The organism is Streptomyces sp. NPDC088746 (assembly GCF_044751065.1).
GTDB lineage: Bacteria > Actinomycetota > Actinomycetes > Streptomycetales > Streptomycetaceae > Streptomyces.
Genome location: NZ_JBIVLA010000005.1, coordinates 66,364 through 181,706, shown reverse-complemented (window position 1 = coordinate 181,706; position 115,343 = coordinate 66,364). Strand labels below are relative to the sequence as shown.

Annotated in this window: 98 protein-coding genes and 1 pseudogene (1 of these 99 running past the window's edge); 58 read left to right on the top strand and 41 right to left on the bottom strand. The window is 71.1% G+C overall.

All coding sequences use genetic code 11. The features are described from left to right. Positions 1 to 1,403 carry the 3' portion of an alpha-xylosidase gene (gene yicI / locus ACIP63_RS23225; RefSeq protein WP_401518650.1) on the top strand. The gene continues 865 nt to the left of window position 1, outside the view, so only the last 1,403 of its 2,268 coding nucleotides appear in the window; its start codon lies off the left edge, out of view; it ends in the stop codon at positions 1,401 to 1,403. Positions 1,404 to 1,626: 223 nt separating this feature from the next. Here the strand turns inward: yicI and ACIP63_RS23220 are convergent, their stop codons facing one another. Continuing rightward, positions 1,627 to 2,121 carry a MarR family winged helix-turn-helix transcriptional regulator gene (locus ACIP63_RS23220; protein WP_401518649.1) on the bottom strand — a complete coding sequence of 165 codons (495 nt, stop codon included), beginning with the start codon at positions 2,119 to 2,121 and terminating at the stop codon, positions 1,627 to 1,629. 125 nt (positions 2,122 to 2,246) lie between these two features. Between ACIP63_RS23220 and ACIP63_RS23215 the strand changes: the two genes are divergently transcribed. After that, on the top strand, positions 2,247 to 3,050 hold the full coding sequence (locus tag ACIP63_RS23215) for a cyclase family protein (protein ID WP_401518647.1): 804 nt from the start codon (positions 2,247 to 2,249) through the stop codon (positions 3,048 to 3,050). Positions 3,051 to 3,198: 148 nt separating this feature from the next. Here the strand turns inward: ACIP63_RS23215 and ACIP63_RS23210 are convergent, their stop codons facing one another. From ACIP63_RS23210 to ACIP63_RS23185, 6 genes are all read right to left on the bottom strand, one after another. Beyond that, complete coding sequence (locus tag ACIP63_RS23210) at positions 3,199 to 3,513, bottom strand: ArsR/SmtB family transcription factor (protein ID WP_401518644.1); 315 nt, start codon at positions 3,511 to 3,513, stop codon at positions 3,199 to 3,201. 133 nt (positions 3,514 to 3,646) lie between these two features. Then, positions 3,647 to 4,294 carry a nitroreductase family protein gene (locus tag ACIP63_RS23205; protein WP_401518641.1) on the bottom strand — a complete coding sequence of 216 codons (648 nt, stop codon included), beginning with the start codon at positions 4,292 to 4,294 and terminating at the stop codon, positions 3,647 to 3,649. A 40-nt stretch (positions 4,295 to 4,334) separates the two neighbouring features. Next, positions 4,335 to 5,996 (bottom strand): dipeptide ABC transporter ATP-binding protein, encoded by a 1,662-nt coding sequence (locus ACIP63_RS23200; RefSeq protein WP_401518638.1) that lies wholly within the window; start codon positions 5,994 to 5,996, stop codon positions 4,335 to 4,337. After that, positions 5,993 to 6,868, bottom strand: coding sequence for an ABC transporter permease (locus ACIP63_RS23195; protein WP_401518637.1), 876 nt, complete (start codon positions 6,866 to 6,868; stop codon positions 5,993 to 5,995). Before ACIP63_RS23195 ends, ACIP63_RS23200 begins: the two co-directional genes overlap by 4 nt. Continuing rightward, the gene (locus tag ACIP63_RS23190; protein WP_401518634.1) at positions 6,865 to 7,812 is read right to left on the bottom strand and encodes an ABC transporter permease; all 948 of its coding nucleotides are present in this window, start codon (positions 7,810 to 7,812) and stop codon (positions 6,865 to 6,867) included. Before ACIP63_RS23190 ends, ACIP63_RS23195 begins: the two co-directional genes overlap by 4 nt. After that, positions 7,809 to 9,449, bottom strand: coding sequence for an ABC transporter substrate-binding protein (locus ACIP63_RS23185; RefSeq protein ID WP_401518631.1), 1,641 nt, complete (start codon positions 9,447 to 9,449; stop codon positions 7,809 to 7,811). Before ACIP63_RS23185 ends, ACIP63_RS23190 begins: the two co-directional genes overlap by 4 nt. Before the next feature lie 477 nt (positions 9,450 to 9,926). On the opposite strand from ACIP63_RS23185, the gene ACIP63_RS23180 reads away from it, so the two are divergent. The 5 genes from ACIP63_RS23180 to ACIP63_RS23160 all read left to right on the top strand — a co-directional run bounded on the left by ACIP63_RS23180 (position 9,927) and on the right by ACIP63_RS23160 (position 17,130). Then, positions 9,927 to 11,468 carry an aldehyde dehydrogenase family protein gene (locus ACIP63_RS23180; protein ID WP_401518629.1) on the top strand — a complete coding sequence of 514 codons (1,542 nt, stop codon included), beginning with the start codon at positions 9,927 to 9,929 and terminating at the stop codon, positions 11,466 to 11,468. A gap of 74 nt (positions 11,469 to 11,542) precedes the next feature. Next, entirely contained in the window at positions 11,543 to 13,114 is a 1,572-nt protein-coding gene (locus ACIP63_RS23175) for a GMC family oxidoreductase (protein ID WP_401518626.1), read from the top strand. Continuing rightward, positions 13,111 to 14,163 (top strand): glycine betaine/L-proline ABC transporter ATP-binding protein, encoded by a 1,053-nt coding sequence (locus ACIP63_RS23170; protein ID WP_401518624.1) that lies wholly within the window; start codon positions 13,111 to 13,113, stop codon positions 14,161 to 14,163. The genes ACIP63_RS23175 and ACIP63_RS23170 overlap by 4 nt, the downstream gene beginning before the upstream one ends. Continuing rightward, positions 14,163 to 16,145, top strand: coding sequence for an ABC transporter permease (locus ACIP63_RS23165; protein ID WP_401518622.1), 1,983 nt, complete (start codon positions 14,163 to 14,165; stop codon positions 16,143 to 16,145). The genes ACIP63_RS23170 and ACIP63_RS23165 overlap by 1 nt, the downstream gene beginning before the upstream one ends. 1 nt (position 16,146) lies before the next feature. Continuing rightward, on the top strand, positions 16,147 to 17,130 hold the full coding sequence (locus tag ACIP63_RS23160; RefSeq protein WP_401518619.1) for an ABC transporter substrate-binding protein: 984 nt from the start codon (positions 16,147 to 16,149) through the stop codon (positions 17,128 to 17,130). Positions 17,131 to 17,264: 134 nt separating this feature from the next. On the opposite strand, the gene ACIP63_RS23155 is transcribed toward ACIP63_RS23160, so the two are convergent. From ACIP63_RS23155 to ACIP63_RS23145, 3 genes are all read right to left on the bottom strand, one after another. Next, positions 17,265 to 18,461 carry a low temperature requirement protein A gene (locus ACIP63_RS23155; protein WP_401518617.1) on the bottom strand — a complete coding sequence of 399 codons (1,197 nt, stop codon included), beginning with the start codon at positions 18,459 to 18,461 and terminating at the stop codon, positions 17,265 to 17,267. A gap of 117 nt (positions 18,462 to 18,578) precedes the next feature. Next, positions 18,579 to 19,700 (bottom strand): zinc-binding dehydrogenase, encoded by a 1,122-nt coding sequence (locus ACIP63_RS23150; protein ID WP_401518615.1) that lies wholly within the window; start codon positions 19,698 to 19,700, stop codon positions 18,579 to 18,581. 41 nt (positions 19,701 to 19,741) lie between these two features. Continuing rightward, positions 19,742 to 20,209 carry a DUF4334 domain-containing protein gene (locus ACIP63_RS23145; RefSeq protein WP_401518612.1) on the bottom strand — a complete coding sequence of 156 codons (468 nt, stop codon included), beginning with the start codon at positions 20,207 to 20,209 and terminating at the stop codon, positions 19,742 to 19,744. A 169-nt stretch (positions 20,210 to 20,378) separates the two neighbouring features. Between ACIP63_RS23145 and ACIP63_RS23140 the strand changes: the two genes are divergently transcribed. Continuing rightward, complete coding sequence (locus ACIP63_RS23140) at positions 20,379 to 20,750, top strand: VOC family protein (RefSeq protein ID WP_401518609.1); 372 nt, start codon at positions 20,379 to 20,381, stop codon at positions 20,748 to 20,750. Between the two features lie 64 nt (positions 20,751 to 20,814). Here ACIP63_RS23140 and ACIP63_RS23135 read toward each other — a convergent pair whose 3' ends face one another. From ACIP63_RS23135 to ACIP63_RS23125, 3 genes are all read right to left on the bottom strand, one after another. Beyond that, positions 20,815 to 22,707, bottom strand: coding sequence for an ABC transporter ATP-binding protein (locus tag ACIP63_RS23135; protein ID WP_401518606.1), 1,893 nt, complete (start codon positions 22,705 to 22,707; stop codon positions 20,815 to 20,817). A 99-nt stretch (positions 22,708 to 22,806) separates the two neighbouring features. Then, positions 22,807 to 24,174 carry a cytochrome P450 gene (locus tag ACIP63_RS23130; protein WP_401518603.1) on the bottom strand — a complete coding sequence of 456 codons (1,368 nt, stop codon included), beginning with the start codon at positions 24,172 to 24,174 and terminating at the stop codon, positions 22,807 to 22,809. 111 nt (positions 24,175 to 24,285) lie between these two features. Further along, complete coding sequence (locus tag ACIP63_RS23125) at positions 24,286 to 25,341, bottom strand: LacI family DNA-binding transcriptional regulator (RefSeq protein ID WP_401518600.1); 1,056 nt, start codon at positions 25,339 to 25,341, stop codon at positions 24,286 to 24,288. 221 nt (positions 25,342 to 25,562) lie between these two features. Here ACIP63_RS23125 and ACIP63_RS23120 point away from each other — a divergent pair, with 221 nt between their 5' ends. The 8 genes from ACIP63_RS23120 to ACIP63_RS23085 all read left to right on the top strand — a co-directional run bounded on the left by ACIP63_RS23120 (position 25,563) and on the right by ACIP63_RS23085 (position 39,839). Next, positions 25,563 to 27,149 carry a glycoside hydrolase family 43 protein gene (locus tag ACIP63_RS23120; RefSeq protein ID WP_401518599.1) on the top strand — a complete coding sequence of 529 codons (1,587 nt, stop codon included), beginning with the start codon at positions 25,563 to 25,565 and terminating at the stop codon, positions 27,147 to 27,149. A gap of 373 nt (positions 27,150 to 27,522) precedes the next feature. Next, positions 27,523 to 28,542 (top strand): hydroxyacid dehydrogenase, encoded by a 1,020-nt coding sequence (locus ACIP63_RS23115; RefSeq protein WP_401518597.1) that lies wholly within the window; start codon positions 27,523 to 27,525, stop codon positions 28,540 to 28,542. After that, a complete protein-coding gene (locus ACIP63_RS23110) occupies positions 28,539 to 30,653 on the top strand; it encodes an alpha-galactosidase (protein ID WP_401518596.1) in 2,115 nt (704 codons plus the stop codon). Before ACIP63_RS23115 ends, ACIP63_RS23110 begins: the two co-directional genes overlap by 4 nt. A 38-nt stretch (positions 30,654 to 30,691) precedes the next feature. Then, positions 30,692 to 31,756 (top strand): LacI family DNA-binding transcriptional regulator, encoded by a 1,065-nt coding sequence (locus ACIP63_RS23105; RefSeq protein WP_401518594.1) that lies wholly within the window; start codon positions 30,692 to 30,694, stop codon positions 31,754 to 31,756. A gap of 299 nt (positions 31,757 to 32,055) precedes the next feature. Next, complete coding sequence (locus tag ACIP63_RS23100) at positions 32,056 to 33,387, top strand: ABC transporter substrate-binding protein (protein ID WP_401518593.1); 1,332 nt, start codon at positions 32,056 to 32,058, stop codon at positions 33,385 to 33,387. 73 nt (positions 33,388 to 33,460) lie between these two features. Continuing rightward, positions 33,461 to 34,336, top strand: a complete 876-nt coding sequence (locus ACIP63_RS23095) for a carbohydrate ABC transporter permease (protein ID WP_401518590.1) — start codon at positions 33,461 to 33,463, stop codon at positions 34,334 to 34,336. Next, positions 34,333 to 35,262: a carbohydrate ABC transporter permease gene (locus ACIP63_RS23090; RefSeq protein ID WP_401518587.1), complete on the top strand. Its 930-nt coding sequence runs from the start codon at positions 34,333 to 34,335 to the stop codon at positions 35,260 to 35,262. Before ACIP63_RS23095 ends, ACIP63_RS23090 begins: the two co-directional genes overlap by 4 nt. Positions 35,263 to 35,330: 68 nt before the next feature. After that, positions 35,331 to 39,839: a Tat pathway signal protein gene (locus tag ACIP63_RS23085; RefSeq protein ID WP_401518584.1), complete on the top strand. Its 4,509-nt coding sequence runs from the start codon at positions 35,331 to 35,333 to the stop codon at positions 39,837 to 39,839. Between the two features lie 33 nt (positions 39,840 to 39,872). On the opposite strand, the gene ACIP63_RS23080 is transcribed toward ACIP63_RS23085, so the two are convergent. After that, positions 39,873 to 40,673, bottom strand: coding sequence for an alpha/beta fold hydrolase (locus tag ACIP63_RS23080; RefSeq protein ID WP_401518581.1), 801 nt, complete (start codon positions 40,671 to 40,673; stop codon positions 39,873 to 39,875). Between the two features lie 104 nt (positions 40,674 to 40,777). Here ACIP63_RS23080 and ACIP63_RS23075 point away from each other — a divergent pair, with 104 nt between their 5' ends. Both ACIP63_RS23075 and ACIP63_RS23070 read left to right on the top strand, forming a co-directional pair. Then, the gene (locus tag ACIP63_RS23075) at positions 40,778 to 41,479 is read left to right on the top strand and encodes a ThuA domain-containing protein (protein ID WP_401519551.1); all 702 of its coding nucleotides are present in this window, start codon (positions 40,778 to 40,780) and stop codon (positions 41,477 to 41,479) included. A 59-nt stretch (positions 41,480 to 41,538) separates the two neighbouring features. Continuing rightward, positions 41,539 to 42,778: pseudogene (locus tag ACIP63_RS23070) on the top strand (alginate lyase family protein). 51 nt (positions 42,779 to 42,829) lie between these two features. Here ACIP63_RS23070 and ACIP63_RS23065 read toward each other — a convergent pair. From ACIP63_RS23065 to xylB, 4 genes are all read right to left on the bottom strand, one after another. Then, complete coding sequence (locus ACIP63_RS23065) at positions 42,830 to 45,805, bottom strand: glycoside hydrolase family 2 TIM barrel-domain containing protein (protein WP_401518578.1); 2,976 nt, start codon at positions 45,803 to 45,805, stop codon at positions 42,830 to 42,832. Positions 45,806 to 45,973: 168 nt separating this feature from the next. Next, on the bottom strand, positions 45,974 to 46,798 hold the full coding sequence (locus tag ACIP63_RS23060; protein ID WP_401518576.1) for a hypothetical protein: 825 nt from the start codon (positions 46,796 to 46,798) through the stop codon (positions 45,974 to 45,976). Beyond that, complete coding sequence (locus ACIP63_RS23055) at positions 46,798 to 48,078, bottom strand: VWA domain-containing protein (protein WP_401518573.1); 1,281 nt, start codon at positions 48,076 to 48,078, stop codon at positions 46,798 to 46,800. The genes ACIP63_RS23060 and ACIP63_RS23055 overlap by 1 nt, the downstream gene beginning before the upstream one ends. 71 nt (positions 48,079 to 48,149) lie before the next feature. Then, positions 48,150 to 49,631: a xylulokinase gene (gene xylB / locus ACIP63_RS23050; protein ID WP_401518570.1), complete on the bottom strand. Its 1,482-nt coding sequence runs from the start codon at positions 49,629 to 49,631 to the stop codon at positions 48,150 to 48,152. 221 nt (positions 49,632 to 49,852) lie between these two features. Here xylB and xylA point away from each other — a divergent pair, with 221 nt between their 5' ends. Continuing rightward, complete coding sequence (xylA, locus tag ACIP63_RS23045; protein ID WP_401518568.1) at positions 49,853 to 51,022, top strand: xylose isomerase; 1,170 nt, start codon at positions 49,853 to 49,855, stop codon at positions 51,020 to 51,022. Between the two features lie 47 nt (positions 51,023 to 51,069). Here xylA and ACIP63_RS23040 read toward each other — a convergent pair whose 3' ends face one another. The 5 genes from ACIP63_RS23040 to ACIP63_RS23020 all read right to left on the bottom strand — a co-directional run bounded on the left by ACIP63_RS23040 (position 51,070) and on the right by ACIP63_RS23020 (position 55,706). Next, a complete protein-coding gene (locus ACIP63_RS23040; RefSeq protein WP_401518565.1) occupies positions 51,070 to 52,326 on the bottom strand; it encodes an ROK family protein in 1,257 nt (418 codons plus the stop codon). A gap of 55 nt (positions 52,327 to 52,381) precedes the next feature. Then, positions 52,382 to 53,680 (bottom strand): phytase, encoded by a 1,299-nt coding sequence (locus ACIP63_RS23035; RefSeq protein ID WP_401518563.1) that lies wholly within the window; start codon positions 53,678 to 53,680, stop codon positions 52,382 to 52,384. A 181-nt stretch (positions 53,681 to 53,861) separates the two neighbouring features. Then, positions 53,862 to 54,425, bottom strand: a complete 564-nt coding sequence (locus ACIP63_RS23030) for a DUF305 domain-containing protein (protein WP_401519548.1) — start codon at positions 54,423 to 54,425, stop codon at positions 53,862 to 53,864. Positions 54,426 to 54,505: 80 nt separating this feature from the next. After that, positions 54,506 to 55,156: a DUF3105 domain-containing protein gene (locus ACIP63_RS23025; RefSeq protein ID WP_401518560.1), complete on the bottom strand. Its 651-nt coding sequence runs from the start codon at positions 55,154 to 55,156 to the stop codon at positions 54,506 to 54,508. 118 nt (positions 55,157 to 55,274) lie between these two features. Further along, a complete protein-coding gene (locus ACIP63_RS23020; protein ID WP_401518557.1) occupies positions 55,275 to 55,706 on the bottom strand; it encodes a hypothetical protein in 432 nt (143 codons plus the stop codon). A 61-nt stretch (positions 55,707 to 55,767) separates the two neighbouring features. Here ACIP63_RS23020 and ACIP63_RS23015 point away from each other — a divergent pair, with 61 nt between their 5' ends. Next, complete coding sequence (locus ACIP63_RS23015) at positions 55,768 to 56,721, top strand: phospholipid scramblase-related protein (RefSeq protein ID WP_401518554.1); 954 nt, start codon at positions 55,768 to 55,770, stop codon at positions 56,719 to 56,721. Positions 56,722 to 56,757: 36 nt separating this feature from the next. Here ACIP63_RS23015 and pcaC read toward each other — a convergent pair whose 3' ends face one another. The 4 genes from pcaC to pcaH all read right to left on the bottom strand — a co-directional run bounded on the left by pcaC (position 56,758) and on the right by pcaH (position 60,552). Further along, a complete protein-coding gene (gene pcaC, locus ACIP63_RS23010; protein ID WP_401519545.1) occupies positions 56,758 to 57,849 on the bottom strand; it encodes a 4-carboxymuconolactone decarboxylase in 1,092 nt (363 codons plus the stop codon). 62 nt (positions 57,850 to 57,911) lie between these two features. After that, positions 57,912 to 59,237, bottom strand: a complete 1,326-nt coding sequence (gene pcaB / locus ACIP63_RS23005) for a 3-carboxy-cis,cis-muconate cycloisomerase (protein WP_401518552.1) — start codon at positions 59,235 to 59,237, stop codon at positions 57,912 to 57,914. Next, positions 59,237 to 59,809 carry a protocatechuate 3,4-dioxygenase subunit alpha gene (pcaG, locus tag ACIP63_RS23000; protein ID WP_401518549.1) on the bottom strand — a complete coding sequence of 191 codons (573 nt, stop codon included), beginning with the start codon at positions 59,807 to 59,809 and terminating at the stop codon, positions 59,237 to 59,239. Before pcaG ends, pcaB begins: the two co-directional genes overlap by 1 nt. Then, positions 59,809 to 60,552, bottom strand: coding sequence for a protocatechuate 3,4-dioxygenase subunit beta (gene pcaH, locus ACIP63_RS22995; protein ID WP_401519542.1), 744 nt, complete (start codon positions 60,550 to 60,552; stop codon positions 59,809 to 59,811). Before pcaH ends, pcaG begins: the two co-directional genes overlap by 1 nt. A gap of 210 nt (positions 60,553 to 60,762) precedes the next feature. On the opposite strand from pcaH, the gene ACIP63_RS22990 reads away from it, so the two are divergent. Then, entirely contained in the window at positions 60,763 to 61,230 is a 468-nt protein-coding gene (locus tag ACIP63_RS22990; protein ID WP_401518546.1) for a MarR family winged helix-turn-helix transcriptional regulator, read from the top strand. 12 nt (positions 61,231 to 61,242) lie between these two features. On the opposite strand, the gene ACIP63_RS22985 is transcribed toward ACIP63_RS22990, so the two are convergent. Continuing rightward, on the bottom strand, positions 61,243 to 61,995 hold the full coding sequence (locus ACIP63_RS22985) for a VOC family protein (RefSeq protein WP_401518544.1): 753 nt from the start codon (positions 61,993 to 61,995) through the stop codon (positions 61,243 to 61,245). Positions 61,996 to 62,139: 144 nt separating this feature from the next. Here ACIP63_RS22985 and ACIP63_RS22980 point away from each other — a divergent pair, with 144 nt between their 5' ends. From ACIP63_RS22980 to ACIP63_RS22945, 8 genes are all read left to right on the top strand, one after another. Continuing rightward, positions 62,140 to 63,843 (top strand): FUSC family protein, encoded by a 1,704-nt coding sequence (locus tag ACIP63_RS22980; RefSeq protein ID WP_401518541.1) that lies wholly within the window; start codon positions 62,140 to 62,142, stop codon positions 63,841 to 63,843. Beyond that, positions 63,840 to 64,343 (top strand): MarR family transcriptional regulator, encoded by a 504-nt coding sequence (locus tag ACIP63_RS22975; protein ID WP_356716747.1) that lies wholly within the window; start codon positions 63,840 to 63,842, stop codon positions 64,341 to 64,343. Before ACIP63_RS22980 ends, ACIP63_RS22975 begins: the two co-directional genes overlap by 4 nt. A gap of 626 nt (positions 64,344 to 64,969) precedes the next feature. Continuing rightward, positions 64,970 to 66,595 (top strand): sensor histidine kinase, encoded by a 1,626-nt coding sequence (locus tag ACIP63_RS22970; RefSeq protein WP_401518538.1) that lies wholly within the window; start codon positions 64,970 to 64,972, stop codon positions 66,593 to 66,595. Next, positions 66,592 to 66,999: a roadblock/LC7 domain-containing protein gene (locus ACIP63_RS22965; protein ID WP_014152870.1), complete on the top strand. Its 408-nt coding sequence runs from the start codon at positions 66,592 to 66,594 to the stop codon at positions 66,997 to 66,999. The genes ACIP63_RS22970 and ACIP63_RS22965 overlap by 4 nt, the downstream gene beginning before the upstream one ends. Next, positions 66,996 to 67,361 carry a DUF742 domain-containing protein gene (locus ACIP63_RS22960; protein ID WP_401518535.1) on the top strand — a complete coding sequence of 122 codons (366 nt, stop codon included), beginning with the start codon at positions 66,996 to 66,998 and terminating at the stop codon, positions 67,359 to 67,361. Before ACIP63_RS22965 ends, ACIP63_RS22960 begins: the two co-directional genes overlap by 4 nt. Continuing rightward, positions 67,342 to 67,956 carry an ATP/GTP-binding protein gene (locus tag ACIP63_RS22955; RefSeq protein ID WP_393766454.1) on the top strand — a complete coding sequence of 205 codons (615 nt, stop codon included), beginning with the start codon at positions 67,342 to 67,344 and terminating at the stop codon, positions 67,954 to 67,956. Before ACIP63_RS22960 ends, ACIP63_RS22955 begins: the two co-directional genes overlap by 20 nt. Positions 67,957 to 68,027: 71 nt before the next feature. Continuing rightward, complete coding sequence (locus tag ACIP63_RS22950; RefSeq protein ID WP_401518531.1) at positions 68,028 to 69,545, top strand: cytochrome P450; 1,518 nt, start codon at positions 68,028 to 68,030, stop codon at positions 69,543 to 69,545. 84 nt (positions 69,546 to 69,629) lie between these two features. After that, positions 69,630 to 70,973, top strand: a complete 1,344-nt coding sequence (locus ACIP63_RS22945) for a 6-phospho-beta-glucosidase (protein ID WP_401518529.1) — start codon at positions 69,630 to 69,632, stop codon at positions 70,971 to 70,973. Between the two features lie 4 nt (positions 70,974 to 70,977). Here the strand turns inward: ACIP63_RS22945 and ACIP63_RS22940 are convergent, their stop codons facing one another. Both ACIP63_RS22940 and ACIP63_RS22935 read right to left on the bottom strand, forming a co-directional pair. Further along, positions 70,978 to 71,418: a hypothetical protein gene (locus ACIP63_RS22940; RefSeq protein ID WP_401518526.1), complete on the bottom strand. Its 441-nt coding sequence runs from the start codon at positions 71,416 to 71,418 to the stop codon at positions 70,978 to 70,980. Continuing rightward, positions 71,412 to 71,870 (bottom strand): ATP-binding protein, encoded by a 459-nt coding sequence (locus tag ACIP63_RS22935; RefSeq protein WP_401518524.1) that lies wholly within the window; start codon positions 71,868 to 71,870, stop codon positions 71,412 to 71,414. Before ACIP63_RS22935 ends, ACIP63_RS22940 begins: the two co-directional genes overlap by 7 nt. A gap of 206 nt (positions 71,871 to 72,076) precedes the next feature. On the opposite strand from ACIP63_RS22935, the gene ACIP63_RS22930 reads away from it, so the two are divergent. From ACIP63_RS22930 to ACIP63_RS22915, 4 genes are all read left to right on the top strand, one after another. Further along, positions 72,077 to 72,937: a helix-turn-helix domain-containing protein gene (locus ACIP63_RS22930; RefSeq protein ID WP_401518522.1), complete on the top strand. Its 861-nt coding sequence runs from the start codon at positions 72,077 to 72,079 to the stop codon at positions 72,935 to 72,937. Then, the gene (locus ACIP63_RS22925) at positions 72,937 to 73,173 is read left to right on the top strand and encodes a DUF397 domain-containing protein (RefSeq protein ID WP_014152862.1); all 237 of its coding nucleotides are present in this window, start codon (positions 72,937 to 72,939) and stop codon (positions 73,171 to 73,173) included. Before ACIP63_RS22930 ends, ACIP63_RS22925 begins: the two co-directional genes overlap by 1 nt. Positions 73,174 to 73,238: 65 nt before the next feature. Next, positions 73,239 to 74,048, top strand: coding sequence for an SAM-dependent methyltransferase (locus tag ACIP63_RS22920; protein WP_401518520.1), 810 nt, complete (start codon positions 73,239 to 73,241; stop codon positions 74,046 to 74,048). A gap of 73 nt (positions 74,049 to 74,121) precedes the next feature. Then, entirely contained in the window at positions 74,122 to 74,571 is a 450-nt protein-coding gene (locus ACIP63_RS22915) for a YchJ family protein (protein ID WP_401518517.1), read from the top strand. Between the two features lie 11 nt (positions 74,572 to 74,582). Here the strand turns inward: ACIP63_RS22915 and ACIP63_RS22910 are convergent, their stop codons facing one another. Beyond that, positions 74,583 to 76,655, bottom strand: coding sequence for an MDR family MFS transporter (locus ACIP63_RS22910; protein WP_401518514.1), 2,073 nt, complete (start codon positions 76,653 to 76,655; stop codon positions 74,583 to 74,585). 55 nt (positions 76,656 to 76,710) lie between these two features. After that, a complete protein-coding gene (locus ACIP63_RS22905) occupies positions 76,711 to 77,547 on the bottom strand; it encodes a hypothetical protein (protein WP_401518511.1) in 837 nt (278 codons plus the stop codon). Between the two features lie 106 nt (positions 77,548 to 77,653). On the opposite strand from ACIP63_RS22905, the gene ACIP63_RS22900 reads away from it, so the two are divergent. After that, on the top strand, positions 77,654 to 78,889 hold the full coding sequence (locus ACIP63_RS22900; RefSeq protein WP_401518509.1) for a cytochrome P450: 1,236 nt from the start codon (positions 77,654 to 77,656) through the stop codon (positions 78,887 to 78,889). Continuing rightward, positions 78,886 to 79,413 (top strand): DinB family protein, encoded by a 528-nt coding sequence (locus tag ACIP63_RS22895; protein ID WP_401518506.1) that lies wholly within the window; start codon positions 78,886 to 78,888, stop codon positions 79,411 to 79,413. Before ACIP63_RS22900 ends, ACIP63_RS22895 begins: the two co-directional genes overlap by 4 nt. 187 nt (positions 79,414 to 79,600) lie before the next feature. Here the strand turns inward: ACIP63_RS22895 and ACIP63_RS22890 are convergent, their stop codons facing one another. From ACIP63_RS22890 to ACIP63_RS22875, 4 genes are all read right to left on the bottom strand, one after another. Then, positions 79,601 to 80,815, bottom strand: coding sequence for an acyl-CoA dehydrogenase family protein (locus tag ACIP63_RS22890; protein WP_401518504.1), 1,215 nt, complete (start codon positions 80,813 to 80,815; stop codon positions 79,601 to 79,603). Between the two features lie 4 nt (positions 80,816 to 80,819). After that, positions 80,820 to 81,293: an SCP2 sterol-binding domain-containing protein gene (locus ACIP63_RS22885; RefSeq protein ID WP_356716777.1), complete on the bottom strand. Its 474-nt coding sequence runs from the start codon at positions 81,291 to 81,293 to the stop codon at positions 80,820 to 80,822. Positions 81,294 to 81,370: 77 nt separating this feature from the next. Continuing rightward, positions 81,371 to 81,634 carry a hypothetical protein gene (locus ACIP63_RS22880; RefSeq protein ID WP_401518501.1) on the bottom strand — a complete coding sequence of 88 codons (264 nt, stop codon included), beginning with the start codon at positions 81,632 to 81,634 and terminating at the stop codon, positions 81,371 to 81,373. A 199-nt stretch (positions 81,635 to 81,833) separates the two neighbouring features. Continuing rightward, positions 81,834 to 83,048, bottom strand: coding sequence for a helix-turn-helix domain-containing protein (locus tag ACIP63_RS22875; RefSeq protein WP_401518498.1), 1,215 nt, complete (start codon positions 83,046 to 83,048; stop codon positions 81,834 to 81,836). A 659-nt stretch (positions 83,049 to 83,707) separates the two neighbouring features. On the opposite strand from ACIP63_RS22875, the gene ACIP63_RS22870 reads away from it, so the two are divergent. From ACIP63_RS22870 to ACIP63_RS22785, 18 genes are all read left to right on the top strand, one after another. Beyond that, positions 83,708 to 84,343, top strand: coding sequence for a hypothetical protein (locus tag ACIP63_RS22870; RefSeq protein WP_401518497.1), 636 nt, complete (start codon positions 83,708 to 83,710; stop codon positions 84,341 to 84,343). Between the two features lie 367 nt (positions 84,344 to 84,710). Continuing rightward, complete coding sequence (locus ACIP63_RS22865; protein WP_401518494.1) at positions 84,711 to 84,899, top strand: hypothetical protein; 189 nt, start codon at positions 84,711 to 84,713, stop codon at positions 84,897 to 84,899. Positions 84,900 to 85,010: 111 nt separating this feature from the next. Then, a complete protein-coding gene (locus ACIP63_RS22860) occupies positions 85,011 to 86,504 on the top strand; it encodes a DUF6801 domain-containing protein (protein ID WP_401518492.1) in 1,494 nt (497 codons plus the stop codon). A gap of 72 nt (positions 86,505 to 86,576) precedes the next feature. Continuing rightward, complete coding sequence (locus tag ACIP63_RS22855) at positions 86,577 to 87,530, top strand: hypothetical protein (protein WP_401518490.1); 954 nt, start codon at positions 86,577 to 86,579, stop codon at positions 87,528 to 87,530. A 711-nt stretch (positions 87,531 to 88,241) separates the two neighbouring features. After that, the gene (locus ACIP63_RS22850; RefSeq protein WP_401518488.1) at positions 88,242 to 89,225 is read left to right on the top strand and encodes an ABC transporter ATP-binding protein; all 984 of its coding nucleotides are present in this window, start codon (positions 88,242 to 88,244) and stop codon (positions 89,223 to 89,225) included. Then, positions 89,222 to 90,064, top strand: a complete 843-nt coding sequence (locus ACIP63_RS22845; RefSeq protein ID WP_401518485.1) for an MlaE family ABC transporter permease — start codon at positions 89,222 to 89,224, stop codon at positions 90,062 to 90,064. The genes ACIP63_RS22850 and ACIP63_RS22845 overlap by 4 nt, the downstream gene beginning before the upstream one ends. A gap of 3 nt (positions 90,065 to 90,067) precedes the next feature. Beyond that, complete coding sequence (locus ACIP63_RS22840; RefSeq protein ID WP_031094766.1) at positions 90,068 to 90,871, top strand: ABC transporter permease; 804 nt, start codon at positions 90,068 to 90,070, stop codon at positions 90,869 to 90,871. Continuing rightward, positions 90,871 to 92,169, top strand: a complete 1,299-nt coding sequence (locus tag ACIP63_RS22835) for an MCE family protein (RefSeq protein WP_401518483.1) — start codon at positions 90,871 to 90,873, stop codon at positions 92,167 to 92,169. The genes ACIP63_RS22840 and ACIP63_RS22835 overlap by 1 nt, the downstream gene beginning before the upstream one ends. Further along, complete coding sequence (locus ACIP63_RS22830) at positions 92,166 to 93,197, top strand: MCE family protein (protein ID WP_401518480.1); 1,032 nt, start codon at positions 92,166 to 92,168, stop codon at positions 93,195 to 93,197. The genes ACIP63_RS22835 and ACIP63_RS22830 overlap by 4 nt, the downstream gene beginning before the upstream one ends. Further along, complete coding sequence (locus tag ACIP63_RS22825; RefSeq protein WP_401518479.1) at positions 93,194 to 94,213, top strand: MCE family protein; 1,020 nt, start codon at positions 93,194 to 93,196, stop codon at positions 94,211 to 94,213. The genes ACIP63_RS22830 and ACIP63_RS22825 overlap by 4 nt, the downstream gene beginning before the upstream one ends. Position 94,214: 1 nt before the next feature. Beyond that, positions 94,215 to 95,357, top strand: a complete 1,143-nt coding sequence (locus tag ACIP63_RS22820; RefSeq protein ID WP_401518476.1) for an MCE family protein — start codon at positions 94,215 to 94,217, stop codon at positions 95,355 to 95,357. Then, entirely contained in the window at positions 95,354 to 96,496 is a 1,143-nt protein-coding gene (locus ACIP63_RS22815; protein WP_401518473.1) for an MCE family protein, read from the top strand. Before ACIP63_RS22820 ends, ACIP63_RS22815 begins: the two co-directional genes overlap by 4 nt. Continuing rightward, positions 96,496 to 97,731, top strand: a complete 1,236-nt coding sequence (locus tag ACIP63_RS22810; RefSeq protein ID WP_401518470.1) for an MCE family protein — start codon at positions 96,496 to 96,498, stop codon at positions 97,729 to 97,731. The genes ACIP63_RS22815 and ACIP63_RS22810 overlap by 1 nt, the downstream gene beginning before the upstream one ends. Then, complete coding sequence (locus tag ACIP63_RS22805; RefSeq protein WP_401518468.1) at positions 97,728 to 98,249, top strand: hypothetical protein; 522 nt, start codon at positions 97,728 to 97,730, stop codon at positions 98,247 to 98,249. The genes ACIP63_RS22810 and ACIP63_RS22805 overlap by 4 nt, the downstream gene beginning before the upstream one ends. Further along, complete coding sequence (locus ACIP63_RS22800) at positions 98,246 to 98,833, top strand: hypothetical protein (protein ID WP_401518465.1); 588 nt, start codon at positions 98,246 to 98,248, stop codon at positions 98,831 to 98,833. Before ACIP63_RS22805 ends, ACIP63_RS22800 begins: the two co-directional genes overlap by 4 nt. A 13-nt stretch (positions 98,834 to 98,846) precedes the next feature. Then, positions 98,847 to 99,377, top strand: coding sequence for a nuclear transport factor 2 family protein (locus ACIP63_RS22795; protein WP_401518463.1), 531 nt, complete (start codon positions 98,847 to 98,849; stop codon positions 99,375 to 99,377). Between the two features lie 41 nt (positions 99,378 to 99,418). Continuing rightward, positions 99,419 to 100,168 carry a hypothetical protein gene (locus ACIP63_RS22790; protein ID WP_401518460.1) on the top strand — a complete coding sequence of 250 codons (750 nt, stop codon included), beginning with the start codon at positions 99,419 to 99,421 and terminating at the stop codon, positions 100,166 to 100,168. 19 nt (positions 100,169 to 100,187) lie between these two features. Continuing rightward, positions 100,188 to 101,420: a lytic murein transglycosylase gene (locus ACIP63_RS22785; RefSeq protein ID WP_401518457.1), complete on the top strand. Its 1,233-nt coding sequence runs from the start codon at positions 100,188 to 100,190 to the stop codon at positions 101,418 to 101,420. A gap of 4 nt (positions 101,421 to 101,424) precedes the next feature. On the opposite strand, the gene ACIP63_RS22780 is transcribed toward ACIP63_RS22785, so the two are convergent. After that, positions 101,425 to 102,486, bottom strand: coding sequence for an ATP-dependent DNA ligase (locus tag ACIP63_RS22780; RefSeq protein ID WP_401518454.1), 1,062 nt, complete (start codon positions 102,484 to 102,486; stop codon positions 101,425 to 101,427). A gap of 95 nt (positions 102,487 to 102,581) precedes the next feature. Between ACIP63_RS22780 and ligD the strand changes: the two genes are divergently transcribed. Together ligD and ACIP63_RS22770 are read left to right on the top strand one after the other, a co-directional pair. Then, the gene (gene ligD, locus ACIP63_RS22775) at positions 102,582 to 103,592 is read left to right on the top strand and encodes a non-homologous end-joining DNA ligase (protein WP_401519539.1); all 1,011 of its coding nucleotides are present in this window, start codon (positions 102,582 to 102,584) and stop codon (positions 103,590 to 103,592) included. After that, positions 103,589 to 104,668: an ABC transporter permease gene (locus tag ACIP63_RS22770; RefSeq protein ID WP_401518451.1), complete on the top strand. Its 1,080-nt coding sequence runs from the start codon at positions 103,589 to 103,591 to the stop codon at positions 104,666 to 104,668. The genes ligD and ACIP63_RS22770 overlap by 4 nt, the downstream gene beginning before the upstream one ends. Before the next feature lie 13 nt (positions 104,669 to 104,681). On the opposite strand, the gene ACIP63_RS22765 is transcribed toward ACIP63_RS22770, so the two are convergent. Together ACIP63_RS22765 and ACIP63_RS22760 are read right to left on the bottom strand one after the other, a co-directional pair. Beyond that, positions 104,682 to 106,922 (bottom strand): OmpL47-type beta-barrel domain-containing protein, encoded by a 2,241-nt coding sequence (locus ACIP63_RS22765; protein WP_401518448.1) that lies wholly within the window; start codon positions 106,920 to 106,922, stop codon positions 104,682 to 104,684. Beyond that, on the bottom strand, positions 106,919 to 109,363 hold the full coding sequence (locus tag ACIP63_RS22760; RefSeq protein ID WP_401518445.1) for a ThuA domain-containing protein: 2,445 nt from the start codon (positions 109,361 to 109,363) through the stop codon (positions 106,919 to 106,921). Before ACIP63_RS22760 ends, ACIP63_RS22765 begins: the two co-directional genes overlap by 4 nt. A 285-nt stretch (positions 109,364 to 109,648) precedes the next feature. Here ACIP63_RS22760 and ACIP63_RS22755 point away from each other — a divergent pair, with 285 nt between their 5' ends. Continuing rightward, positions 109,649 to 110,638 carry a multicopper oxidase domain-containing protein gene (locus tag ACIP63_RS22755; RefSeq protein ID WP_362937244.1) on the top strand — a complete coding sequence of 330 codons (990 nt, stop codon included), beginning with the start codon at positions 109,649 to 109,651 and terminating at the stop codon, positions 110,636 to 110,638. Between the two features lie 33 nt (positions 110,639 to 110,671). Here the strand turns inward: ACIP63_RS22755 and ACIP63_RS22750 are convergent, their stop codons facing one another. After that, on the bottom strand, positions 110,672 to 112,852 hold the full coding sequence (locus tag ACIP63_RS22750; protein ID WP_401518443.1) for a DEAD/DEAH box helicase: 2,181 nt from the start codon (positions 112,850 to 112,852) through the stop codon (positions 110,672 to 110,674). Between the two features lie 232 nt (positions 112,853 to 113,084). On the opposite strand from ACIP63_RS22750, the gene ACIP63_RS22745 reads away from it, so the two are divergent. Further along, positions 113,085 to 113,876, top strand: a complete 792-nt coding sequence (locus ACIP63_RS22745) for a VOC family protein (RefSeq protein ID WP_401518441.1) — start codon at positions 113,085 to 113,087, stop codon at positions 113,874 to 113,876. Between the two features lie 95 nt (positions 113,877 to 113,971). Then, a complete protein-coding gene (locus tag ACIP63_RS22740; RefSeq protein ID WP_401518438.1) occupies positions 113,972 to 114,229 on the top strand; it encodes a WhiB family transcriptional regulator in 258 nt (85 codons plus the stop codon). 26 nt (positions 114,230 to 114,255) lie between these two features. Here the strand turns inward: ACIP63_RS22740 and ACIP63_RS22735 are convergent, their stop codons facing one another. Then, positions 114,256 to 115,140: a chitosanase gene (locus ACIP63_RS22735; RefSeq protein ID WP_401519536.1), complete on the bottom strand. Its 885-nt coding sequence runs from the start codon at positions 115,138 to 115,140 to the stop codon at positions 114,256 to 114,258. Positions 115,141 to 115,343 lie beyond the last annotated feature (203 nt).

The following is a 115,343-nucleotide window of genomic DNA, read 5'->3' as shown; positions in this document are numbered from 1 at the left end:
CCTCCTTCGTCGACGGCATGGCCGAGCGCGGCATCCCGCTCAGCGTCTTCCACTTCGACTGCTTCTGGATGCGCGAGTACCAGTGGTCGGACTTCCTCTGGGACCCCGGGGTCTTCCCCGACCCGGAGGGGATGCTGGCCCGTCTCAAGGAGCGCGGGCTGCGCATCAGCATGTGGATCAACCCCTACATCGCCCAGAAGTCGGCCCTCTTCGCGGAGGGCGCCGAACAGGGCTATCTGGTGCGGCGGGCCAACGGCGACATCTGGCAGTGGGACCTGTGGCAGCCGGGTATGGCGCTGGTCGACTTCACCAACCCGGCGGCCCGCGCCTGGTACAACGCCAAACTGTGTCTGCTGCTCGACCAGGGCGTCGACTGCTTCAAGACGGACTTCGGCGAGCGCATCCCCACGGACGTCGTCTGGCACGACGGCTCCGACCCGGAGCGGATGCACAACTACTACGCGCAGCTCTACAACCGCACGGTCTTCGAGCTCCTGGAGAAGGAGCGGGGCGCGGGGGAGGCGGTGCTCTTCGCCCGGTCGGCGACGGCGGGCGGGCAGCAGTTCCCGGTGCACTGGGGCGGCGACTGCTTCGCCTCGTTCACAGCCATGGCGGAGTCCCTGCGCGGCGGGCTCTCGCTGAGCCTCTCCGGCTTCGGCTTCTGGAGCCACGACATCGGCGGCTTCGAGGGCACCCCCGACCCGGCGGTCTTCAAGCGCTGGCTCGCCTTCGGCCTCCTCTCCTCGCACAGCCGGCTCCACGGCAACGTCTCCTACCGGGTGCCGTGGGAGTTCGGCGAGGAAGCCGTCGACGTGGCGCGGAAGTTCACCCTGCTCAAGCACCGGCTCATGCCCTACCTCTACGGAGTGGCCGCGGAGGCGCACCGTACCGGCGTGCCGATGATGCGGCCGATGCTGGCGGAGTTCCCCGGCGACCCCGCCTCCCGCACCCTGGACCGGCAGTACATGCTCGGCCCGGACCTCCTGGTGGCCCCGGTCTTCACGGAGGACGGCGAGGTCGAGTACTACGTCCCCGAGGGCACCTGGACCTCGCTTCTCACCGGTGAGCGGGTCACCGGCCCCGCCTGGCGGCACGAGACGCACGGCTTCGACAGTCTGCCGCTGCTGGTCAGGGACGGCGCCGTACTCCCGTGGGGCGCCGACGACCAGCGCCCGGACGGGGACTGGCTCGACGGCCTCACCCTGCGGGTCTTCGGCTCCGGAACCGGCGAGAGCGCGGTCACAGTGCCGGACCTGTCCGGCGCCACGGCGGCGGAGTTCCGCGTCGTACGGGACGGCACCGGTACGCGGGTCACGGCGGAGGGCAGCGACCGGCCGTACCGCGTGAGCCTGGAGGGATCCGGTGCGGTCGCGGCGGGGGAAGGGGCGGTCACCGTCGTCTGACCCTTCGCTCCTCGACGATCGGGCGGCCCGGTGCGCGATGCGCACCGGGCCGCCCGGCGTATCCGCGCCCAGGCTCAGGGTGGCCCCGTCGTTGACACGGCCTGCCCATCGCTCGATACTTTGACGTGCTTCTATAGTTCTAAAGATTGCGAACCATCAAACAGGTGCTACCTGCTGTCCAGGAGGCGTGGTGTCCCGCATCGGAACGGAGTCGGACCGGAGCTCAGTTCACGTCGAGGATCTTGCCCACCAGCCGGGTCAGGGTCCGCCGCTCCGACGCGGTCAGGGCGCCGAACGCCCTGTCCAGCAACCGCGGTACGCCGTTCTCGGCCTCCTCCAGCGCGGGCCCCGCCTCCGGCGTCAGTGTCACGGCGTAGGCGCGGCGGTCCCGGGGGTGGCGCTCGCGCCGTACGAGACCGGAGTCCTCCAGGCCGTCGATACACCCGACCATCACACTGCGGTCGATGCGCAGTTGCTCGCTGAGCTCCTGCTGGGAGCACGGGCCCACGTCGTGCAGCATCTTCAGCACCAGGTGCTGGGCCACGGTCAGGTGGTGCCCGGACAGCTCCTCGTCGATCGTGCGGGCGACCAGGGTCGTCGCCCGGCACATCGCGATGTCGGGACGCTCCTGCGCCAGCTTGGAGAAGTACCGGTCGCGTCCGCCGGCCCTCGGCTCCCGGCTGTTCGAGGCGGTACGGGAAGGCTGCGTGGCGGTCATGACTGCTCCTCCTGCGGTCCAGGACGGCGAGCCATCCGGTGACGTCGGATTGTCCATCCAAAGAATGTCTTCGCTCCTCAGTCTAGCGTCGGCTCCCGGAGGCCGACCGAACGGAAGGTGCTTCCATGTGCAACCCCCAGACCGTCGCCGCGTCCCTCCCGCCGGAGTCCGGCAGGGCCGGCACGCACGACGCCACCGCCCCGGAACGCCCCGCCCCGCGGATCACGCTGCCCACCGGCACCGTCCGTGACCTCACCCACGTCGTGGGCCCCGACTGGCCGGTCTTCGACCTCTACGTCAAGCCGATGGAGATCCGGCGTCTGGCGAACCTCGCGGAGCACGAGTACAACGCGCTGGAACTGACGTACAACGAGCACATCGGCACCCACATCGACGCACCGCTCCACTTCGACGACGACGGCCTCTCCGTCGAGCGGATCCCGGTGGAGACCCTGGTCGCCCCGCTCGCGGTCGTGCGGGTCGGGGAACGTGCCGCCCGCGATCACGTCACCGAACTGACCGTGGACGACCTGCTGCGCTGGGAGAGCCGCAACGGCCGGATCCCCGACGGGGCCCTGCTCGCCGTCGACAACGACTGGGCGGTGCGGATCGAGACCCCGGGAGCGTTCCTCAACTTCGACGAGAAGGAAGGGCTCTACCGCTTCCCGGGCATCTCGGTGGAGGCCGCGGCGTTCCTCGTCGAGGAGCGTTCCGTGGTCGGCGTCGGCACCGACTCGCCGAGCCTCGACCCCGGCTCCCGTCCGGCCGACCCGTACACGCACCGCGTGCTGCTGCCCGCCGGCAAGTACGGGGTCGAATGCCTCGCGGGCCTCGGCACCGTCCCCGACGTCGGCGCGGTCGCCGTCGTCGGTGCTCCCCGCCACGCCGGCGGCACGGGCGGCCCGGCCCGGGTGCTCGCCTTCCTCTGAGTCACCGAACCGCTGGACCGCCGCCCGGACGGGCTTGCCGAGGAGGCGTCCGGGCCGTGCGCGACGACGTGGCCCGTGGACGGAAGGAGCGCCGGACGAACCGTCCGGCGCTCCTTCGTTGCCTCGTCACGCCCGGCGCGGCCGGACGTCAGGAGATACGCGAACTGTCGTCGGCGAAGGCCACATCCAGCAGCCCCGGGAACCTGGCGTCCAGGTCCTCACGGCGCAGCGACATGTAACGGTGGGTGCCTTCGATGCGGGTGTGGGTCACGCCCGCGTCGCGGAGCACCTTGAGATGGTGCGAGAGCGTCGACTTGGAGAGCGGGATGCCCAGGCTGCCGCAGGACTGCTCCTCGATCCCGACCAGACCGCGCACGATGGCGAGGCGCGTGGGATCGCTCAGTGCGTGGAAGACCGCCGTGAGCTCGATGTCCGACCGGGCGGGGTGGCTCAGGGTGCGCACGGCTCTCTCCTCTCGCTTACCTCTGACTGCGGAGGGTGCGGGGCCAACTCTGATGTTCGTAGGTTTGCACATCATCGAAACAAGGGCAACCGCGCCTGCGTCGGCGCGGTTGCCCTTGTCCGTACGACGGCGGCTACCAGGTGTCCCAGTGGGCGATCTCCTCCGTGCCGACCCGGGGCCCCGGCCGGAAATCCGTGCCGATGGTGTGGGCGAGCGGGATCAACGCGGCCTGGAGCACCGTCTCGTACGGGATCCCGAGCAGTTCGGCCGCCTCCCGCTCGTAGTGCAGGTGCGGGGTGGTCCACGCGGTGCCGAGCCCGCGGGAGCGGGCCGCCAGCATGAACTGCCAGACGGCCGGCAGGATCGATCCCCAGGTGTTCGCCTGCCCGACGTGCGAACTGTTTTCGTGCCGGCCCTGGACGCGGATGCACGGAACCACCAGCACCGGTACCTCGTGCAGGTGCTCGAAGAGGTACTGGGCGCTGTCCGCGATCCGTTGGCCACGCACCAGGTCACCGCGGTTCACGCCGTCCCTCACGACCTGCTGGCGGGGCCGGGCGAGACCCAGCCGGTACAGGTCGGCCAGTGCGGCGCGCTTGGCCGGGTCCGTGACCAGGACGAAGTCCCAGCGCTGCCGGTTGCGCCCGGTGGGCGCCTGGGAGGCGAGCTGGAGGCACTCCTCGATCAGCTCGCGTTCCACCGGCCGGTTCAGGTCGAGGCGTTTACGGACGGCGCGGGTGGTGGTCAGCACGTCGTCGGCGGTCAGGTCGAGCGGGGGCATGGAGCTCCGTCCTTCGCAGCGGTCACAGGGTTGTGGGGGATCAGGGGAGGGGGGCGGTGCCCGGCAGGCGCGGGACCGCGGCCAGCAGCCGGCGGGTGTACGGGTGCTGCGGTGAGCCCAGGACCTCGGCCACGGGCCCCTGTTCGACGACGACGCCGTCACGCATCACCAGTACCCGGTCGCTGACCTGCTGCACCACGGCCAGATCGTGCGAGATGAACAGCATGGCCAGGCCGTAGGCCGTACGGAGCCGGGCCAGCAGCTCAAGGACCTGCGCCTGCACCGTCACGTCCAGCGCCGACACGGGCTCGTCGCAGACCAGCAGCCGGGGAGACGTGGCCAGCGCGCGGGCTATCGCGACCCGCTGACGCTGTCCGCCCGACAGCCCGGCCGGCCGGCGCTCCAGCAGGGCCGTGTCCAGGCCGACCTGGTCGAGCAGCTCGGCCGCCCGCTCCCGGCGCCGCGCGGTCCGGCCGGGCCCTGCCACGGACAGGGCCTCGTCCAGCAGGCGCCGGACGGTGAAGCGGGGGTCGAACGACCCGAGCGGGTCCTGGTGGACCAGCTGTATGCCCCGGCGCAGGGGGCGCCGGCGCCGTTCGTCCAGCGCGCTCCACGGCTCGCCGTCCAGCAGCACCCGGCCCTCGTCGGGGGCCAGCAGCCCCATCGCCATGGCGGCCAGGGTGCTCTTGCCGGAACCGGACTCGCCCACCACACCGAGTGTCTCGCCAGGAGCCACCGTGAAGTCGACGGACGAGACGGCGGTGCGCGTCCCGCCACCGGGGGAGCGGTACCTCTTGACCAGGCCTTCCCCGGACAGCAGGGGCCGGCCGGCCTGCTCCACCGGCCGGGTCCGCACCGGCAGGGGCCCGCGGCCGGGGACCGAGGCGATCAGCGTCCGGGTGTACGGGTGCTGAGGGGAGCCGAGCACCGCGGCCGCGGGCCCGGACTCCACCACCCGCCCCTCGGTCATCACCGCGATCCGGTCCGCGAGCTGTGCCACCACGGCGAGGTCGTGGCTGATGAGCAGCAACGCGGTGCCCGACTCCTTGAGCTCCCGCAGGAGTTCCAGGACCCGGGCCTGGACCGTGACGTCCAGGGCGGTGGTGGGTTCGTCCGCGATCAGGACCTGGGGCCCGCCCGCCGTCGCCGAGGCGATCAGGGCCCGCTGGCGCAGCCCGCCGGACAGCTGGTGCGGATACTGCCGGGCGCGCAGCTCCGGTTCCGGGACCCCCGCGTCCGCGAGCAGCCCGGTCACCCGGCCCGGCACCTCCGCCCGGGTGGCCAGGCGGTGGGCGAGGAGGGGTTCGGCGACCTCCGCGCCGACCCGTCGCAGCGGGTCCAGAGCCTGGAGGGCGTCCTGCGACACGAGGCCCACGACCCGGCCGCGCACGGCGCGCCAGTCCCGTTCCCGGAAGCCGGTGGTGTCCACGCCGTCCACCCGCATTCCTTCGCTGCGCACGGCCGACTCGGGTCCGGCCAGCCCGATGAGGGACCGGGCCGTGACGCTCTTGCCGGAGCCCGACTCACCGACCAGCGCCAGGCATTCGCCCGGTGCGAGGGTGAGCGAGACGTCGTGGACGACGGTCCGGCGCCTGTGGCCACGGCCGAAGGAGACGGTCAGACCGCTGACCGCCAGGACGGCGGTGGACGCCTCGGTTTCGCTCCCGGTGTCCGGTGCGGAGCCCTTCGGGGGAGCGCTCATGCTCCTCGCCTGCCTTCCAGTCGGAGGTGCAGCTGCCGCCCGACCACGGTGACCGCGACCACCGACAGGGTGATCGCGGCCCCGGGGAACACCGCGATCCACCACGCGCTCTGCAACGCGTCCCGGCCCTGGGCGAGCATCGCCCCCCACTCGGGGGCGGGCGCCTTCGGGCCGAGGCCGAGGAAACTGAGCGCCGACCCGGAGATGATCGCCGTGCCCACTCCGAGCGTCGCGGGCACGACCAGCGGGCCGAGCGTGTTGGGCAGCACATGGCGCAGCACCACCGTCCGGCGGCGCAGCCCGAGCCCGACGGCGGAGCGGATGTACTCGGCCCTGCGCACCACCTGGGCCTGCCCCCGGACGAGACGCGCGTATCCGGGTACGGAGGAGACCGCGATGGCCAGCGCCGCGTTCACGGAGCTGGGCCCGACGACGGCGATCACCAGCAGGGCCAGCAGCAGTTCCGGCAGGGCGAGCATCATGTCCATGGACCGCATCGCCACCTGGTCCGCGAACCGTCCGAGCAGCGCGGCGGGCAGCCCGATCAGCAGACCGACCGAGACGCCGAGCACCGTGGCGCCGACGCCGAGGAGCAGCGAGTGGCGCGCGCCGTGGATCACCCGGGCGTACACGTCACGGCCCAACTGGTCAGTTCCGAACCAGTGTTCGGCGCCAGGGGGCAGCAGGGCGGCCACCGGATCGGCGTCGGTCGCGGACGCGTGGGTCAGCAGTCCGGGGCTCGCGCACGCGACGGCGGCGACGGCCAGCACGGTCAGGGCGAGCGCCAGCCCCGGCCGGAACACGGTCAGCCGCTCGCGCAGCGGGACGGAGGAGGACCGCGCCACGGCCAGGCCGGCGGGAGGGGCGCTCATGCGGGGCTCCTCAGCCGCGGATCCGCCCACAGACAGAGCAGGTCCGCGCATGCGTTGACGACGAGATAGACGAGGGCGGACAGCAGCACCAGGCCGACGACGACGGGGATGTCACGGCCGGAGATGGCGTCCAGGGCCACCCGGCCGAGGCCCGGCCGGGCGAACACGGTCTCCACCAGAACCGTCCCGCCCAGCAGGCCGCCCGCCAGCCACCCGCTCAGCGTCACGGCCGGAACGGCGGCGTGCCGCAGTGCGTGCCGGAGCCGCAGCCCCGCACCGCTCAGCCCCCGGGAGCGCGCGGTGAGCGCGAACGGCTGGTGCAGGGCCGCCTCCATCCCCTCCCGGAGCACCTGGGCGAGCAGGGACCCGAACGGCACCGCCAGCGTGACGGCCGGCAGCACCAGCGAACGCCAGTCGCCCGCGCCGGCCACCGGGAACACGTTCATCCGGAACGAGAACAGCGTCAGCAGTACGATGCCGAGCCAGAACGCGGGCGTCGAGACGGCCACCAGCTCCGCTCCCGACACCGCGCCCCGCACCCGGCGCCGCCGCCCCGCGGTGGCGACCGCCGTCACCACCGCCGTGACCACCAGCAGCGCCAGGGCACTGAGCGCCAGCTGGGCGGTGTCGCCGAGTTGCTCACCGATGATCAGCGAGACGGGCTGCTGCTGCTGGTAGGAGGTGCCCAGGTCGCCCGTGGCCAGCTTCGAGAGGAACGAGACGTACTGCACGGCAGCCGGGTCGTCCAGGTGGTACTCGTGCCGGATCTGGTCGCGCAGCGCCGACGAGTCGGTGGCCGACGCGCCGAGCAGGGTCGTCACCGGGTCCCCGGGCACGAGATGGAGCACCAGGAAGGTCAGGCTCGCCGCCCCCCAGAGCACCAGCACGGCGCCGACCGCGCGATGCAGCAGCCAGCGGGCGACCGGTGGGAAGACCCCGCTCACCTCGTGTTCTTCCAGACCCCGGCGAACTGGGGCCACGCGTTGGCGTCGAAGGTCAGTCCCTCCGCGCCGCGGGCGACGCCGACGGTGGTGACCGGCACGTACAGGGGGAGCACGGTCGCGTGGTCGACGGCCCAGCGCTCCACCTTGGCGTACGACTTCTCGCGTTCGGCCGGCTCGGCCTCCCCGGCGCCCGCCCGCAGCCAGCGGTCGACCTGCTTGTCCTCGGTGCGTGAGACGTTCTGGCCGCCCGCGGCGGGCAGGTTGGACGAGAGGTAGAAGCCGGCCAGGATCGCCGGGTCGGCGCGGACCCAGGCGTTGTCCCACACGTCGTAGTCGCCCGTGCCGTAGCGCTCGAAGTAGGCGCCGGTCTCCACCGGGTCGCGGACCAGGTCGATGCCGTTCTTCTTCAGTTCGGCCTGCACGGCCTCGCCCAGCACGTCGCGCTGGTCGCGTACCAGGGCGCCGATGAACGGCCAGTGCAGTGCGAGCCGTTGCCCGTCCTTGGTGCGATAGCCCTTGGCGTCCCGGCCGCTCCAGCCCGCCTCGTCCAGCAGTTCGGCGGCGGCCGCCGGGTCGTGCTCCACCGCGCCCTCGATGGACTTGTCGTACGCGGCCGGTGTGGCGGGGCTCAGCGGGCTCCAGGCGCGTTCGTACTCACCGCGGTAGATGCTCTTGACCAGCGCGTCCACGTCGACGGACTGCTGGAAGGCCCGGCGTACCCGCTCGTCGCGGAGCGGGCCGCGGGTGGTGTTGAGGTAGAGGGAGTAGGAGGCGCCGGGGGACTGCTGCCTGGTCAGCCGCAGGGAGTCGTCGCGCTGCACGGCCGCGGCAGAGGTCACGGGGACGGCGGCGGCGTCGACCTGACGGCTGGTCAGGGCGCCCGTACGCACGGAGTCCTCGGGGAGGAAGCGGACGACCAGCTTGTCCACGAGGGGCGGACCCTGGTGGGCCGCGCCTTGCGCGGCCCAGGCGTAGTCCTTGTTGCGGACGAACTCGGCCCGGTCGTTCTTCACGTACCGCTCCGAGCGGTACGGGCCCGTGCCGACCGAGTACTTCCCGCCCGCGCAGAGCTTGTCCTTGAACTCGGTCAGGGAGCGTGGCGAGGCGATGCCGAGATACGGGGTCGAGGCCGCCTGGAGGAAGGGGATGTTGGGCTCGGAGAACGTGACCTTGATGCTGTGCTTGCCGAGGACCTCGCTGCCGCTGTAGGGGCCGAGCAGGGCGGCGGCGTACAGCGACTTGGTGGCGGGGGCCTTGATGTGTTCGAGGTTGGCCTTCACCGCGGCGGCGTCGAACGCGGTCCCGTCGTGGAAGGTGACGTCGTCGCGCAGCTGGAAGGTGTAGGTGCGGGCGTCATCGGAGACCGTCCAGGAGGTGGCGAGCCAGGGGTGCAGCTTGCCCTTGGCGTCGAGCTGGACCAGGGAGTCGAAGACGTTGCGCTGGACGACGGCGGTGATGTCGCCGGGGCTGGTGTGCGGGTCGAGGCACGAGGTGCCTACTGCGGCGGCGTAGGTGAACGTGCCCCCACGCACCGGTTCGCCTCCCTTCCGGTCAGCCTGCTCACCGCCGCTGCCGCAGGCGGTGACTAACAGCAGCAGGGCGGTGACAGTGACGGCCGCGACAGGTCTTGTGGCCATGAGCCTCTCCATACGTGGTGCGAAGCGCTGGTAGGGACGGGGCGCCCGGTGTGAGGGAGTCCGGGGCTTGTGTGCGGCCGGCCGTTCCGCGGCCGCGGTGCCGCGCTGCGTGTACGACGGCCTGGACGCGGTGGCCCGCGCCGGCCGGGGCATGCCGTCGAGCGGGGCGGCATGAGGCTGTACGGTACGGATTTTTCGTCTGTCCGTCAATCATCTGAAAAAAGATTAAATGTTGCGCGATTGTGTCGTATCCCTGTTCCTCGGGACGTCGCGCGGAGAAGTCTGCTAAGCGGCCGCAAGGGCTTTCGGGCCTCGCGGGAGTGAGTCGCGTCACTCAGAGTGAAAATTTCGGCATACATCTCGGCGAGCCGGACAGGGTTCCAGGCTGCTGGTGCGCCATACCCCGGACACCGGTACGCAGCAGTGCTCGGCCGGACCGGTGCGGAGCAATTTCAGGCACGGAAGGCAGATCACTACATGTCGGCTTCTCACCCGTCGGCTCCGGCCGCACCGCGCGACGCGGTGCTGGAGACCGTGCACATCGACGGCGTCTGGCGCCACGCGGTCTCCGGCGCGACCCGCGAGATCCTCGACCCCGCCGACGCCACCGTCCTCGCCCTCGTCTCCGAGGGCGGCACCGAGGACACCGACGCGGCCGTGGCCGCCGCCCGCCGCGCCTTCGACGACGGCCCCTGGCCCCACCGGCCCGTCGCCGAGCGCGCCGAGCTGCTGCGGCGGGTCGCCGGGCTCCTCCAGCGGGACCGCGAGGAGATCGCGATCACCGAGAGCCGCGACACCGGCAAGACCCTGGAGGAGGGCCGCGTCGACGTCGACGACGTCACCAACGCCTTCCGCTACTTCGCCGACCTCGTCATGAACGAGAGCGGCGGCCGGGTCGTCGACGCCGGCGACCCCGATGTCCACAGCGTCGTCGTGCACGAGCCGGTCGGTGTCTGCGCCCTGATCGCGCCGTGGAACTACCCGCTGCTCCAGGCCAGCTGGAAGATCGCCCCAGCACTCGCGGCGGGCAACACCTTCGTGCTCAAGCCCAGCGAGGTCACCCCGCTCTCCACCGTCCACCTGATCCGGCTGCTCGCGGAGGCAGGACTCCCCGACGGCGCCGCCAACCTCGTCACCGGCGCGGGCGACCCCGTCGGAGCCCGGCTCTCCGCACACCCGGACGTCGACCTGGTCTCCTTCACCGGCGGGCTCGCCAGCGGCACGAAGGTCGCCCAGGCCGCGGCGCCCACGGTCAAGAAGGTCGCCCTGGAGCTCGGCGGCAAGAACCCCAACGTCGTGTTCGCCGACGCCTGCGCCACCGACGAAGGCTTCGACACCACCGTCGACCAGGCACTCAACGCCGCGTTCTTCCACAGCGGCCAGGTCTGCTCCGCCGGGGCCCGTCTCATCATCGAGGAGTCCGTCCGCGACCGCTTCGTCACCGAACTCGCCCGCCGCGCCGACGCGATCCGGCTCGGCCGGGGCACCGTCGACGGCGTCGAGTGCGGCCCGCTGGTCTCCGCGCAGCAACTCGCCAAGGTCGAGGCGTACGTGGCGTCCGCCCGCGAAGAGGGCGCGGTCGTCCGCTCCGGCGGAGCGCGTCCCGAGCCCTCCGCCATCCGGCCCGCGAGCGGCTACTTCTACCGGCCGACCGTCCTGGACGGCTGCCACCGCGAGATGAAGGTGGTCCGCGAGGAGACCTTCGGCCCGATCCTCACCGTCGAGACCTTCCGCACCGAGGAAGAGGCCGTCAGGCTGGCCAACGACACGGACTACGGCCTCGCGGGCGCCGTGTGGACCACCGACGCGGGCCGCGCCCGGCGCGTCGCCGGGCGGCTGCGGCACGGCACCGTCTGGATCAACGACTACCACCCCTACCTCCCGCAGGCCGAGTGGGGCGGCTTCGGCAAGTCCGGCACGGGCCGGGAGCTCGGGCCCACCGGTCTCGCCGAGTACCGCGAGTCCAAGCACATCTACCAGAACCTCAACCCGCGTCCGCAGCGCTGGTTCGCCGGCTGAACAGGCCGTTCCCCTCCCCGCCCCGCTGTTCGCGGCACCACGCACACGCCAGCACCTTGCAGAAGGAGCAACCGATGCCCCCGTCCCCCAGCACCGCACGCCCCGAACCTGTCGACTACGTGATCGTGGGAGGCGGCACCGCCGGCTCGGTCATAGCCTCCCGCCTCACCGAGGACCCCGACGTCACCGTCACCGTCATCGAGGGCGGCCCCACCGACATCGACCGCGAGGACGTCCTCACCCTCCGCCGCTGGCTCGGCCTGCTCGGCGGCGACCTCGACTACGACTACCCCACCACCGAACAGCCCCGCGGCAACTCCCACATCCGGCACAGCCGCGCCCGCGTCCTCGGCGGCTGCTCCTCGCACAACACGCTGATCAGCTTCAAGCCGCTGCCCGGAGACTGGGACGAGTGGGCCGAGGCCGGCGCCGACGGCTGGGACGCCGCCGCCATGGACCCCTACTTCGCCCGGCTGCGCAACAACATCGTGCCCGTCGACGAGAAGGACCGGAACGCCATCGCCCGCGACTTCGTCGACGCCGCCCAGGCGGCGGCCGGCGTCCCGCGCGTGGACAGCTTCAACAGGAAGCCCTTCCACGAGGGCGCCGGCTTCTTCGACCTGGCCTACCACCCGGAGAACAACAAGCGCTCCTCCGCGTCCGTCGCCTACCTCCACCCGCACATCGAGGCCGGTGACCGCCCCAACCTCTCGATCCTGCTGGAGACATGGGCGTACCGCCTGGAGTTCGACGGCAACCGGGCCACCGGCGTGCACGTACGCACCAAGGACGGCGAGGAGATCCTGCTGCGCGCCGCCCGTGAAGTCATCGTCTGCGCGGGCGCGGTGGACACACCCCGGCTGCTGATGCACTCCGGAATCGGCCCGGCGAAGGACCTCACCGAGCTCGGCATCCCGGTCCTCCACGACGCACCGGGCGTCGGCGAGAACCTGCTCGACCACCCCGAGTCGGTCATCGTCTGGGAGACCGACGGGCCCATCCCCGAGAACTCCGCGATGGACTCCGACGCGGGCCTGTTCGTGCGGCGCGACCCCGGATCCCGGGGCCCCGACCTGATGTTCCACTTCTACCAGATCCCCTTCACCGACAACCCGGAGCGCCTCGGCTACGAGAGGCCGGAGCACGGCGTGTCGATGACCCCGAACATCCCGAAGCCGCGCAGCCGCGGCCGCCTCTACCTCACGAGCGCCGATCCCGAGGTCAAGCCGGCCCTGGACTTCCGCTACTTCACCGACGAGGACGACTACGACGGCCGCACCCTGGTCGACGGCATCAAGCTCGCCCGCGCGATAGCGAAGACCGAACCGCTGGCCCACTGGCTCAAGCGCGAGGTGTGCCCGGGGCCCGAGGTCACCTCCGACGAGGACATCAGCGAGTACGCCCGCAAAGTCGCGCACACCGTCTACCACCCGGCCGGCACCTGCCGGATCGGGGCCGAGGGAGATCCGGCGGCCGTCGTCGACCCCCAGCTGCGGATCCAGGGACTGGAGGGCATCCGGATCGCCGACGCGTCCGTCTTCCCCACCATGCCCGCGGTGAACCCCATGATCGGCGTCCTGATGGTGGGCGAGAAGTGCGCCGAGCTGCTCCGAGCGACCCCGACCACCGGAGGCGATGTCCGATGACCGAAGCCGGCACCCCTGTGTTCAGCGTCAAGGACCTCTGGAAGGTCTTCGGCCCCAAGGCCGACCGCATCCCCGGCAGCGAGTACGCCGCTCTGCCCCCCGCCGAACTGCGCGAGCGCACCGGTTGCACCGCCGCCGTGCGTGACGTCTCCTTCGACGTCCAGAAGGGTGAAGTCTTCGTCGTCATGGGCCTGTCGGGCTCCGGCAAGTCCACCCTCGTACGCTGTCTGACCCGGCTCATCGAGCCCACCAGCGGCACCCTAGCCATCGACGGCGAGGACGTCCTGGCCATGGACACCACCCGGCTGCGTGAACTGCGCCGCCACCGCGCCGCGATGGTCTTCCAGCACTTCGGCCTGCTGCCGCACCGCACCGTCCTCGACAACGTCGCGTACGGCCTGGAGATCCAGGGGCTCGGCAAGGCCGAACGCCGGGCCAAGGCCGCGGAACTGGTCGAGAAGGTCGGCCTCGCGGGCCTGGAGGACCGTCGCCCCGCCCAGCTCTCCGGCGGTCAGCAGCAGCGCGTCGGCCTCGCCCGCGCACTCGCCGTCGACCCGTCCGTCCTCCTCTTCGACGAACCGTTCAGCGCGCTCGACCCGCTGATCCGGCGCGAGATGCAGGACGAGGTCGTCCGGCTGCACCGCGAGGAGGGCCGCACGATGGTCTTCATCACCCACGACCTCAGCGAGGCGCTCCGGCTGGGCACCCGCATCGCGCTGATGCGCGACGGCGGCATCGTCCAGCTCGGCACCCCCGAGGAGATCGTCGGCTCGCCCGCCGACGACTACGTACGCGAGTTCGTCCGGGACGTGCCGCGCGAACAGGTCCTCACCGTCGCCACCGCCATGCGCCCGCCGACCCCCGGCGAAGGCGACAACGGCCCCGCGGTCCGGCCCGGCGCCACCGTCTCCGAGGCCATCGAGGCCGTCGCCCGTTCCGGAGACCCGGTCGCACGGGTGATGGAGGGCGGCAAGCTGCTCGGTGTCGTCGACCACGCGTGCCTGCTCGACGTCGTCGCGGGTTCGGAGCCCCGCGAGGTGGCTGCCTGATGGCCACCGCCCAAGCCACCACCCGTACCGCCTCCGGGCCTCCGGGGAGCAAACCGCTCGGCCTCCTTCGCGACCGGCCCGCCCTCGGCAAGATCCTTCTCCTGCTGGTGATCGCCGCCGTCGCCGTACCCTTCGCGCACGCCCGCTGGGGCGGCGGGGTCTGGCCCGGCGCCCTCACCGTCGACCTGAGCGGACCGCTCGGCGACGTCAACGACTGGATCATCGGCAACCGCGACAGCCACCCGCTGTTCCTCTACTTCTTCGGCCACATCAGCAACGCCGTCGTCCTGTCGGTGCGCGGGGTCTACCTGGCGCTGCTCGCCCTCGGCTGGGCCGGTGTCACCGCCGTCGCCGCGCTCGTCGCCTGGCGTACGGCGGGATGGCGCCTCGCGCTGACCGCCGGGCTCTCCTTCCTCGTCTGCGGGCTGCTCGGCATGTGGGTGCCGACCATGCAGACCCTCGCCCTGATGACCGTCGCGGTCCTCACCTCCGTGGTGCTGGGACTGCTCCTCGGACTCGCCGCCGGCCTCTCGGACCGTACGTTCCGTGTCCTGCGCCCCGTCCTGGACACCATGCAGGTGCTGCCCGCCTTCGCCTATCTGCTGCCCGTCGTACTGGTCTTCGGCATCGGCGTGCCCGGCGCGGTCCTCGCGACCGTCGTCTACGCGGCTCCGCCGATGGCCCGGCTCACCGCACTCGGACTGCGCGGCGCCGACGCGGGCGTCATGGAGGCCGTCGCCTCGCTCGGCGCGACCGGCAGGCAGCGGCTGCTCAGCGCACGGCTGCCGCTGGCCCGCAAGGAGCTGCTCCTCGGCCTCAACCAGACCATCATGATGGCGCTGTCCATGGCCGTCATCGCTTCCGTGATCGGCGCCGGCGGTCTCGGCGACCGCGTCTACCAGGCACTCTCCTCCGTCGACGTCGGCGCCGCCCTCGCCGCCGGCATCCCCATCGTGCTGCTCGCCGTCGTGCTGGACCGCACGACCGAGGCGGCCGGCCGGAAGATCGGCACGGAGCCCACCGGGCCCGTGGCCCTGCGCGGGGTACGCGGCTGGGGGCTCGCTGCCCTGATCGCCGCCGCCGTAGCCGTCGTGGGCCGCTTCACCGGAGGCCGCATCTGGCCCGAGGGCGGCATCGTCGCCATCGCGGAACCGGTCAACACGGCCAAGGACTGGATGGTCGACCACCTCTACACCGGCATCCCCGTCATCGGCGGAACCGCCGACTGGGCCGCGCACTTCACCAACTGGATCCTCAACCCGCTCCGCAGCGGACTACAGGGTCTGCCCTGGTGGGGCGTGCTGCTGATCGTCGCCGCCCTCGCCTGGACCATCGGCACCTGGCGGACCGCGCTCACCGCCGTACTGGCCATGGCCGCCATCGGAGTCCTCGGCGTGTGGGACCTGTCGATGGACACACTCAGCCAGGTCGTCGCCGCCGTCGCCGTCACCCTGGTCCTCGGCTTCGGCATCGCCGTCGGCGCCGCGCGCAGCAGGCGCCTCGAACGGCTGCTGCGACCCGTCCTGGACGTCTTCCAGACGATGCCGCAGTTCGTCTACCTCATCCCGGTCGTCGCTCTCTTCGGCGTCGGCCGCGCCCCCGCCGCCGCGGCGGCGGTCGTCTACGCGCTGCCCGCCGTTGTCCGCATCACCACCCAGGGACTGCGGGGCGTCGACCCCGCCGCGATGGAGTGCGCCCGCTCGCTCGGCGCCACCAGCGGCCAGCAGCTGCGCCAGGTCCAGATCCCCCTGGCCAGGCCCGCACTGCTGCTCGCGGTCAACCAGGGCGTCGTCCTGGTCCTCGCGGTCGTCATCATCGGCGGTCTCGTCGGCTCCGGCGCACTCGGTTACGAGGTCGTGTTCGGCCTCGCCCAGGGCGACCTGGCCACCGGCCTCGTCGCCGGGGCCGCCATCGTCTGCCTGGGGCTGATGCTGGACCGTGTCACCCAGCCCACCGCCCGCCGCCAGCGGAAGGAGAGCTGAGATGGCTCGCACCCGTACCCGCGCCCGCCTCCGCACGTCCGCGATCGTCGCCTCCGCCGGCGCGCTGCTGGCCGTCACCGGCTGCGGAGCGGCGGACATGACCAAGCAGGCCTCCCCGTTCGCGGCACCCGCGGACATCAAGACCGTGACCCTCTCGGTCCAGTCCTGGGTCGGCGCACAGTCCAACGTCGCCGTCGCGCAGAAGATCCTCGAGGACAAGCTCGGCTACCGCGTCGACCTCGTCCAGACCGACGAGGTGCCCGCCTGGGACGCCCTCAGCCAGGGCCGGGTGGACGCCATCCTGGAGGACTGGGGCCACCCCGACCAGGAGCAGCTGTACGTCAAGGACAAGAAGACCATCGTCCCCGGGGGCGACCTCGGAGTCACGGGGCACATCGGCTGGTACGTCCCCAAGTACTGGGCGGACGAGCACCCCGACGTCACGAACTGGAAGAACCTCGACAAGTACGCCGACGAGCTGCGCACCGCCGAGAGCGGTGACAAGGGCCAGCTGATGGACGGCTCACCGTCCTACGTCACCAACGACAAGGCGCTGGTGAAGAATCTCGGCCTGGACTACAAGGTCGTCTTCGCCGGCTCCGAGGCCGCGCAGATCACTCAGATGCAGCAGTTCGCCAAGGAGAAGAAGCCCTTCCTCAGCTACTGGTACCAGCCGCAGTGGCTGTTCAACGAGGTGCCGATGGTCGAGGTGAAGCTCCCGGAGTACTCCGACGCCTGCGCGGCCAAGGACCCCGCGGACATCGACTGCGCGTACCCGACGACCCCGCTCCAGAAGTACCTCAACGCGGACTTCTCGAAGCGCGGCGGGGAAGCCGCCGCCTTCCTGAAGAAGTTCACGTGGTCGGAGAAGGACCAGAACGAGGTCTCCGAGCTGATCGCCTCCGAACGCCTGACGCCCGACGAGGCGGCCACCCGCTGGATCGAGAAGCACCCGGCCACCTGGAAGAAGTGGCTGGACCGGTGACCTGAGCCGCGGACTCCTTCCGCCCCCCCGTCAGCCGCCGCGGCACCTGCCGCGGCGGCTGACGCGCGTCCGGGCGGGCTTCGTGGGGGTCGCACTCGCCGTTCCGGTGGCCGCCGCGCCGGCCGAACTCCGGTTCACGTAGCGGCCTCGGAGAGATCGGCCCCGCCGCGCGCTCGCGCCGCCACCACCAGCGTGGCGGCGACCAGCGCGGCGGCCACGAGGCCGGTGGCGAGGACCGGGGCCGGGGTGAACGTCATGGCCAGTACGGCGAGGACGGCCACCGGGTGGATGAGGTCGTTGCGGCTGCGGAGTTCGTCCGCCCGGTGGTGCAGCAGCCACACCAAGGTGATGAAGATCGCCACCGGGACGGTGAACGTCGCGGCGGCGGCGTGGTCGGACAGGTGGCCGTGACCGGTGGTGTGGGCGACGTTCACCGCCAGTCCGGCGCCGACCGCCGCGGCCGAGGCGAAGACGGCGTAATGGCCGTAGCCCCAGAGGAGCGCCGACCTGAGGCCGGTGAGCTTCCGGGGGGCGTTCTGGGAGAAGTAGAGCCACCACAGGGCGAACACGGTGAGCACCCCGCCGACGACGAGGGTCGCGATGTCACCGAGCGCCGTCTCCTCGTCGAGGGCCGTACGGACGGCCGAGGTGGCAGCCGTCATGGTCTCGCCGAGCACGATGAGCGTGAACAGGCCGTACCGCTCGGCGATGTGGTGCGGGTGCCAGGTGGTCATGGCCGCGTTCTCGGCCCAGACGGGCACGGCGATCTCGGCCAGGACCAGGAGGGCGAACGTCGGCAGGCCCCAGTCCTCCGGCAGTGCCAGGCGGACGACCCAGCCGACCTGCACGATCAGGATGCCCACCGCGTAGCGCAGGCAGGAGCGCCGCCGTTCGGGGTCGGAGCGGGCGGCGCGCAGCCATTGGGTGACCATGGCCAGCCGCATGATCACATAGCCCCAGGTGATGACGGTGAAGTCCTCGTGCTGGAGGGCCTCGGCCGCACCGGCGGCCACGACGAGGGCACCGACGATCTGGACCAGCGTCAGCAGCCGGTACGGGACGTCGTCGGTGTCGTACGCGGAGGCGAACCAGGTGAAGTTCATCCACGCCCACCAGATGGCGAAGAACACCATGGCGTAGCCGAGGACCCCGTGCCCGATGTGGCCTTCGGCGAGTTCGTGCTCGAAGGCGGCCGACGCCTGGGCGACGGCCGTGACGAAGCACAGGTCGAAGAACAGCTCGAGCGCCGTCGCCGTGCGGTGTTCCTCGCCGGCGAGGCGGGCGACCATCGGCCGGTGCCATGCGCCGAGGAAGGAGTGTGGCTGACTCATGCGTACCCGGTTTCAGGAGGGGGGCCTGCCGGGTGCGGGCCGGCTCGACGGACACCGGTCACGTTACGAGCGGGCGCCGGAAGCACGCAACGTCGACAGGCCGCCTCCCGGTGGTGGTCACGTACGGCCGGGAGCGGGACCTGCCTGGAATGACGTGATGACGACCCGTGCCACGTCAGGGTCCTGGAGGGCGGCGTAACCGGCGTCGATCCCGTCCAGGGCGATCTCCCGGGAGACGAGGTCGTCGAGGTTCAGGCGCCCCCTCAGATAGAGGTCCGCGTAACGGGGGATGTCGCGCCGGGGGTTCCCCGATCCCATGATCAGGCCCTGGATCCGCTTCTGTTGCAGCAGCAGCCGGGGGAGCGACAGCTTCAGGTCACCTCCGCCCGCCGCCAGGCCCACGACGTACACACCGCCGCCGAGGGCCGTCATGCGCAGCGCCAGTTCCGTCGTGGCCCCCGCGCCGACGATGTCGAAGGCGTGCTGCACGCCCCCGCCGGTCAGCTCGCGGACGGCCGCGACGGCGTCCGTGGTGGCGGAGTTGACCACGTCCGTGGCGCCGAAGTCGAGGGCACGCCGCAGTTTGCCGTCCTGCACGTCGACCGCGACGATGCGGGAGGCCCCGGCGATCCGCGCCGCGCCCAGCGCGTTGAGCCCCACGCCCCCGGCGCCGATGACCGCGACGGTCTCGCCTGCCGCCACGCGCGCGCCGTTGAGGACCGAGCCCGCGCCGGTCAGCACCCCGCACCCCAGCAGGGCGGCCTGGGGGAACGGCAGCCGGCGGGGAACGGCGGTCAGCTGGTTCTCGTGGACGAGGGCCCGCTCCGCGAAGCCGCCCAGCCCCATCCCCTGCGTGAGGGGACGGCCGGCGCGGCTGAGCCGCGGCTCCTCACGCAGGGGATCGCGCAGCGTCGTCCCGGGGCTGCCGCACTGGTACACCCTGCCGCCGAGGCACGCCGGGCAGTGGCCACACCACTGGACCAGGCAGCCCACGACGTGGTCACCGGTTACGAACGTCCCGGCGTCCGGGCCGACCGCGACGACGACACCGGCGATCTCGTGTCCCAGGACGACGGGCGGAGGAAAGTCACCGAAGGCGTGGGTGGCGACGGTGAGGTCGGTGTGGCAGAGACCGGACGCCCTCACCTCCACCAGTACCTCGCGGCCCACGGGCTCGGCGATGTCGACGTCCTGGAGGGCGAATCCACTGCCCAGCGCGTCCACCACTGCGGCTCTCACGCATCAGCTCCGTCCCCGTCGGCCGGGCACCTCGGCCCCGCTCAGACGCGGTCGAGGAAGAAGTAGTAGAAGGGGCCGTCCGGGCCGACGCCCTTGCGGTTCATCACGCCCATCAAGGTGCGGTCGTCGACCGCCTTGAAGTGGTCGAACACCGGTTGACCGTCGTAGACCATGGTGGCCGTCGACTCACCCCGGAACTCGACCATCCACAGGCTCGCCTCCCCCTTGCCGAGTTCGGTGTCGCTGTAGAGCCGGCCGTCCTCCCCTCGCATCATGAGGGGCTTCGCGTCTCCGGCGGAGAGGAACGTCTTGCCGTACCAACCGGCCTTCTGCAGCATCCCGTTGAGCGGATGTCCGGTCTCGAACTCGCCGCCCTTCCACTCGCCGAGGATCTCCTCGACACGGACGGCCGGCAACGCGGCCCAGACGGCGTCGAGTTCCTCGGCCGGGACGGCGGAGTCCTTGGCGCGCAGGGCGGCGAACAGGGTCCGTGCCTCGTCGGTGTCCATGGCTTCCCTCCTGTCATTGTGAAACAAGCATCCGTAGTATGTATCAGTGTTACGCCCTTGGGCCAGAGGGCGGGCGGAACGGCTCGGTCACCGCTTCGACCGCGTGCCGTCACCCCGCAGCCGCCGTACCGTGGGAGGCGGGCAGTGTTCCACGGATACGGGAGCCGACATGGCCGGAGAGATCTCGTTCTTCGAACTGGGCGTCGCCGAACCCGAGCGGGCCCGGACCTTCTACGCCGGGCTGTTCGGCTGGACGTTCGAGCCCGGGACGGCAGAGGGCGGCGGCTTCGCGATCAGCACGCCCGGTGCCCCCGGCGGTGTGCACGGAGGGGACCCCGGAGCAGGTCCCTACGTCTTCTTCCGGGTCGACGACATGCGGACGGCCGTCGCCCTCGTGCGCGAGCTCGGCGGCACGGTCACAGACGAGATCGATGTCGGCGGTGATGACGAGGAGACGATCGCACGCTTCGGCCGTTTCCAGCTGTGTCACGACGACCAGGGCTCTCCTTTCGGCCTTCACCAGCCACCGGCCGGCACCTGACGTACGACGAGGGGCCCACGTCCGTACCTGACGGCACGGACGTGGGCCCCGGGGCGCGAACCGGTCAACGCACGGGCGGGGCCGCTTTCTCCGCCCCCGGGCGCTCGAACTGTGTGCGGTGCAGCTCCTCGTACCGTCCTCCGGCGGCCAGCAGTTCCTCGTGCGTGCCCCGCTCGACCACCCGGCCGTCCTCGACGACCAGGATCAGATCCGCCGCCCGCACCGTCGACAGCCGGTGGGCGATGACCACGGCCGTGCGGCCCTCCAGGGCCTCGGCCAGTGCCTCCTGGACGGCCGCCTCCGAGGTGGAGTCCAGGTGCGCGGTCGCCTCGTCGAGGATCACCACCCGCTGACGGGCCAGCAGCAGCCGGGCGATGGTGAGCCGCTGGCGTTCCCCGCCGGAGAGGCGGTAGCCGCGCTCGCCGACCACGGTGTCCAGTCCCTCGGGCAGCGACGCCACCAGGCCGTCCAGGCGGGAGCGGCGCAGCGCGTCCCAGATCTCCTCCTCGGTGGCCTCCGGCCGGGCGAGCAGCAGATTGGCGCGCACCGACTCGTGGAAGAGGTGCCCGTCCTGGGTGACCATGCCGAGCGTCTCCCGGATCGAATCGGCCGTCAGGTCGCGTACGTCGACGCCGTTCAGCCGCACGGCGCCGGCGTCGGTGTCGTACAGCCGGGGGAGGAGCTGTGCGATCGTGGACTTCCCGGCTCCTGAGGACCCCACGAGTGCCACCATCCGGCCCGGCTCCGCCGTGAAGGAGACGTCGTGCAGCACCTCGGTGCCATCCCCCGTGTCGAGCGTGGCGACCTCTTCGAGCGAGGCGAGGGAGACCTTCTCGGCGGAGGGGTAGCCGAAGGAGACGCCGTCGAACTCCACGGACACCGGCCCGTCCGGTACTCGCCGGGCGTCGGGCTTCTCGGCGATCAGCGGCTTCAGGTCGAGGATCTCGAAGACCCGCTCGAAGCTGACCAGGGCGCTCATCACCTCGACCCGGGCCCCTGCGAGCGCTGTCAGCGGTGCGTAGAGCCGGGTGAGGAGCAGGGCCAGAGCGACGACCGCTCCGGGCTCCAGGCTGCCGCGCAGCGCGTAATGGCCGCCGAGCCCGTAGACCAGCGCGAGGGCCAGTGCCGAGACCAGGGTGAGCGCCGTGATGAAGGTGGACTGCAGCATCGCCGTACGGATGCCGATGTCACGCACCCGGCTCGCCCGCGAGGCGAATTCGGCGGACTCGTCGGCGGGCCGCCCGAAGAGCTTGATGAGCGTCGCGCCCGGCGCCGAGAAGCGCTCGGTCATCTGGGTGCCCATGGTGGCGTTGTGGCCGGCGGCCTCCCGCTGGAGGTCCGCCATGCGGGAACCCATCCGGCGGGCGGGTACGACGAACACCGGCAGCAGCACCAGGGCGAGCAGCGTGATCTGCCAGGAGATCGTGAGCATCACGGCCAGGGTCAGCAGCAGCGTGACGAGGTTGGAGACGACACCGGACAGCGTGTTGCTGAATGCCCGCTGGGCGCCGATCACGTCGTTGTTGAGCCGGCTGACCAGCGCACCCGTCCTGGTGCGGGTGAAGAAGGCGACGGGCATCCGCTGCACGTGGTCGAAGACGGCGGTCCGCAGATCGAGGATCAGCCCCTCGCCGAGGGTCGCCGACAGCCACCGGGTGAGGAGCCCGAGCCCCGCCTCCGCCACGGCGATCAGGGCGATCAGCAGGGCGAGCCGGGTGACCGTTCCGCCGTCCTCGCCCCGCACGATCGCGTCGACGACCCGCCCGGCGAGCACCGGTGTGGCCACCGCCAGCAGGGCGGTGACCACGCTGAGGAGCAGGAAGCGGAGAATCCTGTCCCGGTGCGGCCGGGCGAACGTCCCGATGCGGCGCAGCGTGGCCCTGGAGAAGGGTCTGCGGTCCTTCTGCGCGTTCACGGTGCTGTGCAGTGAATGCCACGCGGTGACTTCCATGTCCATGCGGTGCCTCCGGGAAAGTCGGTCGGTATGCGTGGCACGCTAGGACCTCAAGCAAACTTGAGGTCAAGCGTTCCCGGCCGGCTTCACCCGTCGGCGCGTTCAGCGCGCCCGTACGGTCGCCATGACCTCCCGGTCGGGCTGAAGGGTCAGCGTCGGTACGGGAGCGACGGGGCCCGGGTCCACCTCCAGCCGGAACCGGCGCGCCAGGACGGCGAGGATCAGCACCGACTCCACCATCGCGAAGCGCGTACCGAGGCAGACCCGGGGCCCGCCGCCGAAGGGGAACCAGGCGTACTCCGGGATCTCGTCCACGGCATCCGTGTCCCAGCGCTCCGGGCGGAACGCCTCGGGCTCCGGGAACCACCGCTCGTCCCGGTGGGTGGCCCACTGGCTGCTCCACACCCGCGTGCCCTCCGGCATCGGTACGCCGCCGATCCGGGCCCCCTCCTTGGCGATCCCGGTGACCAGCCAGATCGTCGGATACAGCCGGAGGGTCTCCTTCACCACCGCCTGGGCGTACGGCAGTCGGGCGTAGTCGTCGATCCCCGGCTCGCGGTCGCCGAGGACCCGGTCCAGCTCCTCGGTGAGCGCCGCCAGGGCGTGCGGAGTGCGGGAGAGGAGGTACCAGGCCCACACCAGCGTGGAACTGGTCGTCTCGTGACCGCCGATGTAGAGGGTGACCGCCTCGTCGCGGATCTCCTGGTCGGAGAGGTGCGCCCCGGTCTCGTCCACCGCGGTCAGCAGCCGGCTCAGCAGGTCGGGGCGCTCCCCGTCGCCGTCCCGGTGGCGCGCCACCACGCGACCGACCTCCGCGTCGATCACCGCCGCGGCCTTCCTGATCCTGGCCCGCCCGGGTGTGGGCACCCAGTCGGGCAGGACGGCGCCGAGGCCGCTGAACTCCTTGCCGATCTCCTGCTGGGCGATGTCCATCGCGCGGCCCATCGACTCCGCGTCGGCCGGTGTGTCCACCCCGAAGATGGTGCGGACGGCGATCTTCTGTGTCAGTGCCGCCATCTCCCGCTTGACGTCGACGCGTTCACCGCCCGACCAGGTGTCCGCCAGCTCCACCGCGCACGCCGTCATGGTGGAGGCGTACGACTTCACCTGCTTGGGCCGCACCGAGGGCTGCACCAGCGACCGCTTGCGCCGCCAGTCGGTGCCACGTGCGACGACGACGCCGTTGCCCATGACCGTACGGAAGGCGATGCCCAGCAGCGGCTGGTCGAAGGTGCGTTCCGTCTCGGTGAGCAGCTCCCCGATGCACCCGGGATCGGCGATGAAGACGCAGTCGTTGCGGCCGAAGCGCCAGCGGACCATGTCCCCGTACCCTCGCAGCCGCTCGAAGAAGGCCAGGGGGTTCTTGCCGAACTGCGGGAGGCTTCCCAGCAGGGGGAGGCCCCTCGGCCCCTGGACGAGCCGGTGACCGCGCGGCTCGGCGTCGAGGGCCGCACCGGTTTCCGTGGACATGAAGGACTCCGCTCACTCGGGGGCGTCGCCACGGCATCTGAGTGGCGAGCAGGCAGCTGATGGGACGTCACCAAAGGTATGCAGCCTACGAGTTCAATTGAAGTCGGTGCGTCAGCCGACCGGAGGTGGCGGTGCCGTACTCCGCCGCACGACCAGTTCGGTCGGCAGTTCGATGCGTGCGTTCGTCGGAGCCTCTCCCTCGACGAGGCGTACGAGCAGCCGCAACCCGGCCGCTCCCATGGCGGAAAGCGGCTGGCGCACGGTCGTCAGGGCGGGGGAGACCCACCGCGCCTCGGGCAGGTCGTCGAAGCCGACGACGCTGATGTCCTGGGGGACCCGCAGCCCGCGCTCCGCCACCGCCGCGTAGACGCCGAGCGCCATGGCGTCCGAGCACACGAAGACCGCGGTGGGCGGCACCGTCAGGTCGAGCAGTTCCAGCATCGCGCTACGGGCACCGGACGCCGCGAAGTGTCCGTAACGTACGTACTCGGGCCTCCGCGGAATCCCCGCAGCGGCCAGGGCGGCGTGGTGGCCGGCGACGCGGGCGCTGCTGCACCGCTTGCGGCGGTACCCGCCGATGACGGCGATCCGCTCGTGACCGAGGGCCAGCAGGTGCCCGGTCGCGGCCAGGCCGCCCCGTAGATTCTCCGCGCCCACGGTGTACACCCCCGGCGGGGGCTCCAGCACAGGGTCGATCATGACGAAGGGGATCCCGCGTTGATCAAGCCATGCGTACTGGGAGTCGGTCAGATCGGCCAGGTTGAACAGCACCCCGGAGGAGCCCCGGGTGCCGATACGGTCGAGGGTGCCCCGCTCCGGGCGGCCGGCGGCGGACCGTGTGAGCCCCGCCGACACCACTACGTCCCACCCCACCTCGTGCGCGGCGGCCTCGGCGCCGTGCAGCACCGCCCCCGACCAGGAACTGTCCAGGGAGTGCACCATCAGGTCCACCAGGGCGGGGCGGCGGCCTGCGTCGAAGCGGACGCGGCGTACGTAACCGAGACGGTCCAACGCCTCGGTCACCCTGCGCCGGGTGTCCGGTGCGACGTCCTCCCGGCCGTTGACCACCTTGGACGCGGTGGGCACGGACACGCAGGCCTCCCGGGCCACGACCGCGAGGGTGGGGCCGCTCGCGCTGCCACCGGTGATGCCGCCGGGGGGTCTCATCGCGGGTGCTCTCCGTCCTGCGCACGGCCCGGACGGGCCGGACTCCGTCGAAAAGTTTCGCATCGGGCCGGGCTGCCACAGCGGCGTTGACCGGACCGAAACCGGTTTCTACATTAGGGCGGTCCCGCGCTGCGCGGAAGCCCGGAGGCGGGCGCGGTGCGGGGACGGCAGCCGGACGCCCGGGGGCCGGGACACATCGAGCGAGCGGAAGGCCCAGAGCGATGGCAGGGCAGATACACAATCCGGTGCTGACCGGTTTCCACCCGGACCCCAGCATCGTGCTGGCCGGGGACCACTACTACCTCGCCACGTCCACCTTCGAATGGTTCCCCGGTGTCCCGGTGCACCGCTCGGCCGATCTCGTCGACTGGGAGCCGATCGGCCACATCCTGGACAGCCCCGACCTGCTCGATCTGCGCGGGGTGGCCGACTCCGCGGGAGTCTGGGCGCCCTCGCTCTCCTACCACGACGGCCAGTTCTGGCTGGTCCACAGCATCGTCCGCACCGTCGCCAGCCCCTACAAGGACGTCGACAACTACCTCATCACGGCACCGTCCATCGAGGGACCGTGGTCGGAGCCCGTCTACCTCAACTCGTCCGGCTTCGACGCCTCCCTCTTCCACGACGACGACGGCCGCAAGTGGCTGGTCAGCATGGAGTGGGACCACCGCGCGGGCCACAACTCCTTCGCCGGCATCGTGCTCCAGGAGTACGACCACACGGCGCGCGCCCTGACGGGCCGGGCCAGGACCGTCCTGCGGCAGGACACCCTCATCGAGGGGCCGAACCTCTACCGGCGCGACGGCTGGTACTACCTGATGCTCGCCGAGGGGGGCACCGGCTGGAACCACGGCATCCTGATGGCCCGCTCCCGCACGTTGGCCGGGCCGTACGAGATCGATCCGGCCGGCTCCCTGCTGACCACCCGGAACGATCCCGACCACCCGTTGCAGAAGGCCGGCCACGGGGAGCTCGTCCGGACCCCGGAGGGGGAGTGGTACCTCGCCCACCTGGCGTCCAGGCCGGTGGCGACGCCCGAGGGGCCGCGCTGCACGCTGGGCCGGGAGACGTGCCTCCAGCGGGTCGTGTGGACCGAGGACGGCTGGCTGCGCCTGGCCCACGGAGGTCACCTGCCCCAGGTGGACGTCGTCGCGCCTTCGAGTGCCCGCCCAGGCCCCGCCCAGGTCCTGTCCGGCACCGACGACTTCGACGGCCCGGTTCTCGACACCCGGCGCTGGAGCACACTCCGGACCCCGGCCGACCCCTCCTGGCTCAGCCTCACGGAACGGCCGGGGTGGCTACGGCTGCGTGGCGGCCGGAGCCCCCACTCCCGCTTCGGCCAGAGTCTCGTGGCCCAGCGCCTGCGCTCGGCCGACAGCATGGCCACCACCGTCCTCGACTACGTGCCGACCCACTTCTCCCAGTTCGCCGGCCTCATCTGCTGGTACGACACCAGCACCCACTACTACCTGCGCGTCACGCACGACGAGGACCGTGGCCGGGTCCTCGGGATCGTCCTCAGTGACGACGGCGTCTACGAGGAACTCCCCGAGAGCGAACTGCCCGTGGCCGACTGGCCGGTGATCCACCTGCGGGCCCGGATCACCGGAGCGGCACTGCGCTTCTCCGCATCACCCGACGGCAGGGACTGGCTGGACGTCGGCCCCGTACTGGACGCGAGCAGACTCTCCGACGACTACGGCAGCCTGCTGCGGTTCACCGGCGCGTTCGTCGGCCTGTGCGCCCATGACCTGTCGGGTGCCGGGACCACCGCCGACTTCGACCGCTTCGAGCTCCGCATCCTCTGACGCCCGGACCGCGGCCACGAAGAGGGTGCTGCCGTGCGACAGGCGCAGGCCTCCTGGCCCGAGGCCCGCCCGGGTCGCACGGCGGCACCGTCCTGCACCACCCTCCCGCCGTGAGTCGCGTGCCGACCCGATCCTGGCCGGGCGTGAAACCGGTCGCTACCTGTCGTGGGCTGATCCACAGGACGTACAACCCGTCTCCTGCACAGGGGTTTTGCCGACACGGCCATTGACCCTCGATGGATCGATGCCTAGCGTAGAGACCGGTTGCTACGCCGTATCCACGAGCGTACCCACGCGAGGTCCCCCGGGACCCTCCGGAATCCACCGAGATCCCGGAGCGCGGCCACACGTACGAGCCGGAGGCCATTTCCCCTTGCCTGAGCGTCCCCTGGCGTTGTTCGCCATGAGTGCCGATAATCCGCCTTTGGTCTTTCCGCCCGATGTGCTGCGGCGCATCCGTGCGTCGGTCGACATCGACCCCGCCCTGGTCGCGGAGACGTTCGACAACCGCCCGGACAACGCCGCTGTGCGTGCCGCACTGGCCGAGGCCGAGGTGCTCATCACCGGCTGGGGCAGCCCGCCCGTGGACGCCGCCGTCCTGGCGGCGGCACCGCGGCTGCGCGCCGTGCTGCATTCCGCGGGATCGGTGAAGGGACTGATCGGCGCAGACTGCTGGGAGCGCGGCGTCATCGTCTCTTCCGCTGCCGACGCCAACGCCCTGCCCGTCGCCGAATACACCCTCGGCGTGATCATGCTGGCCGGCAAGGACCTGTTCGCCGCCAGGGAGCGCTACCGCACCGCACGGACCTTCACCCTGGCCGAAATCGTCCCGGGCATCGGCAACTTCGGCCGCCGCATCGGCATTGTCGGAGCCTCCCGGATCGGCCGCAGGCTCATCGAGCTGCTCCGCCCGTTCGACTTCCGGGTCGCTCTCGCCGACCCGTACGTGGACGATGCCGAGGCGGCAGCTCTGGGCGTGACACGGATGAGCCTGGACACGCTGCTGGGCCGCAGTGACATCGTCTCCGTGCACGCCCCCGCGACCCCCGAGACCAAGCACCTCATCGGCCGTCGCGAGCTCGGGCTGATGCCCGACGGCGCCGTCCTCGTCAACACCGCACGCGGCAGCCTCGTCGACACCGAAGCGCTGGTACCGGAGCTGATCTCGGGCCGCATCAGCGCCGTACTCGACGTCACCGAGCCCGAGCCGCTGCCCGCCTCGTCCCCGCTCTTCGACCTCCCGAACGCCTTCCTGACACCCCACCTCGCCGGATCCCAGGGCAACGAACTCGCCCGGCTCGGCCTGAGCGTGGCGGAAGAGCTCGAACGCCTGATGCACGGGCTGCCGCTCTCCCACCAGATCGACCGCACAGCGCTGGAGCGTGCCGCATGAACCCGATGCCCGCCACCTGGGGCAACGCTGCCCTCACCCTCCACTTCGCGACCGACCCGGACGGCCCTGTGCGGCTCACCGGCGTGAACGGCACCAGCGCGGGCCGGGCCGCCCTCCCGCTCGTCGAGATCGAACTGGCCGGCCACGGCCGCTCCGGCACGTCCGGCACCCGCCACGTCGACGGCGCGGTCTCCCGGAGGATGCGGTACACCGGCCACGCCTCGACCGGCGGACGGCTGACCGTGCACATGGCCGATCCCGTGTCCGGGCTGCGGACCGCGGTGCACTACCGGCTCCCGGAGGCGGACGACCTGCCCGTCCTGACCGCCTGGGCCGAGGTCACCGCCGGCGAGCGGGACGTACGCGTCGAGAGCGTCAGTACATTGGTCCTCTCCGGGCTCGGCGCCGTGCTCGGCGCGCCGCGATGGGAGCGGGACATCGAGTCGTGGACGGCGGACAACCCGTGGAGCGGTGAGTACCGCTGGCGCGGTGAACCGCTCGCGGACGCGGGCCTCATCGACACCGGCATGACCCGCTACGGGCAGACCGGCAGCAAGAACCGTGTCTCCCTCACCAGTACGGGGTCCTGGCCCTCCGCCCAGAAGCTCCCCATGGGCTGGCTCACCGGCCCCGGGGCCACCCTGGCCTGGCAGATCGAGCACAACGGCTCCTGGCACGCCGAACTCGCCGACAGGTACGACGAGGTGTACCTGCTCCTGTCCGGCCCGGCCCACCGCGAACACCAGTGGGCCGTCCACCTGGCCCCCGGCGAGACCTTCACCACCGTCCCGGCCACCGTCGCGCTCGCCGCCGACCGGGACGACGCGCTCGCCGCCCTGACCCGGCACCGCAGGGCCACCCGCCGGCCGCATCCGGACAACGTCGCGCTGCCCGTCGTGTTCAACGACTTCATGAACTGCCTTCTCGGCGACCCGACGACCGGGAAGCTGCTCCCGCTGATCGCGGCCGCCGCCGAGGCGGGCGCCGAGTACTTCTGCGTCGACGCAGGTTGGTACGACGAGGAGCGCGCCGGCCCCGGAGCGGGCGGCGTGCCCGGCTGGTGGGACTCGGTCGGCGCCTGGGAACCCTCGCAGTCCCGCTTTCCCGGCGGACTCGCCGAAGTGACCGACGCCGTCAGAGCGGCGGGCATGATCCCCGGCCTGTGGCTGGAACCCGAGGTCGTCGGCGTACGCAGCGGCATCGTCGCCACCCTTCCCGACGAGGCGTTCTTCCGCCGGGACGGCCGGCGGGTCACCGAGTGGGGCCGCCATCAGCTCGACCTGCGCCACCCGGCGGCCGTCGCCCACCTCGACGCCGCCGTGGACCGGCTCGTCGAGGACTTCGGCCTCGGCTATCTCAAGTTCGACTACAACATCGACATCGGTGCCGGCACGGACAGTGCTCCGCACGACCCGGGCCACGGCCTCCTGGAGCACAACCGGGCCTATCTGCGCTGGCTCCGCAGTGTGATGGACCGTCACCCGGGACTGGTCGTGGAAGGCTGTGCCGCGGGAGGCATGCGCATCGACCACGCCACCCTCGCCACCGTCCCCGTCCAGTCGCTCACCGACCAGCAGGACTTTCTCCTCATCGCGGCCGTCGCCGCTGCCGCACCCGCCGCCGTACCCCCCGAGCAGGGCGCCGTCTGGGCATATCCGGAAGCGGAGTGGAGCGACGACGAGGTCGCGTTCACCATGGTCTCCGCACTGCTCGGGCGCATGCACCTCAGCGGCCGGCTCGACGAGCTCGACCCGCGTCGACTCGCCCTGGTGGCCGAAGCCGTGGCCGTCTACCGCACCTATCGGGGCTCGCTCGCCCACGCGGTGCCCTCCTGGCCGCTCGGTCTGCCGGGCTGGCGGGACGACTGGCTCGCCCTGGCCCTCGACACCGGTACGGAGACGCTGCTGGCCGTCTGGCGCAGAGGCGGCGAGGAACACACCCGTCATCTGCCCGTGCCGGCCGGGACGACAGGGGTGGACCGGCTCTACCCGGCGGACACGGGCGGCGACACCGTACTCGACGCGGCGAGAGGCCGCCTCGGAGTGACACTGCCGGGCGTTCCGTCCGCCCTGCTGCTGCGGCTGACCACGGGCGGAGCTCCACTATCGTGAGCGCACACACCGGTGGCAGGGGACAGGGGAACAGGCACGTGGACAGGAAAACACCCGGCTCGGCCGGCGGCGACGCCTCCACGGTCAGGGACGTCGCCAAACGCGCCGGAGTCTCCGCCTCCACCGTCTCGCGGGTGCTGGGCGGCACCTATCCGGTCGCCGCCGCGACCAGGACCAGGGTGCTCCGCGCCATGCGCGACCTCGACTACGTCGTCAACGCGCACGCCCGCGCGCTCGGAGGCGCCACGAACAAGACGGTCGCCTTCGTCGTCGACGACGTGACGGGCCCCTTCTACGCCCATGTCGCGCGCGGCGTGGAGGAGCAGGCGTCCGCCGAGGGCCGGCTGTGCATGCTCTGCACGACGCACGGCGACCCCCAACGCGTCCTCGCCGTCGTCGAGATGATGCGCGAGCAGCGGGCCGACGCGGTCATCGTCGTCGGCGGCGCCTGGGAGGACAAGGCCTACCAGGACCGGATGATGCACTTCGCGCACGCGCTGGACCGCGCCGGTTCGCGGCTGGTGCTCGTCGGCAGGCCACCGCTCGGGCCCGGGGTGCCCGCCACCGTCGTCGAGTACGACAACGAGGGCGGCGCCTTCGCGATGACCACCCACCTGCTGAGCTCGGGACACCAGCGGATCGCCTATCTCGGCGCCGTACCCGGGCTGAGCACGAGCAGGCAGCGCACCGACGGCTTCCGCCGTGCCCACGAGATGCTCGGTCTCGCACCGGACCCGAAGCTGATCAGGGAAGGCGATTTCACCCGCTCCTACGGTTATCGCGGGACCCGTGAACTCCTCGCTGACGGCGTCGACTTCACCGCGATCTTCGCCGGTACGGACATGGTGGCGGCCGGAGCCATGCAAGCGCTGCGCGAGGGAGGGCTGAGAGTGCCCGACGACGTGTCGGTGGTCGGATACGACGACGTCCCGGTGGCGATCGACGTCGTCCCGGCGCTGACGACGGTGAGCATCCCGCACGAGGAGCTGGGGCGCACCGCCGTACGGCTCGCGCTGCACCGGGACGACTTCCCGGAGAGCCAGCACCAGGTTCTCGGCACCCACATCGTGGTACGGGACTCGACCCGCCGGCCAGGCCGCTGAGCACGAGCAGTCGCGTGCAGGTCGCCATCACAGGGAGCCCAGGAAACCGGTCTCTGTCCGCCTGACTGGGCATCCGTTCGGCCCACGGGTCGATCGAACCTGCCTCGAAATATGGCGATCAGTTCGAAATACCGTACCTGACACGGGTACTTCCCGGAAACCTGAGATTTTCAGGTCCGACATCTTGTCCGGGCCCGGCCTCCGCTCTAGCTTCCATAGAGACCGATTTCTAGGCACCGGTTTCTGTCCCGGCGCCGTCGTGTCCAAGACACCCACGCAGTAACCCCGAGGAGGGGTCCATGAACGGCAAGCACCTCAGACTGGCCGCAACGGGCATCGCCGCCCTTTCCGTCGTCCTCACCGGCTGCGGCAGCGGCACGGACACGCAGGACGCGGCCTCGGAGGGGCCGGTCACCATCGAGTGGTGGTCCTGGGAGGAGAGCAAGTACACCGAACCCGTGGCAGCGAAGTTCAACGCCACCCACGAGGACATCAAGATCAAGCTGGTCAAGCAGGCGGACAATCCGGGAACCGCGCAGAACGTGCGCAACGTGGTGGCCTCGGGCAAGGACGTCCCGTGCCTGGTGAAGAACTTCGGCGAGGTGCCGGGGCTGGTCGGCGAGGGCCTCCTGTCCGACATCACCGAGGCATTCGAGCCGCACGCGAAGAAGGGCGTCTTCAACGAGCAGGCACTCCCCGCTGTCCGGGCGGGCGGCAGGTACTTCGCCGTACCGACCGGGTTCAACCCCTCGTTCCTCATGATCAACCGCAAGGTCTACGACCGGTACGGCGTCCAGCCCCCGAAGACCTGGGACGACCTGATCAGCGCGGGCAAGGAGCTCAAGAAGCACGGCGTCTACGTGATGAACCTCGCCGGCGAGGACCCGTCGACGCTGGTCAACCTCGTGCAGCAGGCCGGCGGCAGCTGGTACGAACAGGGCGAGGACGCATGGAAGGTCGACTTCCTGTCGCCCGAGTCGCTCAAGGCGGCAGACGTCGTGCAGCAGCTCGTCGACAACGACCTGGTCGCCAACCAGACCTACCAGGACCGCCCCGCGCTCATCAACTACTTCGACTCGGGGAAGATGGTCTCCCTCCCCACCCAGACCTGGCAGTTGCCGAACTACGAGCTCAACTACAAGCAGTCGCTGGGGGACTGGGAGCCGATCGACCTGCCCCAGTTCGCCGGCGCCGAGTTCGTCACTCCGGCCCACAGCGCCAACAGCGGGCTCCTCGTCCCCAAGGGCTGCAAGCACGTCGAGGAAGCCGTCGAGGCCGGCGTGTGGATGAACACCACGAAGGAAGCCGTCGACGCCACGTACCAGAAGGACACCAAGCAGTACTCCTGGCCGGGCGCCATGCCCGACGTCACGCCGTGGGTGGACTCCACGGTTCCCGAGAAGCTGTTCGGGCCCAGCAAGTCCGAGGCCAGGGGCGTGATCCTCAAGTCCGTGAAGGCCGCCAAGGACTCGTGGACCGTGGGCCCCAACTACACAGGTGTCTTCGCCGAACTGCAGGACCAGTGGGCCAGGATCGTGACCAAGAAGATCACGGTGGAGCAGGCGCTGAAGCACCTCCAGGAGTTCACGGTCAAGGACCTGAAGTCGAAGAACATCAACGTCGAAGGCTGAGCACACCGTGAGCCGCACCATGGATACACCGGCCGGCCCGCGCGCCACCCCACGCCTGGGATGGAAGCGGATCATGGCCCTCAAAGGGGCTTCCTTCACCCTCCCCTTCTTTCTCGGGTTCGCCCTGTTCACCGCCGTTCCGATGGTCATGGCCCTCAAGGAGAGCCTCTACACGGAGAAGGGGTCCGGGCTCGGCTTCGGTGCGAAGACCGTCGAATTCGTCGGCCTGGACAACTTCGTCCAGGGCTTCAGCGACGGGCGCTTCTGGGCCTCGATGCTGCGTGTCGCACTCTTCGCCGTCATCAGCATCCCGCTGATCCAGGTGGCGAGCGTCGGCCTCGCACTCCTGCTCGACGCCTCCGCCCAGCGGGTCGCCGACCGCTTCCGGATCCCGCTGCTCGTTCCGTACATGATCCCGGGCATCGTCGCCACACTCATCTGGATCTACCTCTACAGTCCGGCGGTCGGGCCGCTGACCCCCTTCCTGGCCCTCTTCGGCATCGAGGCCGACTTCTACAGCGGCGAACTGATCTGGGTGTCCATCGGCAACCTGATGGCCTGGAGCGGTATCGGCTTCAACATGCTCATCGTCTACGCGGCGCTCCGCTCCGTGGACGCCGGCGTGTACGACGCGGCCCGCATCGACGGAGCCTCCGAGTGGCGGATCGCCTGGTCCATCAAGGTGCCCCTGGTGCGGCGTTCCCTGGTGCTCACCACCGTCCTGAGCATCATCGGCACGCTGCAGATCTTCAGCGACCCCATGCTGTTCAAGTCGATGGCCCCGGAGACCGTCACCCGCGACTTCACCCCGATCATGAGCATCTACGACTGGGCGTTCCAGCAGGGCAACTTCAACTACGCCGCCGCCCTGTCGGTCATCCTGGCGCTCGTCGTCGGCGCCGCGTCCGCGCTCTTCTACCGGCTCACGAACAAGGCGCCCACCTCATGACAACGACTCTCCCCGCAGCTCCCGCGAAGGACCCCGGAACCACCGGGCGAAGGCCCGTGAACCCCCGGGCCGGTACGGGCCGCGTCCGGCACAGCAGGCGCACCAAGGCCCTCGTCCTGGGAGGGCTGGTCTTCTTCACGATCTACTCCCTGGCGCCCATCTGGTGGCTGATCGTCTCCGCGACCAAGAGCCAGCGTGACCTCTACACCAGCAACGGCCTCTGGTTCGCGGACATGCACCTCATGGACAACCTGAGGCAGCTGTTCACCTACCAGGACGGCATCTTCCTCAAATGGATGTGGAACACCGTCTTCTACGGTGTGGTCGGCACCACCGGCATGACACTGCTCTGCGTCGCCTGCGGTTACGGCCTGGCGATGTACGACTTCAAGGGCCGCGGCTTCCTCATGGGATGCATCATCGGCTCGTTCCTCGTCCCGCACGCCCTGCTCACGATCCCGTCCTTCCTGCTCTTCACCGACCTCCAGATGATCGACACCCCCTGGGCGATCATCGTGCCGAGCTTCTTCAACGCCTTCTCCGTCTACCTCGCCAAGGTGTACGCGGAGGGCGCCATCCCGCCCGAACTGCTGGAGGCCGCACGGATCGACGGTGCGGGGGAGTACCGCATCTTCTTCACCATCGGCGCCCGGCTGATGTCGACGGGCGCGGCCACGGTCTTCCTGCTCGGCTTCGTCGGTTCGTGGAACTCCTTCTTCGGGCCGCTCGTCTTCCTGCGGAGCCCGGAGAAGTGGACCGTCATGGTCGGGCTCTACTCATGGCTCAAGGTCAAGGTCGACGCCTCGGCCGACCTCACCGGCATGGTCGTCGTCGGCTCCATGATCTCGCTCGTCCCGATGGTCGTCCTGATGCTCTCGATGCAGCGCTACTGGCGCTCCGGCGTCACGCTCGGCTCGCTGAAGTAGGCACCTGGCTCGGGCCGCCGGCCGTCCTTTCCCCGTATCCCGTATCCGTCCCAGAGAGGACGATCCGTATGAGTACCGAGATCAGCCGGAGATCAGTGCTGCGTACCGCCGCGGTCACGACCGGCACGGTCGCCGCAGGCGGCCTGCTCGGGTATCCGCCCGCACCACTCGCAGCGGCGGCGGAGCCCTCCGGTGCCGGCGCCCGCCCCGGTCGGCTGGACATGATCGACTTCGGTGATCCCGCCTCCGAGTCCGCGCACGCACTCGCCGCCGAGTCGACCGAAGCCGTGGACGGGCACGCCGGCGACCGGGCCAGGGTCGCCAAGCCCCTCGACACCCCTGGCATCAAGGGCGGCGAACTCGCCTTCACGCTGAAGACCGATCCCGTGGCCCAGAACTACCTGACGGTGAAGTTCTGGGGCGGTGACACCTCGACGTACAAGACGATCGCCTACATCAACGGCGAACAGATCGGCTACCGCCGCTCAGGAGACTACGAAGCCATCAACACGGGCGGTTCCCGCCCCCTGGTGGGGCGCTTCTTCTACAACACGGTGATGCTCCCCCTGGAATCGACGCGCGGCCAGGACCAGGTGCGCATCACGCTGCGCACCTACGACAGCGGATTCGTCAAGGACGTCACCGAGGACTCCCGCGGCTACTACCGCGCCTACACCCACACCGGCGCCCTGCTCGACGTCGACGGTGAGCCGCAAGGCGACTTCGTTCCGCCTGCCTCCCCTGCTCCCGACCTCACGGACGCCGAGAAGCAGGCCCTCGTCGACGGATATCTGGCCGCCCAGATCAAGCTGTTCCACGACTACTCGGCCAAGGTCGACAGCGCCGCCGACGGCCGGCTGTCCATCGTCCGCTACCAGGACGAACTCCGGTTCTACGCCGCCGCGCTGACCGCCGACTGGTGCCCGGCGCGCACCGCCGCCGAGCGGACGGCAGCCGTGCGCCGCGTCCTGAAGTGCGTCGACAACCACACCAGGGACTACTACGCCGACACCAGGCTGCTCGCCCGAGGCGGTCACCAGGGGGACTGGGGCGGCTACTACGGCGCCCTCGGCGAAGCGCTCTACCTGGTCGAGAACCTGCTCGCCGACGACGAGGTCCTGGGGTCGGCGGCCTTCGACGCCTACCTGGACGAACGCTTCGTCACCGGCACCACCGAGGGTGAAACCTCCCTGGCGGACACGGACTTCGACGGCGGCCCGCTCACCCGTCGTGCTGCCTGGGGCCGGGTCCTGAAGGCGAACTTCGACTATGCCCGCTCCAGGCTCTCGTACATCTACAACCAGGTGATGTACACCTACGAAGGCGCCTGGGAGGCGCACGAGGGCCTGCGGGTCATCGGCTCCGGGTTCTACGAGGGCAGGAAGCGCAGCCACCGGATCGCGGGCGAAGCGCTCGGCTGGGAGCCGTTCCTGGGTGAGGAGGTCCTCGTCGGGCCCGACGGCCAGGACCTCGACCTCTACCACTCGCTCTTCTACCACGACACCACGGCTCGCTGGACCGACGACTACCTCCGCTTCGTCATCAAGGGGCTGGCCAGGAGCAAGCTCGACAAGCACGGGAACGTCGTCCGCCGCCGGCCCTTCGGCGACCACTTCACCACCGTCACCGAGGCCGGTCTCACCCGCGAGAACGGCTACGTGGCCAACTACGGCGAAGCGACGAACTACCTGCCCGAGTGGTTCCACCGCACCTGGGGGCACAAGGGCGACGAGGAGCTCAACGACCGGATCCTGCGGCACGCCCTGCGCAACCTGGACGCTCGCGCGCAGGCCCGCCACACCGATGTCGACGACAAGCTCCAGCGTGTCATGCGCATGGAAATGGTGATCGACGAGCGCAACACCAACTACCCGGGATTTCCCGGCTACGCCCTCCGCATCTCGGAGGGCAAGATCCTCAACTACGTCTCCCTCGAGAAGCACATGCGTGACCACGCCGACCGCTATCGGGGCGCGAGCTGGAAGGAGACCTGGGAACACGCCCGGGCCGCCGTCGGCTACGCCCAGCAGCAGCTCGCCGACCACCAGTACTTCAACTCGTTCGCCTCCGTCATGGCCAAGAAGAACTGCGACCTGAAGCTCGCGGACACCTACGCCTACCTCAAGGACCGCGAACCCGCCGGGATCGTCCACCCGCACACCGACTTCGCCTACTACTCGAAGGCCGAGATCAAGGCGCTGGGCGTCGACCCGTCCGACTACGAACGCTTCGCCTGGACCGACGTGGACTGCATGTTCGTCTCCGTACGCGACGGCGACCTGCACATCTTCGGGCAGCTCAACGAACGCCAGCGCGGCTTCGCCCGGAACGGCCGTCTCCACGTCATCAACGGCACGCACGACAACATCGTGCAGATCAACACCGACGCCCGCTTCCGGTTCGACGACTACTGGATCCGCCACGACAACATCGACGTCGACTTCATGGAGGACCAGCAGACAGCCGACGGCACGGCGCCGCAGGCTCTCGCGGGAGAAATCGCCCCGGTCACCTTCCAGCCGGGCGTCGGAACCGTCAACCGGGACAACTTCGAGGCCGATCACGCCTATTCGGGCTACCCGGACCTGCTCACCGCCCGCTACGGCCGCTACTTCTTCGTCTTCAACACCACGCGAGCGGTCTACGGCAACGAGCAGACGTTCACCGTCGAGCTCCCGGAAGACCATCGTGGTGGCACCGTCCTGGACCTGGTCACCGGCAAGGACCTGCCCCTTCACAAGGGTGCGGTGCGCATCGAGCCCCGGCGCGGCTATGTCCTCAGGCTCTCCGACTCCACCGACCAGGGCGCCCCCGGCCCCGCCCACGTCGACTTCGTACACACCCTGCCCGGGGACGACTCCATCACCGTGACCTGGCAGACCACCGCCGGCGCCACCCACTACGAGGTGCGCAGGGCAACCCGCGCCCGCGGCCCGTACACCGTCCTCGCACCCCGGGTCACCGGCCGCTGCTTCACCGACTCGACGGCCCGACGCGGCAGTGCCTACCACTACACCGTCACCGCCGTGAACCAGCACGGGACCGGCTGGGCCTCGCATGCCGTACGCGGCGAACTGCCCGCCCCCGCTTCGCCGGGGCTGGCCCGTTCCGGCTGGCGCGACGACGCGTTCGGCGGCGCCCGTGAGGGCAGTGCCACCGCACGTGGCACCACACTGCGCGTGATCGGCGTCAAGGGAGCCGGACTCGGGGACGGTGACGACAACAGGCTGCTCGAGCGGGACATCCGGGACGCTCTCCACTACGTCAGCCGCCCCGCCGAGGGCGGCTTCACCCTGACCGCGCGCATCGACGCCCACCGCGGCCCGCTCACCGGCCTGATGCTCCGCGACCGCCTCGTCGCCGACACCCGCTACCTGTACTTCGGCCCGGACGCCGACGGAAAGCTCGTGTTCCGCAACCGCACGCGCGACAGCCGGCACGACTGGCAGGACGATCCACGCAGCCCGCTCACCGCGGACCTGCCGGAACATACCGTCGCCGCCACCCCGTACCTGCGCCTCGTCCGGGACCTCGCCACCCACCGAGTCCAGGCCCAGGTCTCCGCCGACGGCGCGACCTGGACTTCCGTGGCCTCGCTCTTCACCCCCTTTCCGTACGCCGTGCACGCGGGGTTGGCAGCCACCGGGGACGCCACGTTCAGCAGGGTGGCCCTCGGGCCGATCGCACCCGGTGCCGTTCTCGCGTTCGTCGAGCGGAAGGACGACACGGCCGTCGTCCGCTGGAACAAGCCCGAGGACGCCATCGCCTTCACCCTGCATCGCACCACCGACCCGGAGAGGCCGCTCGCCGACTGGGAGGAACTGGTCAGCGGGACGACCGCATACGCGTACACCGACGAGAACCTGCGTCACGGCACCCGCTCCTACAAGGTGTCCGCCACGCTCGTGGGCGGCGGGACCCGCGTCACCACCGAGGCGGTCACCGCCCGTGCCCAGACCCTGGACCAGGTGCTCGCCCGGGCCTCGGCGACCGGTCCGGCGGCATGGACGAAGCGCAGCCACGCCGCGTTCACCACCGAGATCGCACGCATCGAGACGGCCGGCGGGAAACCGGGAGCGGACGAGGACGCCCTGATCGACGCCGTGTACGACGCCTACGACCTGCTGGTCTCCCGCGACACACTGCTCACGAAATTTCCCGTCACCCGGGAGATGGTGGCGGCCTCGACCGTCGAATGGCCCGGCACCGGCACCAAGGAGTCCAACGGCTGGCGGGCCTTCGACGGCAGCACCACCACCTACACCGACACCCTCGCCGCCGTGAGCTGGATCGACGTCGACGCCGGCGACGCCGGGCCGGTCACCGTCGACGTCCTGCGCGTCCGCCCGCGGGCCGGCCAGGCCGGCCGCGCCACCGGCACCGTCCTCCAGGGTTCCGACGACGGCACCGCCTGGACGGACCTGCACACCGTCGGGGCGGTCACGGACGGCCAGTGGTACGAGGCGAAGTTGGGCGCGAGGGCCTCCTACCGCCGGATGCGGCTGTACGACGCCCACGACGGCCGGGCCAACCTCGCCGAGGTCGAGTTCTGGTACTACCTGCCCGAGGAGGACTGACCGGCCCGGAGCGGGTGGCCTCAGGCCGGGACCTCAGGTCGTGGTCGCGGACGGAGGCCACACCGTCCCGACCAGGGCCGCGAGGTCCCGTGGCCGCTCCTCGTGGAGATAGTGACCGCAGCCCTCCCACACGACCGTCCGCGAACCCGGCGGCGCGTGCGTGGCGGCCTCCCAGGCCGCCGCCCGCCGCGTCGAGTACACCGAGAGGACCGGGCAGCGGCGGCCGGCCAAATAGGCGGCCGCCGCCTCCCGCGATCCGAAGGCGTCAGGAGCCAGATACATACCGTCCCGGCACAACGCCAGCACCTCGGGATCCATGGCGGCCATCAGCCGCTCGTGCCGCGCCCGCGACGCCTCGGGCACCCCGGGTCCGAACGCGCCCGCCACGAACCGGACCGCCCACCCCGCCCCTTCCGCGCGCAGGGCCCGCTGCTCCCCGGGCAGGCGCCCCAGCTCCGCCGCGTCCGCGCCGTACGCCGGATCCAGCACGACCAGCGCACGGACCAGCCCGGGATGCTCGACGGCGAGCGCGGTGACCGCCTGGCCCCCCATCGAGTGGCCCACCGCCACCACCGGACCCGTGCCCAGACGCCTCACCAGCGCGGCGAGGTCCGCCGCGAAGTCCCGGGGCCCGTAACCGGAGGACGGACGCGGGGAACGCCCATGGCCCCGCAGATCGGGTACGACCACCCGCCGGTGTGCCCACAGCCGGCGGTGCGCGGCCCACTCCGCTCCGTCGCCGCCCCAGCCGTGCACCAGCAGCAGCGCGGGGCCCTTCCCCCGCTGGTCGACGTGGTGCAGTGGCACGGGGGCGGCGGACGGTGACGCAGGCATGGGGGGATCGTAGAACGGGGCGGACAGGGCGCACCGGCGACCGCGTCCCGAAAACTTTCGCGGCCCGGCCCCCGTGACGACACGGTGGCCCGACGCCACACATGATGGGCCCCGGCCGCCCGTCCCCTCGCCCCTCGGAGCCCGCGTTGCCCAGCCTGTCGGTCCTCGTCTACACCCGCACCACCGCCTATCGGCACGACTCCATCCCCGACGGCGTCACGGCCTTCAGGGAACTGGGCGCGGAACACGGTTTCACCGTCGACGCCACGGAGCGGCCGGAGGTCTTCGAGGACGGGCTCGGCGGATACGCGGCCGTCGTCTTCCTCTCCACCAGCGGTGAGGTCCTCACCCCGCGGGGGCGCGAGGCCCTCCGGGCCCATTGCGCGGCGGGCGGCGGGTTCATGGGCGTACACGCCGCAGCCTGCACCGAGTACGACTGGCCGTTCTACGGCGACCTCCTCGGCGCCCGCTTCGCCCGCCACCCCGACCTGCAGCCGGGCACCCTCACCGTGGAGGACCACGACCACCCGTCGACCCGGCACCTGGGCGCGGCCTGGCGCCTGACCGACGAGTGGTACGACTTCACCACCAATCCGCGCGGCGCCGTACGCGTGCTGGCCCGCGCCGACGAGTCCACGTACGAGGGCGGGGGCATGGGCACCGACCACCCCCTGGTCTGGGCCCATGAACACGGTGGCGCCCAGGTCTTCTACACCGGCCTCGGCCACACCCGCGAGGTGTACAGCGACCCCGCCTTCCGTGCCCACCTCCTCGGCGGACTCCGTCAGGTGATGAGGCGCGGCTGAACCCCGCGCATCCCGTGACCCCGCACGTTCCGTATCCCCACGACGAATCGGAGATCCCCATGCCACAGCACCCGGACGACCGCACGCCCCGGCACCGGCTCTCCCGCCGCGGCCTCCTGAAGCTCACCGGAGGCCTGGCGGTGGCCGGAGCCGCAGGCGGTACGGCGGCGATCACCAGCGGGGGCAGCGCGGACGCCGCTCCCGCCGCGTTCACCCACCCCGGACTGCTGCACGCCTACGGCGAACTCAACCGGGCCAAGGTGAGGGTGGCCGCCGGCACCGACCCATGGCTGGCCGGCTGGAACAGGCTGACCGCCAACTCCCACTCCCAGTCCACCTGGACCCCGCACCCCGTGGCCACCGTCATCCGGGGCGGCACCGGCGAGAACTACGGCTCGCTCTACAACGACATCCACGCCGCCTACCAGAACGCGCTCCGATGGAAGATCGCGGGAACGGCCGCCCACGGCGACTGCGCCGTCGCCATCCTCAACGCCTGGTCCTCCACCCTGACGACCGTCACCGGCAACGCCGACCGATTCCTCGCTGCCGGGCTCTACGGCTGGCAGTTCGCCAACGCCGCCGAACTGATGCGTGACCATTCCGGTTTCGACCTCGGCCGGTTCCGCACGATGATGAAGGAGGTCTTCCACCCGCTCAACGAGCAGTTCCTCACGGGGCACAACGACGCCTGCATCACCAACTACTGGGCGAACTGGGACCTGTGCAACGTCGCGTCGGTGATGGCCATCGGCATCCTCTGCGACGACCCCGCCCTGTACGACCGGGCCGTGGACTACTTCAAGAACGGTGAGGGCAACGGCGCGATCCGCAAGGCGGTCCCCTTCCTGCACCCCGACGGCCTGGCCCAGTGGCAGGAATCCGGCCGCGACCAGGGCCACACCATGATGGGAATGGGGCAGATGGGCGCGATCTGCGAAATGGCCTGGAACCAGGGCGACGACCTGTACGGCTACGACGACAACCGCTTCATGAAGGCCGCGCAACGTCGCCAAGTACAACCTCGGTCAGAGCGTGCCGTTCACCACGTACTCCTGGGGCAGCGGCCAGAACTGTGCCTACAACGAGCACACGGCCATATCCGCCTCCGCGCGGGGACAGAGCCGGCCCGTGTGGGACCTGCTCCACTACCACTACGCGCGCCGTCGGGGCCTCGCGGTGCCGTACATCACCGCCATGGCCGAGCAGGGCAGACCTGAGGGCGGCGGCGGGGACTACGGGACCAACAGCGGAGGCTTCGACCAGCTGGGATTCGGCACCCTGCTCTACGCCAAGTGACGCGTGGGCCGCGCCCCTTCGGACCCGAGGGGCGCGGCGCACGGTCGGGCGTCAGTCCGTCACGGCCTGGAAGCCCACGGTGAGCACGGCCGGCCCGGGCAGCAGCCGGTGGGCGGGGAGCACACCGGGGCCGCAGGAGGCGCTGCCGATGCCCTGCTGGGCCAGGTCGACGTTGACGTACAGGGCGTCGCGCGGGACGAGGTCCGTCGGATGACGGGCCGCGTCGAGGTCCTCGCTCGTCCACGGGCGGACCGAGAGCCCGAAATGCGGGGCGCCCAGGACCAGGAGTCCCTCGCCCGCCTCGTCCGTCAGCCGGGCCCATCGCACGTCCGTCCGGGCGCCGTTCTCCTGCGGGAAGAGGTACGGCGTCTGCAGCCCGGCCACGGAGGAGCGGAAGCGGCTGACCCGCGCTGCGGCCCTGGTGTCCGGGTAGGCCTCGCCGGGGCCGGCGCCGAACCAGGTGACCGTCGAGAGAGACGGGGCCACCGTCGCCCGCACCCCCAGCCGGGGCAGCGGGAACGGCCACTCGCCCGTCGGGCGTACCTCCAGCGTCAGCCACAGGCGGTCCGGTGTGTCCTCGGGGACCGACCAGCGGTAGTCGGCGGCCAGCGCCGCGTCCGTACCGGCCGCCGCGACCCGTGTGCGCACCGTCAGCCCGTCCGGCCCGGGCTCCACTGCGAGGACCTTGTGCTCCAGCCGGTCGAGTCCGGCCGCCCGCCAGCGTTCGGCGACCGAGCCGCGCCAGCCGCGCAGATCGTTGTCGGTGGGTGCCCGCCACAGATCCAGTCGCAGGTCCTCGACCGCGTGTTCGCCGATCCGGGCCAGTCGCCCCGAGCGCACGTCGAACGCGGCGGGGCCGAGAGTGAGGAGCCGCCCGGACCGAACCGGAGCGGAACCCGGAGCGACGGCCCGTACGGCCGGGAGCGCCTCCAGCAGGGTCTGCTGCCACGCGACCTCGTGCCCGGCCGGCGCCCAGGGCAGGTCCGTCGCCAGGACGGCCCGGACCGTCAGCCACCGCTCGCCCCCGGCCGCCGTGCCCGCCGCCTTCCGGAGCTCCGAGGGCCAGGGAACGAAGACCGTTTCCCCCGCCGGCACGACGGGGAACGCGCACTCACCGTCCGCGACCGGATCCCCGCCGTCCTCGATCTGCCACAGCCAGCGCAGTGCGGCCGTGTCGGCGAAGTCCTGGCCGTTGCGCACCGACACCGTGGCGGACGCCGCGTCGATGGCGATCGCCACGGGCTCGATGACCTTCTTGTACTCGACGAGGCCGGGCGACGGGGTCCGGTCGGGGAAGACCAGCCCGTCGGCGACGAAGTTGCTGTCGTGGACGGGCTCGCCGAAATCACCGCCGTACGCGAAGAACCCGCGTCCGTCGGGGGTGTGCTGCCGGATGCCGTGGTCGATCCACTCCCACACGAACCCGCCCTGGCAGCGCGGATGCTGTTCGAACAGGCGCTGGTACTCGCTCAGTCCGCCCGGACCGTTGCCCATGGCGTGGGCGTACTCGCAGAGGATGAAGGGCAGGGACCGCCGGTGCCCGTCGAGCTCCGGGTCGGTCGTCGGCTCCTCCGCCCGCCTGCCGATACGGTCCGTCTCGTCGTGGTCGGCGTACATCCTGCTGTAGACGTCGACGTATCCGCTGTCCCAGTCACCCTCGTAGTGGACCGGCCGCGCGGGATCACGTTCGTGCGTCCAGTCGGCCATGGCGCGCAGATTGTCCCCGGTGCCGGACTCGTTGCCCAGGGACCACATGATGACGCTCGGGTGGTTCTTGTCCCGTTCGACCATCCGGCTCATCCGGTCCAGATACGCCTCGCGCCAGGCCGGGTCGGCGCTGGGGTTGTCCCGCCAGCCGTTGAGGTGGAAGCCGTGGGTCTCCAGATCGCACTCGTCGATCACCCACAGCCCCAGCTCGTCGCAGAGCGAGAGGAACGTGCGGTCCGGCGGATAGTGGCTGGTGCGCACGGCGTTGATGTTGTGCCGCTTCATGAGCTCGATGTCCTGGAGCATGGTGGCGCGGTCCAGGGTGCGGCCGGTCTCCGGGTGCCATTCATGCCGGTTGACGCCGCGGAGCAGGATGCGCCTGCCGTTCACGGTGAGCAGCCCGTCCTCCACGGCCACCCGCCGGAAACCGACACGCAGCGGGACGCGTTCGGCCGCAGTGGCGATCACCGCGTCGTACAGCCGGGGTGTCTCGGCCGTCCATGGCTGTACGGGCACGCGCGCGGTCTCCCCCGGGGCCAGGTCGAGGCCCAGCTCCGGGACGGTGATCCTGGCGTCCGGGCCCGCCACGGCGTCGACCCGCAGGACTCCCTCGCCGGTCACCGGATCGAAGTCGGCGTGCACGAACACGTCGTCGATCCCGCCGGACGGCCGGTGCAGCAGACGCACGGACCGGAAGATCCCCGAGACCCACCACATGTCCTGGTCCTCGAGATAGCTGCCCGCCGACCACTGGTGGACGCGGACGGCGAGGACGTTGCGCCCGGGCCGCAGCAGCCCTGCCGTGCCGAACTCGGTCGGCAGCCTGCTGCCCTTGCCGTCTCCGAGGCGGGTCCCGTTGAGCCAGAGGGCGAAGCAGGAGTCGACGCCCTCGAAGCGCAGGACGCTCGCGCCGTCCTCGAAGGGCCAGTCCTCCGGCAGGGTGAACTCGCGCCGGTACTCGCCGGTGGGATTCGCGTCGGGTACGCGGGGCGGGTCGACGGGGAAGGGGAAGACCTGGTTGGTGTACGCGGGGGCGCCGTGCCGTGGTGCACCGGGTATGCCGTCCAGCTGCCAGCAGGAGGGCACGGCGATCGTTCCCCACCCGGCATGGGCCAGGTCAGGCGCCTCGAAGCCGGGTGTCAGGTCGTGGAGTCCGGCGGCGAGACGGAACTGCCAGGTGCCGTCGAGATCCACGGCCGCCGCGTCGGACGCGAGCCCGGCACGCGGGGCCTGCCGGCCGGCACCGGGCGAACGGTTCTCCACATAGTCCAGCGGATCGTCTCCGGGCACGGCAACGGCATCGGAACGGCTCGTCGTCACAGCCGCAGTCCCTTCGTTCGGGCAGCAGGAAGCAGAACTCCTGGCTGAGCCTAGGTCGGCGTCGGGGCCGGCGGGGGCCCGCCGACCGGCCGAAACTTTCGAGAACGCGGTGCGCCTCCGCCCGGGACCCGGGCGGAGGCGCGCTGGGAAAGGACCGTCCGGGTCCGGTCAGGCCCCCGGCACAACCCGTGAAGGACGGCCGCCGCCGCGGGTGAGGCCGTAGCCGAACACCGCGGCCAGCGCCGCGAGTACGCCTCCGCCGACGGTCCACAGCCAGCGGTCGGTCCACCATCCGGAGGACCAGCCGTCCTCCGGCTCGCCGGCGGCCGGAGTGCCGCCCTGCGCGGAGGCGACGGAGACGCCCGGCACCAGGGGCGCGGCGAGGGAGCCGCCCACGTCATGGGCGCCGCCCCGGCCGTCGGAGGTGACCTCGGTCTCGACGTGGACCGGCAGCCCGAGGTCCTCCTCGGCCAGGCCGACCACCGTCAGGCGCACGTAGTAGGTGCCGGGCAGCGGGTCGGACGCCCACGGCTCGGACCAGGCGCGGACCGTACGCAGCACACAGGACAGCTCGACGGTGCCCGCGTCCGGCGCCGCCTTCCTGGTCTGGTGGCCGTACACGCAGGCCTGCCGGCGGCGGAGCCCGTCGTAGACGTCGACCTGCCAGGTCGACGCGCCGTGCCGGGTGGCGCTCTCCGGAAGGCTCACCTTCGCGCGGACGGTGGGGCGTTGGCCCGAGTCCGCCGGGAACGACCAGTAGAGGTAGTCACCCGTGGACGCGTCGGCGGTGGCCGTCTGTTCCTGGCGCATCGCCATGGCGGTGCGGAAGGTGGTGCCGGCCTCGGTCGGTCCCGCCGTCCCGTCGTCCGCGGGGCTCGCGCTCGCGGACGGGTCGTCGGCGACGGCGGCGCCCGCGGAGGTCAGCAGGGTGGCGACGGCCAGCAGCGCGCCCGCGCACGCGCGTCCGAAGGTGGTTCTGCCGGTGGTACGCATCAGTTGGTCCTCCATACGGCAACGCGCCAGCGCGAGATCCAGCCGAACAGCAGACCCGCGATCAGTCCGGTCAGCACCATGACGCCCAGCAGCCACCAGCCGCGGCCCAGGCCGAAGGCGGCGACGTCGGAGGCGTCGTCGGAGGCGTCCACGACGTCGATGGTGAGCTCGACGGGCATGCCGGGAGTGGTCTTCACGGACGGGGGCGCCGAGAAGGAGTTGCTGAGCTGGAGGCAGACGGCCTCGGCGGCGGGCTTCACGTCCGTGTCGTCCGCGTCGTCCTGTTCGGGCTTCGGGTAGCGCAGCCCGGTGGAGACGGCGTCCGTACGCCCCGTGCCGGACTCCGAGCCCCGGACGATCTCGCGCCCGTGGGCGGTCACCGCGCGCAGCAGGACCCCGTAGTCGTCGTTCACGGCGCGGTCCGCCGCCACGCTCACCGACGCGCGCAGTTCCTGACCGGGCAGGACGTCCACCCGGTACCAGCGGTGCTTGCCGATCTCCTGGCGGTCCGTGTAGAGCCCGGCCTTCAGCTCCGGGGCCGCGGAGCAGCTGCCCGCACCCTCGGTGGCCACGGGGGTGATGACGGGCTCCGCGGCGCGGTCCACCAACTGCTTGACGCGCCCCGAGAGTTCATCGGTGTGCTGGACCGCCGTGTAGGTGCCGCCGGTGGCCTCGGCGATGCAGGTCAGCTGCTGCCGGATCTTTGCGTTCGGCACCAGGCCGAGCGTGTCGATGACCAGGTGGATCCCCCGGGCGGCGATGTCGCGTGCCACCTCGCACGGGTCGAGCGGGCCGCAGGTGTCCTCGCCGTCGGTGATCAGGACGATCCGCCGGGTCGCGTCCCCGCCCTCCAGGTCGTCGGCGGCACCGAGCAGGGCGGGCCCGATCGGGGTCCAGCCGGTCGGCGCCAGAGTGGCCACGGCGGTCTTGGCCTCGGTGCGGTCGAGCGGACCGACCGGGTAGAGCTGCCTGGTGTCCTTGCAGCCGACCTTCCGGTCGTCGCCCGGGTAGTCGGCGCCGAGCGTACGGATGCCGAGCTCCACCTCCTCGGGCACCGCGTCCAGGACGTCGTTGAACGCCTGCTTGGCGGCGGATATGCGGGACTCGCCGTCGATGTCACGGGTGCGCATGGAGCCGCTGACGTCAAGGACCAGTTCGACCTTGGGTGATGGGGCGGTGGAGGGTTCGTCCGCGGCGGCCGGAAGGGCGGTGCCGAGCCCGGCGGCCAGGGTGGCGAGCAGGACGCCCACCCCGGCCGTCAGCCGTTTTCTTATGATCATCGCCGGATCCTATTGAAGATCCGCGGCCATCCCCAAAACGCGTGCGGCGGAGGCGATTTCGGGGGCTTGCCTCATCCGCCGAGCAGGGGCTGCGCGGCCTTGTCCAGCACCGAACCGACGTGCTCCCAGGTCTCGGTGTCGCGTTCCACGGGCGGGAGTTCGGCGTCGTCCGACTTGGCGTTCCAGCGCGTGGCGATGGCGACCGGGTCGCCGTCGCCCGCCGCGGAGGCGGCCAGCGCGGCCGCACCCAGCGCGACCAGTTCGCCGCTGCCCGGCACGATCAGGGGCCGTCCGGAGAGCCGGCGCACGGTCTCCACCCAGGTGCGGCCCTGGGCGCCGCCGCCGATCAGCCGCAGCGGCCGGCCCGCGACCTCGGGGTCGGCCGGGTCGAGGCCGCAGGCCCGCAGGAGTTCGTCGAGCGCCCGCAGCACGGTGAAGGCCGCGCCCTCGTACGCCGCGCCCAGCAACTGCTGCGGTGTGGTGTCGTGCCGGAGCCCGGTGAGGAGCCCGGAGGAGGTGGGCAGGTCAGGGGTGCGCTCCCCGTCCAGGTACGGCAGGAGGACGGCCTCGCCGCCGGGCGTCGCGTCGTCGCGGTGCAGTCCCAGCAGGGAGGCCACCTTGTCGACGGCGAGGGTGCAGTTGAGGGTGCAGGCCAGCGGGAGGTACGTACCGTCGGCGGCGGCGAAGCCGGAGAGGGCCGTGGATTCCGGGCGGGTCCGGGAGGCGGCGAAGACCGTGCCCGAGGTGCCGAGGCTCAGGACCGGATGGTCCAGCAGCCCCGCGCCGCCCAGGCCGAGACCGACCGCGGCGCTCATGTTGTCACCGGTGCCGGCCGCGACGGCGATGCCGGCCGGCAGACCGAGCGCCTCCGCCGCGGACTCGGTCAGGGAGCCGATCCGGGTCCCGCCCGTCGCCGCCACCTCGGGCAGCATGGAGAGGTCCAGGCCGAGCCGGTCCAGCAGCTCCGGGTCGTAGGCGCCCGTGGCGGTGGAGTACCAGCACGTGCCCGACGCGTCGCCCGGGTCCGTCGCCGCGACGCCCGCGAGCCGCTCCGTCAGGAAGTCGTGGGGCAGCCGCACGGAGGCCGTCGCCTCGGCGTGGGCCGGCTCGTTCTCGCGCAGCCACCGCCACTTCGTCGCGGTCATGGAGGCGACGGGCACCGTGCCCGTACGCGCGGTCCACGCCTCGGGGCCGCCCAGCTCGGCGACGAGCGCGGCGGCCTGGGGCGCGGAGCGCGTGTCGTTCCAGAGGAGCGCGGGGCGCAGCGGGCGGCCGGTCCGGTCGAGGGCCACGAGTCCGTGCTGCTGTCCCGCGACGGCGATGCCGATGACGGAGGACGCGGAGAGGCCCGACTCCTTGAGCCCGGCCGCCACGGCGTCGCACAGCGCCCGCCACCAGACCTCGGGATCGGTCTCGCGTGCCCCGCCCTCGCCGGTGACGACGTGCTGGGCGCGGCCGACGGCCAGCAGCTCACCGGTCTCGGTGTCGGCGACTGCGGCCTTCGTGGACTGGGTGGAGCTGTCCACGCCGATGACGACGGTACGCGGCGGCATGGGCTACCTCTTCTCGTGCGGTTTCCGACGGTGCGGGTTTTGGGAGTGCGACAAACAAATTACGTGATCGGCGGCGTCCGGAACAGGGGCGGCCCCCGTTTCGCCTCCCGGGGGGTTACGTCCGCGCGGTGCCGTGTGCATAATTAATCATGTCAGTGAACAAATAGGTTCGGGGCACTGGCGACGGCTCCGGGCCCCAGGCAGGCGAAGGCGGACACATCATGACGGATCGCTTCACCCCCACTCCCGCGGACAGGTTCACCTTCGGTCTCTGGACCGTGGGCTGGCGTGGCAACGACCCGTTCGGTGACGCGACGCGTCCCGCGCTGGACCCGGTCGAGTCGGTGGAGCGGCTCGCCGAGCTCGGTGCGCACGGGGTGACGTTCCACGACGACGACCTGATTCCGTTCGGGTCCTCCGAGGCCGAGCGGGAGCGGCTGATCGGCCGGTTCAAGGACGCGCTGGAGCGCACCGGGATGAAGGTCCCGATGGCCACCACGAACCTGTTCACCCACCCGGTGTTCAAGGACGGCGGTTTCACCTCCAACGACCGTGCCGTGCGGCGTTTCGCGCTGCGCAAGGTCATCCGCAACATCGACCTGGCCGTCGAGCTCGGCGCCACCACCTACGTGGCCTGGGGCGGGCGTGAGGGCGCCGAGTCCGGCGGTGCCAAGGACGTACGCGTGGCCCTGGACCGGATGAAGGAGGCCTTCGACCTGCTGGGCGACTACGTCACCGAGCAGGGCTACGACCTGCGCTTCGCGATCGAGCCCAAGCCCAACGAGCCCCGCGGCGACATCCTCCTGCCCACGATCGGCCACGCCCTGGCCTTCATCGAGCGCCTGGAACGCCCCGAGATGGTCGGCGTGAACCCCGAGACCGGCCACGAGCAGATGGCCGGCCTGAACTTCCCCCACGGCATCGCCCAGGCCCTGTGGTCCGGCAAGCTCTTCCACCTCGACCTCAACGGCCAGTCCGGCATCAAGTACGACCAGGACTTCCGCTTCGGCGCCGGCGACCTGCGCCAGGCGTTCTGGCTCGTCGACCTCCTGGAGACCGCCGGCTACGACGGCTCCCTCCACTTCGACTTCAAGCCCGTGCGCACCGACGGCATCGACGGCGTCTGGGAATCCGCGAAGAACTGCATGCGCAACTACCTCATCCTCAAGGAACGCGCAGCGGCCTTCCGCGCCGACCCCGCCGTCCAGGAGGCCCTGACCGCCTCCCGCCTCGACGAACTCGCCCGCCCCACCGCCGACGACGGCCTCAAGGCCCTCCTCGCCGACAGGTCCGCCTACGAAGACTTCGACGCGAACGCCGCCGCCGAACGCTCCATGGCCTTCGAAGCCCTCGACCAGCTCGCCATGGAACACCTCATCGGCGTCCGCTGACACCACCCCCAGGGCACCCGGCCCACCGGCCGGGCGCCCCGGCGGTGTCAGGCGTCCACCGGTGCCGGCCGGGCGTAGGCGACCGGGTCAGCCAGCACGTCCTGTGTCACCAGCGCCGCCGCGCCCCGCGCCGCGTCACCCGCGACGGACGACGCGCGCAGCCTGCCGCCGCCCCGGGACCAGAGCCCGGACACCACGCGGCCCGTCAGCTCCTCGTCGGCAGGGGGCGAGAGCCACGGCATCAGCCCGCGGTATATCCCGCCGAGCACCACCGCGTCCGGGTCGAACAGATTGACCGCGCCGGACAGCACCTGCCCCAGCATCCGGCCGGCGTCTGCCACGGCGGCCAGCGCCACGGGGTCACCGGCCTGTGCCCGCCGCTCCAGCTCCATCACTCCGGCCGCCCCGCCCGTGGCCTCGTCGATGCCGGCGGCGCGCAGCAGAGCCGACTGGCCGGCGTACTGCTCCAGGCAGCCGCGTGAGCCGCAGCGGCACTCCGGGCCCGCGGGGTCCACCACCACGTGCCCGATCTCCCCGGCGAAACCGTGGGCGCCGCGCAGCAGTTCGCCGTCGAGCACCAGGGCTCCGCCGACCCCGATCTCGCCCGTCAGATAGAGGAAGCTGCGGACCGCGTCGAGTCCGCCGAACCACAGCTCGGCCAGCGCCGCGAGGTTCGCCTCGTTCTCCGAGCGCACCGGCAGAGGCGCCGTGGCGGGGCGCAGCCCTGCGAGCGCCTCCGCGAACAGCGCCTCCGCGGCGACCTCGTTCCAGCCCAGGTTCGGCGCCTGGCGCACCGAACCGCCCGAGACGAGCCCCGGCAGGGCCAGCGCCGTGCCGACGGGGTACAGATCCTGCTCCCGCGCCGAGTCCAGCGTGCGGGCGGCGATCGCCGCCGCCCGGGCCAGGACCTCTTCCGGCGGGGCCCCACGGTTGTCCAGGTGCTCGGTCTGCCGCACCCGGCCGGTGCCCGCCAGGTCCACGACGCACACCGAGACGTAGTCGATGTTGATCTCCACGCCGAGTCCGGCCGGCCCGGTGCGCGCCACCCTCAGGGCCGTGCCGGGGCGCCCGGCCTGACCGCTGAACGTCTTGCCCGACTCGGTCACGAAGCCGCTGTCCAGCAGCTGCTCGACCAGGGAGGACACCGCGGCACGGGTGAGCCCGACCCGGGCCGACACTCCGGCCCGGGTCGCCTCGCCGGCCTCGCCCTCGTCCCGCACGGCGCGCAGCACGAGGCTCAGGTTGTGGCGCCGTACGGTGTCCTTGTCGGCCTTGGACCCCAGGGGCGTGAGGTAGCTCTTCATATCGTCGACGAGCCTATGCGATGCCTCTCGGGCCCCCGCCCGCGGTCCGAGCGCGCTACATGTCCGCAGCGTCCGTCACGGCGCCCAGGTCGACGAACTTGAAGCCGGTCGCCTCCCGGCCCTCCTCGCTGCCCGACGCGGACGTCTCGTGCCCGTCCTGGACCACGAGCAGCCCGTGCGGGTAGCGGGAGCCGAGCGGCGCGTTGAGCACCGCGGCGCCGTCGCACTCCTCGCTGCCGTCGAGGTCCGCCGTCACGGCGGTGACGCGGAAGCCGCCCTCGTACTCGTTGTCCTCGGAGACCTCGCGGTCGTACAGCGCGAAGCTGTTGTCACCCTGCCCGGACGCCATGAGGTAGCCGTCGCCGCCGGACTCCCGGAAGAGGGTCAGGCCCTCCACGTCGGCCGCCAGCCGCTTGCCGCCGAAACCCGGGTCGGCGCCGGGGGCGCACTCCTCGGTCTCCGGGTCGTACGTCCTCGGCACGCCGTACTCCCGGACCTTGTCCACCAGGACCGGGCGTCCGGTCAGCGAGGAGGGCAGCCGCCAGATACCTACGTCCTCCTGTCCGGCGTAGAGCGTGCCGTCGTCCGGGTCGACGACCATGCCCTCCACCTGGGGCAGCTCGCCCGGCTCGCCGCACGGCGTCCACGAGGTGCCGTCCGGGAGCCGGAAGGACGAGGGCAGCGAGAGGGTGCGCACCTTCCGGTAGCCCACCGTGCCCGTCGCCGTCGGCCTCAGCTCAAGCAGCGCGAGGTCCGTGGTGTTGCGGCGGCTGACGAGTGCGTACGACCGCCCGGAGGAGCGGTCCTGCCAGGTGGCGAGGCCGTAGGCCGTCCGCTGCTCGTTGATCTCGGCCTGGTCCGACGAGAAGACCGGGGCGGCGTCGGGGTCCGTGACGTCCTTCAGCGGGCCGCCGGCCTGCGACGGGTCGACGCGGTAGATACGGAGGCGGTCGTTGCCCCGGTCACTCACCACGGCCACGTCGGCGCGGCCGGACGGGGTGCGGAGCCCGGTCACGAGGTCGACGTTGTTGAACCTGCCCGGGGCGTCGTCCTCCGTCGCTGGTGACGGCGCCGGGACCGACTGGACCAGGGACGCGTCCAGACCGTAGACCCGGAGCCCGCCCTCCTTGGCGGTCGCGACGACCAGGCTGCGCCCGGGATCGGCGTCGTCGCGCCAGATCGCGGGGTCGTCGGCGTCGGCGTTGCCGCCCGCCTCGTCGTCGTACAGCGGGGCCGTCTCGGCCGTCGCGCCGACGGACGGCAGCGACTGTGCGTGCGCCGGGGACAGCGGGACCAGAGCGATCAGTGCCGTGCCGAGGAGGGCGGTTGCCGCCGGCCAGGGGGAGCGGTGCATGCGCACGGATGATTCCTGTCGTGAGAGGGACATGTCCATGACTCGTCAGGAAGTGTCGGGCGGGCGAGGGGTACCCCGGTGTCGTGTCCATGAGAGGGACATGGGCGCCAGGTGAATTCGCGGGGGCGGGACGGGCCCGGCGACCTGTGTCACCGGGCCCGCCCCGTCGCCCGCCCGGGGCTCAGGGCCGCGCACCCCGGGCCGCGAGCATGTCCGCCATCAGCGAGACCTCCGACTCCTGGGCACGGGCCATCCCGGCCGCCAGGTCCTTGATCTCGTCCGTGCCCGCCGAACCGGCAGCAGCCCGCGCCATGTCGGCCCCCGCCCGGTGGTGGACGGTCATCAGCCGCAGGAAGCGCACCTCCGCGTCCCTGCCCTCGGCCGCGCGCAACGTCTCCAGCTGGGTGTCCGTCGCCATGCCCGGCATCAGGGAGCCGTCGGACGGGGTGGCCGGGTGGCCCATCCACTCCATCGGCGGCCGGTCCGAACTCTTGGGCCGGCCCCAGGACTCCAGCCAGCCCAGCATCGTGCCCCGCTGGTTGGCCTGCGTGTTGATGATGTCGTACGCGAGGCGGCGCACGTCCTCGTCCTCGGTGCGGTCCCGGACGATGAACGCCATCTCCACCGCCTGCTGATGGTGGACCGACATGTCCCGGGCGAACCCCACATCGACGGAATTCTCCGCGGGGACGGCCCCGGGCGCCCCGGAGTCCGGTGAGGAGGCCGCCGACGGCCGTACGACCATCAGCAGCACGAGCCCGACGGCCACGACGAACACCGCGGCCCCCGACCACACCAGCGGACGGGGAACGCGCGCGGACGAGGTCACTTGGCGACCCCGCCGGAGCAGGCGGCGCCCGGCTCGGGGGTCTGCGCGCCCTGGACGTACTTGGTGAAGAACTGTGCGACGCGGGCGTCGGTGGCGCTCTTCACGGTGAGCTGCTTGCCCCACGCGCTGAGCATCAGCGGGTCCTTCTGGCCGGCCACGGGGCTCATGAGGGAGTAGGGCGTCTTGGCGACGCGCTCGGAGAGCGCCTTCACGTCGGCGTCCTTCGCCTTGTCGTTGTACGTGACCCAGACGGCGCCGTGCTCCAGGGAGTGGACGGCGTTCTCGTTCGGTATCGCCTCGGTGTAGACGTCGGCGTCGCAGTTCATCCAGACCGGGTCGTGGTCGCCGCCGACGGGCGGGTTCATCGGGTAGTCCACGGGCGTCTGGACGTGGTCCTGGGTCAGGTCGTCCCAGGACTTCTCACCGGTGACGGGCGACGTTCTGGCCTGCTCCTCGGCCTTGTCCTGCTCGTCGGCGGCCGACATCAGGTAGCCGCCGCCGGCGACGAGGCCGGCCACCACGACGACGGCCGCGGTGATGGTGATGACGCGGCTGCGACGCTCACGGGCGCGCTCCTTGCGGCGCGCCTCGTCGAGCTTGGCGCGGCGTGCGGCGGCGGGGGTGTTCTGGTTCTTGGGGGAAGCCATGTCGGGTCCTCGGGTTCGGCGGATCGCGTGCGCGGACGGCGCGTCACGCGGGGGAACGGGCGCACGGACGAGCCACCTGCCGCGCGCCGGAGGCGGCGCGGGAGGTGGATCCGGAGGCCTAGATCCGCTGGACCTGAAGACGCAGGTGGTCGACAGCGCCCACGCTGTCGTCGGCGGGGCCCCGGATGGCCGCCGCGCCGGTGAGCGGGGCGGTCCGGAGCGCCGCCGAGGGGCAGGGCAGGGCGACGGGGGAGGGGTGCGCGGGCAGCACGACGGCCGTCGAGTGATCCGCCGTTCCGTGACAGGAACTGCCGATCCCGCGTTCGTCAGGGGCGTCGGCCACCACGACCGACGCGGCAGCCGAGGGCACCGGGGTGAAGGCCCTCGCGGCCGTCGCGGAAGGTGCCTCGGCGCGGGGCGAGGCCGTTGGCGCCGGTGAGCAGCAGAAGAACACCGCCACGAGCATCAGCGCCCAGACCGGGGCGACGGACAGGCCTCTGCCGCTCCGTCGCCGGTGGGTCCACACGCTCGCTCTGGTCATCGCCGCCATCGTAGATGGTGTGTGAATCTTCAATGAGTCGGCCCACAGATCGGCAGGATAGTGTGCCCCGGTGACGACGCAATCGAACGTACCTGCTGGTTGGCATCCGGATCCCCACGGCGCGCCCCAGTTGCTGCGCTACTGGGACGGCTCCCGGTGGACCGAGCACACGCACCCGGCCCAGGCCCAGGCACCCGCCCAGGCACAGGGACAGGCACCCGCCCAGGCCCAGGCGCCCGCCCAGGGACAGGCTCAGGCCCCTGCCCAGGCCGCCCAGCCGCAGGCGCAGCCCCAGGCCGCGCACCCGTACGGCGCTCAGTCGAACTCCGCGGTGCCGCAGCAGCAGGCGCCCGCCCAGCAGTTCGCCCCTCAGCAGGCGGCGACTCCCCAGCAGGCCGTTCCCCAGCAGCCCGGCCCCGGCGGCGGCACGCTCTTCAACCAGCAGGTCCTGGTCGTGAACCAGAAGGCCAAGCTGATCGAGCTCACCAACGAGTACAGCGTCTTCGACCAGCAGGGCAACACCCTCGGTTCGGTCGTCCAGGTCGGCCAGAGCGCCGTGCGCAAGGTGCTCAGGTTCGTCTCCAGCGTCGACCAGTACCTCACGCACCGCCTGGAGATCCGCGACGCCTACGGACAGCCGCAGCTGCTCCTGACCCGCCCGGCGAAGTTCATCAAGTCCCGGGTCGTCGTCCAGCGCCCGGACGGACAGCCCGTGGGCGAGATCGTCCAGCAGAACGCCATCGGAAAGATCAACTTCGCCATCATGGCCGACGGCCGGCAGATCGGTGCGATCGAGGCCGAGAACTGGCGCGCGTGGAACTTCGCCATCGTCGACCACAACGACGCCGAGATCGCCAGGATCACCAAGACCTGGGAAGGCCTGGCGAAGACGATGTTCACCACGGCGGACAACTACGTGCTGCAGATCCACTACCAGCTGCCCGAACCGCTGTTGAGCCTCGTCGTGGCGACGGCACTCACCGTGGACACCGCGCTCAAGCAGGACGCCCGCGGCTTCGGCTGATCCTCGGGGGCCAGGGGCCGGGGCCGCCGCCCGGCCTCAGGCCTGCGCCGTCCCCTTCCCCTCTGCCTCCGCCAGCTCCGCCAGCACCCGTTCCGCCACCGCGAACGCCGAATTCGCCGCCGGGACCCCGCAGTAGACCCCTGTCTGCAGGAGCGCGGCCCCGATCTCCCGGGGACTGAGCCCGTTGCGCACCGCCGCGCGGACATGCATCGCCAGCTCACCGTGGTGGCCGTGTGCGACCAGGGCGGTGAGCGTGATCAGGCTGCGCTCGCGCCGGGACAGCGTGGGGTCGGTCCAGATCTCGCCCCAGGCGTAGCGGGAGATGAAGTCCTGGAAGGGCGCGGTGAACTCCGTGGTCGCGGCCTGCGCCCGGTCGACGTGGGCATCGCCGAGGACCTCGCGGCGCACCGCCGTCCCGCTCCCGCGCTCCCCGGGCGCGAAGTGGGCGCGCAGCGCCTCCCGTACGGCCGCCGGACGTTCGGCGGCAGCCAGGTGGGAGGCGCCCGGCAGTTCGGTCAGCGCGGCGCCGGGGATCCCGTCGGCGATCTCCCGGGCGTGCGCGGGCGGCGTCGCCGGGTCCTCGCGGCCCGCGACGACCAGCGTCGGAGCCCGTACCTCCGACAGCCCGGGCCGCAGATCACAGTCGGCGAGCGCGTCGCAGCACGCGGCGTACGCCCCGGGGTCCGTCCCCAGGAGATCGTCGAGCAGCCGGGGCTCGGTGAATCCGGGGGTGAACCAGCGGCCCGCCGCGCTCTCCGCCACCTTGCCGAGGCCCTCGGCGCGCACGAGGGCGGCGCGCTCCCGCCACGGACCCGGGTCGCCGAAGTGGGCGGAGGAGCAGAGGACGGCCAGGCGGTCGACACGCTCCGGGTGGTGGACGGCCAGCCAGAGGCCCACGGCGCCGCCCAGCGACACTCCGGCGTACGAGAAACGGTCCAAGGACAGCGAGTCGGCGAGATCCAGGACCAGGGCGCCCAGATCGGCGATCGCCGCCCCGGGGCCGATCAGACCGGCCGGTGAGCCGCCGTGGCCCGGCAGGTCCCACCGTACGACCCGGTGGGCGGCGGAGAGTTCGGGGGCGACCCCGTCCCAGAGCGCCGTGGAGGTGCCCAGCGACGGGCCGAGCAGCAGCGGGGGAGCGCTCGCGGGCCCTTCGGCGCTGTGGTGGAGAAGACGGTCGGGTGTCATGGTCATCGGCGCTCCAGAGCGCGGTCGGTGAGAGGGCCGGCGCAGCCGGTGTATCGGGCGGGGTCGGTCAGTTCCGCGAGATCCAGGCCGTCGAAGGCGGGCTCCCCGGCGAGGACCTCCGCCAGCGGCCGGCCCTCGTCGCGGGCGCGGCGGGCGGCCTCGGTGAGGATCTCCTTGGCGCGGGCGGGCCCCACCCGGCCGGCGGCGACGGCGGCCAGCCGTTCCGAGACGATGAGTCCGCCGGTCAGTCCCAGGTGGCTCCGCATCGCCGACGGGAACACCTGGAGTCCCTCGGCGAGTTCCGCCGCGTCCCGCGCGGCCCCGCCGACGAGGCGCAGCAGATCGCGCAGCGGCTCCCATTCGGCGTGCCAGGCTCCCGCGGGCCGTTCGTCCTCGGCGGTGAGCGAGCCGTACAGCGTGGCCGCCTGCCCCGGGGCGCGGCGCGCCGCGGCGGCGATCAGCGTGGCACGGACCGGATTGGCCTTGTGCGGCATCGCGGAGGAGCCGCCGCCGGATCCCTCCGCCACCTCGGCGATCTCGGTACGCGACAGGGTCAGCACATCGGCCGCGGCCTTGCCGAGCGCACCCGCCGTGAAGGCGAGCGCGCCGGCCAGGTCCGCGACCGGGGTGCGCAGGGTGTGCCACGGCAGCAGCGGTTCGGCCAGGCCCAGCTCCCGGGCGTAGGCCGCGACGAGCGCCGTCCCGGACCCGTCCCCGTCGGCGGTGAAGGCCGCGAGCGTGCCCGCCGCGCCGCCGAGCTGCACGGGAAGCGCACCGCGGACGGCCCGCACCCGGTCGCGCGCGTCGAGCACCAGCGACCGCCAGCCGGCGGCCTTGAGACCGAAGGTCGTCGGCACGGCGTGCTGCGTCAGGGTGCGGCCGGGCATCGGCGTGTCACGATGCCGGGCGGCCAGCGGCTCCAGCGCGTCGGCGGTCCGCCCCAGATCGTCGAGGACGAGCGCCAGGGTCCGCGACGCCACCAGCATCGCGGCCGTGTCGAGGATGTCCTGGCTGGTCGCCCCCCGGTGCACGAACGGCCGCGCGTCCTCGTCGACCGCCGCGGTGAGGGCGGCGACGAGCGGGATCACCGGATTGCCGCCGGACCGCGCCCGCAGCGCCAGCTCCCGTACGTCGAACCTCTCGGGGTCGGCCGCCGCGGTGACCGCCCGTCCCGCCTCGGCGGGGGCGAGCCCGGAGGCGGCCTGCGCCCGGGTGAGCGCCGCCTCGGCGTCCAGCAGCGCCCGCAGGAAGGCGTGGTCGCCGGTGGCGGTCTCGGCGGCGGAGCCGGCCCGCCCGGGGGCGAGGAGACCGGCGTCGCTCTCGTGCATCAGCTGAACTCCAGGAAGACCGTCTCGTCGTCGCCCTGGAGACGGATGTCGAAGCGGTAGGTGCGGGGGTCCGTGCGTGTCGCGATCAGTGTGGCGCGCCGCTCCGCGTCCAGCGACTCCAGCAGCGGATCGGCGGCGCCCGCGCCCTCGCCGAGCAGGTCGGGAAGATACACACGGGTGTAGAGGTGGTGGACCAGGCCGCGGGCGAAGACGGCCGCACAGAGATACGGGACGCCGCCGGGCGGGAGCGTGCGCACGAACCAGTGTCCGGCCGCGTCCGTCGGCGCCCGGCCGAACCCGGTGAAGTCCACCCCGTCGCGCCCGATCACCTTGCCCGTCGCGGGGTCGTGGCGCAGCGACCCCGGGAGACCCGCGCGCGAGCCGTCGGGCGCGGACTGCCAGGTCTCCACGATCGCGTCGGGCACGGGCTCGCCCCGGCCGTCGAGCACGTGGCCGTGGACCGTGACCGTGTCGGGGTGCCCGGCCGGGGCGACCTCGCTGCCGCCGGGGAAGGGCAGCGCGTATCCGTAGAACGGTCCTACGGTCTGGGAGGGGGTCGGGGCGTGGGACATCAGGCGTCGCCTTCTTCCTCGGTCCAGGTGGCGCACGGTCCGTCGAGGACGATGTCCCAGCGGTAGCCGAGGGACAACTCGGGAACGGACAGATCGTGGTCGTACGTCGATATGAGCCGCTCGCGCGCGGCCTGGTCGGTGACGGACCTGATCACCGGGTCGTAGGGGAGGAGCGGATCGCCCGGGAAGTACATCTGGGTGATGAGCCGCTGGCTGAACGCCGTACCGAACAGGGAGAAGTGGATGTGCGCGGGGCGCCAGGCGTTGGTGTGGTTGCGCCACGGATAGGCGCCCGGCTTGACGGTCGTGAACGTGTAACCGCCGTCGTCGTCGGTCAGGCAGCGTCCGAAGCCGGTGAAGTTCGGGTCGAGCGGGGCCGGGTGCTGGTCGAGCTGGTGGGCGTAGCGCCCGGAGGCGTTGGCCTGCCACACCTCGACGAGCTGACCCCGCACCGGCCGGCCGGCCCGGTCCAGCACCCGGCCGGTGACGGTGATCCGCTCGCCGAGCGGCTCGCCGTCGTGCTGGGCGGTGAGATCGCGGTCCAGCGCGGTCACATCGGTGACACCGAAGGCCGGGCCGGACAGCTCGACGGCCTCAGGGTCGCGTACGGGGATGAGCGAGCGGTGCGGGTGGCGGAAGTGGCTGCTGCGGTACGGGGGATAGTCGCGCGGCGGGTGGTGGGCGCCAGGCGCGGCGGCCGCCTGGGCCCTGGCCACCTCGGAGTCGATCTCCTGCTGGCTCATCCCGTCGGGCAGCGGATGTGCGGGAAGGTCACGTGCGGTCATGTCACGGCTCCGTGAATTGCTGAGATGCTCAGTACACTGAGTAAAATGCGATGGCCATGAAGCTACCCAGGCCACACTGTTGAGGTCAAGACCCTCAGTACACTGTCCATCTCGGCACCCCGGCCGACGGAGCCGACGGCCGACGGCCGTCAGAGAGAGGGCGGTGCCGTGCAGGCGGTCGACCTGAGCACCCACCCCGGGCACCTGGCCCGGCGTCTTCAGCAGGCGCACCACCTGCTCTGGAACACCATGGTCTCCCAGGAGATCACCTCGCCCCAGTTCGCCGTCCTCAACGCCCTGACCGCGGAACCGGGCCTCGACCAGCGGACCGTGGGGGAGCGGGTCGGCCTCGACCGGTCCACCGTCGCCGAGGTGATCACGCGCCTGCTGCGCCGTGAGCTCCTGGACAAGGTGCGTGACCCCGGCGACGGGCGGCGCTTCCTGCTCCGGCTCACCGACGAGGGCGTCCGGACCCACCGGCGGCTCGCCCTGCGCACGGTCGGGATGAACCAGGTCTTCCTCGGCCCGCTCTCCGCGGAGGAGCAGGAGACGCTCTTCGGTCTGATGCACCGGGTGGCGGACGCGGCCGAGGCCTTCCGTGCGCCGGAGGAGACCGGGCAGGCCGCACGGCGGTGACGGCGGGGCACCTCAGGGCGTGTGGATGCCGAACCGTGCCCCCTGCGGGTCGCGGAGCACCGCGACCCAGGGCCCTCCCGGGATGTGCGTCGGGGGAGCGAGCGGCTCGCCGCCCGCGGTGAGGGCCCTGGCGGCGGTGACCTCGGTGTCGGACACCGTGAAGTAGGGCAGCCAGTGCGGTGGCGCCTCGGCCCGTTCGTCGTCGTCCTGCACCTTCATGCCGCCGAAGTCGGCCCCGTCCGCGCCCCAGTGGGTGAAGTGCGCGGAGCTGCTCACCGTCCAGTCGAACACCGACGGGTAGAAGGCGAGTGCGCCCCGCGGATCGGGGGTGCGGAGCTCGGCCCAGCCCAGGGTGCCAGGATCGTTCAGGCGCCCCGCGCCCCGGAAGGCGCGCGCCTGCCAGAGGGAGAACACCGCCCCCGACGGGTCTGCGGCCACGGCGAATCTGCCCTGGTCGAAGATGTCCATCGGTCCCATCAGCACCGTGCCGCCGGCCGAGCGCACGGCCCCGGCCGTGACGTCCGCGTCCTCGGTGGCGAAGGAGACGGTCCAGGCGGGCCGCTGCTCCGGCCGGTAGAGCGGACTGAAGGCCGCGACGGCGTCCTCCCCGAGGCGCGCCGTCGTGTAGCCGCCCGCCTCGGGCCGAGGGTCGGTCTCGGACCGCCAGCCGAAGAGTCCCGCGTAGAACGCCTGGGCGGCCTGCACGTCCGGGGTGCCCAACTCGACCCAGCAGGGTCCACCGGGCACCGGTTCCGTGGGCTTCATGCGGTTTCCTCCCGAGGCGCGCCGACAGTCACGTTCCTACGCTGTTGTGCAGCACGCTAGGGCCGCGCGGAGAGGGCGGCTACCGGAGGCGGCCGGGCACGGACGCAGATATTTTACGTGTGTAACACCTGCTAAAGTAAATGGGTGAGTGATACAGCCGTGCGACCCCGGAAGCCATCCGTCCACAAACTGCCGGTCACCGGTGCCCTGAGGCTGAACAGCCCCGCGGAGATCTGGTACAAGCCCGCGCTGAGCGTGGTGGTCGCCTCGGCCGTCCCGAATCTGCTGCTGTACTCCCTCGACCGCCTCGACCTCGTCATGTACACGATGGCGGGATCACTCTGCGCGCTCTACGGACACAACCTGCCGTACGCCCGGAGGGTCCACACCGTCCTCCGCGTGATCCTGGGGATGGCGGCGGGCCTCGCCGTCGCCCTGGTGGCCGCCTCGCTCACCGACTCGACCGCCGTGCTGATCGGTGTCGGCGCGCTGCTGGCGGCCGTGCAGAAGACCTTCTGCGACGCGACGCGCATCGGCCCGCCCGGCAACGTGATCTTCGCCTTCGTCACGTCCGCCGCGCTCTTCGCCCCGCAGGAGCTCGGGCAGGTGCCGGCTCACATGGCCCTGATGCTCGCCGCCGGCGCCTTCTCCTGGCTGGTCACCGCCGGCCCGGCCCTGTGGCACAGGGAGGGGCCCGAGCGTCTCGCCACCGCCCGCGCGCTCGACGCCGCAGCGGCGCACGCGGCGAGTCCCGACGCCCGGACCCGGCACGCCGCGGCCGCGGCGGTCCAGGCCGCCTGGCAGTCACTGCTCGCCGCCGGACGCCCCACCCCCGTACGCCAGGGGCTCGAGCGGCTCGTCGTCCACGCCGAGCGGGCCATGGCCACCACGGCGTCCGGCGGTCATGTCCCCGGCGCCGGCCCCGACGAGCTCCGCCGGTGGGCGGCCGGGACCCGGGCCCGCGGCCCCGTACCCAGCCCGCCCCCCGCGCCCGGCACGGTGGAACAGCTCTTCGGGATCGACGCCGAGCGGGCCGGACAGCGGATGCGGCGCGGCCGGCGCGAGGCCCGGCGCAGGCTGCTCCGCGCACTCGGCCCCGGCTCCCCGGTGCTGCCGGTCGCCTTCCGCACGCTCATCGGCTGCGCCCTGGCCGGCTACGTGTCCTCGGCGCTCGGCGTCGGGCACCCGTACTGGGCCATCGTCACCGCGGCCTCCGTCTACCAGCCCAACCTCACCCTCTCCTGGAGCAGGGCCCTTCAGCGGACCGTCGGCAACCTTCTCGGCGTGCTGGTCTTCGCGGCCGTCATCCCGCTCGCCCGGGTCAGCCCGCTCGTCCTCGTCCTGTGCGTCCTCTTCTTCAACTTCGCGGCCGAGGCCCTGATCACCCGTAACTACTGGCTCGGTTCCGTCGCCGTCACCCCGATGGCCCTGCTGATCCTGGAATTCGGCGGGTTCCAGCCGGCCGGTGAGCTCATCGCCGACCGCGCCCTGGACACCCTCGTGGGCGTCGCGGTCGGCTTCCTCGTCGTGATCGCCGTCACCAACCGCCGGGCGTCCGGACGTGTGGAGCAGGCCCTCGCCGCGGCAGCGGATGCCCAGGACCGCGCCGAACGGGCGGTCGCCGACCCGGCGGTCGACGCCCTCGCACTCGAAACGGCGCGCAGGAGGCTGACCGCCTCGCTCGTCGAGCTGCGCGACGCCAGTGACATCGCGTCGGGCGAGTGGTGGCAGCGCGCCCTGCCCGAGGAAGAGCTGCTGGCGGCCGAGCAGGCGGGACACCGTACGCTCGCGGCGACAGCACAACGGCAGGGGTTGATCACCCTGCCCCCGGCGAACGGAGCGGTGTGACCGACGACATCGTGGCCTCGGTGGTACGGCAGTGGCAGGCCGTCAACCCGGGGCTCGACACGGGGCCGATGGAACTCATCGGCCGCATCAACCGCTGCGCGGCCCTGCTCCAGCAGGCCGAGGACGCCCCCTTGCGGGCCGCGGGGCTCACCCGTGCCGAATTCGATCTGCTCGGCGCGATGCGGCGCACCGACCGTGAGCTCACGCCGGGCGAGCTGGCCCGCGAGACCTTCTCGTCCGGAGCCGCCGTCACCAAGCGGCTGCGCGCCCTGCAGGAGTCCGGCCTGATCGGCCGCCGGAGCGATGCCAGGGACCGCAGGGTCGCCCACGTCGGGCTGACGGAGGCGGGGCGCGACCTCGTCGACCGCCTGCTGCCCGAACAGCTCGCGTACGAGCGGTCGGTGCTCTCCGGGCTGGACGAGGAGACCCGCAGCGGCCTCAGCGGACAGCTGGGCGAGCTGCTGGTGCAACTGGAGGGACGGCTCGGCGGCCGCCGCTGAGGCCGCTTCGACGCGGACCGGGAACGGGTGAGCCCGGCGCCCGGGCGGCGGGGTGTCCTCACCGACGGTGAGGGCCACGCGGGCGGGTGACGGCCGCGCGGCCCTCGGCCGGCTGCCCGGCCGCCGGACCGTGCGGCCCGCGCGGCATCCGCGCCGGAGCTTCGTACATCCGTCCGTCGCTCAGGGATCTGCTCCTTTCGATCCGATTCGATCACATGTGCCCTTGTCCCGCCCTGAGGTGCACTTCTATTCGTACGCACTGACGCTTATCGCTCGTACGTGCGCACTATTTCTCGTTTCTGCTGGAAATTCGCGGCCCGTCGCGGACACCCTGAAGGCTTTCGTGTCCCGCAGGACGGGACACCTGGGTCTGCTTTCTCCCGATTCCCGTGAGGCGTCACTCCCCGCGCACGCTCGACGGCGTTGAGTGCGAAAACTGGCGAGTGTATTACCGCCCGCGTGCTCGCGCAGGGGGTTGGGCGAATATGCCGAAGCACTGTTCTGATCTGGCTAGGCTCACGCGCAGTGAAGTCGAGTTGATATGCATTCGAGCACTTGTTCACAAATGTGCGTACCAGTGCTGTGCATCCCGAATACCTTCCCGAATCAACCGCCAGAGGGTTTAGATGGTCCGTGTTGAATCACCGCCGACCAACAGAGACATCCCCGTAGTGCGCGCAGCGCTCCTGCCCGTCGTGCTGATGGCGGGCGCGACCGCCGCAGGCGCGGTGCCGGTCACCGGGGCCACACGGGCGGCAGTCGTCTGGTGCGGCGCGATCGCCACAGTCGTGGTCGCCACGCTCACCGTCGTGCTGAACCGCCGGCGCCGGGCGATGCGCGTCCAGCGCGCCGAGTACGAACAGCGCATCGCCGCCCTGGAACACCGCGTCGCCACGTACGACCAGGAGACCGAACGGCTCAGCAAGGAACTCCTGCCGGCCGCGATCCGCAGACTGCGGGCCAGCAACTCGCCGCAGGAGGTGATGCGCGACATCGTCGACGCGGACGCGTCGTACCGGAACCTCCCCAAGGCGCAACGCGCCCTGGTCCTCCAGGTCCTCGACATCATCGACAACGAGGAGGCCATGCGTGACTCCGCGCAGCGCGCCTTCGTCAGCGTCGCCCGCCGGGTCCAGGCCATCGTCCACCGGCAGGCCAGTGAACTCCGGGAGATGGAGGACCACCACGGGCGCAACCCCGATGTCTTCGACGACCTGCTCCGCATCGACCACGGCACCGCGCTGATCGGCCGGCTCGCCGACTCCATCGCCGTACTCGGCGGCGCCCGCCCCAGCCGCCAGTGGCCCAAGGCCGTACCGCTGTTCAGCGTGCTGCGCGGCGCCATGTCCCGGATCCTGGAGTACCAGCGCGTCGATCTGCACTCGATCGCCAAGGTCGCCATCGTCGGCACCGCGGTCGAGCCGCTCATCCACGCCTGCGCCGAACTCCTGGACAACGCGACGCGTTACTCGCCGCCCCAGACCCGGGTGCACGTCACCGCGGTCGAGGTGCAGACCGGCATCGCCATCGAGATCGAGGACGGCGGTGTCAGCCTCAGCGAGGAGGCCCGTGCGCGGGCCGAGAACATGCTCGCCCAGGCCCAGGCCGGCATCAACATGAACGACCTGGGGGAGTCCCCGCGCCTCGGCATGGCCGTCGTCGGACGCCTCGCCCGCATGTACCAACTCCAGGTCTCCCTGCGGCAGTCCGCGTACGGAGGCGTCCGCGCCGTACTCATCGTGCCGCGCGACATGATCACCACCGGGCCGGCCCCCGGCATCGCGCACGGCATCGGCGCCACCTCGCGCCCCCAGAGCTCGCTCGACATGTCGCAGATGAAGCACGTCGTCCCGCCGCGCGGCAAGCACAAGGCGCGCCCCGCCGCGACCGGGCCCGTCCCTTCGCCGGCGCCCCCGGCGCCGGCACCGGCCGCGTCCGTCGCACGGTCCGCGCCGACCGCGTCGGCCATGGGCGACGACGAGGTCGTCGTGACCGAGTGGACCGAGGGCGGACTCCCGCAGCGCCGGAGCCGAGGACGCGCGCCCCTCGGTTCGCACAACCTCCCGCAGCAGTCGGCATCGGCTTCGGAGCCCGCCGCCCGCAACGGGCACAACGGACAGGGCGGCGGTGGCGGCACGGCACCGCCCGGCCTCTGGCTGGAGGCCTTCACCCAGGCCGTCAACGGTGTGCCCAAGGAGCCGAAGCACGACACAGAAACTGACGACGTGTGGGACAAGGGAGACGAGAAGTGATCCAGCAGCGGGGAAACATGGACTGGATGCTCAAGGAACTGGCCGACGACGTACCGAGCATCCACCAGATCGTGGTGCTCTCCGCCGACGGCCTGCGCATCGCCCGGCACGGCGGCGACCCCGACGTCGCCGACCGTCTCGCCGCCGCCTGCGCCGGGCTGCAGAGCCTGGCCGCGGCCGTCGCCACCGAGATCCCCTACAGCGACGGCCTGATGAAGCTCGTCGTCATCGAGGTCACCGGAGGGTTCTTCTACCTGATGGCGGCGGGCGCCGGCGCCTACCTCGCGGTCCTCGCCGGCGAGACGGTCGACGCCGGACTGGTGGGTGCCCGCATGCGCGACATGGTCGTCCGTATCGGCGCCCACCTGACGAGTCCTCCGCGCCACGACGGGCAGGCCGGATGAGTCCTCCCCGGCGAGAACGCCGTAAGGCCGACCCGGCGGTGAGCGACCCGGAACGGCTGTACGTGATCACCGGCGCCGACGGTGAGAGAGCTGAACTCGACCTCGTCACGATGGTGGTGGCGCAGGCCGAGCCGTCGCCGACGGTCCAGCCCGAGCAGGCCGCGATCCTGCGGCTCTGCAGGGCGCCGTTGTCCGTCGCAGAGATCTCGGCCTATCTGAGCCTCCCCTTCAGTGTGGTCACCTCGCTCCTGACAGAACTCCTGGCGACCGAACTGATCGAGTCGCGCGCGCCCATCGTCCGCGCCGCGCTCCCGGACCGGTCCCTCCTCGAAGCGGTGATGCATGGACTTCAGAAGCTCTGACACGATCACGGGCCCGCGCAGCGAGGACGTCCTCCCCGACACGGCCACGGCCGCGGTGAAGGTCGTCGTCGTCGGCGGATTCGGGGTCGGCAAGACGACCATGGTCGGCTCGGTGAGCGAGATCCGGCCCCTGACCACCGAAGAGACCATGACCCAGGCCGGTGTCGGCGTGGACGACAACGTGGGTGTGGAGACCAAGACCGCCACCACCGTCGCCATGGACTTCGGGCGGATCAGCCTCAGCGACGAACTGATCCTCTACCTGTTCGGCACCCCCGGGCAGGAGCGCTTCTGGTTCCTCTGGAACGGACTCTTCGAAGGAGCGCTCGGAGCCGTCGTCCTCATCGACACCCGTCGTCTCCAGGTCAGTTTCGACGTCATCGGAAGGCTGGAGGAGCGTGGCGTCCCGTTCGTGGTGGCCGTCAACACCTTCCCCGGTGCGCCGCGTCACCCCGTCGAGGCCCTGCGCAGCGCCCTGGACCTGCCGGACGAGGTCCCGATGATCGACTGCGACGCCCGGCTGCGCACGTCCAGCCGCGATGTGCTGATGACCCTGATGCGTTACCTGCACCGCCTTGCCGTGCCGCTCACCTGACCGCGGCACACACCTCTGCCTCTGAACGGGCCCTGTCCCCACTCGCCCGGAACGTCTTACCTGGAGCCACTGTGACAACCCCCTTCCAGCACGAACCCGGATCGGCCACCGGTCCGGTGCCGCCCCCGCAATGCCCCGCACACGCCACGGGCACCGGGCCCGGCGGCCTGCGCCGGCTGTACGGTCCGGAGGCCGAGGCGGACCCCACGGGCCTGTACGAGAAGCTGCGCGCCGAACACGGCTCGGTGGCGCCCGTCCTGCTGCACGAGGACGTTCCCGCCTGGCTGGTGCTCGGACACAGCGAGAACCTCCACATGACCCGGACCCCCTCGCAGTTCTCCCGCGACTCGCGGCGGTGGCGCGGCCTTCAGGACGGCAGTGTGGCCCCGGACCACCCGCTCGCCCCGCTCTTCACCTGGCAGCCGGTGTGCTCCTTCGCCGAAGGCGCCGAACACGAACGGCTGCGTGGCGCGGTCACCGACAGCATGGCGCGCATCGACACCCGTGGCGTGCGCCGCCACATCAACCGGTACAGCAACCGGCTCGTCAACGACTTCTGCCGGGAGGGCCGGGTCGAGCTGGTCAGCCAGTTCGCCGAGCGCCTCCCGATGATGGTGATGTGCGCGATCATCGGCATGCCGGAGGAGTACGACGACCGCCTGGTGCAGGCCGCCCGCGACATGACGCGGGGCTCGGAGACCGCGGTCGCGAGCAACGCCTACGTGATCGGCGCACTCGACCGGCTGGTCCAGCGCCGCCGGTCGGCCCCTGCCGAGGACTTCGCCACCTGGCTGGTCGAACACCCGGCCGGCCTCACCGACAAGGAGGTCAGCGAGCACCTGCGGGTGGTTCTGATCGTCGCCTACGAGACGACCACCAACCTGATCGCCAACGTGCTGCGCATGGTCCTCACGGACCCCAGGTTCCGGGCCAGGCTCAGTGGCGGACACATGACCGTGCCCGAGGCGGTCGAGCAGACGCTGTGGGACGAGCCGCCCTTCACCTCGGTCCTCGGCCGCTGGGCGGTGGGCGACACAGAGCTCGGCGGACAGCAGATCAAGGCGGGGGACGCCCTGATCGTCGGCATCGCGCCGGCCAACACCGACCCCGCCGTCCGGCCCGACCTCACCGTCAGCATGGAGGGCAACCGCGCCCACCTGGCGTTCAGCAGCGGCCCCCACGAGTGCCCCGGCCAGGACATCGGGCGTGCCATCGCCGACGTCGGCGTCGACGCCCTGCTGATGCGCCTGCCCGACCTGGAACTCGGTGTCGACGAGGAGAAGCTGAAGTGGGCCGGGAACTTCATGTCACGGCACCTGGTGGACCTGCCGGCGGGCTTCGCCCCCACTCCTGAGCAGGAGATCGACGCCGAGCCGCTGCCCGCGGTGGCCAGGTCCCGTTCGCACGTCGACTGGGAGGTGTCGTCGCCCGTCACCCCCCGCGGCCCCATGGCCGCCCCGGTCCCGGCCGTAGCCCGCACCGCCGAGCCGCAGCACGCGGTGCCCGGGGAGGGAGCCCTCATCCCGGCGCAGCGGAGCGGGCCGACGAAGATCTGGCGCGCCGTCGTGCGGTGGTGGAACGGCCACTGACACCCGCGCCGTCCGCCGTTCCGGGAGCCCCGGACCCCCGGGGGTCCGGGGCAACCGGCTGCGGGGCCCGTACCATCGAGCAGCGTGAAGCTGACTATTCTTGGCGGCGGCGGATTCCGGGTCCCTCTGGTGTACGGGGCACTGCTCGGCGACCACGCCGAGGGCCGCGTCTCGCGGGTGACCCTGTACGACACGGACGCGGACCGGCTCACCGCCGTCGCCCGGGTCCTCGACGAACAGGCGCGGGGCGTTCATGACGCGCCCGCGGTCGTCGCCACCGACGATCTCGACGAGGCGCTGCGCGGCGCGGACTTCGTCTTCTCCGCGATCCGCGTAGGCGGCCTCGAAGGCCGCGCCGCGGACGAACGCGTCGCACTCGACGAGGGCGTCCTGGGCCAGGAGACGGTCGGCGCGGGCGGCATCGCGTACGGGCTGCGCACCGTGCCCGTCGCGGTCGCGCTCGCCCGGCGCATCTCGCGGCTCGCCCCCGACGCGTGGGTCATCAACTTCACCAACCCGGCCGGTCTGGTCACCGAGGCCATGTCCCGGCACCTCGGCGACAGGGTCATCGGGATCTGCGACTCCCCGGTGGGGCTCGGCCGCCGCATCGCCCGGGTCCTGGGCGCCGATCCGGACCGGGCCCGGGTCGACTACGTCGGACTCAACCACCTCGGCTGGGTGCGTGGTCTGGAGGTCGACGGCCGTGACGAACTCCCGCGCCTGCTCGCCGATCCCGCGCTGCTCGGCTCCTTCGAGGAGGGCAGGCTCTTCGGGGCGGACTGGCTGCGCTCCCTCGGCTCGATCCCCAACGAGTACCTGCACTACTACTACTTCAACCGGGAAGCGGTCCGCGCCTACCAGGAGGCCGAGCGGACCCGCGGCGCCTTCCTCCGCGACCAGCAGGACGGCTTCTACGCCCGGATGAAGGACCCGGCCGCCCCGGCACTCACCACCTGGGACCGTACGCGCGCCGAACGCGAGGCCACGTACATGGCGGAGAACCGCGATGTGGCCGGGGCCGGCGAGCGTGAGGAGAGCGACCTGGACTCCGGGGGCTACGAACAGGTGGCCCTCGCCCTGATGCGGGCCGTCGCCCGCAACGAACGGACCTCCCTGATCCTCGACGTCCGCAACCGGGGCACCCTCTCGGTGCTCGACGAGGACGCCGTCATCGAGGTGCCCTGCCTGGTCGACGCCAACGGCGCCCACCCCGTGGCCGTCGACCCGCTGCCCTACCACGCGGTCGGCCTGGTCACCGCCGTCAAGGCCGTGGAACGCGCGGTGCTCGAAGCGGCGGAGACCGGCTCGCGTGCCGCTGCCGTCAAGGCCTTCGCCCTGCACCCGCTGGTCGACTCCGTCTCCGTGGCCCGCCGGCTGGTCGACGGGTACACGAAGGTCCACCCCGGGCTCGCGTACCTCGCGCCGTGACCGGTCAGGGCGCGGGCACGGCCTTCGGCCGGCCGGAGGGGTCCCAGGACGGCACGACACCGGTGACCTGACACACCATGAGGAAGAGCGGGATGGGCGGCGTGTACGGCGTCCGGCTGTCCGGCGCGTGGATCAGGCGGGGGCGCCCGGCGGGGACGTAGGCCCCGGTGGCGTACGACGCCTGCTCGGGCCAGTCGAGATCGAGATCCGAACCCGACGGGACGATCCACCACCACCGGTCGGCGTCGGCGAACACGCACCCGGCGCGCGGCAGATGTGACATCAGCCTGAATCCGTACCGCGCGGGCACGCCCACCGCGTCGTAGCCGAGGCTCGCCGACAGCGCGGGCGGCAGCGGAAGCCGGACCCGGCCCGCCGCGCCGTCCTCCTCCGGGACCCGGGCGCGGCGCGCGCCGAGCAGCTGGGACAGGGCGTGCTTCAACATGTCGGCTCCGGGCCGCACGGCAGTTCGGCCCATACGATGCGCCCGGAGTGGTCCCCCGCGTCGTGGGATCCCCACGCACTGCTCATGGAGTCGACGAGCAGCAGCCCGCGCCCGTGCTCCCCGTCGGCGGTGAGGGACAGCCGGGGGCCGCCGGGCTGATGTCCCTGGTCCTGTACGGCTATGCGCAAGCGGCCGTCGTCGCAGCGGAGCTCGCAGACGACCCGGGCGCTCGCGGTGTGCACCACCGCGTTGGTCACCAGCTCGGAGACGATCAGCACCGCCGCGTCGTGGGCGTCCCCCGTCAGCCGCCAGTCCGCGAGCCGGGCCCGGGCGAGGCGCCGCGCACCGGCGACCGACTCGGGGTGCGCCGGCAGCGCGAAGCAGTAACGGAGCGCCTCCGCCCCGGGGCTGAGGTCCATGAGCCGGGGGATGAGCGCACTGCCAGGTGCCACGACCGATTCCTCACAGTGGGGGCTGTGTCACGCTTCGCACCCTCCCGCAAGGGGGCAGGCGCGACCACGCGAACTTGGTTCGGTTACCAACTCTCCCCCTGACAAGAACACTTGGCAAGAGGCACTCTGAAAAATTCAGAGTGACTGTGTCCCTGAAGCCCCGCGCATGGCACACTGCTCGCACACAGCGCATCGGGAGGTCTGAAGTGAGCGAACCGCGGTCGGCCCCGACCGTGGGCCAGGTCGTTCTCGGTAAGCGTCTGCAGGACCTGCGGGAACGCGTGGGCCTGAGCCGGGACCAGGCGGCGAAGGTGCTCCGTGTCGCCCCGGGGACCATACGCAGGATGGAGACCGCCGAGGTCGGGCTGAAGATCCCGTACGTCCAGCTCCTCCTCAAGGCCTACGGGATCGCGGACGACGAGACCGACGCCTTCGTCGAACTGGCGGAAGAGGCCAACAAGCCCGGTTGGTGGCAGCGCTTCCACGATGTGCTGCCCGACTGGTTCAGCATGTACGTCAGCCTGGAGGGCGCCGCGAGCCTCCTGCGCACGTACGAGCCGCACTTCGTCCCCGGGCTCCTGCAGACCGAGGACTACGCGCGCTCCGTCCTGCGCACCGGCGCGGTCGGCCAGACCAGGCCCGCCGACATCGAGCGCCATGTGGCCCTGCGGATGGAGCGGCAGGCACTGCTCACCAAGACGGAGGCGCCGAAGCTCTGGGTGGTCATGGACGAGACGGTCCTGCGCCGCCCCGTAGGCAGCCCCGACGCCATGCGGGCCCAGGTCGACCGCCTGCTCGAAGCGACCGACCTGCCCAACGTGACCCTCCAGATCGCGGAGTTCGCGACGGGCCACCACCCGGGCACGTACGGCCCGTTCGTCCTCTTCCGCTTCGCGGTCCCCGAGCTGCCCGACATGGTCTACAGCGAGTACCTGACGGGCGCCGTGTACTTCGACGCGCGTCCGGAGGTGGCCTCGTACCTCGAGGTCATGGACCGAATGGCGGCTCAGGCCGCAACTGCACAACGCACGAAGGAAATCCTCAGGGACTTCCGCAAGGAGCTGTGATGAACCACATATACAACGGCATGCCGGCCGCCGACCTCGGCACCGAAGGCTGGTACAAGCCGTGGAGCGGTGGTAACGGCGGCAATTGCATCGAGGCCATGAAGCTGGCGGACGGCAGGGTGGCGGTCCGTCAGTCCGCGGACCCGGACGGGCCCGCCCTCATCTACTCCAACGGCGAGATCGCCGCTTTCATCCAGGGCGCCAAGTCCGGGCAGGCCGATTTCCTCCTCACCTGACGCACGGGCCGCCTATTGTCGCACCACACGCTGTTCGCCGAAGTCCCCGACCAACGGAGTGCGTCATGACCGGGCAGGATCCCCAGGCCGTCGAGATCGACACGAGCAAGCCGCATCCGGCACGGATGTACGACTGGTTCCTCGGCGGGAAGGACAACTACCCGGTCGACGAACAGATGGCCCAGCAGCTGCTCGTCCTGGACGCCCGGGGCCGCGACATGGCCCGGGTCAACCGTGCCTTCATGCACCGGGCCACCCGCTGGCTCGCGGAGAGCGGCGTGCGCCAGTTCCTCGACATCGGCTCCGGCATACCCACCGAGCCGAATCTTCACCAGATCGCCCAGGGGACCGCCCCGGACGCGCGCGTCGTCTACTGCGACAACGACCCGATCGTCCTCGCGCACGCGGCGGCGCTGCTGCGCTCCACGCCCGAGGGCGCCACCGAATACATCCAGGCCGACGCCCGCAGGCCCGACGCCATCCTGGAGGCGGCGGGCAAGATCCTCGACTTCGACCGGGCGATCGCGCTCTCCCTCCTCGCCCTGCTGCACTTCGTCGACGACGAGGACGGGGCAGCCGAACTCGTCGACCACCTCGTGGAGCAGCTGCCCTCCGGCAGCTATCTGGTGCTGTCACACACCACGGGTGACTTCGACCCGGAGGGTGCGGCCCGGGCCCGTGACATGTACAAGGCGCGGGGGATGACCCTGCGGCCCCGTTCGCGCGCCGAGCTCACCGCGTTCTTCCACGGCCTCGAACTCGTCGAGCCGGGCGTCTCGCTCTCCGCGGACTGGCGCCCGGAGCTCGGCGAGGTCATCGACGTACCGGGCGTCGAGCCGATCCCCGGTTACGCGGGCGTGGCGCGCAAGCGCTGACCGCGCACGGCGGGGGACCGCCGGCTCCTGCCCCGTTTCCCGGGCGCGCCGGCCGGCAGGCCACAATGGACGCATGTCACGACGCACCTCACGCCCCCGCCGACCGGACGCCCCGCAGGCAGGACCTCCGCGGATCACCCCGGAGGCTCCCTGCCCGTGCGGCCTGCCGGCCGCCTACGGGGAGTGCTGCGGCCGGCTGCACGCGGGCACCGTCGCCGCCCCGACGTGTGAGGCGCTGATGCGCTCGCGGTACGCCGCCTTCGTCGTCCGGGACGCCGGATACCTGCTGCGCACGTGGCACCCGGCGTCCCGCCCGCCGGGCGTCGACTTCGACCCGGCCCTGCGCTGGGAGCGGCTGGAGATCCTGGCCACCACCGAGGGCAGCGCCTTCCACACCACCGGTACGGTCACCTTCCGCGCCCACTACACCGACGACGGCAGGCCCGACTCGCTCCATGAGCAGAGCCGCTTCGTCCGCGAGCAGGGTGCCTGGGTGTACGAGACCGCGGTCTTCGTCGAGTAGCCACGGCCGGATCAGGCCGGGACCCCCGTCCGCTCGGGCGGGGCGAGCTGGTGCTCCAGGTCCTCCGCGAGCAGCCGCTTGGCGATCACGTCGACCGCCGCGCGCAGCTGCCGGTCGTCGGGCCGGGCGCCGTCCTCGGCCAGTCGTTCGTTGAGCCAGCGGCCCCAGGCGTCCGAGATCGTCGCCGCCTCACGGCTGCCCGCCGCCGTATGGGTGAAGAGCCGGCCGTCCCCGGTGAGGTAGCCCTCCTCGATCATCCGGTCGAAGACGGGCACCAGCACCTCCGGCGGGACCCGGTGCCGGGCGGCGATCAGGGTGAGTCCCGCGTGGCCCACCAGGCGGGTGAAGAGGTCGACCTGCATCACGGCCCAGGCCCCGGCCGTGTCGAGCCGGGTGTCGGAGGCCGCGACGATCCGCCGGGCGGTATCGGGACCGGCCTGGTGCAGGATCCGTGCCACGGCGGATTCGAGCACGTTCGCCGCGTCGCCGGTGTTCGGCCGGGCGAAGCCCTCACCCATGTCGGTCGAGCCCGCACGGGCGCTGTCGCGCAGCTTCACCTGCTTCAGGAAGAGCGAGACGACGAACCCCAGCAGGGCCACCGGCACCGTCCAGAGGAAGACGGTGTGCAGGGTGTCCGCGTACGCCTGGGCGAGGGGCGCGGTCTGCTCGGGGGGCAGGGCGTGAACGGCCTGCGGATTCTCGGCGACCCGCGCCAGCGAGGCGGGATCACCGCCGGCCCGCGCCGCCTGTTCGACGCCCTGCGTCAGATTCGGCCGCAGCGCGTTGGCGTAGATCGTGCCGAACACCGCCGTGCCGAACGAGCTGCCGAGGGTGCGGAAGAACGTCACGCCGGACGTGGCGGTGCCGAGGTCCGAATAGTCGACCGTGTTCTGCACGGCGATCGTCAGCACCTGCATCGACAGGCCGATACCGATGCCCAGCACCAGCATGTACAGCGACTCCAGCCAGATGCCGCTGCCCGGGCCCATCCGGGACAGGAGGTACAGGCCGACCGCCATGACGAGCGAACCGACGACGGGGAAGAAGCGGTAGTGGCCGGTCTTGCTCACCACGTTGCCGCTGAAGATCGAGGCCGCCAGCAGTCCCACCACCAGGGGCAGCGTCCGCACCCCGGACAGGGTGGCCGAGTCCCCGTCGACGTACTGCAGATAGGTCGGCAGATAGATCATCGCGCCGAGCATGGCGAAGCCCACGATGAAGCTCAGGACGGAGCACACCGCGAACACCGGGTTGCGGAACAGCCGCATCGGCAGCATCGGCTCCTTCGCCCGTGTCTCCACGACGCAGAAGAGCGCCAGGGCGACGAGGCCCCCGATGAAGAGGCCGATGATGACCGGTGAGCCCCAGGCGTACTCGTTGCCGCCCCAGCTCGTGCCGAGGATCAGCGCGCTGGCGCCGACGGCGACCAGCGCGATGCCCAGGTAGTCGATGACCGGCCGTCCCGCCGCGCGTACGGAAGGGATGGTGCGGGCCGCCGCGATGACCACCACGATCGCGATCGGCACATTGACGTAGAACGCCCACCGCCAGGTCAGATGGTCGGTGAACAGCCCGCCCAGCAGCGGTCCGACCACCGTGGCGACGCCGAAGACCGCGCCGATCGCCCCCTGGTACTTGCCGCGCTCGCGCAGCGGGATGACATCGGCGATCAGCGCCATGGCGGTGACCATGAGCCCGCCCGCGCCGATGCCCTGCAGACCACGCCAGATGATCAGCAGCAGCATGTTGGACGCGAGACCGCAGAGGAACGACCCCGTGATGAAGATGACGGCCGAGATCTGGAAGATCAACTTCCGGCCGAAGAGGTCGCCGAACTTGCCGACCAGGACCGTCGCCACGGTCTCCGCCAGCAGATACGCCGTCACGACCCACGACATGTGCTCCGCGCCGCCGAGGTCGGAGACGATCGTGGGGAGTGCCGTTCCCACGATCGTCTGGTCCAGCGCGGCGAGCAGGATCCCCAGGACGATCGTGGCGAATACGATGTTCCGGCGCCTGCGGTCGAGGACGGGCGGCGCTGCGGCACTCTGCGCGGCGGGGGCGGTCTCGCTGGCAGTGGTCACCCTCGCAGCCTCACACCCGGTCAGGTCCCACGCATGCGGGGACGGGCCGGACGGGTCAGGCCAGCAGCTCCCGCACGGAGTCCCTCATCCGGGCGACGAAGGCCGCGCGGACCTCATCCGGAACCCGGTCGAGCGACAGATACGGATTGAGGTCCTCCAGCTCGACGAGCAGCAGGCCGCCCTCCGGCGTCCGGCAGGCGTCCACCCGCTGGATGCCGTGTGTGAGGGTGTTCCACTCGACGAAACGGCGTGCGAAGTCCAGGTCCTCAGGGCTCGGGGCGTACGGTTCGAGCACCCAGCGCCTCTCCGGACGCGGTGCGTGGAGGGCGTACTGGAAGTCGTGGTCGACGAAGTAGAAGGACACCTCGTAGCGGAAGTCGATCCTGGGCTGGACGAGCAGCGTGCCGTCGGCGCCCTCGGGGTACTCAGGTCCCTCGGTGAAGCGCAGGCCCACCGAGTCCGCGCCGAGCTTGGGCTTGACCACATAGCCGGCCGAGCGGGGGAGCAGCCCGAGATCCGCCGCACGGTCCACGGTCGGGATGACCGGGAAGCCGGCCCGGCTCAGATCGACCAGATACTGTTTGCCGGCCATGTCCCCGCGCCCGTCGAGCGTGTTGTACACCCGCGTCCCCGACTCCCGCGCGCGGGTACGGAACGCGTCGTACGCCTCCTGGTAGTGCAGGACCGGTCCGCTGTTACGGACGACGACCGCGTCGAACCCGTCCAGCAGCGCCGCCGCGTCACGGGGGTGACAGAGCGCGACGTCGAAGGTCTCGCGCAGCCGGGACGTCAGGAAGATGTCCTCGTCGCAGTAGCGCCGCCCGCGCGCCTCGTAGGCGAGATCGGTGACGAACAGGACGGACGGACGTGGTGCCTCGGACCCGGCGATCAAGAAATACTCCCAGGGGGTTCGCTATCCGGCTGTCGGTCAATAGCCTTGCTGGTGTTGCCCGTTCACCGCATCGAAGCCCCTGATCTCTGCCCCACAGGAGTCCCACGTGTCCCAGGCGTCCTCACCGCCCGACATTCTCTCGCCCGCCTTCGCCGCCGATCCCTACGGGGCCTACCGGACGATGCGCGAGAGCGCCCCGCTGATCCACCACGAGGCCACGGGGAGCTATCTCGTCTCGCGGTACGAGGACGTCGAGCGCGTCTTCAAGGACCGGGCGCAGGAGTTCACCACCGAGAACTACGACTGGCAGCTGGAGCCCGTCCACGGCCGCACCATCCTCCAGCTCAGCGGCAGGGAACACGCCGTACGCCGGGCCCTGGTCGCCCCCGCCTTCCGAGGCGCCGACCTCCAGGAGAAGTTCCTGCCCGTCATCGAGCGCAACGCCCGTGAGCTCATCGACACCTTCCGCCACAAGGGGGAGGCGGACCTCGTCGAGGCGTTCGCGACACGCTTCCCCGTCCTGGTCATCGCCGACATGCTGGGCCTGGACCGGGCGGACCACCAGCGCTTCCACGGCTGGTACACCAACGTCATCGCCTTCCTGGGCAACCTGGCGGGCGACCCCGCGGTCACGGCGGCGGGGGAACGGACCCGCCAGGAATTCGCCGAGTACATGATCCCCGTCATCCAGCGGCGCAGGGAGGAGCCGGGGGACGACCTGCTCTCCGCGCTCTGCGCCGCCGAGGTCGACGGCGTACGGATGAGCGACGAGGACATCAAGGCGTTCTGCAGTCTGCTGCTCGCGGCCGGCGGCGAGACGACCGACAAGGCCATCGCCTCGGTCTTCGCCAATCTCCTCACGCACCCCGAGCAGCTCGCCGCCGTACAGCGGGACCGGTCCCTGATCGACCGGGCCTTCGCCGAGACGCTGCGCTACACCCCGCCGGTCCACATGATCATGCGCCAGACGGCGGGGGAGGTGGAGCTGTCCGGGGGCACCGTCCCGGCCGGCGCCACCGTCACCTGTCTGATCGGCTCGGCCAACCGGGACGGGGCCCGCTACACCGAACCGGACCGCTTCGACCTGTTCCGTGACGACCTGACCAGCACCACGGCGTTCTCCGCGGCCGCGGAACACCTGGCGTTCGCCCTGGGCCGGCACTTCTGCGTGGGTGCCCTGCTGGCCAGGGCCGAGGTCGAGACCGGGGTGAACCAGCTGCTCGACGCGATGCCGGACCTCCGGCTCGCCGACGGCTTCACCCCGGCCGAGGAGGGCGTCTTCACCCGGGGCCCGGCATCGCTGCCGGTCCGCTTCACCCCGGTCGGAGGGGCGGGCGCATGACGTGGACGGCACCGCGGACCGAGCGGACCACGTCACTGAGCACCCTGGGCATGCTGCCTGAGCGCCAACTGCTGGAGGGATGGCTGAACTGGCATCGGGAGACCCTGCTGGCCAAGTGCGCGGGTCTCGATGCGGCGAGACTGGCGACGGCGGCCGTGGAGCCGTCGAACCTCACCCTTCTCGGTCTGGTCCGCCACATGGCCGAGATCGAGCGGTGGTGGTTCCGGCGCAGCTTCGCGGGCGAGCCCGTCGGCGACGTCTTCACCGGGCCGTCGGACGGTGACGAGGGCTTCGACGGCGTGGACCCGGCCGACGCGGAGAGGGACTTCGGGAGATACCGGGCCGAGATCACGGCGTGCGACGCGGCCGTGGCCGGGCGCGGTCTCGACGAGACCTTCATGTCCACGCCCGAGGCCGGCCTCAGCCTTCGCGCGGTCTACGTACTGATGATCCAGGAGTACGCCCGCCACAACGGCCACGCCGATCTCCTGCGGGAGCGGACCGACGGGACGACGGGCGACTGAACCGGCGGTCCGATCACCCGGGCACCGCACCCCGGCCGGCGGCGCTGCGCGAGGTGGCGTCCGAGCTGGGCGCCACGCCCAGCCAGGCGGGGTGCGGAGTGCCCGAGGACAGGTGAATCCTGCCCGTGACCAGGGACGACGGGCACGGGCAGGACCAGATTCGCGGCCGGGCGGCCGAGGCGAGGCGTCAGCGGATGTGACGCCCCGAAATGGCCCGGGCGATGACCAGCCGCTGGATCTCGCTCGTGCCCTCGAAGATCGTGTAGATCTTGGCATCGCGGTACATCCGCTCCACCGGGTGCTCCCTGCTGTACCCGGCGCCGCCGAGGATCTGGACCGCCTTCTCCGTCGCGCAGACCGCGAGTTCCCCGGCGCGGAGCTTGGACATGGAGCCCTGGCCCGCGTCGAAGGTCCGGTCGTTGCGGGCCATCCAGGCCGCCTGCCAGATCAGCAGGCGTACGGCCTCGATCTCCGTACGGATGTCCGCGAGGGCGAAGGCGATCGACTGGTTCTCGATGATCGGACGGCCGAAGGCCTCGCGTTCACCGGCGTACTCCAGTGCGTACTCGTACGCGGCGCGCGCGATACCCAGCGCCTGGGCACCCACGGTGGGCCGGCTGACCTCGAAGGTCGCCATCGCCGCCTGGCCCTTGGCCGTGCCGCCCTCACGGGCACGCGCCAGCCGGGCGTCCAGCTTGTCCTTCCCGCCCAGCAGGCAGTGCCCGGGGACGCGTACGTCGTCGAGGAACACGTCCGCGGTGTGTGACGCGCGCAGTCCGAGCTTCTTGATGGTGCGGCTCGCCGCAAGGCCTTCCGTGCCGGGCGGCACGATGAACGCGGCCTGGCCGCGGGCGCCGAGAGCGGGGTCGACCGAGGCGACCACCACGTGGATCTCGGCGATCCCGCCGTTGGTGATCCACGCCTTCTGGCCGGAGAGCACCCACTCGTCCTTGGCCTCGTCGTAACGGGCCTTCGTGGTCATGGCGGAGACGTCGGACCCGGCCTGGGGCTCGGAGACGCAGAAAGCGGCCACCTTCGGGTCGTCCTCGTCGCCGTAGCACTGCGGGACCCACTCGGCGAGCTGGTCGGGCGTGCCGGAGGCGAAGATCCCGGCGACCGCGAGCGAGGTGCCGAACAGTGCCATGCCGATTCCGGCGTCGCCCCAGAAGAGCTCCTCGTTGGCGATCTGGAGGGAGAGCCCGCTCGGGTCCCCGTACATGTCGGCGAGCGACTCGAATCCGTACAGCCCGATCCTGGCCGCCTCCTGGATGACCGGCCACGGGGTCTCCTCGCGTTCGTCCCATTCGGCCGCCGCGGGGCGCACCACCTGGGCGGCGAAGCCGTGGACCCACTCGCGCAGGTCCCGCTGTTCCTCGGTCAGGGCGAGGGAGAAGTAGCTCATGGGCTCAGGCCTTCGGGATGTCGAAGTAGCGGGTCAGGCCCGAGGCCAGGCCGACGTCACCGGCGACCTTCAGCTTGCGCATCATGAACATCGTCACGGGATTGCCGTTGCCGGAGACCAGCTTGAGGAATTCGGCGTCGCCCATCACCAGCGTCGTACGGGGTTCGGCGTCGGAGCGGCCCGCGCTCACCGTGCAGGTGCCGTCGGCTATGGAGGTCTCGTAGACCTCCTCGCTCTCGCCCGTGATCTTCCAGCGGATCAGGGCCTTGAGCCCGCCCGCCGCCTCCGGGCGGAACTGCTGCCGCATCCGGCCGAAGACCTCGCTCAGCACCCGGGCGCGCAGGTCACCGTGCATGACCTCGCCGAGCTGCTTGGCGGACAGACCTTTGACGATCCGTGCGAACTCCTCCGGGGAGACGGCACCGAAGTCGAGCCCGGACAGTTCGTCGGTGAGGTTGCCGCTGCTGTTGTCGGCCACGCCAAATCCTTACTCCAGAGTAAACTTACTTCTGAGTAAGGTAAGTCGGCCGTCGCCGCCGCGCAAGCAGGCGAGCGTCACCAGGCGCTGTCGTGGCGCACCGCGAGATGCGGGTGATGGGCGGACAGCACCTTGTTGGCCCACGCGAGCTCGGACAGCGCCTGTTCGCGGTCGGCCTGGTCCTCGATGCCGAGTTTCGGCCCCCGGAACCTGCGCACCTCGCGAGCGGCGCAGTCGGCGTCGAACTCCGCCTGGAGGATGTGCGGCGGAGTGCAGGACCCGATCAGTGCGGCGACCCGGTCCGGGATCGGCACGGGGACGAGGAGGTGCGAGGCGGTCATGTGGGGGTTCCCTCTCGGATGGTTGGCCAGGAGGTGGCGCTTCGCGGCGGCCGGTGGGCCACCGCTCCTCCCTATGTAACGGGACGCAGTTCCGGGTTTCTTGTTGAGAACGTCTCCGTGTCGCAACCGTTTGGGACTGACCGTCTATTTCGCGTTACCTGGAGGTAAGTTGACTCCATGCGCTGTATGTGATGCTCCCTCAGTTCAGGGACTGCCCGCCACGAGCGCGTAACTGCGACGCGCGCAGCACGGCCTCGGTCGCGAAGCGGCTCTCGGGATCGGTCAGCTGGTCGCCGAAGATGGCCTCGAGACCCCGCATCCGGTAGCGGACCGTCTGAGGGTGCACGTCCAGCAGCTCGCCCATCTGGGCAGCGGTGCCCCGGGTGTCGAGCCAGATCCGCAGTGTCTCGATCAGCCGCTCGCGCCGTGTGGGGCTGATGCCGGCGACGGCGGCCAGTTCGCGCTCGGCGAGCTGGTCGAGGAGAGCGGTGTCGGAGAGGAGCCACAGGGTGATGAGGTGGTCCTCGCAGAGGATGACGGGCGCGTCGTCGATGACCCCCGCGTCGACCAGTTCGAGGACACGCCGGGCCCAGCGGATCGAGTCGGCGGCGAGCGCGGTCGGCACGGTCAGCCCGATCGCCGCGCCACCCCCGGGGATCGTCCGGTCGAGCATCGCTCTGCGTGCGTCGGTCATCTGCCCGGGAACCAGCAGGTGCGGCTGTGGATCGCCGGGGTCGATCAGGACGTCGTGGTCGGCACTGATCCGGTCGAGGCCGGACGGGGCGCGCACCGCGACGAGAGTGACCTGCTCGGGCAGCGTCCAGCCGGTCTGCTCGCACAGCTCGGCGATGGCGCTGCGGGGCACGGGCCTGCCCGTGAGGATCAGATGCAGCAGCCGACGGCGCACCGCCTCGCTCTGCTGGTCGGACTGGGCCTGCACTTCCAGGTAGCCCTCACGGGACAGCGACTCGAGCTCGTCCACGTACGCGAAGAGCGCGTCGGCGAAGCTGAGCATCAGCGCCGGCGAGAAGTTGTAACTCCGGCCCACCTTCTTCGCCCGCCGCAGTGCTACGCGCGCGCCCAGGCGGTAAGCGCCCTGGAGCGCGTCCATGGTGCGGCCCTCGTAGGCCTCGAACCTGCCGAATCTGCGGCACATGTCGTCGCGCAGGACCGTGGGGGACGAAGGTTCGGCGACCAGGTCGACAAAGGAGGAAAGGCTCTGCTCGACGCCCATGCGGATGGATGTCCCGTTCGGGCCGTTCAGCAGACGCGCGTATTCCGGATAGGCGCGGGTCACTTCCATGCCTATCTCTTTGATCAGGCTCGGCAGTTCGGGCCGCATGATCGCGGCGAACTCCTGGGGGAGGGGCCCCAGCGGGTCTCCGGTGTCCAGCGGCTGGATGAGTCTCGGCATGACCGTCCCCTTGCTTCCCGGGCCCGGAGTGGGTGGAACGTGTGGGGGAAAGCGCTCCCACGGACCGACAGGTGTATACCAACATCGGCGCCGAAGATAGACCAAGTCGGGCGGGGTGCACACCGCCTGGACAGGATCGAAGTGCAGGGGGCACACAACCTGGCCCTGCTGTGGGGCTCCGGTGCAGGTGGGGCCGTAAATGCTCACTTCCGGACAATGTTTTCGGCCGTGGACGCACCGAGGGTGTCGCCGCGGTGGTGCGATGTCCGCCGCGCCGGCCGTCCTGAGCGGGTGTCCGGAGATCCTCCCCGGCAGCCTTCCGGCTTTCCGCGGGCGTCCCGGGCGAGGGCGGCGCCGAGTCGGGTCCGGCGGCAATGCGGCATTCCGCAGCGATATTGCGCACGAAGTGACAAGTGCATCAGGCGAATTAGTGACCTACTGACGAGGAAAAAAACTTGCCCAACCAATCTTGACCGGCGGGATTGTGCTCGAAGTTTCCCGCAAGTAACGTCACGCCCTGTCACAGAACGTGTGTGGCTGAAAGCGCAGCACGGCCCCCACGCAACACGATTCATCGCGGCACTCCCTGCGCCTTTGCAGGAATTCGGGTGCCTTCCCCGCAACAGTGCACCCGCACTGGCGAATCGGAGGAACTCACTGTGCGCAACTCCCTCAGAAAGATCGCGATCGCGGCCGGTGCCGCCGCGGCCGCTGTCACCCTCGGAGCCACCACCGCCACCGCCGGCGTCGCCGCTCCGACCTGGACCGTCGGCCCCAACTCGCCGGAGACGTTCTCGGCCAGTTCCGGCACCGTCACCCTCGTCCTCAACGGTGTCCCGATGACGTGTACGTCCTCCGCGGCGTCGGGCAACCTGGCCACCGCCTCCGGCACGACGAACGTGCAGGTCGGCACCATCGCTCCGCTGACCTGGAGCGGCTGCACCAGTCCGTTCGGCCCGGTGACCCCGACCGCCGACACCTCCACCCCGTGGAAGCTGACCGCGAACACCTACAGCGCCGGTGTCACCAACGGGTACATCGCCGGAGTCAAGGCCACGCTGAAGGTCCTCACCTGCACCTTCACGGTGACGGGCAACGTCGCCGCCAAGTACACCAACTCCACCGGCGTGCTGGCAGTCAGCAACAACGCCACGTACAAGCTGACCGTCGCCACCGTCACCTCGGGCTGCGCCGGTATCGCGGCCGTGGGCAACAACCCGACCTACACCGCCAACTACAACGCGGTCACACCCAGCGGCGGCACCACCAAGCCGACCATCGTCTACACCCCCTGATCCGGTCACGAGCCACTCAGGGATGAACAGGGGTCGCACCGCGGGGTCCGCCCGCCGTGCGACCCCGTGCCCACCGGACCGTTGCCGAAACGGAGGAGCCAGCTGTGCGCAGGTCTCCCAGGGAGCCCGTGACGGCGGCCGGTGCCGCTGTCGGTGGAGACCTTCTCCGCCGGCTCCGGGACCGTCCGTCTCCAATGGGGCCTCGACGCCAACCTTCCGACCACGTGCGAGTCGTCGGCGGCACGGGGCAACCTGGCTACCGCCTCGGTACGGCGAACGTGCAGGTCGGCACGATCGCCCCGCTGACCTGGAGCAACTGCACCAGCCCGTTCGGCCCCTTGTACCCGGCCGCCGACACGACCACCCCGTGGAAGCTGATGGCGAACAGCTACAACGCGTCAACGACGACGGCACCTACAAGCTCACGGTCGGGACAGCTACTCCGGGATGTGCCGGGCTCGCGGCCGTGGGGGACAACTGGGAGTACCAAGCACTCTGTTCCGTGACCACGCCGAGCGGCGGCACCACCAAGCCGGCCATCGTGTTCACCCCCTGATCCGGCCGCGCACCCGCGATGAGTGAGCAGGGAGCCCGTGACGAGTCCGCCTGACACGCGATGCACGTCCGGTCGGTCCGAGAGGGGAGATCGTCAGTGAGAGGCAGTCGTATGAATGGTGCACGCAGGCGCACGGCGCGTGGTGCGGCGGTGGCCACCGCGGTGCTGCTCGGAGGGATGATCCCAGGTGCGCAGGCCGCGTCCGGAATGCAGGAGATCGACGCGGAGCTGGCCTATACGTGCGATCTGCCCGAGGGCGGGCAGCCGGTGAAGGTCGGGATCACCGCGCAGCTGCCCGAGTCGGCTCGGCCCGGGCAGGCGATACAGCCCGAGAACGTGGTCCTGGAGACGACTCTTCCCGAGGGTGTGATCCCAGTGCCGGCCGGGTCCTCTGCGACGAGCGTGAGCGCGGAGACGAAGCTCTCTGTCGATGTGTCCCAGAAGGACGAGCATGCGCAGGCCGAGTGGATCGGCACGACCGCCGAGCCCGTGCCGGTCCCCGCCGAGGGCGGTCTGCCGCTGACCACCTCGGGCACCGTCCCGTTCGTGAAGCCCGGGGCGCCCGGAGACCTGGTCTTCGACGCGGGAGCACTCTCGGTGGAACTCTCCCTGAAGACCGCTCAGGGCACACCCGCGGAACCGTCCGCCATCTCCCTGAACTGCGCCCTCGACCCGGAGCAGGAGACCGAGCTGGCGAAGATGGACATCAGTGGTGACGGCGGGGACGGTGCATCCGCGTCGGCGCCGCCCGCATCCGCGCCTGCCGAGAGCGAGTCGTCAGGCGGTGAGGCCACGCCCGAGGTCGGCGCCAGGGCGAAGCAGCCCGCTGTTCCCGACGCCCCTCCGTGCGTCGGCGACGTGGACAACGATCTGAACCTGAACGCCTATGTGACCGGCTATGCCAACGTGACGAAGCTGGACGGGGCGACCAAGTTTCCGCTGGCCTGTACGCAGATCCAGCAGGGGCCGACCCGCGTCGACCTGTCCGAGCCGGGATTCACGCACATCTACCAGGATTCGACCGCCCTGCTCGACTACGAGGGAAAGACTCAGCTGCCGCCCGCTTCGGGCACTTTCCTGACCTTCGGCTTCATGCCGACCACCGCGACCCTGGAGATGACGCAGATCCCCCCAGGAGTGGATGGAGAGGGGACTCCGGACTACAACGTGAAGTCGCACCTGGTGGTCGACTGGTCCGACATGTCGAACAAGGGTGTGACGACCATCGACCTCGACCTCATGCTCCGACTCCGCGACGTCAAGGTGAACGGCGTCCCCCTGGACGTGGGCGACAACTGCCGTACCAGCAAGCCCTTCACCCTGTCCCTGGAAGGCAGGATGACGGCGAAGGACGGTGTCACGACGGGCTACACCCTGGCGACGGGAGGGGTCCTGACGGGGTCGGTGACCCTCCCGCCGTTCAGTGGATGCGGCGCCGGCGAGGACCTCGACAGCCTCTTCACCGCGTCGTTGTCCGGTGTGCCGGGCTACGTCAAACAGGTGCAGGGGGCCCCTTGCGCGGCCCAACAGCACACGCCGGGTTCCGAAGGTGCCGTCTGTACGGACGAGTACGAGCCGGTCGACATCCCCGAGGCGACCCGCTGACCCGCTAAGCCCTACCGAACCATCGCACCGAACGCAGTATCTTCCGCGAGCCGCTGACGAATTGAGGGAACAATGAGACCTGCCTCGAAGACCTGGATCAAGGCCGCCGGTGCCGTCACCGCGTCCGCCGCTCTGGTCATGCCCCTGACCGCCACCCCGGCCGGTGCCGCCACGGCCGCCGCCCAGCTGAACGGTTCGTGGGCCCCCTTCGACCGCTGTCCGGTGGACGCCCCGGCCATGCTCGCGACGGACGGCGACGTCGACGTCCCGCTGTGCGTGACGTCCACCTCGCCCAACGGGACGATCAAGCTGGGCAACACCACGGCGACGACCGGGGCCACGAACCTGCAGTTCGGCGTCATCCAGCACCCGGCCGAGGGGACGTATACGGTCGTCCCCCCGGCCGCCGGATCGATCATCAGCGGAAAGACCACCATCCCCGGTGGTCTGCTCGGCATCATGTGCCCCAGCAACGTCCCGGTCGTCTCGGCCGTCTGCGGGCAGATCACCAACGCCACCCTGAACAAGGTCACCGCCACGGTGGAGTCGGCCGGCACGCCGACCGAATTCAGCCTGGTCGCGGGCATATCCTCCGGGCCGATCGTCAAGCTGCCCGTCAAGATCCGCCTGGAGAATCCGCTGCTGGGCTCCAACTGCTACATCGGAAGCAGCAGCAATCCGGTGTTCCTGCGCCCCGGGAACCTCAGCGCGCCCAGCTTCTCCGCCTCCCGGTTCAACGCTGACGGCACGGCGAACCCGGACGAGGGGTCGATGATTCAGATCGCCCTGTCCGGGGCGGCCCAGGGTGACAGCCAGTTCTCGGCGCCGAAGGCCAGCGGCTGCGGTCTCGGCGGCATCCTCAGCTGGGCGATCGACCTGAAGGTCGGCCTGCCGGCCGCGGCCGGCTCGAACAACCTCGTGCTGAACGACGCCAAGACCTACACGGCCGGACTCACCGCGCCGGGCCTGTCGGTGCCCAACGCGGGCAAGGAACTCTCCGAGAGCTGGCATTCCGCGGTGAAGTAACCGGCGAGAACGGCACGGGGCGCCGTCTCCGGCTTCTTGTCACTTCATGCGCCCCGGACCTTGACCGCCCATGAGCCCGCCCCGGCCGAATGAACCCTGGTCGGGGCGGGCTTCGGCGTGTCCGGGCCCGCTTCCGGGAGCCGCCGCTTCGGCCGGGAGGCCCTCACTTTTCGACAGGTTTCGCGGCCCGATTACTCATCGGTGCACAAGAAAACGGTGCGCTGCAATTACCTCGGAGAAAGTTCGTGAAGTGCTATTGCGGACTTAGGTTACCGGCCCGTAGCGTCCCGCTTGAGCAGCTCGGAAACGCGTCCGTACCTGCTCGTTCGACGCACGTGGAGTCCTGGTCGAACCCCCTTGACCCGGGATTCCTCCGGGAGTTCATCCGGCCCCGAACCCTCCCACCCGGGGCGGGGTTCTCCCGACCGCCGGTGTCTCGTGGCTCCGGCCCCCCTGGGCCACGGGGCACCGGAGCACCCGGAGCGCTTGCGCAGATTCCGACAAAGCCGTCCGGCGGGTTTGTCAATCGGTGACAAGTGATCCACACAGAGATCGAAGTCCGGCGATTCCCGCTGTTCAACGGCTTGTCCTCGCGCTTTCGACGGACATAACGTGCGCCTCCTGGTGCATGTGTGACGAGCCGCCATTGCTTTTACCGGAGCCGGAGCGCTGACAGATGACGTCGTTCACCACCACTTCGAGGGAGGGCCGATGGGTATCGAAGTAGTCGTCGAAGGCCTGACGAAGTCCTTCGGCAAGCAGAACGTCTGGCAGGACATCAGCCTCACCCTGCCGGCCGGTGAGGTGAGTGTCATGCTCGGGCCTTCCGGCACCGGGAAGACCGTGTTCCTGAAGTCCATCATCGGATTACTCAAGCCGGAAAAGGGCCGTGTCCTCATCAACGGCGTCGACATGGTGAACAGCCCGGAGCGCGAAATCATGGAGACCCGGAAACTCTTCGGCCTCATGTTCCAGGACGGCGCCCTCTTCGGCTCGATGTCGCTCTTCGACAACATCGCCTTCCCCTTGCGTGAGCACACCCGCAAGAAGGAGTCCGAGATCCGCCGCATCGTCATGGAGCGGATCGACATCGTGGGTCTGCTGGGCGCGGAGGGGAAGCTGCCGGGCGAGATATCCGGCGGTATGCGCAAGCGGGCCGGTCTCGCCCGTGCCCTCGTCCTGGACCCGCAGATCATCCTCTGCGACGAGCCGGACTCCGGGCTCGACCCGGTCCGTACGGCCTACCTCTCACAGCTCCTGATCGACCTCAACGCCCAGATCGACGCGACGATGCTCATCGTCACCCACAACCTCGACATCGCGGCCACCGTCCCCGACAACATGGGGATGCTGTTCTGCCGCAACCTCGTCACCTTCGGCCCGCGCGAGGTCCTGCTCACCAGCGACATGCCCGTCGTCTCGCAGTTCCTCGCCGGACGCCGCGAAGGCCCCATCGGCATGTCGGAGGAGAAGGACGCGGCCACCCTCGCAGCGGAGCAGACCAACGGCTTCGACCACACGGCCGGGCCCCGCACCGTCGTACCGCAACTGGAGCCCTCACCGGGACTTCCCGTCCGGCAGGCCGCCCTGCGCCGCCGGGAGCGGGTCCTCTCCATGATGGGCCAGCTGCCGGAGGCCGCCCGTACAGCCATCCTGAACAGCTACACGCCGACCTTGGACGGTGGGCGCCGATGACGGCACCACTGCCCGTACGCCCACCCGTGCCGGCCGCGGAGGAGGCGCGGGCGCCGGAGCAGAGGCAGCCCTCGCGGCTCCTCGCCCCGCTGCGCCAGACCGGGCAGCTGTTCGCCCTCGCACTGGCCGTCGGCCGGGCGGTCTTCCGCCGCCCGTTCCAGGTGCGGGAGTTCATCGAGCAGTTCTGGTTCGTCGCCAGTGTCACCATCCTGCCCGCCGCCCTCGTCTCGATCCCCTTCGGCGCGGTCATCGCACTCCAGGTCGGCTCACTCACCGAACAGCTCGGCGCCCAGTCCTTCACCGGCGGCGCCAGCGTCCTCGCCGTCATCCAGCAGGCCAGCCCGCTCATCGTGGCCCTGCTGATCGCCGGGGCCGCGGGGTCCGCGATCTGCGCGGATCTCGGTTCGCGCAAGATCCGCGAGGAGCTCGACGCCATGGAGGTCATGGGCGTCTCGCCGATCCAGCGCCTCGTCGTCCCCCGTGTGCTGGCCACCATGTTCGTCGCCGTCCTGCTCAACGGGCTGGTGTCCGTGGTCGGCACGCTCGGCGGCTACTTCTTCAACGTGATCATGCAGGACGGCACACCGGGCGCCTACCTCGCCAGCTTCTCCGCCCTCGCCCAGCTGCCCGACCTCTACGTCGGTGAACTCAAGGCGCTGATCTTCGGCTTCATCGCGGGCATCGTCGCCGCCTACCGGGGACTGAACCCGCGCGGTGGCCCCAAGGGCGTGGGCGACGCGGTCAACCAGTCCGTCGTCATCACCTTCATGCTCCTGTTCGCGGTGAACATGGTCCTCACGGCGATCTACCTCCAGATCGTCCCCCCGAAGGGGGGCTGACCGATGTCGATGCTCGGCTGGCTCGACCGCTCGGGGGAGCAACTCACCTTCTACGTACGGGCGCTCATCTGGATCCCCCGGACGCTGCGCCGCTATCTCAAGGAGGTGCAGCGGCTGCTCGCCGAGGTCGCCTTCGGCAGCGGCGGCCTCGGCGTCATCGGCGGAACCATCGGCGTGATGATCGCGATGACCCTCGCCACCGGCTCGGTCGTCGGCCTCCAGGGGTACGCGGCCCTCGACCAGATCGGCACCTCCGCCTTCACCGGCTTCATCTCCGCCTACTTCAACACCCGGGAGATCGCGCCGCTCGTCGCGGGGCTCGCCCTCTCCGCGACCGTCGGCGCCGGCTTCACCGCCCAGCTCGGCGCGATGCGGATCAACGAGGAGGTCGACGCCCTGGAGGCGATGGGCGTGCGCTCCATGCCCTACCTCGTCACCACGCGGATCATCGCCGGCGTCGTCGCCATCATCCCGCTGTACGCGATCGGGCTGCTCTCCTCCTACCTGGCGTCCCGCTACATCACCGTGCTGTTCAACGGGCAGTCGGCGGGCACTTACGACCACTACTTCAATCTCTTCCTCTCCCCGGACGACGTGCTGCTGTCGGTGCTCAAGGTGCTGATCTTCAGCGTGCTGGTGATCCTCGCCCACTGCTACTACGGCTTCCACGCCACCGGCGGCCCGGCCGGCGTCGGCGTGGCCGTGGGCCGCTCGGTGCGCAACGCCATCGTGCTGATCAGCGTCACCGACTTCTTCCTCTCGCTCGCCATCTGGGGCGCGACGACAACGGTGAAGGTGGCCGGCTGATGCATTCCCCAACGGCGCAGACGGTGCGCCGCAGACTCGCGGGTGTGGCCTTCGTGCTCGTGCCCGCCGTGCTCGTATGGCTGTCGGTCTCCGTCTACGAGAAGGACTTCACGGACGACGCCACCGTGACCGTACGCACCGGAAGCGTCGGCAACGAGATGCACGACAACGCCGAGGTGAAGCTGCGCGGCGTCGTGATCGGCGAGGTGCGCGACATCGAGGCGGCCGGGGACGGGGCGCGGCTGACGCTCGCCATCGAGCCCGGCCGGCTGGAGCAGATACCCGCGGACGTCACCGCCCAGATGCTGCCCACCACCCTCTTCGGCGAGCGGTTCGTCGCCCTCGTGCCTCCGTCCGTCCCGACCACGCAGACCCTGCGGGCCGGCGCCGTGATCCCGCAGGACCGCTCCTCCAACGCCATCGAGCTGGAGGAGGTCCTCGACAACGTCCTGCCGATGCTGACCGCCGTCCAGCCGCAGAAGCTCGCCGCCACCCTGAACGCGGTGTCCCAGGCGCTCGAAGGACGCGGCGACAAGCTCGGCGACACGCTGGTCACCCTCGATGCCCACCTCAAGGAGTTCAACCCGCAACTCCCCACGCTCAACGCGGACATCAAGGAACTCGTCAAGGTCAGCACGCTCTACGCGGACGCGGCCCCCGACGTCCTGGACGCGCTCACCGACTTCACCACCACCAGCGGCACCATCGCCGAACAGCAGGCGGAACTCGCCGATCTGTACGGCTCCACCACCGCCTCCGCCCAGGACGTCACCTCCTTCCTGCGCAAGAACAAGGACAACCTCATCCATCTCTCCGCCTCGGGCCGGCCGACGCTGGAACTCCTCGCGGAGTACTCGGACGTCTTCCCCTGCACCCTGCGTACGATGGCCGGCTTCGTGCCCGCCATGGACAAGGCGCTCGGCAAGGGCACCGACCGGCCCGGCCTCCACGTCACGCTCAAGCCCGTGGAGTCGAAGGGCAAGTACGTGGCGGGCAAGGACACCCCGGTCTACGACGCGACCGGCGGGCCGCACTGCTACTCGGTGCCGTACACCGGCAGGCCGGTACCGACCGCCGACGCCCGGACCGCTTCCGTCAAGGACAGCGCCCCCGCTGCGGCCGGCCAGGACACCGGACCCGCCGACACCGCCCTCGGCATGCCCAACTCCCCTGAGGAGAGCCGGCTCGTCAACGAGCTCGTCGCCCCCTCCCTGAAAGTACGGCCGCAGACCCTGCCCGACTGGAGCAGCGTGCTCATCGGTCCGGCCTTCCGCGGTGCGGAGGTGAAGCTCAAGTGAAGCGCCGCTCCCTCGCGGGACCCCTCGTGAAGTCGATCGTCTTCGTCGTGGTGACCGCCCTGGCCACCACCGTCCTGGGACTGTCCATCGCCAACACCGGCGTCGGCGACACCGTCTCGTACAAGGCGCGGTTCACCGACGCGACCGGACTCGTCGTCGGTGACAGCGTCCGCATCGCCGGCGTCAAGGTGGGACAGGTCGAGTCCGTCCAGGTCGCCGACAAGCGGCTGGCCGAGGTCGGCTTCGCCGTCCGCAAGGGCCGGAAGCTCCCCGCCTCGGTGACCGCCTCCATCAAGTACCTCAACATGGTCGGCCAGCGCTACATCGACCTCGACCAGGGCGCCGGGCACGTCGGCGCGAGCTTCAGGTCGGGAGAGACCATCCCGCTCTCGCGCACCACACCCGCGCTGGACCTCACCCAGCTCTTCAACGGCTTCCAGCCGCTCTTCGAGGGGCTGTCGCCACCGGACGTCAACCAGCTCGCCGGCTCGATCGTCCAGGTCCTCCAGGGCGAGGGCGGCACCGTCGACAGCATCCTCTCCCACGTCGGATCGCTGACCGGCACCGTCGCGGCCAAGGACAAGGTGATCGGCGAGGTGATCAAGAACCTCAACACGGTCCTGAAGACCGTCAACGACCGGGAGGCGGGCTTCGACGACCTCGTCGTCACCCTCCAGAAGCTCGTCACGGGCTTCTCCGGCGACCGCAAGCCGCTCGGCGAGGCGGTCACGGCGATGGGCGCGCTCACGACCGTCACCGCGGACCTCCTCCAGGACGGCCGCGAGCCGCTCAAGGAGGACATCGCCCAGCTCGGACGCCTCACCGGAGGGCTCGACAAGAACGCTCCCAAGATCGAGAGCTTCCTGCGGAAGACCCCGGCCAAGATGGAGGCCATCACCCGCCTCACCTCGTACGGGTCATGGCTCAACCTCTACCTCTGCGAAGCCAGGGTCAACGGTGTGACGACCGAGGACGGCAGCGCGCCGCCCACCGGCGTCACCATCGACCAGCCGAGGTGCCAGGGATGAGAATCAAGCCCGTACGGGAACGCAACCCCGTCGCCGTCAGCATCGTCGGACTCCTCGTCCTGACACTCGTCGGCCTCGCCGCCTACCGCGCCGACGCACTGCCCTTCATCGGCGGCGGCACCACCTACAGCGCCGACTTCACCGAATCCGCCGGCCTCGACGAGGGCGACGAGGTACGGATCGCCGGAGTGAAGGTGGGCGAGGTCACCGGCGTCTCGCTCGACGGCGCCAAGGTGAAGGTGGACTTCCGGGTCGAGGACGCCTGGATCGGCAACTCCTCCACCGTCGGCATCGCCATCAAGACCCTCCTCGGCGACAAGTACCTCGCCGTCGACCCCCTCGGCGACGCCCGGCAGGACCCCGGCTCCCGCATCACCGCGAGCCGCACCACGTCCCCGTACGACGTCACCCAGGCGTTCAACGGACTCGGCGAGACGATCGAAGAGATCGACACCGCCCAGCTCGCCCGGAGCTTCGAGACGATCTCCGAGACGTTCAAGGACTCACCACCCGACGTACGCAGCGCGGCGAACGGGCTGTCGGCGCTGTCGAGGACCGTGTCCGAGCGGGACGCCGAGCTCGCCACCCTCCTCAAGGGCAGCAAGCAGCTCACGAAGACGCTCGCGAGCAAGAAGAGCAGCTTCGAGACCCTCCTGGAGGACGGGAACCTGCTCCTCGGCGAGATCCAGGCGCGCCGCGACTCCATCCACCTGCTGCTCACCGGCACCCGGAACCTCGGGACGCAGCTCACCGGGCTCGTCACGGACAACGACAAGCAGCTGAAACCCACCCTGGACTCGCTGGGACGGGTCACCTCGGTCCTGGTGAAGAACCGCAAGAGCCTCGACGAGGTCCTCTCCCTGGCCGGCTCCTACAACCGCCTCGTCGGCAACACCCTCGGCAACGGCCGCTGGTTCGACAACTACGTCTGCGGGGTCGTCCCGAAGAACTACCTGCCCGCCGGCACACCCCCCGACGACGGCGACTGCATGCCACCGAAGCAGGGAGGGCGCTGACATGAGAGGCACACGCATCATCGGGATCGGCGCCGGGCTCGCCGTCGTGGCGGTCGCCGCCACCTCGGGTGTGATGGCGATGGACGACCAGGGGAAGACCACCGTCACCGCCTACTTCGACCAGGCCACGGGCGTGTACGCCGGATCGGATCTGCGGATCCTCGGTGTGAAGGTCGGCACCGTCGAATCCGTCGAGCCGAGCGGCAAGGAGGTCAGGGTCACCCTGCGGCTCGACGAGGGCGTCGAGGTTCCCAAGGGGGCGCACGCCGTCGTCGTGGCCCCCAGTCTGGTCGCCGACCGGTACGTACAGCTCGCGCCGGCGTACACCGGGGGAGCGCGGCTCGAGGACGACGCCGTGCTCCCGGCCGCCCACAACGCCACCCCCATCGAGGTGGACCAGCTGTACGAGTCGATCACCGAGCTCTCCACGGCCCTCGGCCCGGACGGCGCCAACACGGACGGCGCGCTCGCGGAACTCCTCGACACCGGGGCCAAGAACCTCGACGGCAACGGAAAGGCCATCGGAGACTCCGTCGAACAGTTCGGCAAGGCGACGAAGACACTCGACAGGAGCAGCGGGAACCTCTTCGACACCCTGTCCTACCTGCAGACCTTCACCACGATGCTGAAGGACAACGACGGCAACGTGCGGGCCGCGGAGCAGCAGCTGAACACCGTCACCGGCTTCCTCGCCGACGACAAGAAGAACCTCAGCGCGGCCCTGAAGGAACTGGGCAAGGCGCTCGGCCAGGTCAAGGGCTTCATCCAGCGGAACCGCGGCGCCCTCAAGCAGAACGTGGACCTTCTGCTGCCGCTCACCCAGACCCTGGTCGACCAGCGCGCCTCGCTCGCCGAGTCCCTCGACACGCTGCCCCTCGCGGCGGGCAACGTGCTGAACGCCTACGACCCGGCGAACCGCACCCTCAACGGGCGCACGAACCTCAACGAACTGTCGATGGGCGGGCCGCTCACCGGGACCGAGGCCGGAGCCGCCGGCCTGGAAGGGCTGGCACCGGTGGACGCCTCCCGGCAGAAGGCACTTCCCGCACTGCCACTGCCCGCCGTCGGCACCGTCTACGGCACCCCGGAGAAGTCCGGGACGAAGAAGCCCGGAACGGACGAGAAGAAGGAGGCGTCCCCATGAGCCCGGCCCTGCGCAGCCCCGGCACCCGCGCGGTCACGGGCCTCGGCGCCCTGGTCGCCGCCGGTGTCGGCTTCGTGCTGGTCGCCACGACCGTCGGCCTGCCGTCGTTCTCGGGCATCGAGCAGGTGCCGCTGCCCGGCGGTGCCGACCTCGGCGACCACCCGTACGAGATCACCGCCGAGTTCGGCGACGTCCTCAGTCTCGCCCCGCAGTCCTCGGTCAAGGTCAACGACGTCGCCGTCGGCCGGGTCACCGGAATCGCCCTGACCCCGGGCAGCTGGACCGCCAAGGTCACCATGCGCGTCAACGGGAAGATCGACCTGCCCGCCAACGCCTACGCCCACCTCGAACAGTCCAGCCTCCTCGGCGAGAAGTTCGTCCAGCTCTCGCCCCCGAGCGCCGGCACCGCCAGGGGCGCCCTCGAGGACGGCGACCGGATCCCGCTCTCCCGCACCAACCGCAATCCGGAGGTCGAAGAGGTCTTCGGCGCCCTGTCGATGCTCCTCAACGGGGGCGGGGTCGACCAGCTCAAGACCATCACCACCGAGCTCAACAAGGCACTCGCCGGACAGGAACCGCAGATCCGCTCGATGCTGAAGCGGGTCGACACCCTCGTCACGAACCTGGACGGCCACAAGGAGGACATCACCCAGGCACTCGACGGCGTCAACCGGCTCTCCGCCACCCTCGCCACCCGCAAACAGGACGTCGGCACGGTCCTCACCGGTCTCAGCCCCGGTCTGAAGGTCCTGGAGAAGCAGCGCGGATCGCTCCTCACCATGCTGCGCTCGCTCGACTCGCTCTCCACCGTCGCCGTCGACACGATCAACAAGAGCAAGGCCGACATGATCGCCGACCTCAAGGCCATCGCACCCACGCTCACCGCGCTCGCCGACTCCGGCAACGACCTGCCGGACTCCCTCCAGGTCCTGGTCACCTACCCGTTCACCGACGAGGTGCTCCGCGGGGTGAAGGGCGACTACCTCAACGTCTACCTGGACGTGACCGCCCAGCCCGGCACCCAGGTCATCCCCGGGCTCACCCCGCCCACGGCGTCCGGCGCGCAGAAGACGCCGGGGGCGGCGCTGCCCCTGCCGCTCCCCTCGGTCACCACACCGGGAACGGAGGGCACCCGCTGATGATCACCCTCGCCATCCGGCTCAAGAACATCGCCTTCCTCGTCATCGCCGTACTCGTCCTCGGCTTCCTGGGGGTGCGGTACGCCGACCTCGGCCACTACGTCGGGCTGCGCGACTACTACACCGTCACGGTGCAACTACCGCAGACAGGAGGCCTGTTCACCCACTCCAACGTCAGTTACCGAGGTGTGTCCGTGGGCAGGGTCGGCCCGATCGAGCTCACCGACGACGGGGTCGAGGCCGAACTGCGCATCGAGAACGACGCGCCGCGCATCCCGGACAGCCTGCAGGCCGTCGTCGCCAGCCTCTCCGCCGTCGGCGAGCAGTACATCGACCTGCGCCCCACCCGCGCGGACGGCCCCTTCCTGGAGAACGGCTCGGTCATCGACCAGGCCGACACCACCATCCCCGCACCCGTCACCGACGTCCTCGTCGGCGTCAACGACCTGACGGCCTCCGTCGACACGGAAGCCCTGCGCACGGTCGTCGACGAGTTCGGCACGGCGTTCAGCGGGCGTGGCGACGACCTCCAGGTCCTGCTCGACACCGGCAGCGAGTTCGTCGAGGCCGCCGACGAGGCCCTGCCGACCACCACCAAACTGATGGCCGACGGCGAGACCGTGCTGCGCACCCAGAACGAACAGGGCGAAGCACTCAAGGGCTTCGCCTCCGGAGCCGAGGAACTCGCCGCGGAACTCAAGGGATCGGACACCGACCTGCGCCGGCTCATCGCCGCGGCGCCCGATGCCACCGAGCAGATCAGCGGCCTGCTGCGCGACCTCGACCCCGCCTTCGGCGTGGTCGTCGCCAACCTCCTCACCACCTCGGAGGTCGCCGTCACACGGCAGCGCGGACTGGAGGAACTCCTGGTCAAGCTTCCCGCCGTAGCGGCCGCCGGCGCCAGCGCCGTCGACCAGGACGGGGCCAGGTTCGGCATGTCGGTCACCTTCTTCGAACCGCTGCCCTGCACCGCCGGATACGGCTCCACCACCTACCGCCCCGGCACCGACGTCTCGGCGGCCCCCGCGGCCAACACCAAGGCCCGCTGCGCGTCCTCGCCCGGCAGCGGCATCAACGTCCGCGGCAGTGCCAACGCCCCGAAGGGCGGCCCCGTACCCGAACCGTTCACGCCGGGCTCCGGTGTCCTCCCGGACACGCTCGGCACCACCGGGAAGGCCACCGCGCCGCCGGCCGACGGCATGGCCGGCCTGCTCGGCCTGGGAGGCGGCTCATGAGCGACCGTACGAGAACCGGGTTCGGCTGGGCCGCGCTGCTCGCCGCCGTGCTGGTCTGCGCGCTCGGCACCTGGTCGTACGCCCAGGCCCGGGGGGACGACACGCTGGCGTACGCGAAGAGCCGCGACACCGCCCTCGCCGACGGCAGGCGGCACCTCGCCCGGCTGACCAGCATGGACGGCAAGAGCGCCGCGCGTGTGAAGTCCGGGCTCACCGCGTGGCTCGACGCCTCGACCGGACCGCTGCACGACCGGCTGGAGCGCAGCCGGAAGAAGGACGCGGGCGAGCTCACCGAGTCCGGCGCCACCGCACGCGGCAAGGTCACCGACGCCGCCCTCACCGCGCTCGACGACCGGGCCGGCACCGCGGCGCTCATCGCGACCGTCGACGTCGAGATCACCCCGCGCACCGGCAAGGGCGGGACGGAGCGCAAACGCTTCGAGGCGACGCTCGCCAGGACCGGGGACGGCTGGAAGATCAAGGCACTTGCCGCGCTATCGGTCGGGAGCGGCTCATGAAGCAGAGCACGGGAACAGCGACGATCCCGCCAAACCCCGCCCCCGTACCGGAGGAGGATCACGCGCCGGACGTCCCCTCCGCCCGTCGGAGGTGGACCCGCCCCGCAGCGGCACTGCTGGCAGTCGCCCTGCTGGGCGTGGGCGCCACACTGTTCGTCCAGGGGCAGCGGCTGCGTGACACCCCCGCCACCTCCAACCACGCCCTGACGGACTCCGCCGCGACCACCCGGGTCGCCGGCGACGTGAGCAGCGCGCTGGGCAAAGTCTTCTCGTACAGCCCGCAGGCCACCGGCGCCACCAAGGAGTCGGCGGAGCAACTGCTCGGCGGCCGGGCCCTCCAGCAGTACGCGGCGCTGTTCGGCCAGGTCGAGAAGCAGGCCGCGGACCAGAAGCTGACGCTCACCAGCCAGGCCGTACGCGCCGGAGTCACCCGGCTCACCGGCAGCAGCGCCCACCTCCTCGTCTTCCTCGACCAGATCTACGAGCGCGACGGGAAGCCCGCCACCACGGCGGCGGCGCAGCTGTCCGTGACCGCGGAACTGCGGGACGGGCACTGGCGGATCGTCGACATCACCTCCAGGTAGGGGAGAGCACCGAATGGCACGGGTACGCACGACGAGGAATCCCCTGCGGGCGGCAGCGGTCGCGCTGACGGTCGCGGCCGCCGTCGCCGCGGGCTGGGGAGGCTGGTCCCGCTACGACGCCGCACACGACGACTCGGCGGCCTACGCGCAGGCCCGCGACGACGCCCTGGCGGCGGGGGAGCAGGCGGTGCAGAACATGAACACGCTGGACCACGCCCGGCTCGCCGAAGGGCTCGACAGCTGGGAGGACTCGACCACCGGTGAGCTGCACGAGCAACTCGTCGACGGGCGGGACGCGTTCGTCAAGCAGATCGAGGCGGCCAGGACGGTCAGCACCGCCAAGGTCCTGTCCGGAGCGGTGACGGAGCTGGACGACCGGGAGGGGAAGGCCGGTGTGATGGTGGCGCTGCGGGTCACCGTCACCGCCCCCGAGGGTGAGCCCGCGGTGAAGGAGAGCCGGATGCTGGGGCAGCTCACCCGCACCCCCGGCGGATGGAAGCTCAGCGCCCTCGGCCAGGCGCCCGTCGGAAACACCGCCGGCTGACCCCGCCCGTCCGCCACGCACGCCTTCGAGAGGACCCCGACATGTCGACGACCCGTCACCTCGTCAACCGCCGCCGCCGGCTCGCCACCGTCGCCGCCACCACCGCGCCGCCGCGTACGGCCGCGGCGCCGGGACCGGCGTCCGAAGCTCCCGGGACACCTGGCGCGGCGGAGCCACCGGAAGCGGCGGTCACGGCCGCCGCCGAAGCGCCCGAGGACGGGACCGGGACGGATGAGAAGGCCGCAGGCGACGGACCTCCGCGCAGACGCCTGCCCCGCCTGCGCATCAGGCTGCCCGCCGTCCTCTGCGCCGCGACGGTCCTCCTCGGCGCCTTCGCCGTCTGGTCGTTCACCTCGGCCGGCACGCTGCGCGACGAGCCGGGCCGGCAGAACGCGGCCCTCACCGACATCGGCGGGACCAGCGAGGTCAAGGGGCAGATCACCGAGGCCGTCGGCGCGGTCTTCTCCTACGACTACGCCTCGCCGTCCAAGTCCGACCAGGCCGCGCGGAAGCACCTGACCGGAAAGGCGGTCCAGCAGCACAAGGACATGCTGGCGGAGGTACGCGCGCAGGCGCCGAAGCAGAAACTCGTCCTCACCACGACCGTCACCCAGAGCGGCGTCGAACTGCTCGACGGCGACCGGGCCCGGCTGCTGGTCTTCGCCGACCAGAGCAACACCCGTACCGGCAAGGAGGAGGAGACGACGTACGCCGCCGCCATGTTCGCCGTGGACGCAGTCCGCCGCGGGGACACCTGGCGGATCGCGGCCATCGACACGTTCACGCGATGACCCAGGAGAGGGAGGACACATGAGGTTCGACGGAACCATGCGCCGCGGACTCGCCGGCACGGCCACCGCGGTCGCGGCGATGGCGGCGCTCACCGCGTCCCAGGCCCCGGGGCTCACGGGCGGCGGCGGAGCCGACGACATGAAGAACGTGGCGTCGGACGACGTGGTCTGGACCGAGGTGCCGAACGACGACAGCTACCACACCGAGCTGCCGCCTCTGGAGTCACCGGAGCCGCCGAAGAGCACCGACAGGAAGCCCCGCCCCGCCGTGGCGCAGTCCTGGGCCGAGGCGGGCATCCCCGCCACCGTCCTGGCCGCCTACCGCGACGCGCAGAGAGCGCTCGGCCGGAGCGACCCCGGCTGCCGTCTGTCCTGGCAGTTACTCGCGGCGATCGGCAAGGTGGAGTCCGGCCACGCGAGCGGGGGGCGGGTGGACGCCGCCGGCACCACCCTCACGCCGATTCTCGGCCCCGTCCTCAACGGCAGCGGCTTCGCGCACATCGCCGACACCGACGGCGGCGCGTACGACGGCGACACCCGGTACGACCGGGCCGTCGGGCCCATGCAGTTCATCCCGTCCACCTGGGCCCACTGGGGGCAGGACGGCAATGGCGACGGGCGCGAGGACCCCGGCAACATCGCCGACGCGGCGCTCGCCGCCGGCCACTACCTCTGCGCCGGGACCCGCGACCTGTCCGTACCGGCGGACCTGGACAGGGCGGTCCTCAGCTACAACCACTCGGACACCTACCTCCGTACGGTCCTGTCCTGGCTGGAGTTCTACCGCAAGGGCGTCCACCCCGTGGCCGACGGCAAGGGCGTGATCCCGAAGAGCCCCGGTGCGGGAGGTCCCCGAGCCCCCCGGAGCCCGGTCGGCGGGGGCGCTCCCGGCAAGGGCGGCGGCCTCGTCGTCGGCCCGCAGCCCACCCGCACACCGGCTCCGTCCACCTCCCCGGCCCCCACCCCGACGGACTCCGGCACCCCGGGCCCGAGCGGTTCGGCGACGCCCACGGAACCCGGCCCCGGCCCGACCGACAGCGGGCCCACGGATCCGACGACGACCCCTGACCCGACGACGACGCCGGACCCGACGTCCACGCCGGACCCCACCACGACACCGGACCCGACCACGTCCCCGGGCCCCGACCCGGGCACCACGGGCCCGGCCTGCCCCTCGCCCTCCACGGAGACCGGCGCCGACGCCCCCACGGACGCGCCCACCGACGAGCCCTGCCCCACGCCCACCGCATGACGGGTCAGCGGCCGTCGAGCACCTCGGACAGGTCGTACCGCACCACTTCCTCCAACTGCGCGTAGGTGCAGCCGGAGGGGGTGCGGTCCGGCCGCCACCGCCGGAACTGGGTGGTGTGGCGGAAGCGGTCACCCTCCATGTGGTCGTACGCCACCTCGCAGACCCGCTCCGGCGCCAGCGCCACCCAGGACAGGTCCTTCTTGCCGGACCAGCGGCTCGGCGCGCCCGGCAGCCGGGCCCCCTCGTGCGCCGCCGCCTCCGCCCAGGCCGCCCACGGATGCTCCGCGGGGTCGATGCGCAACGGTTCGAGCTCCTCCAGGAGTTCCGCGCGCCGCTTCATCGAGAAGGCCGCGCACACTCCCACGTGCTGGAGTGCGCCCCCGGCGTCGTACAGGCCGAGCAGCAGTGAGCCGACCACCGGGCCGCTCTTGTGGAAGCGGTAGCCCGCCACCACGCAGTCGGCGGTCCGCTCGTGCTTGATCTTGTACATGGTCCGGGCATCCGGCCGGTACGGCAGATCGAGCGGCTTGGCGATCACCCCGTCGAGCCCCGCTCCCTCGTACCGCTCGAACCACTCCTGGGCGAGGGCCGGGTCCGTGGTCGACGGGGCGAGATGGACGGGTGCCGAGGCGTCCGCGAGCGCCCCCTCCAGGACCCTCCGCCGTTCGGTCTGGGCGGTGGTGAGCAGGGACGTGTCGTCGAGGGCGAGGATGTCGAAGGCGACGAGACTCGCCGGGTTCTGCTCGGCCAGCATCCGCACCCGCGAATCGGCCGGATGGATGCGCTCGCTCAGCCGGTCGAAGTCCAGCCGCCCGTCGTACGGCAGGACGATCTCGCCGTCGATCACACACCGCGGCGGCAGATTCTCCCGCACGGCGGTGACCACCTCGGGGAAGTAGCGGGTGAGGGGCTTCCCCGTCCGGCTGCCGATCACCACCTCGTCGCCGTCCCGGTGCACGATCGCCCGGAATCCGTCCCACTTCGCCTCGTACTGCATACCGGGGGGAATCGCGGACACGGACTTGGCGAGCATCGGTTTCACGGGAGGCATCACCGGCAGGTCCATGGCCCCGATTCTCGCTCACCGCGCGGAGCACGTCTTCCGATATGCGGCATATGTGGGCCCGGCCTACGGTGTCCGACATGGGAGCAGGAGCAGCGGTGGAGCTGGACGTGGACGGACGGGCCGTACGGCTGTCCAATCCGGACAAGGTGTACTTCCCGGAGAAGGGCTACACCAAGAAGGACGTGGCCGGCTATTTCCAGGCCGTCGGGCCGGGGATCCTCCGTGCCCTGCGCGAGCGGCCGACCACCCTCCAGCGCTTCGTCGACGGGGTCGAGGGCGACTTCTTCTACCAGAAGCGGGCGCCGAAGAACCTCCCCGACTGGACCCCCACCGCCCGGATCGAATTCCCCAGCGGCCGGCACGCCGACGAGATGTGCCCCACCGAGCTGGGTGCCGTCCTCTGGGCGGTCAATCTCGGCACCCTCACCTTCCACCCCTGGCCCGTGCGCAGGGCGGACACCGACCACCCCGACGAGCTGCGCATCGACCTCGACCCGCAGCCCGGCACCGATTACGCCGACGCGGTGAGGGCCGCCCATGAACTGCGCTCGGTCCTGGAGGACCACGGGCTGCGCGGCTGGCCCAAGACCTCCGGCGGGCGGGGCATCCACGTCTTCGTCCCGCTGGTCCCGGAGTGGACGTTCACCCAGGTGAGGCGCTCCGCCATCGCGGTGGGACGGGAACTGGAGCGGAGGATGCCCGAGCGGGTGACCACCGCCTGGTGGAAGGAGGAGCGGGGCGAGCGGATCTTCGTCGACTACAACCAGACGGCCCGTGACCGCACCATCGCCTCGGCCTACTCCGTACGCCCCTTCCCGCACGCCCCGGTCTCCGCCCCGCTGCGCTGGGAGGAGATCGACGACGCCGAGCCCCGCGACTTCGACCTGCGCACCATGCCCGCCCGGTACGCCGAGGTGGGCGACCTGCACGCCGACATGGACGACCACGCCTTCCGCCTCGACCAGGTGCTGGAACTGGCGAGGCGGGACGAGCACGAGCACAAGCTCGGCGACCTGCCCTATCCGCCGGAGTACCCGAAGATGCCGGGTGAGCCGAAGCGGGTGCAGCCCAGCCGCGCCCGGCACGACGACCGCGGTGACGCGTGAGCGCCGAGGAGGGGGCCGAACCCCCGGCGCACGGCGCCCACGGCAGACCCCCGACCCGGGCCGAGAAGTGGGCATCGTACAAACAGTCTCCGTACGTCCCCGCCTTCGTGCTGCTCTTCATCCTCGCCGCGGCGGCCGGGCTCTTCGCCGGGTCGTACACCTACACGATGGCCGACCCGACGCCCCGCCGGATCCCCGCCGCGGTGGTCGGCGACGTCGAGGCCCGGGGCGGGAAGCAGTTCATCGCCGGGATGGAGAAGGCCCTCGACGCCTCCCTGCGGCTGCACCCGTACGCCACCCGGGCCGGGGCCCGCGAGGCCATGGAGGAGCAGAAGGTCTTCGTGACCCTGCGGCCGGGCGAGCGCGGAGTGGCCATGGACATCGCGGGAGCCGCCGGGGCCACGGTCGCCCAACTGCTCGCCGAGACGGGGGCGAAGGTCGCGAGGGCCACCGGGGTCCCGGTCACGATCACGGACGTCAAGCCGCTCCAGGAGGGCGACCCGCGCGGGCTGGCGCTCTTCTACATCTCGCTGGCCGCCGTCATCATCGGCTTCGTCGGAGCCATCCAGCTCAGCGTGCACGCCCGGGCGCTGAATCCCCTGGAGCGGATCGCCTTCACGGTCGCCTACTCCCTGCTCGGCGGCTTCGCGATCGCCGCGGTCGTGGACTGGCTGATCGGCGCGCTGGACCTGCCGTTCGTCGAGTCCTGGCTGATCCTGGCGTTCACGATGTTCACGTCGGGCATGGTCTTCACCATGTTCAACACCATCATGGGGCGCTGGGCGATGCTCCCCACCTGGGGGCTCATGGTGCTGCTGGGCAATCCGTCGTCCGGGGGAGCGGTGTCCTGGCCGCTGCTGCCCTCGGCGCTCGGCGAGATCGGGCGCTGGCTGCCGCCGGGTGCCTCGGTCAACGCCCAGCACACGGCGGTCTACTACCAGGGCCACCAGTACGCCGCCCCCTTCCTGGTTCTGGCCGCCTGGTCGCTGGTCTCCTGCACGGTCTTCTGGGTGTGGCGCCACCGGCACCCCGGAGGCCGTGGCCGCATGCCTGAGCATGCGGCCACGGCCTCGTGAGTGCGCCTCGCCCCTACAACTCCTGGATACGGATGTCGCGGTACGAGATCACGTCCGTGGTGCTGTGGACCTGGAGCCCGATGTATCCGGAGGCGTACCGCCGGCCGTCGGTGCCCGGGTCGTCGCCCCGCGGCGGCTCGAAGAGCTGCCCGCCGTTGTTGTCGAACTCGTTGATCAGGACACCGTTGCGGTAGACCGAGTAGTGCTGGTCCACCACCCGGATCTCGTAGTCGTTCCAGGTGCCCTTGGGAGTGACCCCGGCGCCGCCGAGACCGACCCGGTCGAACCCGTAGACGGACCCGGTCTTGTACATGTCGCCGTCGGGCCGGTCGTTGACCTGGATCTCATGGCCGTACTTGATGGCGACCCACTCCGGACGGGACTCCTCCGGGTGGTCGTGGACGTTCGGGAAGCGGACGAACACCCCGCCGTTGGCGTTGCCGCCCTCCGGGGCGTCGTCCCGCCACTGGAGCTTCAGCGAGAAGTCCCCGTACTGCCGGGAGGGGAACCAGAGCATCCCCATGCCGTCCACCGTGGTGGAGCTGGTGATCGAACCCTCCTCCTCGTTCAGTGCGAACTGTCCGCCGCCGACCTGCTCCCACTTGGCGAGCGACTCGGCCGTGCCGTCGAAGAGCTTGCGGTAGCCCTCGTCCTGGCCCGGCTTGCCGATGCCGGACTGCTTGGCCGCCCGGTAGATCTTCTTGTGCTCACGGGCGTCGACGACCCCGTCGGTGAGCAGCTTGTCCAGGACCTTGTCGACGTGCTTGAGGAAGAGCGCGTGCGAGGACCAGTCCTTCTCGTCCTCGATCAGCTCGTTGATCGTGCAGCGGTTGCCGGTGAGCCGGTTGGGAACACCGGTGTCGACCGTGCCGACGATGACGGTGCGCCGTTCGTCGAACTCCGGGCAGTTGGGTGCCGGGACACCGCCGCTCTGCGCGACGGTGAAGGAGCTCTGCTTCGCCTCCGAGGTGTTGCCGGCCTTGTCCGTCGCCCGGTGGGCGAACGTGTGGTGGCCGACGCGGTCGACGATGACGGGGGAGGAGTACGCGAGGTACGGGCCGCCGTCGAGGGAGTACTCGGCCTTGTCCACGCCCGAGTCGTCGTCGGTCGCGCTGAGGGTGACCTCGGCGCTCGTGATGAACGCGCCGTCCGAGTTCTTGTCGCCCGCCACGACCACGGAGGTCTCCGGCGGCGTCTTGTCCTGCGAGGGCGGCTCGACGACGGTGAAGTCGACGGACTTCTCCTCGGCCGCGTTGCCCGACTTGTCGGTGGCGCGGTAGCGGACCGTGTGGGCACCGACCTCGTGCACCATCACAGGTGCGGTGTACGGCTGCCAGGCGCCGTCCGCCCCGACGGCGTACTCGATGGTGTTGACCCCCGACCCGGTGTCGGACGCGGTCACGGTGACCGTGGCCATGCCGAGGTAGGCGCCCGCGTCGTCCTTCTCGCCCGAGACGGTCGCGGAGGTCTCCGGCGGCGTCTTGTCGTCCGTCGGCGGCGCGGCGACCGCGAAGTCGACGGACTTCTCCTCCGCCGCGTTGCCCGACTTGTCGGTGGCGCGGTAGCGGATGGTGTGGCTGCCCACCTCGTCCACCACGACGGGGGCGGTGTACGGCTGCCAGGCGCCGTCCGCCCCGACCGCGTACTCGACGGTGTCGACGCCCGATCCCGCGTCGGTCGCCGCCACGGTGACGGTGGCCTGGCCGATGTACGCGCCGTCCGCGTTCTTGTCGCCGTCCACCGTCGCCGAGGTCTCGGGTGCGGTGGTGTCGTCACCACCGCCGCCGTCCTCGGTCACCGTGAGGATGCCCTGCATCGACCCGTGGCCGGGGATCGTGCAGTGGTAGAAGTAGCGGCCGGGCGTGAGGGTGACCTCGACGCTGTGCTTGCCGCCCTCGCTGTCACTGGGGTTGGCCAGGATGTTGACCGCGACGTCGTCGTTGAACTCCGGGTCCGACACGCTGAATGTCAGCGTGTGCGGCATGCCCGTCGTGTTGCCCGTGGCCGCACTGTTCTCGAAGACGATGGTCGCGGCACCGGCCACCGCGGTCTTGGGCGCCGTCAGATAGTGGTCGATGGGGTCGCCGGCGGTCCAGGTGAGGACCTGGTCGGCCGCGGCCGCCGCCCGGTTGTCGTCCCGTCCGTACGCGGCGGTCGAAGCCAGCCCGAGGACCATCAGGAACGAACCGAGCAGGGCGAGCCACCACCGGGCGGGCCCGTACCGCCGTCGCGCGAGGAGTGAAGGGTGTCTCACTGCGCTGCCGCCTTCCTGGCCAGGTCTGCGGCGGCCGGGGTCGGACCGCCGCCCTTGTACGTCACGCGCCACAGCGCGGACTTGGAGTCGGAGGTGAAGAAGCCGCGCCCGTAGTCCAGGACGTAGAGCGAGCCGTCCGGGGCGAACTTCCAGTCCATGAGGTTGCGGATGCCGTCGGCACCGACCGGAATGATCTTCTTCAGGGACTCGGCGTGCGTGGGCAGGCCGCCCTTGCCGACCGTCTTCGGGTCGGTCAGCACCGCGTGACGCGGCTGGGTGTCGTCGTAGAAGTCACCGACGAACCACTTCCCGTCCCAGTACGAGGGCCACTTGGCCTCGCTGGTGCTCGACGCGTCGTAGCGGTAGACCGGGCCGTTCATCGTGGCCTGGCCGCCGCCCTTGAGCCAGGGCAGGAGCTCCTTCTGGTCCTCCACCTTGTAGCTCGGGATGCCGTTCTCGTCGCGCGGGTAGTCGACGCCGCCGCCCTGGGGGGAGTACCAGATGGTGTTTCCGGTCACCGGCGGCAGGTTGACCAGGCCGTCGTTGTTCGGCGACTCGTTCTTCGGCGCGTCGCAGTCGTACCAGTCCAGCGGCTTGGTGGGATCGGGCAGGTTGCGGTCCCGGTAGGGCTGCTTGTTGCCCATGCAGTACGGCCAGCCGTGGTTGCCGGCCTTGGTGATCGCCGCGAACGTGTCGTACTTGGCGGGGCCCCAGGTCGTGCTCGGCGCTCCCGCGTCGGGGCCGACCCAGCCCGCGTACAGCGTGTCGGTCGACTTGTCGATGGAGATGCGGGCGGGGTTGCGGACACCCATCACGTAGATCTCGCCACGGGTCTTGCCGCCGCCCTCGTCCGGCTCCTTGCCCGTGAAGAGATTGCCCTCGGGCAGGGTGTAGGTACCGTCGTCCTCGGGGTGGATCCGCAGGATCTTCCCGTTGAGGTTGTTGGTGTTGCCCGCGGTGCGCCGGGCGTCGGCGAAGGACACGCCCTTGTAGTTCGGCTGCGGGTTGTTGCCGGAGTAACCGTCGCTGAACTGGGAGGAGTTGTTGTCACCGGTCGCGATGTACAGGTTCTCCTCGGAGTCCCAGGCCATCCCGCCGCCCGCGTGGCAGCAGCTGTGGATCTGGACCGGCCAGTGCAGGAGCACCTTCTCGGACGCCAGGTCCAGCTTGTTCGTGGCGTGGTCGAAGGTGAAGCGCGAGACCTGGCGCACCGCCATCTGCTTGTCGCGGTCGATCTTCGCGTGCGGGGTGTAGTGCAGATACACCCAGCCGTTGGTGGCGAAGTCCGGGTCGAGCTCGATCCCGAGCAGGCCCTCCTCCACCTTGACCAGCTCGTCGCCGCCGCCCTTGTTGCCGAAGACGCTCAGCTTGCCGGCGAGGGTGACCTTCTTGGTGGCGGGGTCGTAGACGTGGATCTCGCCCTCGCCCTTGCCGACGTTCGGGTCGTTCCAGTCGGTGACCACCGGCACGCTGCTGTCCGCACCGCCCCGCCCGATGTAGAAGATCCGCCCGTCCTTCGCGGTCACGAGGCCGTGCGGTTCGCCGATCTGGTCGTTCCGGCCGGGCTGATTGGGCTGGGTGAGCCGCTCGGCCGTGTAGTTGGAGTCGATCGTGGCCTTGCAGTCGGCCTGCGACAGACGGCTCGTCCAGGCGAGCGCGCCGCGCAGGTGATCGCGGAAGTCGGTCTCGGCGAAGCTCGCCGCCGTACCGCCCATGGCGGTGTAGAAGGAGCGTCCGCCGTCGTAGTCCCGGCACCAGGAGACCGGGTGGTCCCACCCGTTGGCGCTCTTGCCCGGGGTGTAGGTGAGCTCACGGACGCGGGCCACGGTGTGCACGTCGCCGGACGGGTTGTCCTTCCAGTTCAGCCACTTGTCCGGGCGCTTCCACTCCAGCGGGAGGTTCTTCGTCGCCGGGTGCTGCCGGTCGCCGATCTCCACGGTGGCCCGCTGGACGCCTGTCGGGCTGTCCGCTGCCGGGCGGGCGCCGACCAGACCGGTGAACCAGTCGGAGTACGGTTCGGTGCGCGCCGCGTCATGGATGCCGAGGAAGCCGCCACCGGCCTCCATGTACGCCTCCAGGCCAGCCTCCTGCTCCGGGTCCAGCACATCGCCGCCGCCGGTCAGGAAGACGACCGCGTTGTACCTGCCGAGCTTCCTGCCGTTGGTGAAGACCCCGGCGTCGTCGGTGGCGACGGTCTTGAAGCGCCCGGCCTCAGGACCGCTGAGCCCGATCTTCTCGATGGCCGCGATGCCCGCGTCCACGGTCGGCGACTCCTCGCCGGCCGAGGCGTGGAACACCAGTACCTTGACGTCGGCCCCACCGGGCGGCGTGGGAAGGGACAACGTTGTCGCCATCCGTTCCTTCAGCCCGGGGTCCGGATAAGGGCTGGCAGTGGCCGCGTTGCCGCCGAGCAGGGACGCGGTCAGGGCACCTGCCGCCACGGCCGCCGCGATTCCGCGGCGCGATCTGGACCTGTGATGTGGTGTGCGCTGCATGTGGTCACCCACCCCTCTTGGTCACTTCTCTGGTCACTTCTTCGTCACCGCACCTCTGTGGTCACTGCGACAGCGCACGAAGCTAGACCTCTTTTCGTGGCTCGCCAATAGGTATGGCAGCAATCGAACGAACTTTGTCCTGAGTGTGGATAAACCACCGGCCCACGGCTACCGTGTGGGCCGTCCAGGGGAGCAGCGCGTCAGTTTCCGTCTCGCAGTGGGGAGTTCGACATGGACCGAAGGACCTTCAACCGCCGGATGCTGGTGGGCGGCGGGGTGGCGGCGGCCACCGGCGTGACATCGATGTCACTCGGCGCCGTGCAGGCCACCTCCGCGGAGAACCCCGCGAAGACGGCCCCCGCGGGCGGCGTCGTCCGCCATCTCAAGCTGTACGCGGAGAAACTGGCGGACGGTCAGCTCGGCTACGGCTTCGAGAAGGGCAAGGCGTCGATCCCCGGACCGCTCATCGAGATCACCGAGGGCGACACGCTGCACATCGAGTTCGAGAACACCACGGACGTCGACGCCAGCCTCCATGTGCACGGCGTCGACTACGACATCGCGAGCGACGGCACCCGGATGAACCGCAGCCACGTCGAACCCGGCGGCACCCGGACGTACACCTGGCGCACCCACGCCCCAGGCCGCCGCAAGGACGGCACCTGGCAGGCGGGGAGCGCCGGTTACTGGCACTACCACGACCACGTGGTCGGCACGGACCACGGCACGGGCGGCATCCGCAAGGGGCTGTACGGGCCACTCGTCGTACGCCGCAAGGGAGATGTGCTGCCGGACAAGACGATCACGATCGTCTTCAACGACATGACCATCAACAACAAGGCGGCCCACGAGAGCCCGAACTTCGAGGCCACCGTGGGCGACCGGGTCGAAGTCGTGATGATCACGCACGGCGAGTACTACCACACGTTCCACATCCACGGGCACCGCTGGGCGGACAACAGGACGGGGCTGCTCACCGGCCCCGACGACCCCAGCCGCGTGGTCGACACGAAGATCTGCGGACCGGCGGACTCCTTCGGTTTCCAGATCATCGCGGGCGAACACGTGGGAGCCGGCGCCTGGATGTACCACTGCCACGTCCAGAGCCACTCCGACATGGGGATGGCCGGCCTGCTGCTCGTCGCCAAGGCGGACGGCACGGTGCCGGGCTACGACCCGCCGCACCACGCGGCAGGCGCGGCCGAGGAACACGCACACTGAGACCGGCCGGCGCACGGGGGCGGCCGGCCCGGGTCAGGTCCCGGCCGCCATCCGCTGCTGCTCCTCCTCGACGATGCGCCGGGCGAGGGCCCCGTCCGACACGTCGACGGCGTCGGGCGTCGCCTCGGCGAGATCGCTGCGCCGCGCGTACGCGTCGAAGAGCCGGTCCTTGCGCGCCAGGATGTCCAGCATCCGCTGGTCCACGCTGTCCGCCGCGAGGAGCCGGTGGACCCGCACGGTCCGTATCTGCCCCATGCGGTGAGCCCTGGCCACCGCCTGGTGCTCCATCGTCGGCTTGATCTGCGGCTCGCACAGGATGACCACCGACGCGGCCTGGATGTTGAGCCCGACGCCACCGGCCTGTATCTGGCTCAGCAGCACGGCGTGACCGTCCACCGCGCCGAAGTGGTCGACGAGTTCCTGCCGGCGAGCCGCCGGGAGGCTGCCGGAGACCGGACCGAACACCCCGTCGCCCAAGGCGTCCCGGACGGTCCGGAGCACCTCACGGAAGTACGAGAAGACCACGACCTTCAGCCCGTTGGCCTCCGCCTCCGCGACCAGCTCGCGCAGCCGGTTCAGCTTCGCCGAGGTCTCGGGGCGGGCGTACGCGGCGCGGCGCATCCGCATGAAGTGCCCCGAGCCGACCGCCTCGCGGTACGCCTCCAGGTCGGCGGGGGAGAACTCCTCCCACTCGTCGGCCTGCACCAGCGCCGGGAGTTCGCTCAGCACGTCGTCCTGGTTCCGGCGCAGATAGGCGGGTGCGACGGCCCTGCGGAACGCGTGCGAGCCGGCGACGCCGTGTGTGGAGGTGACCAGCGGTGCCAGCTCGGGCCGCAGCTGCCGCACCAGGCTCCGGAACTCCTCGACCCGGTTCTCCATCGGGGTGCCGGTCAGGAAGAGCACCCTCTCGGCGTGCCGCGTCCAGCCGCCCACGGCCCGGGAGCGGCGGGTCTCGGCGTTCTTCACGAAATGGGCCTCGTCCACCACCACCATGCCCGGCCTGACCCCGGACTCCGGGCCTTCCGGCAGGGTGGACAGCGCGTCGAAGGTGGTCAGGGCGACCCCGCCCCGCTCGCACCACTCGCCGAACGCCCCCTGCCGCTCGGGGCCGTGCACCTGCACGGCCCGCAGGGTGGAGCGGGCGGTGACCTCCCGCCGCCAGTTGATCAGGACGCTCGCCGGGCACACCACCAGGAAGTGCTTCTCGCCCCCGGCCGCGAGATGAGCCAGCGCGGCGATGGCCTGCACGGTCTTGCCGAGCCCCATCTCGTCGCCCAGGATCACCCGCTTCTGGGCCAGCGCGAAGCGCGCTCCGAAGGACTGGTAACCGCGCAACGAGACCCGCAGGCACGTGTCGTCGAGCCGCAGCCCGCGGACCCGGTCCGCGATCCCGGCGGGCAGGAACCCCTCGGCCGCGTCCCGGTCCGGTCCGCTGCCGGACAGCTCGGCGAGCAGGCTGTAGTACTCGGCCGAGCGCAGCTCGAAATCGACCCAGGCCTCCGCCTCCGACGCGGGACCGCGCAGCAGATCGACCGAGACCTGCCCGAACAGGGTGCGCAGTCCGCGCGCGTCCGCGTCCCGCACCACCGCCCGTACGGAGGCGACGGCGGCCGGGACCCGGGCGCCGGCGGCCCGTCCCGAGAACAGCATCCGCAGCCGGCTCCGGGCCGGCGCCGCCGCCACGAGCAGCGGTTCCAGCTCCGCGGACAGACGGCGGGCGGCGTCGACCGCCCGGCGCACGTCGGGGCCGCCCTCCACCAGCCGGTGAAGGGCGACGAGCAGCGCGTTCGTCGCCGCGTCCGACGCGTCCATGTCCATCCGTACGGCGACGGTGTCCCGGACCGCGTGGGCGATCTGCCGCGCGGCGGCCAGCGCCTGGTCCGCCGTCTGCGCGCCGACACCGGGGATCTGGCGGAGCTCGTAACGCCCTGCTCCATGGACCCGGCCGACCGTCCTGTACCCGGCCTGTTCCAGCGCGCCGAGCCGCAGCCGGCCCTCCGTGACGTCCGCCAGCCTGGAGGCGGGGATGGCGGCCAGTTCGAGGGCGACCAGGGCGTCCAGCAGGGGGGTGAGCGCGGCGTGCGCGGCCTCGACGGCGCGGCGGTGGTCGTCCAGCACGGCGAGGGCCGTTCCGGCGAGCGTCCGGGCCTCGTCGAGCAGCTCACGTGCGGCTCTGCCCGTCGGCGTCCGGCCCGCCGGCGTTCTTCCCGTCATGTACGTCCTTCTGTCCCCGTGGCCCCTCCGTGACCGGCGGCGGCCGTGCCTCCCCGGGCGCCTCCCATCGTGCCACGGGCGCGGGTCGGCGCCGTGCTCACCGGGCGGTCGCCCTGCGCTCCGCCGGCCCGCCGGGGCTGCGGGTGTCGGTGGCCGGTGCAAGACTCGGAGGGTCAGGACGTCTGGCGCGAGGAAGACGCGTGAGACACGGACCCCGCCCGAGGAGCACACCATGCTCGACCCGGCCTTCGTAACCGGCGCCCCCAACTGGATCGACCTCGGGACCCCCGACCTCGCCGTGGCCACCGCCTTCTACAACGGCCTCTTCGGCTGGGACATGGTGGCGGGCGGCCCCGAGACCGGCGGGTACGGGATGTACCAGCTGCGGGGGAAGACCGTCGCCGGTGTGATGACCGTGCCGGAGGACCAGGGGAAGCCCGCCTGGTCGGTGTACTTCCAGACCCCCGACGCCGACGCCACCGCGAGGACGGTCGAGCAGGCCGGGGGCACCGCCGCGTTTCCTCCGATGGACGTGCTCGACTACGGGCGCATGGGCGGCTTCACGGACAGCACCGGGGCGTACTTCGGCGTCTGGCAGCCCGGGACGAACACCGGCCTGGGCATGATCATGGAGCCGGGTGCGCTGATCTGGTCCGAGCTGTACACCCCGGACGTCCCCGCGGCGGCCGCGTTCTTCCACACCGTCTTCGGCTGGCAGACCGACGAGATGTCGTACCCCAGCGGTACCTACACCATGATCCAGCCCGCCGGTGACAAGAGCGGCGACTCCTCCTTCGGAGGGATCGTGCCCCTCGACGCGGTGCCCGCCCAGGCCGAGGCGGGGCCGCACTGGCTGCCGTACTTCGCCGTGGACGACACCGACGCCACGGTGGCCGGCGTGGAACGGCTCGGCGGCCGGGTCACGATGCCGGCCACGGACGTGCCGCAGGTCGGACGGATCGCCACCTTCGCCGACCCCGCGGGTGCGGCGTTCGCGGTGATCAAGCCCGCACCCATGGAGTAGGGCGGACCGGGCCGGAGAGGCAGTGGGCCCCGGACCGGCCTGCCGTTGAACAATCGTTGATCACTTGTTTATCGCGACCCGGCACCGTATGGCGCATGCCGATCAACACCATGACCGCCTCCGACGAGCTCACCTGGCAGGAGACCGCGCTGTGCGCGCAGGCCGGGCCCGAGTTCTTCTTCCCGGCGCCGGGCAGCTCGACCCGCGAGGCCAAGCAGCTGTGCAACGCCTGCGAGGGCCGGGTGGCCTGCCTGGAGTACGCACTCGCCCACGACGAGCGCTTCGGCGTCTGGGGAGGACTCTCCGAGAAGGAGCGGGACCGGCTGCGCAGAGGCCGGTCCGAGCGCGGCTGAACACCGGGGGTGAGAGACCTTCCCCCTCACGGGATCCGGAAGGTCTCGCCGTACACCTGCCACACCAGCGGCTTCTCCAGTCCGAGATTTCCCTCGCGGAGGAAAAGCCGCTGCGCCGTGTCGATCCGGGTCGTGTCGCGCTGCACCTTACGGGCCTTGATCGCCGACCGGCTCTCGTCGAGGAAGGCGTTCAGATACGCCGTCTCGTCGCCGCCCTCCGCGGCCGTGTCCGTCGAGGCCATCGCGGCGTCGCGGATGCCGTAGAAGCCGTCCGCCTCGACACCGGGCCCGTGCAGGACCATCGCGTCGTAATAGATGAACTGCCCCAGGGTGCCGAGGCCGTCCATCTTCGCCAGACGGACCGCCGGCTCGAAGTACAGCCTGTCGCGCGTCGCGTCCTGGGCCTTCCGGAACGCGGGGTCCTCCGCGGCCCTGTGCCAGGCGCCGGTGAAGCCCGGATCCAGGCCCTCGTGCGAATCGGTGCCGTCCACCGCGCGCAGGGCGGGGAGGTACGCGGCCAGCGGGTTGTCCGGATACTCCTCGGTGTACGCCTCGACCAGTTGCAGCATGTCGTTGGTGCCGGAGCAGAAACCGATGATACCGGCGGTGTAGCCGGTGCCGTCGCCGACGTCCTCGATCGCCCCGTACTGGCTGCGCCAGTCAAGGGTGGACGCCTCCGCGCTGGCGACCAGCCGGGACGCGGTCTCCTTCATCGCCGGGGCGGCGAGGCCGGGCGGCAGGGCGTCGGTCTCGTCGGCGTGCTCGTCGGCCTGCTCGGCCGCGGCCGGCGCCGCCGTGCCGGTCTTCTCGGGCGCCTGCCGGGCGACGGCGGGCGGCTCCGAGTCGCCACCGCTGAACAGGATCGAAGCGGCGATGGCGATCGGTGCGCCGAAAAGAACAAGACGCGTCACTGGTTTCACCCGGCACAGAGTACGTTCCGTAAAGCTGTGGGGACAGTCTGGATGTGCTGTGGGGGCGGGGTGAACGCACAGCGGCGGCGCACGGGTGACGCGGGCGCCCCCGCAGTGCCGCGGGACCCGGGAGCGGAAGCCGCGCCCCGCCGGGCGGGCCTAACGAGCCGATCAGCCCAGGGCCGCCCCGGCGGCCAGGCCGG

Bases quoted from the DNA above. Each gene is read 5' to 3' on its own strand.
- ACIP63_RS23220 (WP_401518649.1), bottom strand. From the start codon at position 2,121: ATGACCGCCACGCAGCCTTCCCGTACCGCCTCGAACAGCCGGGAGCCG.
- ACIP63_RS23215 (WP_401518647.1), top strand. From the start codon at position 2,247: ATGTGCAACCCCCAGACCGTCGCCGCGTCCCTCCCGCCGGAGTCCGGC.
- ACIP63_RS23205 (WP_401518641.1), bottom strand. From the start codon at position 4,294: ATGCCCCCGCTCGACCTGACCGCCGACGACGTGCTGACCACCACCCGC.
- ACIP63_RS23200 (WP_401518638.1), bottom strand. From the start codon at position 5,996: ATGAGCGCTCCCCCGAAGGGCTCCGCACCGGACACCGGGAGCGAAACC.
- ACIP63_RS23195 (WP_401518637.1), bottom strand. From the start codon at position 6,868: ATGAGCGCCCCTCCCGCCGGCCTGGCCGTGGCGCGGTCCTCCTCCGTC.
- ACIP63_RS23185 (WP_401518631.1), bottom strand. From the start codon at position 9,449: ATGGCCACAAGACCTGTCGCGGCCGTCACTGTCACCGCCCTGCTGCTG.
- ACIP63_RS23180 (WP_401518629.1), top strand. From the start codon at position 9,927: ATGTCGGCTTCTCACCCGTCGGCTCCGGCCGCACCGCGCGACGCGGTG.
- ACIP63_RS23175 (WP_401518626.1), top strand. From the start codon at position 11,543: ATGCCCCCGTCCCCCAGCACCGCACGCCCCGAACCTGTCGACTACGTG.
- ACIP63_RS23170 (WP_401518624.1), top strand. From the start codon at position 13,111: ATGACCGAAGCCGGCACCCCTGTGTTCAGCGTCAAGGACCTCTGGAAG.
- ACIP63_RS23165 (WP_401518622.1), top strand. From the start codon at position 14,163: ATGGCCACCGCCCAAGCCACCACCCGTACCGCCTCCGGGCCTCCGGGG.
- ACIP63_RS23160 (WP_401518619.1), top strand. From the start codon at position 16,147: ATGGCTCGCACCCGTACCCGCGCCCGCCTCCGCACGTCCGCGATCGTC.
- ACIP63_RS23155 (WP_401518617.1), bottom strand. From the start codon at position 18,461: ATGAGTCAGCCACACTCCTTCCTCGGCGCATGGCACCGGCCGATGGTC.
- ACIP63_RS23145 (WP_401518612.1), bottom strand. From the start codon at position 20,209: ATGGACACCGACGAGGCACGGACCCTGTTCGCCGCCCTGCGCGCCAAG.
- ACIP63_RS23140 (WP_401518609.1), top strand. From the start codon at position 20,379: ATGGCCGGAGAGATCTCGTTCTTCGAACTGGGCGTCGCCGAACCCGAG.
- ACIP63_RS23135 (WP_401518606.1), bottom strand. From the start codon at position 22,707: ATGGACATGGAAGTCACCGCGTGGCATTCACTGCACAGCACCGTGAAC.
- ACIP63_RS23130 (WP_401518603.1), bottom strand. From the start codon at position 24,174: ATGTCCACGGAAACCGGTGCGGCCCTCGACGCCGAGCCGCGCGGTCAC.
- ACIP63_RS23125 (WP_401518600.1), bottom strand. From the start codon at position 25,341: ATGAGACCCCCCGGCGGCATCACCGGTGGCAGCGCGAGCGGCCCCACC.
- ACIP63_RS23120 (WP_401518599.1), top strand. From the start codon at position 25,563: ATGGCAGGGCAGATACACAATCCGGTGCTGACCGGTTTCCACCCGGAC.
- ACIP63_RS23110 (WP_401518596.1), top strand. From the start codon at position 28,539: ATGAACCCGATGCCCGCCACCTGGGGCAACGCTGCCCTCACCCTCCAC.
- ACIP63_RS23100 (WP_401518593.1), top strand. From the start codon at position 32,056: ATGAACGGCAAGCACCTCAGACTGGCCGCAACGGGCATCGCCGCCCTT.
- ACIP63_RS23095 (WP_401518590.1), top strand. From the start codon at position 33,461: ATGGCCCTCAAAGGGGCTTCCTTCACCCTCCCCTTCTTTCTCGGGTTC.
- ACIP63_RS23090 (WP_401518587.1), top strand. From the start codon at position 34,333: ATGACAACGACTCTCCCCGCAGCTCCCGCGAAGGACCCCGGAACCACC.
- ACIP63_RS23085 (WP_401518584.1), top strand. From the start codon at position 35,331: ATGAGTACCGAGATCAGCCGGAGATCAGTGCTGCGTACCGCCGCGGTC.
- ACIP63_RS23080 (WP_401518581.1), bottom strand. From the start codon at position 40,673: ATGCCTGCGTCACCGTCCGCCGCCCCCGTGCCACTGCACCACGTCGAC.
- ACIP63_RS23075 (WP_401519551.1), top strand. From the start codon at position 40,778: ATGGGCCCCGGCCGCCCGTCCCCTCGCCCCTCGGAGCCCGCGTTGCCC.
- ACIP63_RS23060 (WP_401518576.1), bottom strand. From the start codon at position 46,798: ATGCGTACCACCGGCAGAACCACCTTCGGACGCGCGTGCGCGGGCGCG.
- ACIP63_RS23055 (WP_401518573.1), bottom strand. From the start codon at position 48,078: ATGATCATAAGAAAACGGCTGACGGCCGGGGTGGGCGTCCTGCTCGCC.
- xylB (WP_401518570.1), bottom strand. From the start codon at position 49,631: ATGCCGCCGCGTACCGTCGTCATCGGCGTGGACAGCTCCACCCAGTCC.
- xylA (WP_401518568.1), top strand. From the start codon at position 49,853: ATGACGGATCGCTTCACCCCCACTCCCGCGGACAGGTTCACCTTCGGT.
- ACIP63_RS23040 (WP_401518565.1), bottom strand. From the start codon at position 52,326: ATGAAGAGCTACCTCACGCCCCTGGGGTCCAAGGCCGACAAGGACACC.
- ACIP63_RS23035 (WP_401518563.1), bottom strand. From the start codon at position 53,680: ATGCACCGCTCCCCCTGGCCGGCGGCAACCGCCCTCCTCGGCACGGCA.
- ACIP63_RS23030 (WP_401519548.1), bottom strand. From the start codon at position 54,425: ATGGTCGTACGGCCGTCGGCGGCCTCCTCACCGGACTCCGGGGCGCCC.
- ACIP63_RS23025 (WP_401518560.1), bottom strand. From the start codon at position 55,156: ATGGCTTCCCCCAAGAACCAGAACACCCCCGCCGCCGCACGCCGCGCC.
- ACIP63_RS23020 (WP_401518557.1), bottom strand. From the start codon at position 55,706: ATGGCGGCGATGACCAGAGCGAGCGTGTGGACCCACCGGCGACGGAGC.
- pcaB (WP_401518552.1), bottom strand. From the start codon at position 59,237: ATGCACGAGAGCGACGCCGGTCTCCTCGCCCCCGGGCGGGCCGGCTCC.
- pcaG (WP_401518549.1), bottom strand. From the start codon at position 59,809: ATGTCCCACGCCCCGACCCCCTCCCAGACCGTAGGACCGTTCTACGGA.
- pcaH (WP_401519542.1), bottom strand. From the start codon at position 60,552: ATGAGCCAGCAGGAGATCGACTCCGAGGTGGCCAGGGCCCAGGCGGCC.
- ACIP63_RS22985 (WP_401518544.1), bottom strand. From the start codon at position 61,995: ATGAAGCCCACGGAACCGGTGCCCGGTGGACCCTGCTGGGTCGAGTTG.
- ACIP63_RS22970 (WP_401518538.1), top strand. From the start codon at position 64,970: ATGGTCCGTGTTGAATCACCGCCGACCAACAGAGACATCCCCGTAGTG.
- ACIP63_RS22960 (WP_401518535.1), top strand. From the start codon at position 66,996: ATGAGTCCTCCCCGGCGAGAACGCCGTAAGGCCGACCCGGCGGTGAGC.
- ACIP63_RS22955 (WP_393766454.1), top strand. From the start codon at position 67,342: ATGGACTTCAGAAGCTCTGACACGATCACGGGCCCGCGCAGCGAGGAC.
- ACIP63_RS22940 (WP_401518526.1), bottom strand. From the start codon at position 71,418: ATGTTGAAGCACGCCCTGTCCCAGCTGCTCGGCGCGCGCCGCGCCCGG.
- ACIP63_RS22925 (WP_014152862.1), top strand. From the start codon at position 72,937: ATGAACCACATATACAACGGCATGCCGGCCGCCGACCTCGGCACCGAA.
- ACIP63_RS22920 (WP_401518520.1), top strand. From the start codon at position 73,239: ATGACCGGGCAGGATCCCCAGGCCGTCGAGATCGACACGAGCAAGCCG.
- ACIP63_RS22915 (WP_401518517.1), top strand. From the start codon at position 74,122: ATGTCACGACGCACCTCACGCCCCCGCCGACCGGACGCCCCGCAGGCA.
- ACIP63_RS22895 (WP_401518506.1), top strand. From the start codon at position 78,886: ATGACGTGGACGGCACCGCGGACCGAGCGGACCACGTCACTGAGCACC.
- ACIP63_RS22890 (WP_401518504.1), bottom strand. From the start codon at position 80,815: ATGAGCTACTTCTCCCTCGCCCTGACCGAGGAACAGCGGGACCTGCGC.
- ACIP63_RS22880 (WP_401518501.1), bottom strand. From the start codon at position 81,634: ATGACCGCCTCGCACCTCCTCGTCCCCGTGCCGATCCCGGACCGGGTC.
- ACIP63_RS22875 (WP_401518498.1), bottom strand. From the start codon at position 83,048: ATGCCGAGACTCATCCAGCCGCTGGACACCGGAGACCCGCTGGGGCCC.
- ACIP63_RS22860 (WP_401518492.1), top strand. From the start codon at position 85,011: ATGAATGGTGCACGCAGGCGCACGGCGCGTGGTGCGGCGGTGGCCACC.
- ACIP63_RS22855 (WP_401518490.1), top strand. From the start codon at position 86,577: ATGAGACCTGCCTCGAAGACCTGGATCAAGGCCGCCGGTGCCGTCACC.
- ACIP63_RS22850 (WP_401518488.1), top strand. From the start codon at position 88,242: ATGGGTATCGAAGTAGTCGTCGAAGGCCTGACGAAGTCCTTCGGCAAG.
- ACIP63_RS22845 (WP_401518485.1), top strand. From the start codon at position 89,222: ATGACGGCACCACTGCCCGTACGCCCACCCGTGCCGGCCGCGGAGGAG.
- ACIP63_RS22840 (WP_031094766.1), top strand. From the start codon at position 90,068: ATGTCGATGCTCGGCTGGCTCGACCGCTCGGGGGAGCAACTCACCTTC.
- ACIP63_RS22835 (WP_401518483.1), top strand. From the start codon at position 90,871: ATGCATTCCCCAACGGCGCAGACGGTGCGCCGCAGACTCGCGGGTGTG.
- ACIP63_RS22825 (WP_401518479.1), top strand. From the start codon at position 93,194: ATGAGAATCAAGCCCGTACGGGAACGCAACCCCGTCGCCGTCAGCATC.
- ACIP63_RS22820 (WP_401518476.1), top strand. From the start codon at position 94,215: ATGAGAGGCACACGCATCATCGGGATCGGCGCCGGGCTCGCCGTCGTG.
- ACIP63_RS22815 (WP_401518473.1), top strand. From the start codon at position 95,354: ATGAGCCCGGCCCTGCGCAGCCCCGGCACCCGCGCGGTCACGGGCCTC.
- ACIP63_RS22810 (WP_401518470.1), top strand. From the start codon at position 96,496: ATGATCACCCTCGCCATCCGGCTCAAGAACATCGCCTTCCTCGTCATC.
- ACIP63_RS22805 (WP_401518468.1), top strand. From the start codon at position 97,728: ATGAGCGACCGTACGAGAACCGGGTTCGGCTGGGCCGCGCTGCTCGCC.
- ACIP63_RS22800 (WP_401518465.1), top strand. From the start codon at position 98,246: ATGAAGCAGAGCACGGGAACAGCGACGATCCCGCCAAACCCCGCCCCC.
- ACIP63_RS22795 (WP_401518463.1), top strand. From the start codon at position 98,847: ATGGCACGGGTACGCACGACGAGGAATCCCCTGCGGGCGGCAGCGGTC.
- ACIP63_RS22790 (WP_401518460.1), top strand. From the start codon at position 99,419: ATGTCGACGACCCGTCACCTCGTCAACCGCCGCCGCCGGCTCGCCACC.
- ACIP63_RS22785 (WP_401518457.1), top strand. From the start codon at position 100,188: ATGAGGTTCGACGGAACCATGCGCCGCGGACTCGCCGGCACGGCCACC.
- ACIP63_RS22780 (WP_401518454.1), bottom strand. From the start codon at position 102,486: ATGGACCTGCCGGTGATGCCTCCCGTGAAACCGATGCTCGCCAAGTCC.
- ACIP63_RS22755 (WP_362937244.1), top strand. From the start codon at position 109,649: ATGGACCGAAGGACCTTCAACCGCCGGATGCTGGTGGGCGGCGGGGTG.
- ACIP63_RS22750 (WP_401518443.1), bottom strand. From the start codon at position 112,852: ATGACGGGAAGAACGCCGGCGGGCCGGACGCCGACGGGCAGAGCCGCA.
- ACIP63_RS22745 (WP_401518441.1), top strand. From the start codon at position 113,085: ATGCTCGACCCGGCCTTCGTAACCGGCGCCCCCAACTGGATCGACCTC.
- ACIP63_RS22740 (WP_401518438.1), top strand. From the start codon at position 113,972: ATGCCGATCAACACCATGACCGCCTCCGACGAGCTCACCTGGCAGGAG.